Raw genomic sequence first — 115,343 nt, forward strand, 5'->3', positions numbered from 1 at the left:
TGCCACGGGTCGATATGCCGATTCAGCAGGAGGGCCATATAACGAATCCCAAAAGCCCCAGCAGGATGCGCTCTGGACCTCTTGCGGAGTAAGCCCACCGGCAAAGGCGCGCAGCTGTGGCTTGCGCGACAGAAGCATTGCAGCAAAGATTGCGCAGGCAACCGGGTGAAAAGATGTCCCTGGCCGACAAGCACGCCGAGAGAAAAGGCGATCGTGAGCGCAGTGGAAGTTGTTGCTTCCAGCTTGCAGGTCGTGAGCGGGCCCCGCAGGTTGGCTGGCCAAAGAACGTCGATTGACCGTTACCGATGTAAGCCAGATAGTTCGTGTGATTCGCGATGTTGAATGCATCGATCGCGAGCGAGAAGGCTGCCAGATTTTCTTTCCCCCTGTCGAAGCAAAGAGATTGTGGCTCCAGCGAAGATCGAGTTCCGTGGTGTCTCCGCCTGTCAATGTATTTCTATTTATACCGGCTGGCCGGGCGCTGAGGAAATCCGGTGTGGAAGCTGTCGTGGCCGGAGGTGTCAGTGTAGGGAAGGGCAGAATAGCGTTTGACGGAGGCTCCGAGATTAAGCCAGTGATCTTCGTTGAAGGTTGCGAGCAGGTTGAACCGGTGGCGCTGATCAAAATCGGCGCCCCCATGCTCTCCTGCCAGAGTGAATTGGTTGGCCGGATACCAGGCGATGCCGCCAGTGTTGTTCTCGGTATGACTGAGGGTGTACTGCGCCATGCCGGAAAACCATCGGCTCACTTTGCCCTGAAGAGTCAGGTCCAGAGCATTGCCGATTTGTCGGCCCTCTGACTCGAGCTGTCTTATTGTCCCGAAGTCAGGGTCAGGCCGGCCGCTGTTGTAAAACGGCGGAAGAGGAGCATTGGCATCGCGGGAGCGGAAGAGATGTGTGCCGAGGGTGCCGCGGTAGGTCGCAGCTACTGCGGGACCTTTTGCAATCTGCCGCTCGACGCCGAAGCCGAAGTTCAGCGAGTAAGGAATGCGAGTAGCTTCGGTGCGCTGAACGAGATTCGTCGGCAGTGTTGAAAGGTCTGTGCCCGCGGGATAGGGGGTGGGATATGTGGGATTGAGCAGAGTGAAAGAGCGAAGAGCCGATCCGTTGTAGCGCTTGAGGTCGGCCATTGGCTGCGCACCCGAACGGTCGAAGAAAAGACCGCTGCCAGCCCTCAGGATCGTCTTGCGATCAGGAGTGGAATAGGCAAGGGAGAATCGAGGGGCGAAATAGAGCGCGGACTTGAAGTAAGTCTGCCAGTCGTAGCGCAGGCCCGCGTTCACCTGCAGGTTCGGCCCGATCTGTATCTGGTCCAGAACGAATGCACCGATTCCATTCATCCAGAACTTTGCGCGTCCCACACCCGCCTGTTGCGTAAAGGAGTAGGGTGTTCCAGATTCGTAGGCGGCAAGGCTTGCGAAGTGCCGAGGCGATTTGCGTGGTCTTCCCAGGCACGACGGCTAAGGTTGGGAATATTGACGCCGAACTTGACGTAATGATGCTTGTGACTCCAGTTGACGATGTCGTTGATCTTAGATTATTTTCGGTGTTGAGCAGATCGGCCTGAGCTCCGCCGCTGACGAAGGCTCCGCCGACGCTGATCTTTTGTGCGTTCGTTACACTACGCGTAGGGGTTGTAATCCTTCTCGTAAAACAACTGGAGCTTCAGAACGTTGGAGAGATGATCCAGCGATCATTGAGGATGAGATCATCTTCGCGTGCCTGGGCGTTTGTGCCTGTGTGCGCAAGCACCAGCCCGCCGACGCCAAAGTTCTGGAGATGGTATCGGTGACGTTGTACTGCGGTGAGTCGGGGAGAAATCATGTGCGATCCGCGCGGCGAACTCGGTATTGTGAACGGGGGTTGGGACATTCTGCGAGATAATCCCGGATGGAGTATTCGCTCGCACGACCGCTTGAAGGTTATCTTCCTGCCTCGTTCCGGAGAGCAGGAACGTTGTCTTGTGGTCGATCGGGACAGGTCCGGTAACGGAACCTTCATAGATCCGTTTCTGCTCAAACGGTTTCGATGCAAAGTAATTCTTCGCATCGAAGAGAGAATCTCGGAAGGTGAAGTTCAATGTGCCGTGGATCCGGGGAGTCCCCGGTTTGGTGATGATCTCGATCCGCCTTTCCCCGGGCGGTTGGTTTCGACGCTGTAAGGGTCGTTGTTAATGCGCGCTTCGGCGATAGCCGATGCGGAGACTCCTGTACCTTTCATCTCGACGCCATCGTATGGCGTCGACGGGGTCATTGAGTTCAATGAGCTCTGCCGGACTAGATCCTGTTTCGCCGGCTCGCCGCGCCAGCGCGAGAAGGTCGCTGATAAGCGTCGTCATGTACTTGCTTTCGGCGAGGATATCGATAAGCCCCTGGTTCGTCTTTGGGGGATTATCGTGCCGCATGAGGAGCAATTCAGCCGTTGAACGAATCAAGGTAACGGGCGTCGCAGTTCGTGGGAGGCGTCGCCTGTGAACTGCTCAATGCGTTCATAGGAGATCGCAATTCTGTCGAGCATGCGGTTGATGGTGGCAGTGAGCTGGTCCAGCTCATCGTCGGTTCCCAGAATCGGCAGCCTGCGGGAGAGGCTTTTGGCACCGATCGAATTCGTGGACTTCGTAATCTGATCGATTGGAGCGAGGACACGTTTGCTCATCCAGTTGCCGGTACAGGCCGCCAGCAGTCCTGCGATTGGCACGCTCGCGATCAATATCCAGATCAAACCGGTTAGAAGCTCCTGGTATTCGGTTTGATCGACGGCAACCTGAACCAGAAATCCTGTTGGGCCAACCGGGGCGAATCTGTTGATCGTCCGGTAAGAGCGGTTCTCGATATTGATATCGCTCCCGCGAAGTGTGTCTGAGTGCGTAGCGATCGGTGGAACAATGGTCATCGTCTTGGGCTGATAAATGACTGTTCCGTCAGGCGTGCTCACCCTGAACATCTTCCCCCGAGGCAGAAGCGCGGAGTGCTCTCTGAGCTCTTCGTTCCGGGTATCTACGTCCTTGGTGTCGAACTTGTGTTTGACAAAGGCGATGACTCCATCGGCGCCCGATCTCAGCTCCTGATCGACCTGACGCAGCCCCCAGTGTGCTGAGAAGATAACTTCCAAGCCAAGGAGAATGAGGATGGTCATCACCAAGGAGGCGTACCAGACAGTGAGGCGGGTGCGTATTGTTATCGTCATCGCTCGCGATCCATCGTGATCTTGTAACCGAACCCGCGGACTGTGTGGATGAGTTTCGTCTCAGAGCCGCCGTCAAATCTTTGAGCGAAGCTGCTTCATGAATGCGTCGAGCGTACTGTTTTCTACGGTGCGTTCGTATCCCCATACGGCGTCGATGATGGCGTCTCTCCGCAGCACAACATGGGGATTGCGCAAGAGGAATTCCAGCAACAGAAACTCGGTGCGGGTGAGGATAATCTCTCTGCCTGCCCGCGATGCGAGGTGGGTTTGCGGGTTCAGCTCCAGATCTCCAAGCCGGTACGACAGAGCGGGCGAGGCTGAGGCCCGGCGGCCGAGAGCTCTGAGACGAGCAAAGAGTTCAGCGAAGGTGAATGGCCTGGTAAGGTAATCGTCTACTCCTGAATCGAGGCCCTGGACAATATCGCCGGTCGCGTCCCGCGCCGTCAACATGATGATCGGAGTTGAGACCGTGGACTCGCGGAGCGATCTTGCAACGCTGAAGCCGTCCATGCCTGGCAGCATGGCATCGAGAATGATCGCCTCGAACTTATGGCTGAGGGCGATGTCTCTTCCCTCGGTGCCGCTCGAAGCCAGGAAGATGCGATGGAGCTGCTTCTCAAGAGCATCCCGAAGGAGAATCAACATTTTGGGGTCATCTTCGACGATCAGTATTCGCATGGCTGAGCTGTAATGTGATTTTGGGGACGAATGTGATGAAGATGCCGGCCGCAGTTATATTTCCGGCCGGCACGTTTATCACTGAGCCGATGGAGCAGCTTCGATCTGTAACAAGGTGAAGCTGCCAGGGAGAACCGGCTTCTTTGCCTGACTACCCTCAGGGACGGTGCCGAATTTTGCAGAGGCGACGTACACCTTATGGTTGGTCGGATTCAAACCCATGTTGCGGGATCCGGCCGGCGTTTTAAGATTTTGTGTGACCCGGTATTGATCCGCATCGTCCTGATGAATCACGGTCAGGGTGCCGTCCGCGTTGGATGCGAAAACATCATGGTTCAAGGGATCATATCCCGCGCCGTCTACCCCTGCGCCGATGGGAACAGTCGTGATGATCTTTCCAGCGGAGTAATCCGATATTGCCATAACGCCGCTGCGGCAGCCGCTGAAGAGGCGGTGGTTCGCCTTGTCGATCGCCATGGCCACGGGCTGCTTGCAGGGAGCGCTCGACCAGCGCCGCGTCACGATCGCCTTCTTTGCATCGATCTCAACAATATCATTGGTGTCGACGAGGTTTGCGTAGACTTTTCCATCCCCGGCAGAGACGCCATACTCCGGCTTGCCTCCAAGGGGAATATTGGTGATGAGCTTGCCGGTGCCGGCGTCGATCACGGTGGAGGAATGAGCATCTCCGTTGAGCGTGAAGACGCGGTTCGAGGGCTCATCGAGAAGAATGGCGTCCGCATCTTCTGCGGCGGGTGTCCGGCCGAGCACCTTGAGCGTCTTCAGATCGAACATTGCAACGGACCCACCCTTGCCTTCTGTGGCGAAGCCGTGGCCGCTTTTGGCTGCGATTGCTGTGCCGTGGGCTCCATTGATACCCATGACCTCGCCCACGAGCTTTCCGCTCCGTTCATCGACGACCATGATGCGGGTCTGACGCGCGATGTAAATCCGGTGATTCGAAGGATCGGGAATGACGTAATCCCAACTACCATCCCCGCCGAGTGCATAGGACTGCGTGACTTTGTATTGGGCCGTTGATTGCGCGAAAAGGCTACTGGTAACTGCGAGTGCAAACGCGAGGGCTTTACGATACATACATCTCCTTGAAGCATTAGGTTTTCTGTTGGGTGGTTGTACGACTCAGGAATCAAGTTGTATGCCGAAGTGAGATTTGGACTGTCGTTCCCAGGTCTTCGGTGCTGGATACGGAGAGCTCTCCGCGATGGATGTCGGAGATCCATTTCGCGATCGACAGCCCAAGACCTGCATCTTCGGTAATGCTGCGAGCCCTGTCGACGCGATAGAAACGTCGAAATACGCCGGTAGATCCGCTTCCGGGATCCCTATGCCGGTATCGGCCACGGAGACGACGGCATCTTTCCCTACTGTTGCCAGTGTTACGTCGATCCCTCCGCTCGCAGGGGTGTATTTGATCGCATTGTCCAGCAATATCCAAAAGAGCCTTCGCAGTCCCGCGAGATCCCCTAGAACCCATATGGGCGCGCTTTCGGTGATGCGTATCTTCATCTGCTGATGCTTTATCTCAACGAAGGGCCGCGCTTTGTCGCAGCTGTCAACAAGTACTTCGGCGAGGTTCAGGCGCGCGAACGCCGTATCAGCGTGCCCCGCGTCGAAGCGTGCAAGGGTTAGGATGTCATCCAGCAGGCGCGTCGCTTCGCTGCACTCGCGAACGATCTCCTTGAACGCATAGGAGCTTTCTTCATCGAGATTGGGATTGCGAAGGGCAGATTCGGAGAGGGTGTAGATATAGGAGATGGGGCTGCGGAGCTCGTGGGATGCGTCTGCGGTGAATCGAGAAACCTCGTTTGCAGTCGATTCCAGCCGTTCTATCGGTTCGTTACAGGTTTCGGCCACATACTGGATTTCGTCGCCTGTGTCGACGATAGGAAGCCGGCGTGAGAGGTTGCCAATGCTGATCGAACGTGCGGAGGCGGCGAGTTGGCTTACCGGTGCCAAGGCACGGCGGCCCATGAAATACCCAAAGATTGCAGACAAGAGTAACAGGGGCGGCGTAGCAAATAATAGGCCGGTCTTGAACTGCCGGAGGAGCAGAGCGTTGTCCTTGAGCTGACTGGCGACAACGATCCAGACCTGATCCGTTCCAGAGCTGACTAGCTCTGAGAGAACGCGAAAATTGGCGCCGTGATAGCGAACTTTTGTAAAGATCGCGGCGTCTGCCGGTCGTGGCCGAGGCCACGGGAAGTCGTCGGTCTGCCTCGGTTCTAGTGGATGCACGACGTCTCCAGCAAAATCGAAGACGCGGATTAAGTTCCCTTCCGGCATTGCAGCAATCAGGTCGGTGAACTCTTGTTCCCGCCTCGAGGCCTTGGGGCCTTGACCGTGGAGATACTGGATCAGCTCCCGCAGCTGCGTGAGCGTTGCAGGTGGCACAGTTACCGTAGAAAAAGAACTCGTGACCTGTCGTCTTGAACCCCCGCGGAACCTTGGGCTTCGACTGCGCGACGCAACCTTTGAGATCATACACCTTGCCACAGTTGTTGCACTGGAAGTGGTGGTGATGTCCTTTGCCGGAGAGTTCATACCGGGTGGTGTGGCCAGGGATATCTACGGCGTGAAGCCATCCGTCCTCGACGAGCGCCTGGATGTTTCGGTAGACGGTGGCGATACCGACGCTCGGATGGTGTTCAAGCGCAGACTCGAGGGCCTCCTCGGGCGATAGAGGCCGGCCGGCCCTTAAAAAGGCATCCCGAATTGCAGCTTTCTGTTTGGTATTTCGCTTTTCCATCACCTAATAAGATTAGATTCTCAGGAGCCGCGAATCAAGTGTCTGGTGGAGTATGTGTGCCTGAAGCTGTACCCCGTTCTCAGCCAAGTCCTCTAGAACGGAACGGATGCAGAGATCGTCGCACAAACCAGGATTTCTGACGCAAGATGGCTTCATGGCTTTTGTTGAGAGCAGCTTCTCAGTACCATTAGCTTGCAGTGTGCCCAACACACGGCCTGTCGTCCATGAGAGTGCTTCTTCTGAGTAGAACAACGATGTCGATACGATCCCTGCCACTCGTCTCTGTGCTTTTACTGGTCTCACCGTGCTTCTCGCAAGGTCCGGCAACTCACTCCGGCCCCCTTAAAGGGGCAGACGGTGCCTCAATCGGTGAGGTGACCGTCACGCGAGCCCCGAACGGAGTCTTGCTCCGTATCGAAACCAAAGGATTGCCACCCGGCTGGCATGGTATGCACTTTCACGAAAGAGGCGATTGCAGCGATTCAGGCTTCAAGAACGCCGGCGCTCACGTGCACGCGAAGACGCCGGTGGTTCATGGTTTGCTGAACGCCGACGAGAACGGCTCCGGCGATCTGCCGAACCTCTACGTCGCCGCCGATGGAACCGCGACAGTGGAGTTCGATTCCTCATTCGTGAGTATGAAGGGTGAAGGCGATCGTCAGGCGTTACTCGACGCGGACGGCTCCGCCCTTGTCGTGCATACGAGCCCCGACGATTACAAGGGCAAGCCGATCGGGGGGAGCGGGCGCAAGGATCGCCTGCGCGGCGATCGCGGGTCACTTGTCTTCAGAAAGCGCGGGAAACTAAAGCGGGCTTTTCCGATATCGGTGACTCTGTGTTTCTTCCTCCAGGGGGGACGGGAGTCCAGGAATGGTCAGGGTTAAACAGTTCCATTTTCTTGAATTCTGGGGAGTCTCATGCCCGAAGAGTCCTTCTGATAAACAACGCCGTCGTTACTTACGATGAACGTTTGTATTCCTGTCACACCATATTCACCGGCGCTGCAACAAGGGGAAGCCCCCATCATGAAGTCTTTCACGATGCCGCCTTCCCTCCACTTGGCCGAGGGGGACAACTCTTTGTTAGTCAGATTCGTCTGCCCGTACGTGCTATCCACAAACACAGGCGTCATGCAAAAACTCCTCTCGCCCTCCGGCGCACACCGTCTAGGGAATCGATTGAGTGACGTCCATGAGCCGCCATCGGCAGCTAGGCAAATGGGATGCACTGTCATCGTGCGCCAGCACCGCAAGCCGCCACCGACATCAGGATTCTGTGGCAAATGGAGCAGACGGAACAAGGCGAAAGCAAAGCGCCAAAAGGATATGCTTCATTTGCGGGCAACTATCAACGGACGTGCGGCGAAGTGGTATCGCAATGCCCAAGACTGCGATACCAGCAACTTGAACATAGGCGGGCAAATCATTCCATTTGCTCACGCTGCCCGGTCATTCCCATCCGAGACGACCAGAACTATCCTCCGTCTGGGTGCTCCTTCCATCTGCTTGACTATATATCCCAAGGCGTCCGATAGACCGACGGGCGGCTTTGTGCAACGCTGTTGCTTCAAATTTGCAGATCTCCACGGAACGATGAGAGCGTCTATTCCTGCAGGAGCTTCTCGTTATTAGCCGCTACGTCGTCAAGAGATCGTTTCAAACCCAGCTCAAGCCATAGAGAGAAACGTGATCTCGAGCAGTGAGCAGATCCGGTGCAAGGCTGCGATTTGGCGATCGACGTCCGACATGAGATCCATCGCGCTGTGATCCAGCAGGATAGAAAGTGAGATCGGGTCTTCTCCCTCAGGACGCACATGGGTGACCTTGAACCAAGGTCCGGAGTCAACCCTGATGGAAAACCTTCGTTCATCAATTCGGAGTTCAATTCCTTTTCTATATTGGCTGAGGATCAGCGTCGGCATCTGAACCAAACCCGCATAGACGTGCAAGGCTGTAACCGGCTGGTCATAGCGGGAGGGCTTTTCTTGCGCCGATAGTCCCGACGCAGTCCATAAAGCCTTTACTGCCAGCAGGAACAGTTGCATGGCCTTCGCATTCATGGACCTCACCCGGAGAAAATTATGCCTCAGCTAAGAGGGCTAGGCAATCGTCCTTCGCAATTTCTATATCCGTATAGCCCTGTGTCTTTCATGATGGGACTGCCAGATTACAACTATCGCACTTCTTGATTGACTCGAATGTCGGATATCGATCTGGTCGATTTCCGACCATAAAGCCGACCGGTGTCTCGTAACTAGGGTAAAGATGGAATCAGATTCGTCGGATGTGGCAGGCCGATCTCAACTAATCACTGTAAGTTTTCTTTGCTTCAAACCTACGTCTGTAGTAGACAAGAGCAGAACATGCCGCCCGCGAAACTTACAAAAATCGAATTCCAGGTCATGGAAATGCGGCGACGCAAGGCAGCGGCAGTATAGGGTCGGACCTCACGGACTTTCTGATCGGCGTGCCGGATACGAGCCAGCCCGCTTATGGCAATGCGGATAAATATTTCCGGCAAAGAGTCTATGACCTGTTCGTCACGACGACTGGAGGATCAGGCCGGAGCTGACGCTGAGCACTGGACTGCGCTATGACTATGGCTCTCCAATGACGGAGCTGAAGGGCAGGCTGGTGAACCTGGATATCGCGAGCGGCTTTGCGGCGGTGGCTCCGGTGCCGGGGGGCGATCCGACGGGACCGCTGACGGGCACGCAGTATCCGTCGTCGCTGGTGCATCCGGACAAGCGCAACTTCGAGCCGCGGGTGGGGCTGGCGTGGCGGCCATTGCCGACGACGCCCTTGGTAGTGCGGGCGGGCTATGGTGTGTACGTGGATACGTCAGTGTATCTTTCGAGCGTGCAGACGATGTCACAACAGTCGCCGCTGTCGACGAGAGCCATTTTCCGCCGGAAATCAGGTCGAGATTCTTAGCGGTGAACCGGAATTAGCGCTCGGAACCAAATTTCACAGAGTGACGGTTGGCTTCCCTGTGAGCCCATCGCTACGGAGTGCGTGCCTAGACGCAGGCTCGCGTGGTCAACGACCGTCGGCGGCGATGAGACGATCGACCGTTTATCATCGCTGGGGCATCACGGATGTCATGTCCTCTCCGAGGAGACGCAGCAAGCGAATTCTTCCTCGAGTTGATCGGTCGGAACTACCCCGGTGCGCTTTCCGCTATCACGAGCATTGGGTCGAAAGCCTTGACGGGCGGCTGAGGAGCAATCTTCTAAGGCAAAGGACTGAACTCCGCGGTTCTTCTATGGACTCCGGGTCAAGGGTTTGCCCTAAAGGGGTTTGGAAGCGCATCAACCGATTTGGGAGGGCGGTTTAAGCGCTTCTCGGGCGAGGATACAAGAAAAACGTCGCCGAGAGCGCTTAGTAGCCGAGGAATCCGAGCGCCATCTGAGAGGTACGCTTGAGTTCTGCCTTTGTTGCACCATTCGCTGCCGGGATAGACAGGCCTGCAAGAGTCGCCGAGACGAAGCGGGTGAAATCGTCGACATTAAGGTCTTTCGGTGATTCACCAGCTTTTCGTGCCAACAAGAAGCGCTCCTTCATGGCCTGATCATTCTGCCTTCGCATATCGGTCATAATCTCTTTTGCCGGCGCTGCGTCAGGACTACATCCCATGGCTCCCGCCAGTGTCATACAGGTTGGGGGATGATCAGATCCAGCCAGAAACGCGACTGTATTGTCGAACAGGGCGCGGACTACCTTGGAGAGAGTAGGTTCCGACAAAGCCAGAAATGGCTGCTCGGTCCCGTAGCAGATAGCCGACTTTATATTTTCCGAATGGGAGAGGCCCGCAACGTTCTGAAGCCAATCGTAGCGGGAGACCGTAGATTACCAGCGTGAGGGCGCCGCAGTGCGGGTGAGTTAAGCTGCAGAATTATGCCAGCACTTACAGCACTGGTGCCAAAGCTGTCGCCTTTATTCCAAATGCGGATAGAAGGTCCGTTGAACATTGAAATCCGCGAGATCGACCATGAAAACTCGCAGCGACACACCTAGGCATAAATCACATGGCCAGGTGCAGCTTCTTGTTGATGACGCTAAGTTGCTGGTTTTGTGGAATGCCGGTTATCACCTCAAGGCCGAGCGTGCCTGCGCTGACCTAGCTTGTTGAAAAAGTTGCTCCCAAGCTTGATCCCCATTTCTGGAAAAAGGGAGAGATAGAAATAAGCGTTGAGATGAGGATTGGTTCGATATAGGAAGACTTGCCGATATTGATAATTTCATTCGGCCCATCGAGGACGGCCCGAGCTGACAGTACAGCGCGTTCTGCATGGGAAAGCAACCAGTCTTGCCAAGAAGGTGTGGCTTGGAAGGCCCGATAACCTGATGACGCTCTTGCCGATCTGCTGGTTACTTCCTAAGTACCTGTTTGCATCTACAACCTCTTCGAACCGAAACACATGGTCCACCTTGCGCTTGAATGTCCATCCGCAAGTTGGTCGTAGATATAGTGCTTCATTCTTTCGACGCGTTCCGGGATTTTGCTTTGCGTCAGAAGATAGAAGCTCAACGCAACACCGCTCCCTATTCCAGATATCGGGTAGGGCGTTGGTGTGCCGGAGAGCATGCCATAGAGGAAGATCGTTCCCTCGAAGGAGGTCGCTTGCGCAAGTACATCAACGTAATCGCCGCCGACAGGATCAAACACGATACGAGCTAGGTCCTTACGACGCTTTCACTGGTTAGCTAAATACAGACGTACCTTTTCGATCGTCGACATTAATAATTCTTGCTTGTCAAAGGGGTCGCCGGATCGCGGTTCCCTTGATGAAATCCGCGTCTTGCTGCGAGGTCTCTATTCTTCCTATTGGCTTCAAGCCCCTCCGGGCCGTCGGCGCGACTTATCCTTTCTGTTCTGTCATGCTGTGTAGCTTCCTTCCTGGATTAGATGAAGCCGTGCGAAGGACTTCTGCCCCTCGCAAGCAAGCTCTAGTCCAACGTCTCCCTAGAGGTGCAATTTTTTGAATGGTACTTTGTGCTTGATGGCAGGGTTATGCCCGTGCTAGCATGCTCCGTCTTCTCAGTCAGCGAAATCAGGTGAACTCTTCTCGAGCGCGATTGCGGCGTGGGCGGTCGGCTATGCTGCGATTCTTTTTCTGTCTCCAGGGGCTCTGGCCGTTCAATGCCACTCAAAGAGGGCCGCATGAAGCTCTTCAGGGCAAGCGCGACGCTTATCCTCATCGCAGTTGGCATGGTCGCTCGCTGTGTCGCTTCCTCCAACAATCCTCCATGCCCTGAAAATGACGCTCAGCAAACAGGCGCTGCAGTCCAAATAGATCCGGCCAGTGTAGGCGACGACACGGCCTGGCATGTGACGTTGAGCCCCTATCTGTGGTTCCCCGGCGTAAGCGGGACGGTTGGCGTGTTCGGGCGCAATGCGAGTGTGCATCTCGGTCCCGTCGATGTGCTCTCAAACTTCGACATTGGCCTCATGGGAGCTGCAGAGTTTCGGAAGAAGCGGTTTGTCCTCCCCGTAGATTTTTTATGGGTCAAACTGCAAGCCGATCGTGCAACTCCATTCAATCCCGGCGTCAGCTACATAAACGCCAAGCTCACTCAAACTATCGTCACGCCCGGGTTTGGCTATCGAGTGATCAAGAACGACAAATTGAACGTAGATGCACGCATTGCACTCCGGTTCTGGCATTTGGGACAGAACCTCACCTTTCAGCCGTCAGGGCTCTTCAGCAATACGTCGCAATCCGCGAACTGGATTGATGTCGTAGGCGGCGGCAAGATCGAGGCTGCTGTCGCACCAAAGCTGCTGGTGACGATCGTTGGAGACGCGGGGGGAGGCGGCGCGAACCTGGATTACCAGTTCGTCGCGCTCGGAGGCTTCAAAGTCTCCAAGGCTATAACACTGCAGGCGGGCTGGCGTTATCTGGACATTGATTACACCACTGGTCGCCCCTTCTCCTTCGTCCACAACGTTCATCAACAGGGTGCAATCGCTGGTCTCACTATCCGACTGAAGTAGGGCAGGCTTATGCGAGCCAATGTCAGTTCGTCAGGCCTGTAGTTGGCGGAAAGAAAGTGACGAATGGCCATCCATCGAAATGCGATGCAAACGAGAAGTTCGACATCATGCAGAGTGTGGCGCTCTGCGATCGTGTTTGCGTTCCTTGTTTCGATAGCTGATCGTTCTATGGCGCAGGATGGCACTACTCGCCCGGTGAAAGAGTCGAAGGCACCGGCGGCGGCAGCGGCCCAGCAACCTGAACCGGAAGCCTCTGGCGATCTGGCCAAGGCTGTTCAGAATCCCGTTGCGAGCCTGATCAGCGTTCCCGTTCAGAACAACAGCAACTTTGGGATCGGCCCTTATAGTCGCACGCAGAACGTGCTGAACGTTCAACCCGTCATTCCAATAAGCGCCACCCGCGATTGGAACCTGATTATCCGTTGGATCGCTCCAATCGTCTGGCAGCCCGCCCCCGGTACTGCAAACCTGGAGGTCTATGGGATCGAAGAGGACACTCCGGCCTATCTGGCTGTCCAAAGTGCTCAACAAAATGTAGGCGTATTTGGCTTCGCGGATATGATACCGACGTTTTTCCTATCGCCAGCCAAGCCCGGGAAACTTATCTGGGGTGCGGGTCCTGTCTTCGTTTTGCCAACGGCGACCAATAGAGTTCTGGGACAGGGAAAGTTCAGCATAGGTCCTTCCGTCGTCGCGTTGCTTCAGCCGGGTAAATGGACTATAGGCGCACTGGTCAACAACGCCTGGTCCGTCGCTGGTTCATCGGACCGCTCTGACGTAAACCAAATGTCCCTGCAGTACTTCGTCAATTACAACCTGAAGAAAGGTTGGTACTTGTCTGCTGCCCCGATTCTCACCGCGAACTGGCAGGCTGCCAGCGGAAACATTTGGACCGTACCCGTAGGCGGCGGAGTCGGTCGAATCTTCCGGGTGGGATTCCAACCCGTGAATACTACGGCACAGTTCTACGGCAATGCTGCGCACCCTAACAGTGGATCGACGTGGTCCATGCGAATGCAGCTTGCGTTCTTGTTTCCCAAGCTGCCGCCTGAAATGAAGGAAAAGCTAAAGGCGCCGCAGCAGAAGTGAGCATCGAGGTAGTCTCGGGCCTCAAAAGTGGAGATCTTCGGATTTCTGGGGTTCAAATTTTTATCTCAAATCAGAGCTGTCGCGTTCTCAGGGGGACTTAGATGCGGACACCAAAAATCTCGCTTTTCGTATTCATCACTGTGATGAGTTTTGTAGTAACAAGCGCAACCGCCCAAGAGCCACAGCACGTTAGCTCAAAAGCAAAGCCGCCTTCGCAGTACACCGTGCAGGCACAGCAGGAGCAGCGAAAGATCCTGCCTCTGGCCGATAAGCGGGATTTCGAAGAGGCCAAGCGCGGTTTTATTGCCGCGCCGTCCTACCGCAAGATCATGAACGAGAAGGGCGATGTGGCATGGGACATCGATAACTGGAAGTTCCTTCTCAGTGGAACGGACTACGACAGCATTCATCCTTCGCTGCAGCGTCAAGCCACGCTCAACATGGGATATGGGCTCTTCGAGGTTATGCCGGGAATTTACCAGGTACGTGGCTTCGACCTGGCGAACATCTCCTTCATCAAAGGCAAGACCGGCTGGATCGTTATCGATCCACTGACCACGAAAGAAACTGCCGGGGCTGCCCTCAAGTTCGTGAATGAAAAGCTTGGCGCAAGGCCAGTAGTTGCCGTCATCATCTCTCACTCTCATGCCGATCATTTCGGCGGTGTTCGCGGCGTTGTTGACGCTAACGCGCTCGCGGCCGGTAAGGTGCAGATCATCGCGCCCAAAGGCTTCATCTATGAGTCGATCTCGGAGAATCTCTTCGGCGGAAACGCGATGACGCGCCGCAAGACTTACACCTACGGCGACCTGCTCCCCACGGGCCCTTACGGGCAGGTGGATGCCTCCATCGGTAAAGGTGTTGCAAGCGGCGACGTCGGCATTCTTCCGCCCACAAAGGTTATCGATCAGCCGATCGAAGAGATGACCATCGACGGAGTCAGGATGGTGTTTCAGAATACCCCCGGCACCGAAGCGCCCGCCGAGATGAACACATGGTTCCCCGACCTTAAGGCGTTCTGGGCTGCTGAGAACATGGTTGCAGGTCTGCACAACATCCTCACGCTACGGGGCGCACCGGTGCGGGACGCTCTGGCTTGGTCAAAGTACATTAACGAGGCCCTCTACCGCTTCGGTGATCAAGCCGATGTTATGTTCGCGTCGCACAGTTGGCCGCGTTGGGGCAAAGAGAGGATTCAGGAAGTTATGCGGGGCGAGCGGGATATGTATGCGAACTTGAACAACCAGGTCATGCACTTGGCCAACAGTGGCGTGACGATCAACCAAATCCAAAACGTCTATGAACCACCAAAAAGCTTGCAGCAGCTCTGGTACGCCCGCGGCTATCACGGTTCGTATGAGCACAACAGCCGGGCGGTCATCCAGCGCTATTTTGGCTATTGGGACCTGAACCCGGCCACTTTGGTTCCGCTCTCGCCGGAGGACTCTGCGCCGCTCTACGTAGAGATGATGGGAGGTTCCGAGAAGATCATCCCAAAGGGACGTGAGCTCTTCGCCCAAGGCAAGTACCGATACGCCATGGAAATCCTGAACAAACTGGTTTATGCCGAGCCTGAAAACCGGGCCGCGAAAGACTTGCTCGCTGATACCTACGAACAGCTTGGGTATCAGAGCGAAAGTCCGAGTCTTCGCAATAGCTATCTCGCAGGGGCGAAGGAGCTTCGGGACGGCGTTGTTCCGGTCAAGGCCGCAAAGGCGGGCAGCCCTGATTTCGTACGCGGCACGAGCACGGAACTGTTCCTGAATTATCTGGCCATCCAGATGGACAGCCGCAAAGCGGAGGGGATGAAATTCAAGATCAACCTTGTCACCCCTGATAACGGCGAAGAATTCGTGATCGAAATGAGCAATGCCACATTGACTACTATCCCGGGATTCCAGGCGAAAGATGCTGACCTGACGCTCACAATCGACCGGCGCGAACTGGACGACGTCATGATTGGAACCGCCACGCTGGCCGAGAAAATCGCCTCCGGAAAGGCAAAGATGGTGGGAAATCCGGCGGTTCTTGGTCAGCTGGCCTCGACGATGGTGAAGTTCGATAACTGGTTCGAGGTTCTGCCTGGCACTAAAGCTAAGGCACCTGAGCCGCAGAAAAAGGAGCTCTTTTTGGATGATGAAGACGAAGCTTCGATTGCGCTCATGCCGGAGGGATAAGTTCAGATCGGGCCAGCTATTTGTGTCCAGCCAGTTGCGCTATAACTTGCCCGAAAACAAAATCACGGAGGAGTTATGAAAGAGTTATCTAGGAAGTTGGCTGATAGCGGGATTATTGATCGTCGTAATTTTCTGACCGGCTTCGGAGCCTGTGCCATCACTCCTCTTTCTCCCTTGGACATGCAAGTCGCAGTAAGCCTTGCTAACTCGCTGACAAAAGAACAACGCGATAGTATGAGCCCATCGCAGGTAGTTGAGGAGTTGAAGAAAGGCAATGAACGGTTCCGAGCGAGAAAGATGGTTTCTCGCGACTATTTAGCGCAGAAACGATCTAGTGCTACGGGACAATATCCTGCTGCAGTGGTCCTTGGATGCCTGGATTCACGTGTCCCCGCGGAGATCATTTTTGATGTGGGCATCGGTGACACGTTCATCGGAAGGGTCGCAGGCAACGTCGTAAACGATGATATGCTCGGCAGCATGGAGTTTGCCTGTGCCGTATCGGGCGCCAAAGTGGTGCTGGTTCTGGGACATACCGCATGTGGAGCGGTGAAAGGTGCTATAGACGATGTCGTGCTGGGTAACCTCACAGGTTTGCTGGCACGAATCAAACCGGCTATACCGTTAACGAAGTACGACGGCGAGAAGTCGAGTAAGAATGCGAGCTATGTCGATGCCGTTGCGCGTATTAATGTTGTGTTGGGGCTCGCCGAGATCCGCAGACGCAGTCCTATTTTGGAGGGGTTAGAGGAGAGGGGAAGTATCCACATCACGGGTGCGATGTATGATCTTGCCACCGGCGTGGTGGAATTCGTTAAGTGATCGCATTTTCGAGCCGGTTATGCTCGCCGCTATGATTGTTGCTTTGCTACTAAGTGGCGCACTCTTGCTAATTATTACGTCGGCCCACTGAGTGCTGGCTCCAAGCCGTTCGACGACCTCCGACGACAGAGCATCGGGGCAATTGATTGCGAGTACGCGTTGCATTTGGGGCAGCAAGACTGTGTCCGTTACAGCAATGTACCGTAGACCAGTGATTTACGAGAATGCTGAGGAATGAGACTGAACATCCCGGCTGATCACATAGCCTCGGTTGAGCTCTTCACAAAAGGTAGTGGAGTTCCAGTGGAGATGCATCTGTACACGCAGGGTAGGCATGCGTTCGGACTGCGGGGCACGAAGTCTCTGGTAACGAGATGGCACGCCCTAGGCAACGCGCGCATTATCGCCAAGTCACTCATGAGCCCTTGATAGGGTACCGGAATTGATCTTCTCGCCGGCTCGCAGCCGCTCTTTATCGCCCTGCTTGATTTTTGCCTGAGCGCGAATCTGGTTTAGCCCACCATATGCGTGTGTGACGTTAAAGACGAGGAACAGACCGAGACGACACCTGGCTAGGTGCCGGTGTGATGATGTGAAACCCAGGTAGCAATTCGACAGCACCACAGGTCCAGCCGCCGGACACATATTAACCGTGCGGCTCCTCGTTACCAAGGAGCCGCACAGTGCTGACATCATCCGGTGTCTTTTCGGATTCAACTAGCCAGTAATAGCAGGGCTGAGAGAAACATCAGCACGCCTTGCCGTGGTTGGTTTCGCACACAAGGTTGTCCATGTCCTGAAGGCCGTTGTTAACTCTGGTTTCTATTTAGGTGGATAGTTCTTCAACAATTTACGCATTGCCTTATTCAAGCTTTTTAGATTCTTCTCTTCATTGCTGCTGGGGTCGAGCGTCTTGGTTGCCGTCCCCGTCCACATAAGCTGCTTTGTAACGGGGTCATACATATCTAGCACGAGGTTTCCATTGGCAACGGCCGAACTGGTAGCGGATCCCATGCCTATGCCGGCGCCCCAGAAGGGTCCCGCGCCCGAACCAGAGCCGTTCCATTGCCTTTCGTGATCGATACCGACTTGATAGCTGATCTCGAGATCGGCTTTGTCACTGTCCGTCTTAGTCAGACCCTTTGCCGCCAACTGCGAATCCACAGATTGCTTGATTTCAGCATCGACAATTTGATTTGGTTGCGACCTACCTCGGGTTGTGACCCACCTGTAGGTGTGATAGCTCGCGAAATTGGCGCCCGGCATAAAGTTATAACGGACCTCCTGCCCCATTGCCGCAATGGATGCGATCGACAACACTGCTATTACCATAACGAACTTTGTTAAATTGATCTGATTGAATTTCTGCATTGTTCTCGTCCTTTTCTTTCTGCTTACGAAATATTCCAGATGGACTGCATCCGAGGCTACGTGACGTTGGGCTCCTTCTTCTGCTTGTCCCCGCGAAAGTGTGTAGCTTGGCATTCACGCTCAAACTGGCTTCGAAACCAGGCTGGCCGTCGCTTTTGTGGCAAGGCGTCAAGACCGATGCCAAGTACGGTTGCCTCTCGCTCCCGAACGCGTCACTGTAGCGCTTCCGGTGCCGCGACCGCTGATGCCTGTCGTCTCCGATTGACCGTTACGGCCGGTAATAGTGGTCGAGCTTCCGCCTGCATAGCTCGAAGTTGACCGGGTGGTTGTACCACCTTGCGGACCGGTCATAGTTGCGTTGACATTGTTTGTTCCCTGACCGGTTATGGTGCGATTTGCAGTTTCACCGTTTGGACCCGTGACAGTGGTGGAGTTGCCACCTGCATAGCTCGAAGTTGACCGGGTGGTTGTACCACCTTGCGGACCGGTCATAGTTGCATTGACATTGTTTGTTCCCTGGCCGGTTATGGTGCGATTTGCAGTTTCACCGTTTCGACCCGTGGCGGTGGTGGAGTTGCCTCCCTGATACTGCGTAGTCGAGCGTTCATACGTTCCTCCATTTGGTCCCGTCCCCCAAACATTGGTTTGACCGTTTGCGCTAACAGCTGTCCGTCTCGCGACACCTCCATTCGCGCCGTAGAATACCTGGTGGTTGTAGGCGACCGCCCCGGAAGAGTGGTCATAGTAGCCGTAGTAGCCGCGGTTCGCGACCGTGGTGCTGCGAGAGACGTAGACCGTGTTGTTGTACACGACATTGTGTGAATACCAGTTCGTCCCCCAGTACGTGCAACCCCAACTATAGGAACCATAGAAACCGACAGCTACGCCCGATGTGAAACCGACGGCTATGCCCGAGGAGTATCCGACGGCGACTGTAACACCGGCGACAGGAGCGGGCGCCGCCACATAGTAAGCCGGATAAGCTGGAATCACGGCGCCGTACACAACCCACGGATTGTAGACGGGCACGTAGTAGACCGATGGATTCACCGGCTCAATGACGATGCCGGATGGCCGGTAGACGACGGTCTCCTGCGGCGTCGATATTAGGGTGCCCGCTGCAGACGCACGTTGACGCATCGCTTGAATCGCACCCATGACATCCTGTGGCTGGTTGTAATACGCGTTGCCAAGCTTGGCCGTCCAATCGAGGCTTCGGTCGAGATTCGACAGGACTGAAGGGAAAGCAGCCAACGACTTTACGCTGGGGTCCCACGGTTGGGTGTTTACCAAACGGGCCAGTTCCTGCGGCGGCATCCCGGCGTTCTGTTCGAGGAAGCGATCCGCTTCCACGATCTGAGATGAGTACGTTGAAGCGGCGAGAATCTGTGCAACCAAGGCATCAGGATAGAGAGCGATTGGCGCAACCATCTGATCGAGTTGGGCATAGTCGAGCTGAACATAACCAGCTTGAGGAGGAGGAGCCCCCTGTGCACGAAGGAGCGTTGCTCCGAGCGGCAGCAATGCGGCCAGAACAGGAGCGAAGAAAGGGCAGATTTTCATAATTTCTCTCCGTAACGGTGTTCAGATCTCACTCTGATAAGAACTCGGAAACACGATGTTCCGGCGGGAGGAAAACTGAACGCGGAAATCACGCTGTGAGCGCGCCCTGTCCGCGCGCGAACGAATTACAGTCCAGGCAGGCGCTGACGCAGCTCTGTGGCGCGGCGTTCGCTCACAAGCAGTTCGGTTTCGTTAGGATCGGACATGACCAGTATGAACGTGCTGCTGTCGTACGGCTTGATGGATTTGACGTTCGACAGATTGACAAGCACCTCGCGCCGCGCACGGAAGAAGGTTTTCGAGTCAAGCCCAGTCTCGAGCTGATTGAGCTGATAGCTTACCCAATAGTTCTCGGTTTCTGTTTGAGCCCGGACGATGCCGCCGTCGATATAAAACCAGAGGATTTCGGACGGGTCGAGCAGAACAAGCCGGTTGGCCTTGCGGCAGACGATGCGTTGCAGCCGCTTTCCACTGTCGGCCAGAGATTGCACACGCAACTCGTCCTCGTTGCGTTCCGCTTCCGAGGCAAGCAGGCGACGGGCTCTCTCAAGAGCAGCCGTGAGGCGCTCAACTTCGACCGGCTTCAGAAGATAAGCGATGGCATTTGCTTCGAACGCTTCCAATGCGTGTTCGTCGTAACTGGTCGCGAAGATGATGAGCGGCATCCGAATGGATGGCGGAATCGCGCGAACCACTCCGAAGCCATCCAACTCAGGCATGCGAATGTCCAGGAACACTAAGTCAGGGTTCAGAGACTCAATGTGGCCTAGCGCTTGGAGCCCATCCCGAGCCTCACCTACAATCTCAACGTCTGGAACATCGGCCAATAAACGCGTTAGTCTCCGGCGAGCGGAGTTTTCGTCGTCAGCAAGAAGTACTCTCATGCACCTCCTCTTTCCTTGTACGGAACACGATGCGGGCTTCCGCGCCACCCCCCTCGCGCGGGCGCAGAGCAAATGTGGCCCGGTTGCCGTAGGCGGTTTCGAGGCGCTTTTTCACGTTCTGAACCCCAACCTGCGCACCTGGCTTAGGTTCCTGTGCGGCGGGGAAACCGAGTCCCACACCATCGTCGGCAACGATCAGTTCGAACCCATCCGGGATGCGCCTCCCGGTTATTGTCAACGCGCCCCCCTCCCGTCTCGGGCTGATGCCGTGCTTGATCGAGTTTTCGACGAGCGGTTGTAACAGAAGGGCAGGAATCGTTTCCTGTAATAGGGAGGGATCGACCTCGAAGTGAACTCGGAGGCGATTTTCGAACCGCGCTTCTTCGATACCAAGATAGCTTCTGGCAAACTTGATCTCTTCTCCAAGAGACGTGAACTGGCGGTCGGCGTTCACTAGAACATAGCGGAAGACGGAGGCCAGACGCATCGTCATTTCCTCAGCCTTGTTCGGCGCCACAACGGCAAGATCGGCGATCGTATTCAGAGAATTAAACAGAAAGTGCGGGTTGATCTGTGCGCGGAGGGCGCGCAGCTCGGCATCTGCAATCTGCTCCCGCAAGATGCTCTCTCTCCTCAAACGTTCGAGTCTTGTCTCTTCCGCCAAAACCGTTGTAATACGGACTTGAATCTCTGCAGCAATCCTAGTCACAAAACTTAACTCGGTGGCTGTCCAGGGTGGCCGCATGACTCCCCGGCTTAACGCAATCCAATACTCTGGAGCTCCGTCATGGAACACAGGCAACAACACATCGGCGGATGGAGAAATGACGTTCGAAAGCGGACTGCCTGGTGATAAAAACCGCGGGTTCGGGCCAACCGCACCCAACTCCTTCCGGGAGGGGAACTCCGCTGCCGGAAGGAGGCGTGCGGAAGCCAGGCGCAGAGTGTCCTTCAGCGTCTCCTCTCCGGCCCGGTAAACGGCATCCCGATCCACCAGGGATGAAAGCGTTTTCCAGAATCGATGAATTTCCGCATCGAAATCGGGGACCTCGAAAACCCAGGAGTCGATCCACTCGTTGACGCGGCGGGCGGTGTACGGCGTCAGCAAGAGTGTCGCCGCGATCACGACGATCGAAAGGAGCGCCGCTCCCGTGTTCTGGCCTGTCTCGCCGCATAGCGCTGTGCTCACCTTCCACACCAGCAGCGAGACTCCCAGCCAAAGATAAAGCCCCGTGACACGCTTAAGAATGATGTCTGCCAAGCGAACACTGGCAAAAACAAACATCAGCCCGAGCACCACCAGCACATTGCAGAACTCGGCCAGCGTCGCGGAGGTGGTGGAATTGGAAAAAGTTGTGTTCAATGCAGCATTGGAGCGGTACGTGAACAGAAGGTTTGTTGAGATTCCGACCAGTCCAGTTGCCGCGAGGCCGGAAAACAGAAGCAGCCCCCGTGTCCTCATTTGCAGGTTACGGTAGTGCGATGCCTGGATACCCAGCAACACGGCGGAGATGATGCATCCTGCCGAAGCAATCAAAGGCAGCAGCGTCTCCGCGTGTAGTACGACCACCAACAGGAATCCCGCGATAATGGCGCCGATATTGCCGATCATGGCCCACTGCAGCCCAATCCGAGAGCCATCCGGGGTTGCAGATGCTCCAGACGAGCCGTAGTGAGCCGACAGAACGATAGGGACAGAGAGAATCGTGATCAGCAGGACGATCAATGTTGTTAGATTGAGCCAGAAGGGAATCGCATGTTCTGACCACGATAACGACGTTCCAATGATTCGCCCGAGACTGCCTAGGGAAATCAGAACGGCAATCGGGACAAACCCTTTAGGAATCTCTCCATTGCGCCGGATCCGATAGAGGGCATAGACGAGGATTCCGGCAACTGTTGCTTCGGCTGCCGCGCCGACGGTATGCAGCATCAAAACATCCGTGCTCACAATAGTCTCATCAGAGACCATCAACGGAGACAAGTCAATCATTTCAAATACCCGTGGAACCACGCCCGGAAGGCGAGGCTCGGCCGCTGCCTTGTACTCACGCCGAGGTGCGCGCCCCGGAGCGGTTATTGTTCGGCAAGTCGAGTGCGAGCGTCTGCGCATGGGACGGATTCCCGCCAGCGCAAACTGTCCGTTTGCGATCATCCGCTTTGATTTTCCCGATGAATGAGTTGAAGCCCAGACGAAGCATGAGCGCACACATCACGAGTAAGAATAGTATGCATAAAAGCTCGATCGCTTCGAGCATGTACCACACAAATTCAGCATTGTTCATCACGATAACCTCATTCACCGATTGCCCGGCTCCTTCCGGGCAACCGCGGATGTGTGGCCCGTCTTGTTGGCGGATGCGGTTATTCGCGGGACGCGCTCCAGGTAGCGCCAGTTTCCGTCGTGCCGCTCATTTTGTCGCCATTGGCGCTGCCCGAAAAGGTCAGCTTTCTCCCCATTGCGGAGACCGCAAACGTAATTCGATTCCCGTCCGAATCTCCCTTCACGGACAGAGTGCGGCGCGGCCCCGTGAAACGCCCTGTCAGGCGCGATCCATCCTGCTGAAGGTCCAACACGCCCTCCCGCGCATTGCCAGTGGGGTCGGTAAATGACAACTTCCATTTGCCTGACACGCTGGCCTGCGAACTGTCCTGTTTTGCTGCTGCAATGACGGCACTGGTGTGAACAGGCTGAGCCAGCACAACGGTGGTCACGACAGACGTGGCAAACATGGTGGTTAGGATTGCGAGTTTCGCGGAAGTAAGTTTCATTCTCTTCTCCAGATAGTAAGTTGAATTCTCTTTACGCCCGATTGCGGGCACGAGCCTTATACGGCATCTGAGGCCAGCAGGACACGGCGGTACGCTATTCCATCTCAAATGCGAGATATCGGAAGCGTCCGTCGCGCTCGATGCGCAACACCGCTGAATCGCCGGCGGTCAACCGGCTCCCTTTTGCTATTGAATTGCTTTAGAAAAATTCGACTGCTCAGTTGAAATGAAAATACCCTTCGCAGGCGCGTTGATGGTGGTGACGCCTGGGTAATGAGTTCCATCCGGTAACGTCGCAAACTGCACGATGGCGGTCACAGGATCGGAAACAGATTCCAAGTAGGTGTTCACTCTGATCCCACGAAGCCCCATCATCGGTGGGCCCAATTCCAGGCTCAGTGAGTCTCCCTGCTTCACATAATCGTGAATCACAACCGAATTCTCCATCGCCCCATTGTGCTCGAAACCCACGGGCCTCGTTTGGAACGCCTGCTGCAGCGTGCCCGGTGCCGGCGGAAGGTATCGCCCCATGAGACCGCGAATCTGGGAAAGCGATTCCTGCACCTCCTCGATTTTCATTTTCTCCACGTGCCGCATGAGGGGCCCGCCACTCGGCATCGGCGGCTGTTGCTGCGCTCCAAGCGAAGTCTTCAAGATGGTTCCATCCGGCGCATAGCGGCAGATCGACTGCATGGGCGGCTTCGAATGGCCGTTAATTGTTACCGTCGTGGTCTCGATCCACTGGTACGTATGCAGCCTCTGTTCGTTCTCCCGGCTTGCGGCTTGAATCGCCTGGATTTTTCCCTGGAGCGGCGGGGGAATCATGAGATTCTGCGGCCACGCGGCGGGACCAATCAACATCGATGCAACGGGTGAAAGCATTAGTGAAACTACTGTCGATTTCTTCATCTCATCCTCACGTTTTGAACTAAACATCTGTCTTCCCGCCGGACGGCCCAGCGCATGCGCAGCTGCCGCCTTCCGTTCTCTTCGATCACCACGACCCAGCTGCTACGAAAGTGTCGACTCGACTCGATAGGGTTCATAGTTAATTGCCTTTCCACTGAGGCATCCTCTCAGGCCAGCGAAGAGCTGCATGCCTGTTTCGACTGAGCGCAATGTAAACAATACGAACGCGGTGGATGAATGGTTGAGTGCATTTCGTCCGGTTCGCGCCCGGATCATTCACGAGCTAAATAAAGAGGCGCCTCAACTAAACAGCGCTGCCGATGACAGCGGCGTTGCCGGGCGGCACACGTTCACCACAGAGCGGGACCAGTCGTAGACGATGCGCAGCTCGTATGAGGGGGCGCTCGCGGGCCTGACATTGGCCATCGCGCTCGTCTACATACACGGGTGGTGAGATCCGGAGGCACCAGAAGGCTTCGCAGGATCATCGAAAGCGGTATTCAAATCGAAATGTATATCCGCGCCGTCGACCGCATGCCGATGGAAAGTGGCCGCGATATCAGACGCGCGCAGGATTACTCAGCCTAGCAGTTTGCTGCCAGCAAGGGATTCGCGAGTATATCCACGTTATTGCTATCGCTGTCATGCCAGACAGGAAAATTCTTTTTCAACGATGATCTCGAGTATCTCCCAAGCTCCGAGCTCAAGGAGCGTATAGATCCCAAGCTGATCGTCCTGTTTCAAATACATGCGGCCGGGAGTAACGATGACTGCAAGATCGCAAGATATATAGTGCACAGTCATCGAGTTGCTGCCCGGCGAGCTATCTCGAGAACCCAGGCAAAGCTGGACTCCGGCAGCGCACAAAGCGGATCGCTTCCTCAATGTACCCAGATGACTGTTTGTTCCATTTCTCTTCAACTCCTGGACGACTATTGCAAATGGCATTCCACTCGCTGAAGTTCCACTTAGCACGCGAAGTCCGACGGATTCTTGGACAATTCCGTAAACGACCTACGGATTGCTGTTGAAACATATACCCTTGGCCGCCAAGGGGCGGTCACGCCGTCAGAATGTCGTCGCATAGGATTTTGACACGACTGAGTCGCGCTCTCGCAGCACGCAAGCATTGGGATGGAGACCCCAAAGCCGCGCACAACGCTGATTCTCGCAGTGGAGACGAGAACCAGCCCGACTTGCTGGCTGAAGCCGAGAAGGGCGAGGCGCAGGCGAGGCCGGTTAGCTTCTCGTCTGCGGTGCCGTCCAATGCTGACGCGGCCCAGGCGATCTTCAAAGAGGATAGGCAGGAACAGAAGAATCGAGAGGCATCGCTGGAGCTTTCTCCATCGGCCTTTCAAAACTGTATGCCGCGGGAGACAGGGCTCAGATCGGCGATACACGAGGCAATGTGATCGACCTGGGGCTCCTGCGAACACCTTGATGGAAACGGGAAACTGGGTGAGCAGTGACTTGTATGACGGCCGCATCGTTCGAACCCCAACAGGTCGCGAACAGCAACGGGCGGCTCGAATGGGCATCACCACCCCCAGGCACGCCCGTAAGCACGCCGGCGACTCCGAACCCAATCGACTCGCGCCCGTCGTCTGTCCCCCATGCCGCTGGCCAGACCGCAGATTCCCATTTATACCCTTGAGCTTGCCACTTATCCCGCCCGTGCATCCCGCAGTTTTGAGTACAGATAAAGCGGCTTCAGTCCACTTCCATTCAGCAGTACTCGAATAATGCATTATCGCCAATGCGCGTTTCGAGGTGCTCTTGGGCTGGAAACGTGCTTTGCGTTGTTGTCAAAAGTTGAGATTCGTTGGACGCCGTAGTTAGCGAGTTCTCAACAGACTACTCGGAGAAGTCGAGCAAGATCCTTTCCTGTCCAGCCTCACCATCGGCCAGGCGTACTGCCTGCCGGAAGTCCTTAAGGGAATACCGCGCAGTCGCTGGAGGCGTAAGTGTTCCGTTCGACAACATGGTGAGGAGATCGCTCGTTGCTGCTCGAACTTCGCCGAGCGGCTGGGAAGGCACCCAACGCGGAAGCCACCACCCGCACGGTCGCTGTGGAATAGATCAAACGGGGAGCGAAGAGCGGCATGGTTAATTTCGCGGGGTCCGTCTGTCGATGACTGGAGAGGGCTCCATACACGAGCATGGTTCCAGCGGGAGCAAGGTTGCGGGCAACTTCAGCGCCGACTTCCCCTGCGACGCAGTCAATCGCTCGTTCAACGCCCTTGCCCCCCGTCAATTCCTGCAGGCGTGCCTTGAGGTCCTCGTCGGAGGTGTAGATGACCTCGTTACCTCCGAGGTTGCGTATGATTGATTCCTGCTCGCGCCGCCGGATGACGTTGATTGTCTTGAATCGATACTGCTGCGCCAGTTGAAGCACGAACTTCCCGACGCTGGATGCAGCTGCCGTCTGCAGGAGCCAGTCGCCCTCCTTGACCTTGTGCGTTGATAGGGTCAATGCCCATGCCGTCAAAGGATTGATGTAGGAAGTGGCGGCGGCCGGATCGTCCAGTCCGTCTAGAACAGGCACGAGTTTGTCCACTGGGCACACGATCTGCTCGCGCCAGGTGTTCCACGTGTCAACGAAGACTACGCGAGTTCCAACAGTCGAACCTTGCACGCCCGGACCTACAGCCTCCACAATACCCACGCCTTCGAGGCCCGGGCTGGCCGGCAATTCCGGTTGACGGCCATAGCGCCCGCGCGCCATGTGCAGGTCTGACGCGTTGATCGGGCTCAGCAGTACCCGGACCAGCGCTTCGCCAGGGGCCAAAGGCGGAGTAGGGATCTCAGCCAGTTCCAATACGCTCTTCGGTTCACCGGTCTCACGAAAGATCAATGCTCCCATCAATTTCCCCTAAGTCCTTGAGGTGATTGCTGATGCCGGGCCGGATGGTGATGAAGGAGAACTGCTTCGGTCCGAAGATTCTTGTGTACGGAAGAGTATCGTGTCAAGGGTGGATAAAGGGATCTCGTCGCTAGCACCGCTGAAGTCGAGCAGGCTTTAGGAGAATTCTCTTCCTGATGCAGCGGGCGTCAGACAATGCCCGTCACTCACTGTCCTGAAAACCAACCATTCTCCTCAACTCGCCTTCTCCCAGAATTCTCCACTCGAGCATAATCGCTTGGCGCTCTCTGACAAGTGATAGCGTCGTTTTCTTTCACTGCTTGGTTTGACAAGAAATTCGATGCCATGTCTTCCGGTCGATGAACTGATCCCGGTTAGAAACGGTCTGTGTCTCGCGCGCTCTTCTTGCGGTGCCAGAGGAGCCAGAGGCCGTTGAGTGTACCGGAACATGGTTTACATTCTGGACCGGGCACATGGTTTACATCCCTTGGGTGAAAGTGGCTCTGGTTGAGTGTTTGGGGTTGGGGTAGCCGGTTTTTAGAGAGATATCGGTCGTCGGCTTGCTTTCTATGGTCGCTACGGGTACGAAATTTTCCGAATAGCCATAGCGCTACGATTGAGGAACCAAAAACGAGGAGATAGCTGAGTATTCCGATGTGATCGACATGCAGGGTGTAGCCTTGCTCCACGATCGGTCGCTAAATCCCAGAACTCTCCTTCTCGCCGAGTGTCCACTGTCCGAAATTCCAAGCTCCGTGCAGACCAATAGGAACCGCCAATCCGCGCATCACGATGGCCGCCATGCCAAAGAGCAGTGACCCGCCGACGGTTCCGAGAATCGCATTAATCCACGTCGCTCCTCCGGCCAAATGTTCAAGGGCAAATACAAGTGCGACCGCGAACTGCGCGGTCCATGCAGCTTGTTCCCACTGCGGGCATTGTGCCGACTGCACGAAACGAACAGGCCACAATAAGCTGTGGTTTGGCGATCCTCGGCAGGCAGGGTGACCAATGCACCGACCCACCTGTTTCTATACGAAAGTGAAGCAGCATATCGCTAAGAGCATCGCTGAGAAGCCGGAACTGGTGCAGATCAGTACGTCCTATGGAGCGCAGAAGGAAGGTATACACAGTTCTTCGGTTAGGCCTTTACCGGAAGGCCGGAAACGGTTCGAGCGTTCGGCAGAATGTTCCGCGCAGACTGTCGTGAATCTCATCCATGGGAAATGGAAGACTAGGATTCTTTTACGATTCCGGCATGGCCCAGTGCGCTTGGGAGAACTAAGCCGAATACTGCCCCTGGCATCGAAGAAGATGCTAGCGCAACATCTTCGCGAAATGGAGCGAGACGGGCTTTGGGCCGATGCCGTCACCGGGGACCAATGTAACGGCACGTATCTTTGCTCACATTTTTCTCCTCGGACGTGCAGACGAACCTCAAAATCGGAATACGACCATCTTGTTCTGGAGCATGTCGCGCATGGTGTGGGGAATACCACCGGTCCCGTAGCCTGACTGGCGGCGGCCGGAAAAGGGCATCCAATCGGTTCGAAACGCCGTGTGGTCATTGATAAGTACTGCGGATGCATCGAGCAGTCGTGCCGCGGTTAGTGCGACATCGATATCACGGGTAAACACCGCTGACTGAAAGGCGAAAGGAAGGTTATTTGCGCGGGCAATGGCATCTTCAAGATCGGTATAACCGTAGATACAGGTAACGGGACCGAAGACCTCCTGCTGGGAAACGAGTGCAGCAGGGCCTGGTTCCAGAATCACAGTTGGCTGAAAGACTGTACTACTAATGCGCGCCCCTCCCGTCAATAGTTTTCCGGGGCCGTCGATGGCTTCTTTGACCCACGTCTCAACTCGATCGACTTCCTTCGGAAGAATGAGAGGGCCGACTTCGGTTTCGTAGAGGGTTGGGTCGCCGACCTCGAGTCTCTCAATGCGCCTGACGAAACGGGCTATGAAATCTTCTTTGATGTCCTCCTGAATGAAGATTCGCTGCGTCGATACGCAGACCTGACCCGCATGGTAATAGCCGCCCTTAACCAGAGGTTCGATGATCGTATCGATATCTGCAGAACGATCCACGATGACGGGGGCAGCGCCGCCATGTTCGAGAGAATATCTCGTGCCCGGCGCGAGCTTGGATCGCAAAGACCAGCCGACCCTTCCCGATCCGATAAAGCTCAGGAACGCTACTCGCTTGTCTGTGGCCAGAGTCTCAGCTAACGCATTGTCTTCGACCACCACGGTCTGACACCATGACTCGGGTAGGCCCGTTTCGTAGATCAGCTCAACAAAGCGGAGGCAACTGAGAGGCGTTGTTGCAGCAGGCTTAATGAGTACAGGGCAGCCGGTGGCGATAGCAGGAACGACTTGGTGCACGATTAGATTGAGAGGGTGATTGAATGCGGAGATTGCCACCACGATGCCAATGGGCTCAGGGGTGGTGAACGCCCAACGGTTTTTTGACGCTGGTGTAAGTCCCATCGGGACTTCTTCTCCAGCTAAATGCTCAATCGCCGAAATCGCGATCTCGATCCCATTGATCGCGCGTGTGACCTCGGACCGCGCGTCGGTCAAAGGCTTACCGCCTTCGCGGGCGATAAGGAGAGCAAAGTCGTATTGTTCTTGCTCCATCAGGAGAGCAAGATGTTTGAGGATTTCGATGCGCTCAAAAACAGGGAGCCAATGGGAGCGGTCCTTGAATGCCACGGCGGCGCGTTCGAGCTTGTGTTGCACACTGGCGGCGTCATCCAAGGCGACCTCGGAGATCGGAGCGCAGTCATATGGCTGATAAACAAGCATAGGTAACTGCCCGGATTGACAGCGTCAATCGAGCTTGATCGCCTTTCGTTTTAACTCGTCGTTCAGGACACGTTTGTTTTCGGAGTAATCGACAGGGACTGCGATCAGATGCACTCCTCCACTCTGGAAGGCGCCTTCAAGGATCGGCGCGAGGTCATCCGTGGCAGTGACACGTGTACCCTTCGCCCCGTAGGATTCGGCATATTGGACGAAGTCCGGATTTTCGAAGGAAAGACCAAAGTCGGCAAACCCTTCTGCCTCCTGTTTCCAGCGGATCATGCCGTATCCGCGATCCTCAATGATGAGCACAACCAGATTCAGATGAAGGCGATTGGCAGTTTCCAAATCCTGCGAGTTCATCATGAAACCGCCATCGCCGCACACCGCCATAACGCGTTTGCCGGGATACAGAAGAGACGCCATCATCGCCGAAGGAAGACCGGCCCCCATGGTGGCTAACGCATTGTCGAGCAGTATCGTGTTGGCGACATGGGTGCGATAGTTGCGTGCGAACCATATCTTGTACATCCCGTTATCGAGGCAGATGACACCATCCTCGGGCATCACACGCCGAACATCGGCGACAATGCGCTGGGGCGCCAGCGGGAAGCGAGGGTCATCAGCGCCCTCGGCAATGTGCGTAAGCACGACCTCCTGCACTCGCTTGAAATAGGTCGCATCCCAGGCCTTCTCGCCATCCACTACGGAGGCAAGGCGTGACAGGCTGTCGGCGATGTCCCCGATGAGTTGGACATGAGGGAAATAGATCTGATCGATATCCGCCGGATTGAAATCGATGTGAATGACCTTCGGGCCGCTGTCGCGCATGATAAAGGGAGGCTTCTCTACGGTGTCATGCCCCACGCTGAGAATCAGGTCCGCGTGGCGGCACGCAAGATGGACATAGTCTCCTTCCGAGAGTGCCGCCGTGCCGAGGTACAGGTCGGAGTTGCCGGTGACGGCGCCCTTACCCATCTGAGTATTGAAGAACGGAATCTCGAGCTGGCGGACCGCAGCGGACAACGCCGACGTAAGGCCAGGCCGGTTGGCGCCGCCACCGATCAAGACGAGAGGATGTTGTGCTGCCTGGAGCAGAGCGGCCGCTTCCCGGATCGCCTGATCGGACGCGACCGGGCGCGAAGCCGAACTGACCGGCACCAGTGTCGAACGCTCGGTCATCTGCCCGGCGATATCTTCCGGGAGTTCCAGATGGACTGGTCCGGGCCGCTCTTCCTGCGCAACGCGAAAAGCATCGCGAACAAGTGTTGGGATATTGCCGGCGTCGATCACCTGCTTCGCGGACTTGGTCAGCGGACGCATCATCGAAACGGTGTCGATGATTTGAAAACGTGCCTGACGGCTCTTGAGAATCGGCTTTTGACCGGTGATCATCAACATTGGCATCCCGCCGAGGTATGCATATGCCGCGGCCGTCACGAAGTTCGTCGCGCCTGGCCCGAGTGTGCTCAGGCATACTCCCGCCTTGCCGGTCAGTCGACCGTAGGTCGCAGCCATAAATCCGGCGACCTGCTCATGCCTCGTCACGATGAGCTGAATGTTAGAGCTCCGAAGGGACTCGACGAGGTCGAGATTCTCCTCCCCCGGCACGCCGAAGATGTATTCCACGCCCTCGTTCTCGAGCGCTCGCACGAGAAGGTCAGATCCTTTCACCGGATGATTGCCGTGGGAATGGGCGGTCGTGGTTTGGTTAACCTGTTCTTTCCCCGAGTTGGTCTGTTCGGAGAAGGCATCGGATACTCCCGCCGAGCGTTTGTCGGGCTTCGGCGATAATTCAGGGTTCGCGGATTCATCAACCGGAACACTCGGATGTATATCCATTGAGATAGTCACTGGGAGACCCTCCTGTCTCGTACTCTGTGATCAGGCGCCATGGGTCAGAGCCGGCAAATGAGGAGCTCTCTTTCGTAGATCATCTCCGGCGGGAGATGGTCGTGGAGAAGGATGAAGAACTCTTCGTGGCCGATCACTTCGCGTTTCCATTGATCGCGATCGACAGCTTGTAGGGTGTCGAATGTCTCGCGCGAAAAATGCAGCCCTTGCCAGTTGATGTCATTGAAGTGGGGAGTCCAGCCGATCGGGGTCTCCTTTCCCTGAGCGCGGCCACGGACGCGGTCGACGATCCACTTTAGGACACGCATATTCTCGCTATAGCCAGGCCACAAGAATTTGCCCGTTTCATCCTTTCGGAACCAGTTGACGTGGAAGACGCGCGGGGTCACTGAGAGCGAGCGCTGCATCTTGATCCAGTGACGGAAGTAGTCACCCATGTGATAGCCGCAGAAAGGCAGCATGGCCATCGGATCTCGTCGAACTTTGCCTGTAGCCCCGGCGGAAGCGGCGGTTGTCTCCGAGCCCATGGTTGCGCCTGCATAGACGCCTCCGGACCAGTTGAAGGCCTGATAGACGAGCGGTAGGGTCGTGGGCCTCCGCCCGCCGAATATGATGGCAGAAACGGGAACACCTTCGGGGGCCTCCCAGTCCGGATCGATCGTGGGACACTGCGAGGCGGGGGCAGTAAAACGTCCGTTAGGATGGGCTGCCGGTCTTCCGGTGGCCTTGCCGATCTCGGGAGTCCAGAACTCTCCCCGCCAATCGAGGCACTCGGCAGGCGGATCGTCAGTCATGCCCTCCCACCAGACGCCGCCTTCCGGAGTGAGAGCGACGTTGGTGAAGATAGTATTGCGAGCGAGTGTGGCCATCGCGTTGGGATTGGTCTTGACCGAGGTACCAGGCGCAACGCCGAAAAAACCGGCCTCGGGATTGATGGCGCGGAGCTGGCCTGTGGCGTCTGGTTTGATCCAAGCGATATCGTCGCCGACCGTCCAGACTTTCCAGCCCTCAAATCCGGCGGGAGGGATAAGCATGGCCAGGTTGGTCTTCCCGCAGGCGGAGGGAAAGGCCGCGGCAACGTAGGTCTTCTCTGTCTTGCCGGTCTCGTCCTGTGGCGATTCCAGGCCGAGGATCAGCATGTGTTCGGCCATCCAACCCTCGTCACGGGCGATGTTGGAAGCGATGCGCAGGGCGAAGCATTTCTTGCCGAGGAGCGCGTTGCCTCCATATCCACTGCCGTAACTCCATATCTCGCGGGTTTCCGGAAAGTGGACGATGTATTTCTCGTCATTGCACGGCCAGGGCACATCTTGTTCCCCGGGAGCGAGCGGCGCGCCGACGGAGTGCACGCAGGGCACCACACGCTTTTCGCCTTTGTCAATTTCGGCGAAGACGGGCGCGCCGATTCTGGCCATGATCCTCATGTTGACCACAGCGTAAGGCGAGTCGGTAAGCTGGACCCCGATCTGCGACATGGGCGAACCGAGGGGTCCCATGCTGTAAGGCAGGACGTACATGGTGCGGCCCTTCATGCTGCCGCGGAAGAGCTGTTTAAGCTTCCTGCGCATCGCGAAAGGATCTTCCCAGTTATTGGTCGGACCGGCATTGTCTTTGGACAGGGAGCAGATAAACGTGCGGTCTTCGACCCGAGCGACATCGTTCGGTGTTGAACGGGCATAGAAGCAGCCGGGCCAAAGCTTCTTGTCCAGCGGGAAGAAAGTACCGGTATCGACAAGAAGATCGCAAAGCCGATCGTACTCGGCCTGGGAGCCGTCTACCCAATGAATGTTGTCGGGCTGGGTCAGATCAGCCATCTTCTCGACCCAGCGGGTCAGGTGTTTGTTCTTGCTGAGAGGAGGAGGGTACGCCATGATCTCGGTCGAGTTCGCTCTTTGCATGGGCTATAGCTTAGCCACATACTTCCCTTAGCTCTCTACAAGTTCTCCTGAACATTTTCTTAAATAAATCTAAAACTCACTAAGCTGCTTATATTCAGCAACTTGAACTGCGGGGAAAGATTGACGGGAAAGGATCGAGGATACAAGCAGAATGAGGCTTGAACGTATCGCAATCCTTGAATGTGGAGGCGATTTACTATTAGTTAACCCGCTTGCCGTGACGCGAAGGCTAGGCCGACGCTGCTTGACCCAGTTTCAATCGCTCACGTATACGAGTATTTTGATAAATCTCGCAGTCTGGAGCTGCCGAGCTTTAGCCCTCATGCCTGGGAGGAGGGTCTACGGAATCATGACGCAAGATGAGTACATCTATGAGTTCGGCCAATTCCAGTTAAATCCTACTGAACATCTCCTGCTGTGCGACGGGAAAAAGGTTTCGCTTACTGCGAAGGCCTTTCAAATCCTCGTGGTTCTGGTTCGCAATTGCGGCCATCTGGTTGATAAATCTGAACTGCTCGTCGCGGTTTGGGGAGACACTTTCGTTGAGGAAGGAAACCTTGCCGTCACTATATCCATGCTCCGCAAAGCCCTGGGAGATGATCGCAGCGAGAACAGATATATAGAGACGGTCGCAAAGCAAGGTTACCGCTTCCTCCCGACGGTAAAAAAGATACGGTCCGTGGCCGCTCCCGCGCCGAACGACTCTCGACCTGCCGAGGAAATGGAACCGGTCTACATTTCTTCCTCGCCTCCGACGGATGCTCCTGTTCCGAATGTGATGACAGGGAGCGCAGGCGGACGATCAAGATCCAACATCTGGAAGGCGGCTGGCCTGATCGTGATCGCTGTCATCGGCGCATTGGCGTTTCATGTTCAATCCAGCGTGCAGGCATCCAAGCATCCGGTGGAACCGATTCATGCCATCGCAGTATTGCCATTCGAGATTCACGGCTCCGACGCGAGCAGTAGCCATATCGGCATGGGAATAGCCGATGATCTTATTTCGAAGTTCGGTGGCACAGATCGTATCGTGGTTCGTCCCGCAGCGGCTGTGATGAAGTATGCCGGCGGAAAACTGGATCTCTCTACTGTTGCCGATGAGCAGAAAGTCGACGCCTTGCTAACAGGCACGATCAATTCCTCTGGCGGGCAGGTTAGTGTTGCGGCGAAGCTTGTCTCTTCCAGGGGGAATACGCTTTGGTCGGGAGCATATGAAACGCCGATTACCCAGATCGGCGACCTGGAGGACCGGATCGAAATACAGGTTGTGCGGGTCCTCTACCCGGACCGCAAGCCATTGGCACGCGTCAAAGAGGGTTTACGCGATCCCGAGGCGTACCAGCTATATATAGAGGGACGGTATTTCTGGAATAAGCGGACCGCAGATGGGTTCCGCCACAGCATTGAATGCTTTCAGCGGGCGGTATTGAAAGACCCAGGGTATGCGAATGCCTATGCCGGCCTGGCGGATTCCTACACTCTCCTTGCGTCCTATGGTGTCGAAGCACCGGAAGAGGCATATCCGAACGCCAAGGCTGCGGCCTTAAAGGCGTTGCAATTGGATGACTCGCTGACAGAAGCTCACACTTCCTTGGGCATGGTCGCTCTTTACTACGAATGGGATTGGTCCAAGGCAGACCGGGAGTTCCGCCGCGCGATCGAACTGAATCCAAACTATTCGCTGGCATATACCTGGGATGCATTGTATTTCGCCGCAACGGGTCAACCCGCACAGGCTGTTCAACAGGCTGCCAAAGCCAAGGAGATCGATCCGCTGTCGCTGCTTGCGAATCGGGTACTGGGAAGGGCCTTCTACTGGAACCACCAGTACGACCAGGCCATTACCAATTACAGACATGCGATTGAACTGGATCCCTATTGGGCTCGGGCGCACACCGGTCTTGGCATGGCGCTGGCAGCCCAAAAAGACTACGTAGGCGCGATCTCTGAGTTTCAGCAGGCGAACAGGCTTTCAGGCGCCGACGCATACCTTGACGGATTGATCGGGTATTGCGAGGCTATGAGAGGAAACACGAAAGCTGCGCGTCGAATTCTCGCGAGTCTGACGGCCCGGTCTCACTCTCGGTATGTCCCCGCATTCAGTGTCGCGCTCGTTTCGATTGGACTTGGCGACCGAAACCAGGCGATGGCCTGGCTGGAAAAGGCGTATCAGGATCGCTCGACCTACATGGTCTACGCCAAGGTGGATCCTCTTCTAGACTCAGTTCGCTCCGATCCGCGGTTCGTTGCGCTCATAACCCGGATGGGATTCGACGGTCAGAATGGAAAGCGTGAATCGCCTGCAACCATTCTTTCCAGCAACGATACAACAGGTCTTGTCCCCTAATAGGGGCTCCCCTCACAACAACCTATTGACGTTATCCGAGTAGCCGCGGGCCCCTTCGACGTGCTCTGCGATTGCTATTCCGATGCGCGGCAAGGACCATCTCGCCCATCTTCCTGGGCCGATCGACCGCGCTATACCGTTCTACTTCGCGTAAATCGCTGATTTTGCTGGTTAATAACAATTTAAGGATTCTCTTGCGTTTTCAAAAGGACAAACGTCGTCATGCGCGACTAGAAGTCTTAGCCGGTAGTGAAAACCGTTTGTGATGGTGTTGAACTTCATGACAAATACAGCCCCGAACGCGGTCGACAGACGATGTGGCCATTATCTTCTTGAGGCATTTTCGTTCTCCTCGGCTCGGAGAGGTTCATCGGCCAGCAAGGTACTAGTCAGTCAACAAGTACTCGCAAAGATGAGCCAAACGTATGAAGCAGGGATTTGACAGTAATGACAGGAATCGAGACGAGTCGTGGAAATAAATGCAACTGAAATTAGATGTATTGGGATTGTTGGGCGAGGCCTTCCACTGGTTGGCATAGGCATAGCCATGGTCACATCCCTTTTCGTCCCGACGACCGCGGGGGGCCAGAATGCGCTCCCTCGCAGAGCATCGGAGACTACGAGTGTCTAATCGCAGGAAAAAGATAAAAAACGTTCTCCTCGTTTCCGGAGGAAACTTTCTGGACATGTATGACTTCATGGTGTTCGGTTACTACGCACCCTGGATCAGCAGGGCGTATTTCCCGAAAGCGAGCGAGTTCGCATCCCTGCTGCTCACATTTGCGGTCTTCGGCGCGGGTTTTCTCATGCGACCGCTTGGTGGGCTTGTATTGGGGGCATATGTGGACCGCCGAGGACGACGAGCGGGACAACTGATGACGCTCGGACTCATGGCAGTTGGTACGCTCTCTATAGCCTGTACTCCTGGATATGCCACGCTGGGGGTGCTGGCTCCGATTCTTGTGCTCCTTGGACGGTTACTTCAGGGCTTTTCCGCCGGCGCTCAGTTAGGTAGTGTGTCTGTATACCTTTCCGAAATCGCGACGCCCGGACATGAAGGTTTCTATGTGAGCTGGCAATCGGCCAGCCAACAAATCGCGGTTGTATTCGCCGCCTTGCTCGGCATCACCGTCAGCTCACACCTATCTCCGTCGGCATTCGCAAGCTGGGGTTGGAGGCTGCCATTTTTTGTCGGCTGTCTGATCATCCCTTTTATCTTCTTGGTGCACAGCTCACTGGAAGAGTCGCCTACGTTTCTCCTTCGTAAACCGCAGCTGTCCACCATGCAGGTGTTCAGGAAGCTGGCACAAAATTGGAGGCTGATCACTCTTGGAGCGATGCTCGTCACCATGACGACCGTGGCCTTTTATCTGATCACGGCCTACACCCCAACGTATGGCAACGTAGTGCTCCATCTATCTCCGCGCGAGGGTCTCATTGTGACCTTGTGCGTGGGCGTCTCGAATTTCGTGATGTTGCCGATTATGGGGGCTTTATCCGATCGGATCGGCCGCCGGCCCTTGCTCCTTTCATGCGCCCTGCTCATGCTGCTGAGTTGTTATCCAGCAATGTCCTGGCTCGTTGGCCACCCATCGTTCACGACGCTCTTGGCGGTCGAACTCTGGCTCTCGTTCCTCTATTCGGGCTACAACGGAGCGATGGTGGTGTACCTCACGGAGATCATCCCCACAGAAGTGCGCACCGCTGGATTCTCGTTGGCCTACAGTCTAGCGACCGCAATTTTCGGTGGTTTCACGCCAGCTATTTCTACTTACCTTATTCACTTCACCGGGAATAAGGCCATGCCGGGGGTCTGGCTCTCGTTTGCCGCGGTCTGTGCAGTGACCGCTACTCTCGTAACGCGCACTGGTGATCGAGCACGGAGGTTGGGGTACTCGGTCGCAGCCGTAGACCTATGAGGTATTCGTAATCAGCGAAAGAGCGGGGGCAACAAGTTGATCGTATTTAAGTTTTGATCCAACAAACATACCGGTCGGTCGGGACAAGAGCGAGTTTTCTCAACAGCACTCTCAGACACACCTCCGGCCCCGATATTGCTCTTCGTGCCGTTTCTCATCGTTGTTCTAGGTCACGCAGCCTTGGAAAGGGTGCGTTGGGAGGTCATCTATGTTTCGAAAATGGCAATTCGCTGGTTGCGCAATTGCGGTTATTTTCGATATGAACAGCGCAAGGGCGCAGACGGTTCCGGCCACGGATCTCCAGCAGTGGACCATGGTTTCTGTAACTGACCAAGTAAGGCCAAAGCTGGCGTTTACAGGCTTCGGGGAAGTCCGCTTTGGGAACAATTCAACACAGCTTGACGAGGAGTTGCTGACAGCGGGAGCCATTTATTCCCCCACGCGTTGGTTCTCTGCCGGTAGTGGATATCTTTACATTCACGCAAACCCAAATCTCAGCGGAATTACTCATGAAAACAGGTTCTATACTGAGGCCATCTTCAGGGCCCCGGCATTTCACGGTTTCTTGCTTTCCGACAGAGTCCGGCCCGAGGTGCGATGGTTGCAGACGCCCACCAAGGCAAGATTTACGCAGCGGTACCGCGACCGCATCACGCTGGAGCGCCCATTGACGATCCAGCAAACCAGGTACGTTCCGTTTCTTCGGTACGAGAAGTTTTACGATATGCTCGCTGAGGACTGGAGCAGAACGCGATACTACGGCGGGTTTGACCGGCCACTGTTTGGGCGGTCGACCCTCGAGGTCTACTACATGCATCAGGACGACGCGTACTTTCGCCCCTATCACAAGAACAACATCGGGGTCAGTCTGATGTGGCACGTTGGGGGAGCGCACGGGGACCGCCACTGATCGCTGAACAACCGCTGTACAAACATGCTGCGAGCTTGGAATCACGCAAGCGTCTCCCTGGCGCAGCTGCAATCTGGGGAACTCCAGATATCGTAGGCGCCGTGAGCATGAGTACAGGAACATAGGTCTCCTCTCGAATACGCTGCAGCACCGCGAAGCCGTTAATGCCGGGAAGCATCACGCCCGGGATCACGAGAGAAAAGTCTTGTTCTGAAATTTGTCCGATGGCATCTTCGCCTGTGGCGGCCACCGTCAGGCAAACTCATCGCGATCGAATAATTGAGTCAGAAGCGTCCCCAGTTGCAAGTCATCGGTCCCGTGCCCAGGCTTGACGTCGCCGGGAGTCTTCTCTCCGCAGCATCTCAGGGTATCCGCCCACCAGTACCGCATGGACAAGGTGATCGCCAAAGATATCCGGCCCCTGGCTTCACCAATTTGCTGTTGAATGCCGTTCTCAGGAAAAATGGGCTCTTTGCCTAGTATCTCGGCTCTGGAGATCGGCATCAGGTTCACCATTTCCATGCGGCCCGCAAGACTTGCGGAGACTTGAGGCAGAGTGAGATGTTGGCAGATCCCGTCAGCAGGAAACGTCCCGCCCTGCCGTCGCTATCGACAGATCGTTTATCGCCCTCGAAAGTTCCGGAGCTCTTTGCACTTCATCCATGGTGACAGATCTAATCCACGCACAAAGCCAGCCGGATCGTTGCGAGCGGGTTCGAGCACCGTGTGTGATCCAAGGTCACATACTCGCGTTCCCCGTTACCGAACTGACGGAGGAGCGTAGTCTTGCCACATTGGCGGGGTCCGATCAGCATGACCACAGGAGTGTCCGTAAGCGCAGTAGCCACACGTTTGGCTGAGAATCTCGGAAATAGCTGGGAATCGATCTCAGCCATCTCGGATTGTTGTAGCGTCTAATCCGGATTTGACACCCGTCCAATTCGGATTATGAACTTGTCTAAATCTGAAAGCCGCGGCCTACCATCGCAGTTCGTCAATCAACCTGATCTTCGATCGCGTGTCTTTCGGTCGATCAACTGATCCCGGTTAGGCTAGGGACGCTCTGTGTATCGCGCGCTCTTCCTGCGGTACCAGAGGGGCCAGAGGCCGTGCCTTTCCCTCGCCAGCTCGAGAGGAATCGTCAACTCCACCGAGGTGCCGTTGTTCGGCCGGCTCAGAATACTGAGGACTGTTACGATCTTTCGAGCGCGGGCTCGCATGTTGTCGATGCCCCAGCGTCCCGGGCGACCCTGATCCGCCACATCAGGATCAATTACGTCGCCGTGGTCAGACGACTCGCATGCGGAGCTCCGCCGTGAGATAAGCTATTCCGATTTCGACCGCCGATCCCTTGGAGTGCTTGAAGGCATTACCGAGAGCCTCCGGGCTTAGGCTTTGATCGAGAAGTTTGCTAAACGGCGGTAGTCGGGGTTGGTCAGGTAGTCTCCTAGAAGAAATGTGGGCTGATCCGCCACGGGTAGCATTTGGTAGCAAATAGTGCCCAGAATGCAGGTTTTTACCGACTGCTCCGGCTGATAAGCCCTTTAAGATCCATCAGCCGTCCACTTCAGTGCCACCTTCACACGGTGGAGGCCGGACGAGTTACGCGACTAGGTGAAAGACCAGCCACTCTCGCGGAATCCGCGACAAACAGGGAACTAGGAGCCCACGCAATCCGTCTGTCCACGACCAGGTGTATCCAGAAGCGGTGGGGGAGATGAGCCTTCGGTCGAACCAGAGACTCCTCTCGTCTCAAAACTTCACCAAATTCTTCACCAAATTGTGCGCCAAAAAGTCTCCAAAGTGTCCTTTCGGCTCCATCTCCTCCATTGAAAGCAAAGGTGCTCCGAGCCTGACGACCCGCCTATTAGCCGAAGGGTTGTAGGTTCGAGTCCTACCTCAGGAGCCATATAAATCAATCGTTACAAACCTCTTTCCGGAAACTACCGAGCGAGCGCCTCATCACCCGGAACGTGATCAGACGTGCTGGTATAGGAAGCTTTTGGCGGTAGAGTTTCTCGAATTGTCTACTGACGCGTGAGCACAAAGGCTGCGGCCTGGAAGTCCCCCTTCAGCGCCACGTCGATGCCGTGGTACATCCAATAGCCGCCGGTGGCGCTGGCAGGTGTGCCTTCCACCGCTTTGCCCGCGATCGGCTTGATTGCGTATAACGCATTTTCATCCAGGCCGCGCAGCCGAACCGTTGGAAAGGGGTAGTTCTCGCGGCTGGAGTGCAGAAAGGTGAAGAGAACTGTCTGTTTGCCGTCGCGCGCGACCGACTCGGTGACCGACTGCTCATTGCTCTCCGGCTGGATGAGCCGATAAAGCTGGCCCCGCTGCACCGTCTCCCGGATATCTTTGTAAGCTGCAATCATGTGCGAGGCGGTCGCGAAGTCCTCGTCTTTCCACTGGTTCAGGTTCGCGCCGATGCCCAGCGAACCCTGCATCGACGACAGGAATCGGTACTCAAGCGAGAGGGGGCGGTGGTTGACCCAAGTCGGTGAATCAGTAACCCATGCCATCATTACCGCCGGAGTGTAGGCGTAGGTGAAGCCGTTCTGGATGTACAGCCGATCGAAGGCGTCGGTATTGTCCGAGGTCCACACCTCGTCGGTCAATCGCAGCACACCTAGGTCCACGCGGCCACCGCCGCCCGAGCAGCTCTCGATCTCGACATCCGGATGCCGCTTTCGAAGTTGCTCCAGGATGTCGTAGTAGTTGCGGATGAAGTCCACGTAGACGTTCTTCTGCTCGTCGATGGGGACGGCAGGCCAGCCGGGCTCCGACCAGTTGCGGTTATAGTCCCACTTGAGAAACGCGATTTTGTTATCGTCCAGCAGTTTGTCCAACCACTCCAGCGTGTAGTCATGCACGTCCTTACGCGCCATATTCAGCACCAGCTGATTGCGACCCTCAGTGCGGGGGCGACCGGTAAAGTTCAGGACCCAGTCGGGATGGTTGCGGTAGAGGTCGCTGTTGGGGTTTACCATCTCCGGCTCCACCCAGATGCCGAAGTCCATGCCGAGGGAGTGCACCTTCTCGATAAGTGGTTTGAGCCCGTCGGGAAACTTCTGCTTGTTCACGTACCAGTCGCCCAGGCCGGCGTGATCGTTCTTGCGCTGTCCAAACCAGCCGTCGTCGATGACGAAGCGTTCTACGCCCATCTTCGCTGCTTTTTCCGCCAGCGCCATCTGACCCACAGCTGTGACGTCGAAGGTCGTCGCCTCCCATGAGTTGTAGAGCACGGGACGAATCTTCGGGTGCGGTGCGTGCGGCACAATGTTGTCCACCTCGAACCGGTGGAGCAGACGCGAAGCCCCACCTAGTCCCCGGTGGGAGTAGCCACCGTAGAACCATGGCGTTTCGAAGCTCTCACCCGCCTTCAATTGATAACCGAAGTCGAAGGTGTTGGGTCCACCGGTGATCCGTACGTCCTTCACGACGGTCTGCTCCACGGCGATCTGCCAAGAGCCGCTCCAGCCCAGCGCGCCGAACCAAACCTCGCCCGCGTCCTGGTCGTCGCTGGAGCCGTCGTCGATCATGAACCATGGATTGTTCTGCGCGCCGGTGGTGCCGCGGCGGCTCTCGAGCACTGTCTTGCCGCCGGAGACAGGCCGCATCTGCAGCGAATTCTCACTACCCCAGCGGCCGGTGACGTAGTGAAGGCGATAGCGATCGCCGCGCGGCAGGTTCCAGGTCGCCGATTGTACCTCCTCAAGTTTTATGGGCCCGTTGGTGCGGTTCTCGATGACGGCCTCACGCGCCAGCACACCGGTGTCCGAATCCATCCTGTACCGAAGCGTGACAAAGACGGCGCGCTCGATATCTTTCATGCGGATGCTGATCTCGTTGGGCCGGACCTCGCTGGAGACATACTCAAGTACAAGGTCGCGGTTGCCGTCGGGGAATGTCACCTTCAGGTCCGGCTCCACATACAACACGCCGCCCCAGCCTATGTACTCATGCGGCGTAACGGTCACGGGGCCATCGAACGAGGCGACCTCCTGGCCGCGCCGTGGCGTGGCAAACTGCTGCGATCCGGGCAGCCGGTGTCCCCAGTACATAGCCTGTAGCTCTTTGTGGTCGTTGACGCCAAACACATACGACACGTCGCCACCGTCGAGACGAAAGACCTTGGCCCCGTCCTGCGCTCGCAGCACTGGCAGAACGAGTCCCGCCAGCACCGTCATCCCAGCAACAAACCAAAGCCTCTTCAAAGCGGAGCTCCTTCGACACACCACAGTTTAGGATCGTTAAGTTCAGCCATGCTATCGAATCGGGAGACAAGAACAAAGGAGGATCGCGTGGATATTTGTAATCTTGTATGAATCCTGCCCTCGGAGGGTTGGGTAGACAACGAGTACAATGCCGACTGTCATGGTTCCTGCGAAATTAGCTTTATTTATGAGAGTCGGTGCTATCAGCTTGCTTCAAGCGTTGGTAATCTGTTTGCTTTCCGCTGGCTGTTTCGCAGCGCGCGCGCAACAGGTGAAGGCGGTTTCTATTCGCGGTGTAGTGAACGAGGCAAATGGCAAGCCCGTTCCCGATGCTCTGATTTCGTTGCAACCATCTGGTCTGGTGACACGAACAGACGCGCACGGTAGCTTTGCATTGGTTAATGTACGGCCCGGCAAATACTCTCTGCATGCCGAGAAAGCTGATGAGCATGCGTCGAGAGAGGTTTCTACGGACGATCAAGTGGCGCAGATCACTCTGGTCCTTGCTCCGAACGCTGCACGCACCGAGAGCATGGAATTTGCTGACAAACCCGACTTTACGGTCGCTGGCATCACCGATTGGACGGCGGTCGGCGGTCATGGGTCGGATGCAAGCCTGCGGACAAGTGAGACCCTGGCGCGGGAAACAGCGACGCTCAGGCCAGCCGAGGCAGTTCCTGCTCCTACGGGCGACAGGGAGACCGAGCTACGCACTACCGCAGCAGCTTCGCCGCGGAGTTTTGCTGCGAACCGCGAACTCGGCAAGTTCTGTCTGCAAAACAGAGACTATCGTGAGGCCGTGCTTCCGTTAGAGACTGCTTTCCGCATCGATCCCGCGGATAAAAGCAATGAATATGATCTTGCATTTGCCTACAAGGAAGCCGGCGATCTAAAGCGGTCACAGGAACATATACGTCACCTGCTGGCTGAAGAAAACACCGCAGAGCTCCACCGCCTTGCGGGCGATGTGGATGAGGCAATGGGCGATGCACTGTCTGCTGAACGTGAGTACGAGACAGCTGTGCATCTCGATCCAAGTGAGCTGAATCAATTTACATGGGGCGCCGAGCTATTGTTGCATCGCGCTATATGGCCAGCGGCTGAGGTTTTCAGGAAAGGGATAGCGGCCTATCCGAAATCGCCGAGGATGTTGTCTGCGCTGGGCGTTGCACGGTTCGCCAGTGCGCAATATGAAGAGGCTGCTCAGCATCTATGCGAGGCCGCAGAATTGAATCCGCAGGATCCCGCACCCTACACGTTCCTGGGCGAGATCGAGATAGCCTCGCCTGCTCCTCTGGGTTGTGCGGAGCAGAAACTGGCTCGATTTACGCAGACACAGCCGGATAATGCACGCGCAAAGTACTACTATGCGATGGCAATCCTGAAGCGCCAGGGCGTACCCGCAAATACGGCGGACATTGAATATGCGCGGTCGCTGCTCCTGAAGGCCACAGAGCTGGATCCGAAGCTTGGCGAGGCTTATCTTCAGATGGGAATTTTGAGCATGGACAGGAAAGAGTATCGACAGTCCATCGATCTTTTCACGAAGGCAGTTGAAGCGAATCCGCAGCTCGGAGATGCACATTACAGACGTGGAGTCTCCTATCAGCGTCTGGGTTTGGCAGTGCAGGCCAAGGAGGAGTTCGAACAGCATGACGCGATTGAGAGGGCGCAGGCGCAAGCTGTCGAGCAGAAGCGAACCAGAGTCAAGCAGTTTATGGTTGTCCTGCAGGGACAATCAGCAGACGCGAAGTGATCTCTGTACGGGGGTGAATCTCACGCCTTCTTCGGCTTGTAGGTTGCAACGATCCCTTCTTCTTCACGGATTGTGAGTATCTGATTTGTCTGAACATTTTTAAATTGCTCAATCTTTTGAGTCGTCGGCCATTTCACTTCGACGACATCGACAATTTCGGACTGCCCAAGCCCGAAGTGCAGTCGCAGGTCGCCCTGTGACATAACACTGGTGCCGCTATGCACCTCGTCCATCTGCACGTGCTTGCCTGTGATGATGCGCGCACGTGCGCCGATTGCTGTGCGATTACACCGTGTCCCGACCAGTTTGAGCTTGATCCAGTTTTGCTGGTTGCCGCCATCGTTTCGCAGCAAGGAGGGCGTGTCATTCATGTTCAGTATCAGGACGTCGATATCGCCGTCGTTGTCGTAGTCACCGAAGGCTGCTCCGCGACTGGAATAGCGTTCGGCGATACCAGGACCCATCTCGGCTGAGACATCCTTGAAGCGGCCATTGCCCAGGTTCCTGTAGACCAGACGCGGATTCTTGAAGGTCTGGCCGAAGTGATACTTGTCGATCTCCGGATAGACATGACCATTGACCTGAAGGATGTCTTTCCATCCGTCGTTGTCGTAATCGACAAAGCCACAGCCCCATGCGACGTAACTGTTATTCATGGCTGTGCCCGCCGCCGCAGTCACGTCCGTGAAAGTGCCATCCCCATTGTTGTGGTAAAGGTTGCAGGTATCGTCGGCGAAGTTCGTTTTGAAGATATCGAAGTAGCCATCGCAGTCATAATCAGCAACCGCGACGCCCATGCCTGCCTGCTCGTGCCCGTCGTCGTTATAAGCGCAGCCCGCCATCACGGCAACGTCCGTAAAGGTGCCGTCGTGATTGTTTTTCAGCAGAACGCTTGGCTGTGAATCTACGGCAACATAGATATCCGGCCACCCATCATTGTCGAAGTCATAGGAGACTGCGGTGATGGAATAGCGGGGGCCAACCTTGTGGATACCGGACTTTTCCGAAACGTCTGTGAAGGTACCGTCGCCATTGTTGTGGTACAGGATGTTGGTGTCGCCAGGAAGACCGCGCGGACCACACATGATCGGTACACCCTTCCACTGGCAGAACTTGGTGTCGGTTACCGGCCGGATGTCCGTTGGATCGAGCTTGAGGTAGTTGCAGACGAAGAGGTCGAGGTATCCGTCGCGATCATAGTCGAGGAAGGTGCATCCGGCACCCAGCCGCACCTGCTGTTGCGAAAGACCAGCCTTGTGGGTGACATCGGTGAAGGTGCCGTCACCATTGTTGTGGAAGAGCACATTGTGTCCCCAGAACGTGCAGAAGAGATCGTCCCAACCGTCATTGTTGTAGTCGCCCACACAGACGCCCGTCTGCCAACCCGTGCGTGCAAGCCCGGATTTGGCGGTGACATCGGTGAAGGTGCCGTCGCGGTTGTTTTTATAAAGGTGAGTTGTAGGAGTCTGTTCAGAAGGCCATTGCACATCGAACCGGTCGCCGTTTGTAAGATAGATGTCCAGCCAGCCGTCGTTGTCGTAATCAAAGAACGCGATGCCACAGCCCTTTGCTTCCACGATTGACCGTTTGTGATCGACCCCTCCCCAGACATTGGGGATGGTGAGCCCAGCCTGCCTGGCAACATCGGTGAACTGCACGGGTAAGGTCGGCGCGGTGGTAGCCGCGTGAACGAGGTCGGGATTGCGCCACTTCCATAGAGGCGTGGTGAGGGCCTCAAGGAGCGTACCGCTGAGCAGAAAGAGCGAGGAGCCAAGGAAGCGCCGACGGGGAACGATCACGTTCATAGAGTCTAATGCGGATGAGATAGCTGGTAAACGTCTGTTTGGTTGGAGCCACGGCTAGGGGCGTAAGAGCATCTCCAGGGCTCGTTGCGCCGTCGGGTTCTGCGGCTGCAATGCCAGCAGCTGTTGCAGGACCTGGATGGCTTGCTCCTTTTCATTTCGGATCGCATAGAGTTGTGCAAGATTGATGTAGGACTGATCGAAGGAAGGCGTCAGCCGGATGCAGGTCTTAAACTGCTCTTCCGCATGGCCGTAGTCTCCAGTGCGAACATAGATTACGCCGAGATTGTTCAAGACTTCAGGGTAGCCCGGGCGCAGCTCTGCGGCCTTCTGCAGATAATCGGATGCTTGTTCCAGTTGACCTTGTTGCGCGTAAAGCATGCCCATACTGTAGTTAGCTTCCGCATCGTCCGGCTGAATCTGCAAGGCGCGGCTGAATAGGACGAGTGCCTTGTCGAATGCGCGCTGGCGACGATACAGATTGCCCAGATTAAGAAGTGCGATGGTGTAGGTGGGGCGAAGATCGAGAGCCTGCTGAAAGTCGCGGATTGCTTCAACTGCCAGCCCCTGCTGCGCTGCAACCATGCCAAGGTTGTTCCAGGCCTCGGGGTACTCTGGACGCAGCTTTATGGTCTGCTCAAGATGTCGTCGCGCTGCAGGCAGATCGTTGCGATGCAGACTAAGTGTCCCGAGATTGTAGAAGGCCTCCGCATCATTTGGCTTTTGAAGGACGACCTGTTGGAACGATTCCGCCGCCGCATCAAGATACCCATGTTGAAAGAACGCGACACCGTAGGTGAAGTCGTTACGGTGAAATGCATCCTGATAGACCGTTCCGGGGAAGGGAAGAGCACGCGCCACGCGTTCGCTGCCGGAGGCTGGTGCTGATCTCACGTCCTTGAGAAGTTGTTCGGCGTCCATCCCTTGATAGACCTTCACGATCATTCCTTCACGGTCGATGAGAAAGGAAGTTGGAAGGACCAAATCGCGACGGCGATCATAGAGGTAACGGAAAATGAGGTTGTAAATCCCCGCGGTTTCCGCATTTGCAAAGACGATCGGAAGATCAGGTCCGAGTTGTCGGGCCAGCGATTTCGCCGGCGCAACATCCTCGTCTGTATTAATGGCAAGAACCTTCAGGCCAGCCGAATTGAATGCGGCGCGATGCTGGTGCAGATGTGTCAGCACCGTACGGCACTTGGGCGCTTGCGCTGTCCAAAAAGTGAGGAGTGTGAAGCTCCCACGCAGGGAATTCAGGTCATGTTTCTTGCCGTCGAGACCGGAAAGCGAAAATTCGGGAGCTTTTATTGGCTCAATGAGCCATGTCCCGAAGGACGCAGGTGTCTGATCGATTGGAGGTGCAGGAGTTGGATGAGAAGAGTTGGCGGGTAACGCAGTGAACGGTTTGGCTGCGAATTGCGGCCAACCTTCTTCAATTTCAACCCTATGGCCGATCGGAATGTCTTCAAAGCTCTGTGTGTGTCCTGAGGGCCACTGAACCGTTGCACGGACCGGACCAGAGTGACTGGCCAGGCCGAAGAAGAGTTCTTTGGAATGCTGGGCGAGGAAGCCGGAGCCAGCTTGAAGTGATTTCGTCTGCTTCAGGGGACCTGCTTCGAGCAAAATCGTGGATCCGATAGCATCACGATTGCTTCTCGTGCCACGCAAGCGGAACGAGACGGAATGACCGATATCATTCAATGCATTGCGGATGATGCGGAGTTGCGGAGCGTTGCGATTCTTCAGGATGATCTCCAGGCGACCGTCATGATCGATGTCGGCGAGCGCAAACGATCGGCTGTCCTCGATGAAGTCCAGACCGACGGCCCCTGACACCTCCGTGAATGTTCCATCATGGTTGTTCGCAAACATGACGTTTCGCTCATACCCGCTCCACGAATTATCTGAACGGATAAGTTCATTAAGAGCGTTCCATCCACGCTCATAAGCTTGAGTCGGAGTCGAGTCGTCGGGAGATTTGGCAACGACCTGGCGCCAGAAGAAACTTGCAAGATCGTTATCCTCGGAACCAGAGATGTAGCCGTTGGCGACGTAGAGATCCGAATAACCATCGTGATCGAAGTCCCAGAAATCCGAACTCCACGACCACCTTCCCATCGCAACCCCTGCCTGATCAGTTACGTTCTGAAATGTGCCGTTGTCCAGATTGCGATAGAGGGAGTTGCCTCGGGCATGGCGCCGATAAAGAGCGAGGATGTCTTCGGGCGTCCCTTCGTGAAAGATCGCTTGCTCCGTGATTCTCTGACCCGCGGCTGACCACATGTTAGCGGCATAGACATCCGGTCTGCCGTGATTGTCGATATCGGACCAGGCGGCACTCATGCCTGCTCCGACGTCGTCTACATGAGCTTCGGCAGAAATGTCCGTGAAGGTGCCGTCGCCGTTATTGCGATAAAGATTGCTGCGGCCGAAATCGTTCGCGATATAGAGGTCAGGAAGACCGCCGACGTGAGAGTCCTGCCACGCGCACGCGAAGCTATAACGATTGTTGTTTTTGTTGAGCCCGGCTGCTTCTGTGCGGTCTGTGAATCTGCCATCGCCTTCGTTATGCAGAAGGAAGTTAGGCGGGCCGTTCCGCGCATCGAAGTAGGGCACTGGATAGTGATACTGATCCAGGCCCAGATAATAGCTGTAAAGGCAGAAATAGATATCCAGCTTCCCATCGCGGTCGTAGTCTGCCACGGCCGCATGAGTGAAAGTTCCCTGCGGATCCCGTGCAAAGGTGAAGGCATCGCGCTTAATCTGGAAAGTTCCATTGCCCTGATTGAGGAAGAGTAGCGGTCCGGTGCCACAAACAACCAGCAGGTCCTGTCGTCCGCTATTACGAAAATCCGCGAAGATAGCGCACGCAGTGTTGTCGAGCACCCCTATCCCTGCACTTTCGGTGACATCCTCAAATGTTCCATCGCCGCGGTTGCGATAGAGGCGATTCGGCAGACCTCCTGGCTGACAGATGTAGAGATCGTCGAACCCGTCGTTATCAAAATCTCCGGCAGCTATGCCATTGTTGCCGTAGACATCAATCCCGCAGGCGCCATCAAGAACGGTTCGCCAGTAGTCGGTGCCGTGCAGCAACTGAGAGCGGTAGGATTCAATGGACCCGAGCGCATGTTCGGTTATATCGACAAAGCCTGGCGAGGAGATGATGCTGCGCGATTCTTCTCCCGCTGTCAGCTGTTGAATCTTCCAGGTGCCTGAGGAACCAGGCGTCCATCTCATCTGCCATTGTCCGATGCGCTCTTCTCGGCGTCTCCCCTCGGCTTCGAATACGAAATCGTATCGAATACCGACTTGCAGATCTAATGGACTTTCGGAGATCTGCTTGAGGCTAATCACATCAAACTGCACCGTCAGGATGCGAGACGCCGGCTGAAAATAATCACGAAGCTGTTTGAGGAACTCGTCGCGTCCTACGACCGCTTGCGATGCGAACTCGACCCGTTGCGTCTCGATGGCTTGCGTATTGCGCAGGGTTGTTTTCCTAAGTGGAGTCAAAGATGAAGCGACAATTGAGGGATGGAGCAGCTTCGCAAGTGAATCGAGATCGCGAGCCGAGTCGATGAGTGAGGCACCCCATTTCTTCAATTCCTGCTCAATTTCGAAGGCATATCTCTCCGTAACAAATTCATCTGATCCCATGGCTACAAAGCGGAGAACATCTTCCAGAGGCGACTTAGCCGGGTAGTGAGCTTTTAACTGAAACTCGTCAAGAGATAAGGGGAGAGAGCCTGGCGGTGATGAGGGATCGTGGAAAAGTGACCAGTTGTCGAACGGCGCCACACGTAGGAGCACTGGCGCCATTCCCATCTTCTGCAGGAAGGTGCGGCGAGAGAGGCGAGAACTGGGCACGTGAAGGCGACTTCCTTGGGACAATTCGATGAATACCAAACCTGCGCGCAAGCAGCAAATGCATCGTAGCATCCCTGCTAAACCCTGCCGACAAGGCGGCGCTCATGAGAAAGCGCCTACCCCTAAAGCTCGGCCTCAATATTTTGTTTGACAAGAGCAATTGCCAACGAATAAAGTGCGCCGGACACATAAAAAAACAAACAGTTGCACAAATTTACTGCGGGCTGTCAGCACCAATTATCTGAAGTACTTCGGAGAGTGACGGGATGAGCTCAGGATGCAGTCTGTTCGGTTACGTGCGTACTATTAGGCTAATAACCTTTGTGTGTGTGTGCTTTCTCCTCACTCTGAGTGCGGGCCTGAATGCCCAAGTGGATCAGGGTGCTGTAACCGGAATTGTTTCGGATCCATCCGGTGCTGTTGTTCCGAATGCTCACGTTACGCTTCGGAATACGGACATCGGCCTAACATTGGAAACCGTAACAAGCAGCGGGGGGCAGTACACCTTCTCGCCGGTAAGAATCGGCCACTACTCTGTCACCGCATCGGCACAAGGTTTTTCGACGACAACCCAGGAAAATCTGCAAGTGAATGTGCAGGAGCGCTTACAAGCAAACATTCAGCTGCAGCTTGGATCCGCAACAGAGACGGTTACCGTCACTGGCGTTCCACCGCAATTGCAGACCACGGAAGCATCCGTTGGTCAGGTGATAGACAGTACTACATTGAACAATCTGCCTTTGAATGGCCGAAATTTCACGTTCCTGGCTCAACTTTCCGCCGGTGTCAACACGCCACAAGCAGATACCCGCGGCAATGCGGCATCAGGTGCTTTCTCTGCCAACGGTCTTCGTCCGGCCCAGAATAACTACCTGCTCGATGGCATTGATAACAACTCGAATGCAGTCGACTTTCTGAATGGTACGAATTTCGTCATTCTTCCACCCCTAGACGCAATTCAAGAGTTCAAGGTTCAGACATCTCAGTTCAGCGCCGAACAAGGACGATCAGCAGGAGCCGTTCTAAATGCGACGATCAAGTCCGGAACTAACAGCATTCATGGGGCCGTCTGGGAGTTCTTTCGAAACGAGAAGCTGGATGCGGCTGACTGGTTCGAGAACTATAACGGCGTGAAGAAGGGAAAGCTTCGTTGGAACCAGTTTGGTGCCTCGATCGGTGGCCCAGTAATAAAGAACAAGCTGTTCTACTTCGGCGACTATCAGGGGTTTCGACGCGTGCAGGGTACAGTGCTCCCTGGTACGGTCCCAACGCTAACTGAGCGAAACAGCAATTTTACGAATCTGTCCGACCTCATTACTGGTCAAAACGGCTCGCCGCGTACCGATGCGCTTCGCAGATCCATTCCCTTTGGAACAGTTCTGGATCCAGCAACGACACGTCCGGTTACCGCGGGCGTCATGGACCCTGTGTCAGGTCTTGTAGCAACGCAAACCGGATATGTGCGCGATCCGTTCGGTACATGCGGGCCCGGGACGGCGAATTTTACGCTTGCTGGCTGCAACCTAAATCACTTGCCGGCAAATCGCATCGACCCCAATGCAGTGAAGATTCTACAACTCTATCCGGTACCGACAACCGGCGCGTTCACGACGAACTTCACGTCAAGCCCGGCGTTGTATGAGCACAGCAATGCCTTTGACGTACGCGGCGACTATAACCTGAGCGACAAGAATCAGATGTTTGCCCGCTTCAGCTATGTCGATGACCCCCAGTTTATTCCTGGCATCTTCGGTGGCGTTGCTGACGGCGGCAGTTTCGCACAAGGTATCCAGAACGCAAAATCAAATCAGGCGGTCGTGGCCTGGACACATGTGTTTTCCCCAAGCACCATCAACGTTGGCCGTGTCGGTTTCAACCACCTTCACACAACGCGTTTTGGCCAACAGGGAAATACCATGGGAATCCCGGAGCAATACGGCTTTCAGGGAATCCCGCAGGTACCTCAGAATGGTGGCCTCCCTCAAATTGTGATCCAGGGTTTGCAAAACCTGGGCAGCAATAACTATCTACCCTCTGACGAAGTCAGCCAGACTCTTCAGGTGACGGATGACTTTACGAAGATCTATGGGAGCCACAGCTTCAAAACCGGCATCGAGTTCCAGAGAGTTCACTTCAATACACTGCAGCCCGCTTATTCGCGCGGTGAGTTTGATTTCAACTCCAACGGGAACGGCAGTAACGGCAATTATGCTGGTGTCCCGGGTCAAGGCGGAGATCAAACAGGGCGTGCGCAGTTACTGTTGACGCCGATAGCTACGACCGTGCCGAATGGTGTTAGCTATGTAGGAGGCGCTACGAGTGTTCTTGCCTCCAACATCAACAAAACCTACGACACCCGGAATTATTTTGCCGCTTACTTCCAGGACGACTGGAAGATCTCTCCTGAATTAACGCTCAATCTCGGTGTGCGCTGGGACTATTTCAGCCCCATCTCAGAGGCGAACGGTGGCCAGGCAAACTTCATTCAGAATGGTCCGCCCAACAATGCTCCCACCTTCTTGATTCCGGCGACCGGCAAAGCGGATCGATCCCTCTCTTCATCTTTCCAGGCACTGCTTAAGCAAGACGGCATCAACCTTCAATTAACAGACCGGTATGGGAAAGCTCTTGTCCAGACGCAGAAGAGCAATTTTGCTCCGCGGTTAGGATTCGCCTATCAGGTATCACCTAAGTTTGTAGTGCGCGGCGGAACGGGCATATTCTTCAATGCATTTGAGAACCAGGGCTACGGTCCAAACATTGGGGAAAATTACCCCTTCGTCTACAACTTCAACTTCACAGGAACAAACGACTCATCGCCGTTTAGTGCCGGATCGAATCCGTACGGTTCCTGCGCTTCGGCCGGTCCGGGGGGAAGCGCAACGATCGAGTCGGGGCTCACCTGCGCTCAGTTCACTCCTTTGGCGGTGAACGGTGCAGGTCTTGGCTTGCAAGGGTTGCAGTTCGACTACAAGACGCCTCGAACCCTTAGTGCAAATCTCACAGTTCAATACGCCATTACGCACACCATCTCGGCACAGGCCGCTTATGTCATGACGTCAGGAAGTTCACTGCAGACCGGTATTGGTAACAACCGGGTCTCCCAGATACTGCCTGCAAACACCAGCACAAAGCCATATCGGCCATTCCCTGATTTCGCCGAGAACGGTAGCTATCAACGTACGCTTGGGCGGAGTGTCTACAACGGTCTCCAGACAAAGCTGGAGCGACAGTCAGCCAATGGGGTCAGCTTTCTGATTACCTATACGTTCGCTAAAACCATGTCTGACGCAGGTGATCTTTTGAACGGCGGCAGTGTCAGTGGATACCGTGCGGCATGGGTTCCTAATTTCGGACCGCACTTCGACTGGGGACCGGCGAATTTTGATATTCGACATGTCTTCCATCTCAGTGGCAGCTATGAGTTGCCCTTCGGCAAAAACAAGATGTTCCTTGCCAATTCCGGTAAGGTAACCAACGCGGTGCTTGGTGGGTGGGCGGTCAACGGGATCGCTACTCTCCAGGGTGGACAGCCGATCACTTTGAGTTGCCCATCGTCCACTACATCCGGTACAAGCTGCTATGTGCTGAAGGTACCTGGACAGAGCCAAAAGTTGGGCCTGCATAGGGATTCTAGCGGAGCTCTCTCCTGGTTTGGCAATCCCGCAGCATTCACTCAACCGTGCCCACTTGTATCTGATCCACAACACCCAGGCGGCCCACCCATTCCAGGAACTCTTTCCACAGGCTGCGTACCGTATGCATACACCAGCCCCTTCATTCTTGGCAGCCCAGGCTCCGCGAGCACAGTTGGACCTGGATTCCACCGTTTCGATTTCTCAACGTTCAAAAACTTTCCGATTCATGAGGCCGTTTCGCTTCAGTTCCGGGCAGAGTTCTTCAATATTTTCAACCACCCGAACTTCAACGCGCCGAACTTCGGAGGGAACGGTGTGACGGCGGTCGGAGGCTCGGGTACCTACACGAACGCCGCATTCGGCCGTATCGGTTCGACCCGTGACGCTCCCTTTGATCCGAGGCAAATCCAGTTTGCTCTGAAGCTGTATTACTAGGCTAAGATAAGGGCGCAGTGGTTTGCTGCGCCTTCATCCTGCTATTGCGTGTAGGTTCCGGGTAGCATTTGCGAGGCAATCCATAGGACAGCCCGTGAATAGAGGTTATCTTTTTCGATGGGTCGGTGTGACGATGTTGCTGTGCTCAGTCAGCATATCTGTTGCTGAGATAAGGCAGGAACAAGATCAGGAACTCAATCGGGAATTTCAGGTCGCAGTTGGGCATTACAACGCCGGGCGGCTTAACGAAGCGGGTTCCGAACTCGAAACCCTTCTGCCCAAAACTCCGAAGAGCTTTGATGTTCACGAGCTTCTTGGTCTGGTCTATGCTTCGCAAGGAAAGGGAGCGCAGGCACTAGAGCAGTTGCAGGTAGCTGTAGAACTTAAGCCTGGATCCGCAGCAGCCAGGACCAATTTGGCAGCATCTTTCCTACGTGTAGGGAAGCTAACGTTGGCCGAAGAGCAGTTCCGAAAAGCCATCGCACTCGATCCAAAGAGCTATGAAGCAAACCATAACTTGGGTGAGCTCTATATCCAATCCGGGAGACTGGCGAAGGCCGTTCCGTACCTGAAAACCGCACAGGCGATGCGACCCTCGTATGACAACGGGTATAACCTCGCTCTCGCATACTTTCTGACGGGGGAACTGGCCCAGGCGAGTGACATGGTCCATGTGCTGCTGAGGGAAGCGAATACGGGCGAGCTACAGAACCTCCTCGGACAGATCGATGAAAAGAGGGAACAATTTGTTGATGCTGCGAATGAGTTTGCTGCCGCAGCGCAGATGGGTCCGAGCGAGGACAACCTCTTCTCCTGGGGAGGTGAGATGCTCTTACACCGCGCGTATGAGCCTGCAATCGAAATCTTCCAACAGGCTACGGCACGTTATCCTAAGTCATCACGGCTCTATATCGGGCTTGGCATGGCACTGTATTCGCGGGCAAGATACGAAGAAGCAGTGACAGCACTGCTGACGGCTGCCGACTTAAAACCGGGTGACGCACGGTGTTATTTTTTCCTTTCGAAAGCTTTTGCGAACACTCCCATTCAGGCAGATAATGTGATCGCTCGCTTCAAGCGCTATGCCGAGCTTGAGCCGAACAATGCGAATGGCGCATACTACTACGCCATGGCGCTCTGGAAAGGAAAACAAGCAGAGGGGTCTGAGAAGATCCTTCCGCAGGTTGAAAGTCTTCTACAACGATCGATTGTTATCGATCCTAAGATGGCAGAGGCTCACATGCAGTTGGGCAGCTTGTACTCGGAGCAACGTGACTATGCGAAATCAATTGCAGAGTATCAGAGTGCACTCGCGCTAAATCCGGATCTTCCGGATGCGCGATACAGGCTCGGACAAGCCTATATCCACATCGGCCAGAAGGACCGTGCGCAAGCTGAACTGGATATTTATCAGAAGCAGCGCGCACGACACCTGGCCGAGGCCGACAGGGAACGCGCAGAGGTAAAGCAGTTCGTTTATTCAGCGAGGAATGCTGTTCCTCAGAAACAGTAGAGACCATCGTGAAGCAGCCGTTCATAAATAGGGCATTCTCTGGGCCCTCGCTGGGGGGAGTAGCACAGGGGCTTAGTTGCAGTCGCCGTGATTTTCTTCGATCGACTGCAGGCATGGCTCTGGGTGGAGCATTGACCGGCGCGAGCCCATTTCTCTATGCAGGATCGCTAAAGAAGAGAAAGATAATTGTTGTCACCTTTGGCGGTGGCGCTCGCGATCAGGAGACATTCGCCCCTGCGGGGCAGGAGAACATTCCGCATCTGCTCAAGGAGCTGATTCCTCAGGCCAGTTTCTTTACGCAGGTGGTGAATCACGGAATCCTCGGTCATTATGTTGCGACAGCAAGTCTTGCTACGGGCGTCTATGAGACGCTGAATAACTTCGCGTCAGTTCCACCCCAGCATCCGACGGTCTTCGAATACTTCCGAAAGGATCTCAAACGGCCGCCGACGGACGCGTGGGTTGTTGCACCAAGCAACGGATTCAGTCACATCGGCGAGAGCGACTCTCGGCCCTATGGACCGGGCTGGGGGGCACAAGTTGTTCTTCCAAAGCATTTGCTGCTGGCAGCAATGTCAGGCACAACGGTCGACTATGACCATCTGCTGCGGGACAACTATGAGACACCCCTGTTCGCGCCACAATTGGGAGGCAACGAGATTGAGCTCCAGCAGCTGGAGAAGATGCTCAAACTGTCGGTGACGGACTTCAAATCGTACGCGAAGACCTTATCGAGCCCGGATGAGCTTTCTATCTATGTTGTGCAGCAGCTGATGCGCCAACAGGCACCGAGTCTGATGTGGGTTACCATGCATGACATTGACGTGGCGCACACCGGTGCGTATTCGCTCTATGTCGAAGCCATCCGCAGGACAGATCGGCTTTGCGCCGAATTGTGGAAGATTGTACAGAGCGACCCCGAATATGCGGGCAATACGACGATGCTCATCCTCCCCGACTTCGGCCGGGATTCCGATGAGGAGGCGGGCGGGAATGGTTTCCAGCACCATCGCACGGGCGATCCGTCTTCGCGGACAACCTGGATGATGGCCTTGGGAGCAGGGGTTCGCGAAGGCGTAATCTACGACCATCCGGTGCAGTCGACAGATCTGGTGCCAACGCTCGGATCAATCATGGGATTCCAGGCGAAGCTCTCGCATGGGCAGCCGATTCAGAACCTGCTTTAAGTCAATGCTTCCTCACGATCTCAAACCCGAACAGTTCAGCAGCTATCCTCCCGAGGCCAGGCGGCTGGCGGTGAGTAACCTCACGACCCTGCAACGGCTGCCGCTGAGTTTCCTTCCTAATTTGCTTCGCGAGGTGATCGAATACGACTACAAGTTTCCCATAGAGCGCCAGAAGATCAGTAAAGAGATTACCGCGCTTACAGTGCTCTCAACTGCACAGATGCACGAGTGGTTCCGGTCCTTCCGGGAGCTATCGCTCTCGACCAGCTTCGAAAAATTCGACTGGCTGAATCAGCCAGCTCAGTTTGTAGAGCAGCTTTCAGCGTATCTGTGGTCAACGCATCAGATGGACCAGTTCCGCAGAGCCGCGATGGAATATGGTGACCGGATACGAGCGACAATAACTCCTGTGCAACCTGCGACATCGAGACTCGGAATTGCGATTATTGGGCAAGGAGTAAGCAACTACGACGGTCTTCTGTTCCGCAATCTCCGCGAACATGGGACATTCTTCAGCCATATCAATCCTGAGAACGGTGTACAAGATCTTCTGAGAGCGGCGGCGACGCGCGCCCAGGCTTATCCGCTTCCATATGGGCATTGGTACGTGGAGGGTGGGCAGACCATGGAACACAGTTCCATGCTAACGTGCGTGTCATATCAGGCTCTGGAGTCTGCACGCCTTGCGGTCCTGCGCACGATGCAAGTGGAGATCAAGCGCAAGGGGATGGGTCCGGAAGAACTGCGGACAAACCTGGCTGCGTTACAGCCTGCAGATGTCGGTCTTGATCAACGAGGAGATACGGTGCTGAATCACTTCCAGTTGAAAGTGCTCACAGAAGGTTCCGGCACACAGATATTCAGCACAACGTTCGCACAATGGACAGGTCGTGAGGCGCTACGTCGTGCGCAGCCACTGACGCTGCTGGTGCGATTCGGACCCCGTCAGCGAGAGCGTTCCATGAACGAGTTACTGTCAGATAACGAGAGTCACTCAGAGCTGGACGTGATGGGTTCTCTGATCGATGCGGACATGGGAGCCTACTACAACTGGATCAATCAACAAAGGCTGCCAGGGGCTGACAAGTCTTCATTCCTTGCTTGGTTCGAAGGCAGTCCTCAAGCAGTTGCAATAGGGCCATCGTTTGCTCGCGGAGTCTCATCGAAGTCCGTTGTCAAACTAGAAGAAGTTCTCGCTTGGGCTGTCGGATAATTCCGATCCTCTTGTCAGAGGTACGAGTTTTGTGGGCATGCGATTCGGTTTGTTCGACTGAATACTCTCCGCAAGACGGACGCTTTGGCTTGTCGCTCGGGCCGCATTGCGGAACCGAATGGCGCGGTGCGCTTATTCGGGACCCGCTCGAGGTAACTGCTTCTTCGATGTGTGATTGTTCTTCCTCATTCTCGCTATGTCCTAAATTGCTGTATTTCTGTCATGGCGTATTCCCTGGGAAAGGCACTAAAGTTGGCGTTTAAGGAGGCACCAAAAGGCCGATGTCAAATACCTCTTCCGCTCTCGTCATTCCAGACTCCTTGCTTGCGAAAGAAGCCACAGAAATCCTGCGCGAATATTCCACTGAGCTACTTTTCAACCACTCCCTACGTGTTTACCTGTTCGCGGCTGAGCAGGGCCGTCGACAAAAGCTTTACTTCGACCCTGAACTCCTCTACGTCGCCTCCGCATTTCACGATTTAGGTCTCATAAGGAAGTTCTCGACTCCGAACGAACGCTTCGAGGTCGATGGTGCAAACGCCGCTCGTCAGTTCCTCGCCGCACATGATTTCCCTGAAGAGCAGATAGAAACAGCTTGGCAAGCTATTGCCCTGCATACCACTCCCGGCATCACTCACTATATGCGCCCTGAAGTTGCTCTGCTCTATTCGGGTGTTGGTCTTGATGTTCTCGGAAAAGGATATGACCGATTTCCTTCGACGTTGCGCGATGAAATCGTGGCTAAATACCCCCGCAAACACTTCAAAGAACAATTTCTCCAAACCTACTTCAACGGCTTTGCGTATAAACCCGCCACGACATACGGCACGGTGAACGCGTCTGTTTGTGAACGATTTATGCCAGGTTTCATGAGTCCCAATGCCTGCGACCTGATCGCCGAATCTCCGTTCCCCGATTCTCAATAGCAGAGTTCATCGTAGACAGTTGTGACATTTCAACCCAAGGCAGCAAAGCGGGGATCTGAGGCGCTTACGGGTATGATGGGGCATTCGGTGGAGCAAGCCGAAGCCGTCAAGCTGCATGAGCGAGGACAGACCCGCCCTGGATCGCAGCGGATTGTTCCCGGATAAGTCAAGGATTCTGCTTTCGCTTGGACTGCTCAACAAGTCGCAGCCAACTCAAATACAAGAGCTCTTCAGAACCTATTGAGCCCAAGGGTGCAACAGATGTGTCGGACCCGCTTCATGAAAGCTCTGTTATTGCTGCTGGCGATAATCGCTTTGACGTGGACATGCGTCACAAGCGACTGACCACAGTCTTGAGAATACGATCAATGCTGCGATGGTTTCCGAACCCCGGGCGAGGATGCTTGTCAGCGCGCTTGAGTGCATCACCCTGGAATCCGAGATGAGGAATTCCAGGGTGATGCTGCTTCATCATTAGTGCGCGGCAGGAGCTATTTCTCCTTCGCGATATCTACACCGAAGACATAGGTCGGGCCGAACATATTCGATCGGAAGATGATCATCTTTCCGTCCGGAGTAAAGCTTACGTTGGGCTCAAGGGTGTAGTTGTGCTTGGACATGTTGACCAACCGTTCCGCATGAAAGACGCCCGGGGTTGGCCAGCTGTCATTCGTGATTCCATTGGTCTTGAGGATTTCAGGATGGAAGAGATAGATCCATTCTCCGTTGCTGGCTTTAGCAACCTGATGCGGGTCACCTCCGTCGCCGGTGAACAGGGTCGCGTCCTTATTGACGTTGAAGTGAATGGACCACTCATCCCGCTGCATGTGATACCAGATGCGCTTGTCAGTCTTGACATTGACCGAAGCCAGCCAGAAATCTTCTCCCTTCGGAGTCTGTAGATCGTAATAGACGGTCTCGCCGTCTTTGCCCCAGAATTCGTGGCCTGCGATCTCGCCAGGCATATGGCGCTGATGCATAAGCTGGTTGTGAGTTCCGTCTGTGTGAATTGTCCAGATGCGGTCCACCTTCTGCCAAGGTCCTTCGTGACAGTACATGAGGATCTTCGGATCGGTGGGCGAGAAAAGCAGGTGGTTGACCCAGTCTGTGCTGTGGAGCAGGGGAGTGATCTTTCCGCTACCGGTCAGGTCGATGGTGAAGAGCACTAGGGGGATCCTGGCGGCAAGCCTTCGCTCCATCATCTCGCCTTTATTGGCGGCCTGCTCCAAGGGGCTGGTCTGGGGGCTTCCGGGAGAAGCTTGCCTGCCTCCGTTCTGTCCGAACTGCTCATTGGGCTTATCGACTTCATCGTAGGTTCCTGCGGCCAGGGTCTCGTCCGCGTTGACGGTGATGACGCGGCCGCGTGGAGGAACTTTGGCGAGCATCTTCGTTTCGCCTGTCTTCAGATTGGTCTTGTAGATCGCATCTTCGTCAGTCTTGATGTAGAAGATGGTCGGCGTCTTATGTCCAACCTCCATGGTTCTGACCTTGCCCTTAACAACGTTCCGTGTAGCGTGCGTCTGCAGGTTGAGGACGTTGATACCTTCAGGCGTGGTGTAGACCATCTCGGTTCCGTCAGGGGTATATCCATTGACGTTGAAGTAGAAGCTTGCCGATCCGGGCTCATTCGTCAGGCGCGTGACACGATGTCCTGTGTCCTTATCGATCCATGTCTTTGGAGGATTTTTAATCTCTTCCTGTGTTGGCATCTTGTCTGCGGGACGGGTGTCGCGGCGAGCTTGGGCAAAGAGGAGGGCACAGGCCATGACAAAAACGGATGTCGTGAACAAGATGTTTCGTGCAGGAGAAAACTGCATCAGGTTTCCTTTCTTATGTTGTCAGGATGGTGAGACAGATGGCGGGCACGAGGAGATCCCGCCATCCGCAGTTTCAGAAGGTGAAGTGTCCGGCGAGTTCGAATGCCCGCGGGTTGTTTCTTACGGAACCGATGGTTCCAAAGGCTGCGGATCCCCAGACTGCATTTGGATTCGAGAAGATGGTGTGGTTCCAGGTGTTGAAACAATCAACCTCTATTGCAAGAGCCATTCCTTCTCGCGGAAGACCGAAGGAGCGCTTGAGCGCCGTGTCGACGTTTTGCGCTCCGGGATTGGTGAGGTGCAGCGCCCCTGTACGGGGAGCATTGCCAATGAGGTTGATCGCAGTCACGCCTGCCGGTGAAATCACGCTTGGAGCCTTGAACCCATTCGTGTCGAAATACTTGACTGCCGTGCAGTTCTGTCCCTGGCCAAGATTGCACGCCGTGCGACCGTTGGGGCCAGTGCCGAAGCCGCCATTGATTCGGGCGTTTCCTGCGAAAGCTGGATTCAGATCCGGCATGCACTGCCCCTGTCCTGGAGAGTTGCATCCGCCGTATGTAACTGCAGCAGGAGTTCCGGACTGGTAGGTGTAAATTCCGGAGAGCTGCCAACCGCTTCCGAGCGCACGTCCTATCCAGCTGCTTCCTCCTATATGGTCTTTTCCAAAGGGGAGACTCCAGACGCCGAAGCCGTTAATAACATGCGGACTGCTGACCAGTGTCTGCGACCGTTCGATGCGGTCCTGGTGATAATCTCTTCCGCCGCCGGAGAGGGCCGCCGCCGGAATGTCGAAGCCGCTGCGAAACGAACCGTCATCACCGACATTCCGCGACCAGGTGTAGTTGAACTGGAACGTCAGGCCATGGGACAGCCTCTGTTCGACCGTTACCTGCAAAGAGTTGTAGCTGAAGTTCCCGACGTTGCCCCAGGTATCGGAGACGCCGCTGTATTGAGGGAATGCGACCAACCCCTGCGCAATGGTTGCCGCGTTGTAGCCTGATTCCGCCGCCGCCTGGAAGTAGCCTGGGATTTTGATTCCCGGCATTGCTGCCTGCGCTTTTGCAACGTTGGCTGCCGTTGCAGGGGCTAGGAGGAGCGGGACGTTTCCGGTGCCCACGAGAGAACCTAGACCCGCCAGGTAGATAGGATTCAGTTGATTGGTCCAGTAGCCGCGCGCGCTTCCTGTTCCAGCGTTTGTCGAGTTGATAAGATGATGGCTCTGGTTTCCGACATAGTTGATCCCGAGAGTCATATTGTTGGTGAGAGCTCGCTGCATGCCGACGTTATAGAACATGAAATTCGGCGCGCGGCCGGAGAAGTAAGGATCGGCATACGATACGCTGCCAGCCGTTACAACTTTTCCGTTTCGTAGATAGTTTCCTGCATTGAGTGACTGTGATGCCGCGCCCGGGACGGGAGCGGACGGATAGGCATATCCAGGTCCAAAGAGGGAGGTATTCGCAAGCCCCAGGGCTTGGAAGGCAGAGCTGTTGTTGAGGTAAAACGATGGACCTGCCGATGCTCCGGTGGTCGACTCGGCCGGAGAGGTGGCAGTTGTGTTGAAACCGAGTTGTCCCGTTCCGTTGAATGCGCCGCCTCGACCTCCAACGCCGCCACCCTGTGAATAGACCCGCCCGATTCCGGCACGAAATACCGTCTTGTCATCGGGGCTGAACGTCACACCCACGCGTGGTCCCCAGTTTTTCCAATAGGTCTGCACGGGCGTTCGGCAGTTGCAACTGACGCCCGGACCACCATTGTCGCCAGCAAACTGGATTGCGCCTGGCGTTCCGGTGGCGGGATTGGTGAGGTTCGGATTCATGAAGCTCCAGCGGTCTTTCACCTCCCGATAGGGTGGTAGATAGTCCCACCGTAGGCCGGCATCGATGGTGAGCTTCGAGGTCACCTTCCAGGTATCTCCGACATAAGGAGCAATCGTCCGGTATCGCCCTCCGACTTCACTGACGGGCTGCAGTCCGAGCGAGATGGGTGAGACAGCCCCCAGCAGAAAACTTGCATAGGAGTAGCCAGAATTAGTTGAATTCAGAGCGCTCGAGTTATTGGCGAACTGCGCAGTTGAGTTTGCGTTGTACGGCAGATTGAGGATGCCGGTGTAGGTCGCCGGATTGGCATTATTGATCTGTTGCCACTGAATTGTGATTCCGAACGTCAGTGTATGGGCGCCTCTCACCCACTGCAGGTTGTCGACCAGAGCGAAATTGTTCGGAGTCGTCTGCTGGGTTGAGGACGCGTTTCCTGGAGTTGTTCCCTGGGCAGCCTGCCACGTCTGAATAGGGGTTCCAAACTTCGTGGTGCTGCCAAATGTCGCCGCCGGGAAGTTCTGTCCGGCCTGACCAGCAGGCAGATTGGTGATTCCCAGTGTGCCGATCTGATATGTCGGTTCGTTCTGGGTTGGGTTCGTGATGTTTTGGAAGAAACGGACGTAACCGAACTTCAGTTGGTTCACCATCGTGTTCGAGATCGTATAGGCGTCCTGAATGTCGAAGACCTTCGGGAAGATGCTGGCCAGCGTTCCGCCGGTATAGGGCAGCGGAAGGTAAGGCTGGTTGAAGTTGTTCACATAGTTCACAGTTCCCATCGCCCCAACCGTCGAGATGCGGTGATTCGGTGTCATCTGGAAATCAACGCGATAGTTGTAGAGATGGTTATCGAAACCCTGAGCGAGGCCGGCGGTGTAGTTGTTGACCAGCTGCAGAGAGTTCGTTGGGTCCGGAAGAAACTGCTGCTGCGCCTTTGCGATGGGGGATATATAGCCATCCGGAATGACGTTGTTGGTTGGAACGCCATTCTTGATTCCCTGGAACGGCCTTCGCGTACAGACGCCGCCGCTGCAGGTAGTACTCGTCGGATCGAAGAGGAAGGCTGGATTATTGGCTCCAGTTCCTACGAGGCCGCCGGTTCCTACTCCTCCGTTAAGCTCCGTGAAGTCTCCCTGGCGCTGAAGAACGGATGGAATCGTGTAGCTGGTTGAATTCCTCTGGGTCCGATTGTGGTAGCGGTCGTACGCAAAGAAGAAGAACACTCTCTTCGTCCCGGGAACATGGCCGCCGATCGTCACCGCAAGTTCATTCTGGTGATCGACAGGCTTAACCATCTGACCGCCACTTGTTTTGACAAAGGGCCATGCATCGAGGGAGGTATTCCGGATGAAGTCCTTCACGGAGCCGTGATACTTCAGCCCTCCCGATTTCATCGTGAAGTTCGAAGCACCTGCACCGGCATATTCCACCGGTGGCGTGCTTGTGACTACCTGGATCTGGTCGATCGCATCGACAGTAACGGCCTGAGACACGAGACGGTTGTCACCTTGCTGGCTGACGGTCTGGGCAGGCAAACCATCGAGGTAGAGCTGGCCGAGATAGTTGCCGGTGCCGCCGATGATCGGCAGGCGAGCTCCAGCCGTAGCTCCCGGCGATAGCTGCGCGACATAGGTCGGGTCGCGCTGCTGCCCGTTGAGCGCCAGTGGCAGATTGGCATAGGTCGTGTTCTCTACGGTCAGCCCTAGCGTAGCGTTGGTTGTGACCAGTTGCGGAGGAGCTTCGGTGACCTCGACGGTCGTATCTGCGGCTCCGATCTTCATGGAGATGTTCAGCGGAGTCATGGCCAGAGCGTTCGCCGTCAAATTCTTCTGAAGATAGTCGCTGAACCCTGCCGCCTGAACCTTGACGGTGTAAGTGCCAGGCAGGATAGGGGAGACGGTGTAGAGCCCATCTCCTGTGGTCTTTCGTGTCAGAGCAACGCCAGTGGCGTTATTCGTGACGACCACGGTGGCGTTCGGAATGGCTGCTCCTTCCGAATCGGTGACGGTTCCCTGGATGCCAGCCTCTCCGCCGGTCTGGGCCAGCGTGCTGACGGGGCTGAATGCGGTCACCACCAGCAGGACGCCCAGAAACAGCAGATTCCTGCTTGTATCAGTTGATCGCAGCGATATTCCGGCGTGCTTCTTGAGAGCACTCATGAGATGTGGCATTGGTCCCTCCTCGAGATGGACGGTGTCTGTCCGCAGAGAACTCTAGGTTTCGCAAAATAGAAGTGTCAATAGGAAAATAGTGTCTCATGGTAAAAAGTGGACGGATCAATCCGGGACGGGAACTCCGCCGTATCCAGCAGAAGATCGTTCCACATGCGGTGCGGGCTGCTTTCGGCCGGAACTGACGTCAAGAAGCGGCTGGACCATTTCCTTGCATGGAGATAGGCCTTAAGCCCTAGTGAGACCCGCCGCGTTTTCGGAGATGATGGATAGCGACACGTCCCAGCAGAGAGACGAAGCTTCAAAAGATAGTCCCATACGATCCATGGGGATCAGGGAAGAGGAGCAGAACGAGAGATGCCATTAATGAGGAACCGGAGAGAGCAGCGTCTGCAAACGTCGATGATCCTGATGGGCGCGATGCTGTTGCCTGCTTCACTTGCGGCACAGTCCGCTGAAACTAAAGCGGCACCATGCGCGGATGTTCCCCACGCGGATCATCCCAGCAAGCTCCTTTCGAACGGCAAGCTGAACGTGCTGGTATTTCTGCCAGATACCAGGAACGGCTACTACCGCTCTACGCGCTTCGACTGGTCCGGCGTGGTGGGCTGCGCCTCTGTCGACGGTCATAACTATTTTGGAGAATGGTTCGCGGACTACGATCCGCTCAAGAACGATTCGATCACCGGGCCGGTGGAAGAGTTTCGCACCAGCGTCGGTAGTCCGGCCCACACAGGCCCCAAGGGAACAATGTTCGTGCAGCCTGACGCTATCGGATACGCTGACGCCAAGCCTGGCGAGCTGTTCCTGAAGCCGGGCGTAGGCGTGCTGCGCAAAGTAAAGGATGCCCCGTATCAGTTCGGATTTCCTTACCCCATCGTCGATACGGGCAAGTGGACTGTCAAGGCGAAGCGCCGCTCCATTTTGTTTCGACAGGTTCTCCATGGGCCGCAGGGATACGCCTACGTGTACGAGAAGATCCTTTCCCTCGATAAGAATGGCTCTGTGATGACGCTCGAGCATCACCTCAAAAACACCGGGACCAAAACCATAGACACGAGCGTCTACGATCACGACTTCTTTATGCTGGATCGAAAACCGACAGGCCCTGATATGGTGGTTCACTTTGCATTCGAGCCAAAGGCGGAAGATCCCCTCGGCGAAGCGGGAAAGATCGAGGGCAAGGATCTTAAATTTACTCAACCTCTCGGGCCGCGCCGGGGAGTATCCGGCTACCTGACGGGCTACTCGAACAGCCCTCACGACTACGACTTTACTGTGGAAGACACGGCGACCGGAGTTGCAGTAAGGCAGACGTCAGACTCGCCTCTCGCTCGTCTTTACTTCTGGTCCACTCGAACCACGATCTGCCCCGAGGGATATATCCATCTCAATATCCCTCCAGGCAAGACGGGTAAATGGACCATCCGTTACCAGTTCATAGCTCCCTCGCACTAACTAAAAGCAAGAATCGGAGAAAGATGCCCCGCATTACTCGACGTCAATTTGTCCAGACCTCTTCTGCGTTCGCTCTCGGCACTCATCCATGGCATAGCTGGGCAAGGTCAGCCGGACGACAGTTACTGCTCGTTGGTACGGTCACAACTGCTCCCAGCACCAGCCAGGGCATTTACTTGTTTGAATTCGATGCGACCAAAGGTGAGCTGAAGCAGATCGCACTGGCTGCGAAGTCTGAGAGCCCGACGTTTTTAGCACTTAGCCCTGACGAGTCTCATCTGTTTGCAGTCAACGAAGTCCGTCAATTTCAGGGCAAGCCCACCGGCTCAGTCTCGAGCTTTGCTTTGAACAAGAAAAGCGGCATGTTAAAAGCGATAAACCAGGCTACCTCGATGGGAGGGGGCCCTACCCACATCACCGTGGACCATACTGGTCGTTGCGTCTTTGCTGCAAACTACGGCGGTGGAAGTGTCGTGTCCTTCCACGTGGATGATCAGGGACAACTCAGTGAGCCTGTCTCATTCTTCCAGTATGCTGCGGACCCGGAGAAGCACGAGCGCAGACCTCATGCGCATCGGGTCACAGTCTCACCCGACAATCGCTTTCTGCTGGTTAACGATCTGGGATTGGATGTCATCCATATCTATCGTCTGGATGCTGCCACCGGAAAGCTGACCCTGAACGATCCGCCATTGTGGCAAGCTACTGCGGGATACGGCCCTCGAGTCCTTTGTTTTCATCCCAATGGCCGATGGGCCTACTGCGTCAACGAGCTCAGGCCCACAGTGAATGTTCTTGAATGGAACAGCCAGCGGGGGATACTTACTACCGTCCAGGATGTGTCCCTGGTCCCGCCGGGCTACCAGGGTAAGGCTGCGCCGGGCGACGTTGTCTTCGACAAGTCCGCGAAGTTCGCGTATGTCACCAGTCGGCTGGACGATTTTATGGCGACCTTCTCTATCTCGCCGAAGGACGGCAAGCTCACATTCGTCGAGAAGACCTCGTGTGGCGGGACCAGGCCGCGGCACCTGGCGATGGATCCCTCTGGCGCGTGGCTCCTGATCGCAAATCAGGACTCAGACAATATAGCGGTATTCGCACGAAACAAGAAGACGGGTCGTTTATCGTCCACCGCACAGTCGTTTCCGCTAGCGACGCCGATGTGTCTTGTCTTCTTCTAGGGCGGTTTGTTCCGCGTCACTCAACCGGCACCGTCCCGCTCCCCCTCAATTAAATAGGCCGGTTCTCTATGGAATTTTGTATAGTAATGGCAACTCCAGTCAGACATGCAGGTTTGACCTTGGTCGCTCCAAGAAGGTTCCAAGATGTGCCTTCCTGGGTTTAGCCATTTCTCGCAGACGAGAGGAGACCGAGCTGTCGTGGGGAGCGGGGGGATTTTGGGACGTTGGATGCGAGTTCGGTATTTTCTGGCCTTCTGGCTGTTTGTATTGAGCGGCGTCGCCTTCCTTGATCGAACCAACATCTCCATCGCCGGACTCCAGATCAGTAACGAATATGGATTGGGAAATCAGCGACTGGGCTGGATCTTCAGTGCGTTTCTGATCGGATATGCCGGGTTTCAGCTTCCCGCAGGCTGGTTGTCGGCCCGCTTCGGCCCTCGTAGAGTTCTGACGATTGGTGTCATGTCCTGGGGAGTGGCCACGGCTTTCACGGCGCTTTTGCCCAGCAACATACCCTATGCGGTCGTCCTGCTGATCGGAATACGATTCATACTCGGCGCAGGAGAATCCGTCATCTACCCTGCTGCAAATCAGTTCGTTGCGCGGTGGGTTCCGTTGCAGGAGCGCGGATTCATCAATGGCCTCATCTTCGCGGGCGTAGGAGCCGGCAGCGGCCTGACGCCTCCGATGCTCACGTGGCTGATTACGCATCACGGATGGCGTGCCGCTTTCTGGTTCAGCGCACTTGTGGGTTTCGCTGCTGGAACCGTCTGGTGGATTCTCGCTCGTGACACTCCGGAAGAGCATCCAGGGATGATGCCGGAAGAGTTGAAGGAGATTCGTGACGGACTGTCTTTCGTCGGCACCAATCCAGTTTCTTCACCTCCGCCTTCCGCCGAGAATGCGTCCGGCCATACGGTTATCTCGTGGAGGGCGATCTTGCATCGCCGGGATCTTCCCGCCTTGATGCTGGGATACTTCAGTTTCGGATATGTGGCTTGGATCTTTTTCAGCTGGTTTTTCCTCTACATGACCCAGGTCCGGGGCTTCGACCTCCGGTCCAGTGCGCAGTATGCGATGCTGCCGTTTTTATCGATGACGGTCTGCTGTCTGGTGGGTGGTGCCTTGAGCGATCGCCTTACCGGCAAATATGGCCTTCGTGTCGGACGCTGCGGGCTGGCAGCTGTCGCCATGGTTCTGAGTGCCATCTCCCTTGTGCTGGGGTCGCAAGTGCAGAGTCCGGAGCTTGCCGGTATCGTTCTGGCGGTAGGCGCGGGCGCCCTCTATCTGTCGCAAAGCTCTTTCTGGTCGGTTTCGGTCGATATCGCGGGACGCAGCTCTGGCGTGTTTTCGAGCATGGTCAATATGGGAGGACAGATTGGAGGGGCATTGACCGCATCGCTAACTCCCTGGATTGCTCAACGTTATGGCTGGACGACGTCTTTCTCCGTCTCGGCCCTCCTGGCAATCGTTGGCGCCATCTGCTGGATGACAGTCCACCCCGAACACCCGCTCGACGAAGAACTCACAGCTGCATAAGGATTTTTATTGCAGTTATTATGGAGCTGTGATGCCGTAATAACATCCTGTGTTGATTAGCTTCCATTTCGTGAAGGCGTTTTTCAGCCTGTTCTCGATACGCCTTGGCCAGAGACTTTCCGGTAGGCACGTCCGCCTGGGCTGCTTAGGCCTGCTGTGCATTATGCTCGTACCAGTTTCCCTTGCACAGACCGAAGCGCATCCCTCCGGCCCCTACCTCGCTGAGAAATCTCGATCAGGGGCTCTGCCCGGCCTCTCGAGCTGGAGGAGTGATAGTCTGCCTCACATCGAGGTCGCAGACGGCAGTCACGAGATCGTGATTCTCTTCGACAAAGACGGTCTCTCCGAGCCGGCTTCAACCGAGGTTCGTTATCGTCTCGTCGGGTATGACTCAGAGTGGAAAAACACCCGGCTCCGGGCAGCTCACTACAGCCAACTGACACCCGGCAGCTATCGTTTCGAGGTTCAAGAGCGCAAAGAGGGAAGCGGCGAGTGGCTTTCTCATGCGATGGACCTCTCGATCGGGGAAAAGCCCGAGATCTATGAGAGCTGGTACTTCTATCTCGTCCTGCTGCTTTTGGCGATCGTCCTTCCGGCCTATCTCTATCGCCGACGGGTTCAGATGATGAAGGGGCACATCGGAATCGTCCTTGAGGAAAGAAATCGCATTGCGCGGGAGTGTCATGACACGCTGATGGCGGGTTTCGCTGCAATCTCCTGGCAGCTTGAGGCTACGGCAAAGCTCTTCAGCGATTCAGACCTGACAGCAACGCCTGCAGCCAAGTCCTGCGAGCTTGCTCGAAGCATGGTCTCTCACTGTCAAGCTGAGGCACGCCGCATCATCTGGGATCTTCGCGACAGCGATGAGATGACCAATGTGCTCTCGCAAGCCCTCGCCCGCACTCTGACTGCGAATCACCTGCGCGGATCCATCTCCACCGTTCTCGATGTGGATGGCGATGAGCCCCCGCTACCTCCGGGGTGCGTGCATCATCTGGTTTGTATCGGGCAGGAGGCAATTACCAATGCCATCCGCCATGCAAATCCTACTAATATTGTTGTGCGTCTAAAGTATGATTCTGACGCGCTCAATCTTTCTATCCAGGATGATGGTAGAGGCTTTCAGTCTTCTGGCCTGACTGCCTCTCGTCGCGGACACTTCGGTATCCCTGTGATGGAAGAACGGACTCGCAAGCTCGGCGGAACCTTCCGCCTGCAATCTACGGTTGGGGGCGGCACAGAGGTAAGTATCTGGGTTCCGTTCAACGCCATGCAGTTACCAATCAATCAGGAACATCACGTCATACGTTGGATCGGGATATGAAACAGATACGGGTTCTTCTTATTGAGGATCACTTCCTCGCACGCATGGCTCTCCACTCCGTTCTCTCAGGCCACTCGCAGATCCGAATCATCGGTGAAGCCTCCGATGGAGAATCCGGAATCACGATGTTCCGTCAGCACCGGCCGGACGTTGTGGTGCTCGACCTTCGACTTCCTCGCGTTAGTGGTTTCGAGGTAATCACGGAACTGCGCAAGGAGTTTCCGGCTGCGCGCATCGTGGTTCTCTCAAATTACCGCGGCAGCGAGGACATCTATCGAGCCGTGCGCAGCGGCGCCATGGCCTATCTCACCAAGGATGCGAGTGGGGAAGAGCTCTTGAACGCCATCCAGAACGTCGACCGCGGCCTACGCTATCTTCCACATGTGGCGCTTGACAGGCTCGCGGAACGGATGCCGTCCGTCGAACTAACTCCTCGGGAGTCCGAGGTGCTTGCCTGTATCACTCAGGGGCGGAGCAATCGAGAGATCGCCGAAGAGCTTCGTATCGCTGAAAAGACGGTTCGGATCCACGTCAGCTCCGTTCTGGACAAGATGGGAGCCCGGGATCGCACTCAAGCCACCATCTACGCGCTGCAGCGAGGGCTGATTCATCTGGATTAAATCACGATGTAGCTTAGTTTAGCAGGATAAAACACGTTCACTTTACGCCTCAAAGCCCACCTGATCATGGCGCTCAGGCGCTCTTTGGATGCATCTCCAAGAAAACTAGGTCATTCGCCTTAAAGGCGGGCACGACAACTGCCTGATGACAGTTTCCTCAAAAAAAGGTGAAATGATCTCACTCGATAATCAGATCCGGTACAAACCGCGGTACCGGTTCTTCGTTGACTGCTCGTTCATCGCAACGAACAGCTGCTATTCGGATAATAGGAGTCTATTGTGAAAAGAGCATTATTCTGTTGTTTAGCTCTATTGGCCGCTCCATTGGCCCTTATGGCCCAGGTCGCAAATAATACCTCGCTCGTCGGCACGGTGACAGACGCGACAGGTGGGGTGATCGCCGGCGCTCACGTTACGGGCGTCAACCAAGATACGAAAGTCTCCTATTCCGGTGATACCAACGGTCAGGGGTATTATTCGATTCCGTTCGTAGCAACGGGCACATACAACATCACGGTCGAGAAGTCCGGCTTCCAGAAGGTCACAAGCTCCGGCGTGGTCGTTCAGCTCAACATGGCGGCACGTACCGATGTCTCGATGACAGTCGGCTCCGACTCCACAGAGATCACGGTGTCAGCTGCGACACCCGCGCTGTCGACCGACGATGCCCTGATTGGCGACACCATCAGCACTCATCAGGTTACCAATCTTCCGATGAATACCCGTCGTGTGATGGACCTTGCAACAACGGCTTCAAATGTGATCCAAGGACCGAAGACTTCGTTCACCGGTGTTCCCCCCGGAGCGAACTACATCGGCGCCGGTACCCGCGAAGTGACAAACTCGCTGACGCTGGACGGTATCACGATCATGAATTCTCTGATCTCGTCCTCGCCCGTAACCCCAAATCCGGACGCCATCTCGGCCGTGCAGATCCAGAGCGGTAACTACACCGCTCAGTACGGCGCTTACATGGGTATTCACATCAACTCGGATACGAAGTCGGGTACCAACACCATTCACGGAACCGCTTACGACTACATTCAAAACGACTATCTGAATGCCAAGCCCTGGCTTGCAAAGTCCACCGACAAGGTCGCGAAGATGCGCTTTAATCAATTCGGTGGTGTTATCGGCGGCCCTGTGGTAATTCCGCATCTTTACAATGGTCGCGATAAGACTTTCTTTATGGGGTCATACGAAGGTCTACGTCAGTATCAGCAGCAGCTCAGCATTGTTACGGTCCCCACTGTCAAGATGCGGTCTGGTGATTTTTCCGAGATTCCATTCCAGCTCTATAATCCTGCAAACCGTACTGTCCCTTACGCCAACAACCAGCTTCCAGTCTCCCCGGTTGCAGCAAAGCTCTTGCAGTACTACCCGTTGCCAACCCAGGCAGGCGTAGGCAGCAACTTCAGTGGTTATGTTCCTCTTGAGCTTGTCCAGAATCAGACCCTCGATCGCGTCGACCACAACATCGGTCAGAACGTTCGCCTCTTCGGTCGCTTCCTCTGGCAGAAGCTCACATTCATTCAGGGCAATGCTGTTCCCACATCCAACATCTATTCGCCGACGACGGACCGCAACGGTGTCATCGGCTATACCCACATCATTACGCCTACCTTCATTAATGACTTCCGTCTGGGCTTCAATACGCTCACCAGCGACGTCAACAATGGATTCGCGCAGAACGGCCAGAATGACGCTGGTTCTCAGCTTGGAATTCCTGGGTTTACAGCGGACGTCGACAACTCGAATCCCGGTATTCCCACCATCACTCCGGCGGGTTATGCTGGTCTGGGTTCCTCCGGCACCAACTGGAAGCAGGATGACCGCACCGTCCACGGTTATGACCAGATCACTTGGACCAAGGGTAAGCACAGCATCATGGCAGGCGCCGACATTCGTCGCATGACCATCGGCCGCGCCGCTCAGAACGATCCTCGTGGCAAGTTCAACTTCAGCGGCATCTACACAACACAGTGCGTTTTTGACCCGAAGAAGCCAAATCAGCCCTGCGGTAATGCTGCCGCGGGAAATGCTCTGGCCGATATGGTCGTTGGGATCTCCTCGGCGGTCCAGACGCCCACCTTCCAGGTAAAGGGTTCTGTTGGAAGCTGGCGCAATGGTTACTTCGTCCAGGACAACTGGCAGGTAAATCAGAAGCTCACGCTGCTCTATGGCGTCCGCTACGAACAGCCGACAATTCCTTACTCCCTTAATGGCAATGCGCGAATCCTGAACCGCGACTTTACGGCTCTCATTCCGGCCACCAACGCCACCAATGGCGCTACCTTTACCCCTACACCCGGTTTCCAGTTCACCGGGCCGAACAACAACCTGTGGGCTCCCCGTCTTGGATTTGCCTATCGTGCCACGGATAAGATCGTGGTCCGCGGTGGTGGCGGTATCTACTACAACCCGAACCATCTGAATGCCTTTACTCTTGCAAGCGGAAACTATCCGCTGGCCAACACGACGATGTACAGCGCAGATCAGTATTTCTCAACAAATACCTTTGGGAACCCTAGTGGTGGCCTTACCCCGCCGGTAGCTTGCGTCCCGGGAACTCCGAAGTGCTACACTTCCGTTTTCACGGACGATTACAGGCTCCCCACTCCTCGTATGTATCAGTGGAACGTGGATACCGGTGTGGAACTCTGGAGAGATGCGGCATTCGAACTGCAATATCTCGGTTCCAAGTCTGTCCATCTGGACTTCTCTGCGCAGCCCAACCAGCCGCTGCCTGGTGCCGGAAACGTCAACGCCCGTCGTCCTAACCAGAACTTCGGTGCAATTCGTGAGATCGAGAACGGCGGGTACTCCACCTACAACGGCCTGACCGCTATTTTGCGCCAGCGCATGAATCATGGTCTTAGCATGAATCTCTCCTACACTTGGGCGCATAACATGGACACCTCCAACGACTCCAACGGTGGTGGCTATCTGATGAACCCGTACGACACCCACGCAGACTACGGCAATTCGAACTGGGACATCCGTCACCGATTCGTTGCTACGGTTCTTTATCAGCTTCCTGAGTTCTCCGGTCACAGCTATGCGGTCCGCACTGTGGCTGGTGGATGGCAGGCAAACATGATTCTGACCCTGCAGACCGGCATGCCATTCAACGTCGGCCTGGCTTCGGACATCGCCAACACCGGAACCAGCGGAACCCAGCGCCCTAACTTCGTGAAGACCGCGACGAACACCTGCACCGCGGGATTCGTAGTTCGCAACGGTACATCGGCAAACTGCATTGATTCCTCGGCCTATGCAATACCCGCTCAATTCACCTATGGCAACGTCCATCGCAACGACCAGCACGGCCCCGGTCGCGAGTTGGTGAACTTCTCGATGTTCAAGAACTTCCCAATTTACGAACGGCTGACATTCCAGCTGCGTGCTGAAGCGTTCAATCTCTTCAACCACGCGAATCCAAACAACCCGAACTTCGGGGGCACGCCACAGCTCGGCACCGCAAGCTTCGGCAATATCACCAGCACGCAGACCGATCCTCGCGTCCTGCAGATCGCTGGCAAGATCAACTTCTAACTTCTCAATGCTTCAAGCCGCCGGATCTCGATCCGGCGGCTTTTTTCGTCTTACATCAAGTAGCATTGCCTCTAACTTCAGGAGTAAAAATGAGTTCTGTAACCTCTTCTTGGTTTCTCCGGCTGCGAACGGTCGCAACGGTCGCCGTCGTGTGCGCCACGGCTTTGACCATCACCCATATCGTGCGTGCCGATGCGCCCAAAACCGCGGCTGATTACGCAGCAGACCCGGCAGGCATGCTTGAGGCCTACCGCCACGTGGAAGCGGCTTCCGTCTCTGACGCGATCGAGCAGGCGCTTCACCACAAGTCCTACATGTCTCACCATATGCAGTCCATCTTCCCAACCAAGTTTGCCGGCACAGCACTTACGGTCAGACTGGTGAAAGAGGAGAATCACGATTCGAATGCACTCTCGGGAATGCTGAGTGCGATCGACTCCGGAGGCCCCGGCTCCGTCTATGTGATGAAGATCGATGATGGCGCGGATATCGCCGGTATGGGTGGCCTCATGGGGACTGCCATGTTCGCTCGCGGATTCGCAGGCGCAGTGGTGGACGGAGGCGTTCGGGACCTCCCCCAGCTGAAGAAGATCGGTTTTCCGGTCTACGCCCTCGGTCCGGTTCCGTCAACTTCCGTCGGTCACTATCGTTTTGGTGGCGCCAATATCCCGATCGAGTGTGACGGAGTCAAGGTCAATCCAAAAGATATCATCGTCGCCGATCAGGACGGTGTGGTCGTCGTACCCCGGGAGCACGCAGCGGAGATCCTGGTGCTCGCGCAGAAGCTCGATAACAGTGAGCACTCCATGTATCCCTACATCGAAAAATTCCACTCCATTGTTGAGGCCGTCAAGCAGTTCGGCAGGATCTAATCATTCCTACGGAACTGGAAAACAGGCTGCAGGTGGCACATCTATCGATCAGAATGACGATCTCGGGTCGTCGATGTGCCGCTCTCCTTCCCATAGCGTAGGCAATCTGTCCTATCTCCCATGCGCACCATTTGACCGTATCTCTTCATCGTGAATACACATAAGATTCATGCACAACAAGACTTCCTTATGTCCCTGGCATCTGTCGTAGCTTCTCCTTTGTCTCTCTGCGCATGACAAATCTGTGTGTCTCAGGTTTAGATGGTCATTGCATACACATCATCATCCAGACAATCCTCTGTGGCTGTTAACCGAAAAGGAAGGTTTTTCGATGGCTAGTGAACCGGTTTCCGGCGCTGTAACGCGCCGCAGTTTTCTGCAATGGTCACAATCGATGGTGGCTATGGTCGGTGTAGCTCCACTGGTTGCCTCCTCAACGGAGGCGTTTGCGGCGCCAAGCGAAGCTGGGACAGCCACGGACTATTACGCCAAGCTCGGCGTCAAAAAGATGATCAACGCGGCAGGCACATACACGATGTACACCGCTGCCGTTATGCCCCCGCAGGTCATTCGCGCTGTTGAAGAGGCTGCGAAGCATCCGGTCCATCTTCACGAACTCCAGCTCCGTGCAGGAGAATACCTGGCCCAAAAGCTGCGCTGCGAGGGTGCACTCGTCTCCTGCGGCGCTTCGTCAGCCCTTACCCTTGCGACGGCGGCCTGTATAACCTCTGCGAACAATTGCAAGCCCGATGATATCCCGCAGGATGTTGCTTCCATGAAGAACGAAGTCATCGTTCAGAAGGCGCATCGCTACGGGTATGACCACGCCATCTTCCTCTGCGGAGCCAAGATCGTAGAAGTAGAGACGCTCGAAGACTATAAGCGCGCCTTCAACGAGAAGACCGTCATGACCAACTTCTTCAATGCTGCTGAGAAGGGCGAGATCGGTCATGAACAGTGGCTTGAAGTGGCCCACCAGCACAATGTCCCATGCCACATCGACGCGGCAGCTGACATGCCCCCAATCTCGAATCTCTGGAAGTACACCGGCATGGGATTTGATCTTGTCTGCTTCTCGGGAGGCAAGGGAATCCGTGGTCCGCAGAATGCTGGCCTGCTGCTTGGCAAGAAGAACCTCATCGATCTGGCACACCTGAACAACAATCCTTACGAAGGTGTAGGCCGCGGCATGAAGGTGGCGAAAGAGCAGATCGTAGGTATGGTTGCCGCTGTGGACTGGCTGCTTGAGCAGTCGGACGAGTCCATGGAGAAGGAGTTCACGCGACGTGCTGATGTGATCAGCAAGATCGTGAAAGATGTTCCGACGCTGAAGGCGACCATCTTCACGCCAGAGGTCGCGAACCATGTCCCGCATCTCATCCTCACCTACGACCCGGCCGTCGTCGGAATTACGCCGAAAGAGGTTCAGGCGAAGCTTCGTGCTCTCGATCCTTCTATCGAGCTGAATCCCGCCACTGGCAGTCAGCGCGCCGGCAACGGAATGCCTGCCTGCCCCAATGCACTCGTCGTCGGTACATGGATGCTCTTGCCCGGAGAGCCTGAGATCGTCGGTCACCAGATCCGTGCGGCGCTTAAAAAGGCCTAAGCTTAGAAGTCTCTACTCAGAAACAGCATAAGGAGGGTCGAACGATGTCATCGCTTCGCAACGGTAAATGGTCTCGTCGAGAGATACTTAGGCAGTCTGGAATCGTCTCGGCCCTTGGAGCTGCTACCGCTATATCTCCGGTCGCCGCAAGTGCAGCGGGAATGGCCGATAAGACGGCCTCCAGGGCTACTCTCGTCCATGATGGCGACCTGCATGACAACCTGTTTACCCGGATCGGTGTACGTCCCATGATTAATGGTCGTGGCACGTACACCATCATCAGTGGCTCCTGTTCGCTGCCGGAGGTGAAGCAGGCTATGTACGATGCTTCCTTCTTCTTTGTTCAGCTCGACGAGATGATGAACGGCATCGGAGCGCAGCTCGCTGAACTTACAGGTGCGGAGTGGGGAATCACGACGACCGGATGCGCGGCGGCTATCTGTCTTGCCACTGTTGCCTGCATTGCGGGAACAGACATAGAAAAATGTCAGGCGTTGCCGTACGTCAAGAAGAAAGATCAGGTCATCATTCCCAACCACTCGCGCAACCCCTATGACATCGGTGTTCGCATGAGCGGCGTAGAGGTCATCGAAGTCGACTCGCCTGAAGAATTCCGCTCCAAGCTGTCTGATCGTACCGCTATGGTTTACATACTCTCCGGACCCCTGTCGACCTCCGGCCCGATGAGTATCAGCGTCCTCTGCGGAATCGCGAAGGAAAAGAATGTTCCCGTCTTTGTCGACGCCGCTGCAGAAGAGCCGATCAAACCGAATATTCACCTCGCTGCTGGAGCCTCGCTCGTCGGCTACTCCGGTGGCAAGTGCATGCGTGGACCCCAGTCCTCCGGCATGATGATCGGAAATAAGGAACTCTGCAAGGCAGCCTACTATCAGGCTGCGCCGCACCATTGCTACGGTCGCGCTCTGAAGTGCAGCAAGGAAGAAGCTATGGGCCTGCTCGCCGCGGTGCGCCAGTGGTACAAGCGTGATCACGCGGCCGAACAGGCACAGTGGCTCGCCTGGATGCAGCACATTGCGGATCGGCTCAAAGGCATTCCGAATGTGACCGCAGATGTGATCCCGGCACAGGAAGATCTCTCAAACCGTTGCGCCACTCTTAGAATCCACTGGGATGCTGCGAAGGTTGGAATAACGGGAACAGAGGTGGCGGCCCGTCTCGATGCCGGGACGCCTCGCATCGCCCTGCTGGGAGCACAGGGGCGCCGTCCGGACATCATGGAGAGTTCGATCGGAGTCACGTCTTACATGATGGAAGCCGGTCAGGACAAGATCATCGCCGATGCCCTTCATGAGGCGCTGACGAATCCCGGCTCGCATCCCGATCCGTCGGTTCCTGCAGGTAGTCCTGCATCGGTCCAGGGATCATGGGCGGTCACGATCGATTACCTTCGTGGCACAGGAGAGCAGAAGTTCGTTCTTGATCAGAAGGGAACTGAGCTGACCGGCGAGCATCACGGCGAGATCTACAATTCCAGCTTAAAAGGGGAAGTCCACGGAGATCAGATCGAACTGCACAGCATCATGCCGGTCGGCGGAAATCCCCTCCATTACAACTTCAAAGGCACGGTAAGCGGGGGAAATATGTCCGGAACGGTCAACATGGGCGAGTACGGAGATGCCCGTTGGAGCGCAGTCCGGGCCTAGTTTCCTAGGCAATTTGGCCTACTTTGATCCTGAACCACAGGGCCGATGACGCTTGGGTTTTTTTATTCGAAAATAATCCAAGTCAATCGATTTTTCTGCGCATAGCAAACGTCGCGAGATAAGAGGATGAACTTCGAAGATCGCTCTCTCTCGCCGTGCGCTGTCTTGTGTGAAGGGTAGCGAAGCGCTGCGCGATCTGGCTGGTTGGAAGTCGAAGATGAGAAAAACGTTCAATCCCTCTGCGAATTCGTGCGACATCTTCTATACGCTCACGCCTGAAAACGTGAAGCTTCATGGAGCGCTATAGATGTCCTTCGCCGTCGCCCTACAAGATGTTTCGTTTGGATATGATGTGCGCTCTCCCATCCTTCAGGTGAACCGGCTCAACATCCAACGAGGAAAGAAGATCTTTATTCACGGAGTTGCCGGAAGCGGGAAGACGACTCTTCTCGGTCTGATCGCCGGCATCCTCCGGCCGCAGCGAGGGACGTGCGAGGTGCTCGGACGAGAGCTGACCCACCTCTCCCTCTGCGATAGAGATCACCACCGTGGATCTGAGATGGGCTGCATCTTCCAGCGTTTCAATCTCATTCCCTACCTCACGGTGAAGGAGAACATCGAGCTTCCTTGTCGGGTTCATTCCAGGCGGCAAAAAGGAATCTCTGCGACGAGTCTGGATCGCGAGGTCTTGCAGTTGGCCGAGAAGCTCGATCTGCATCGAGAACTCGACTCGAGTGTCAGTGGATTGGACACAGGGCAGCAGCAGCGGGTGGCTCTAGCGCGTGCCATTATCGGGAAGCCCCCTCTGATTATTGCGGATGAGCCTGTTTCGGCACACGACGGTCTTCCGCGTCAGCGGTTTTTGCAGCTGCTTCTTGAGCTATGCGGTCACGCCCGGGCCACCCTCATCTTTGCCAGCCACGATCGTTCCCTGATGCCTCATTTTGAGGAACATATCTCCATAGCCGAGATCAACTCAATGGCTCCCGGCGACGTTTCGGGAAACCAGCGACCAGAGCCTGCCTATCAGTAGATTCCGAATGCGCATAGAGGAGTGCGCTGACAGACTGAAAGGCGGCCCGATTTCCAGAAGGTATTGGCCCGAGCAACACCTTAGATTTTGATTGCAAGGAAACAGTATGCGGCGCCACGATGAACGCCGTTGGAGTGAATGATGTTAGAACGTTGGATAAGAGTTCGATATTTCTTAGCATTTTGGTTGTTCGTATTAAGCGGAGTCGCTTTTCTTGATCGAACAAATATCTCGATCGCTGGTCTCCAGATCAGCAATGAATACGGTTTGGGCAATCAGCGCCTTGGCTGGATCTTCAGTGCGTTTCTGATCGGCTATGCAGGCTTCCAGCTTCCTGCCGGTTGGCTGGCAGCTCGTTTTGGACCGCGGCGCGTCCTGACGCTGGGCGTTATGTCGTGGGGCGTGGCAACGGTGCTCACCGCACTGCTACCGACGAAGATTCCTTACGCCGTCGTCCTTCTCATCGGCATTCGCTTCGTCCTGGGCGCCGGCGAATCCGTCATCTATCCCGCGGCCAATCAATTTGTCGCACGATGGGTTCCTGTGCAGGAGCGGGGTTTCATCAATGGCCTCATCTTCGCCGGGGTCGGTGCTGGAAGCGGTCTCACCCCGCCCATGCTCACCTGGCTCATTACCCATCACGGCTGGCGAGCGGCATTCTGGTTCAGCGCTATCGTGGGCTTTATCGTTGGTGCAGTCTGGTGGCAGTTCTCGCGAGATACGCCGGAAGAATATCCCTCCATGTCAGCCGGAGAACTTATCGAGATTCGCGACGGCCTCTCCCTTGGAACGGCTCCCATTCCGCCAACCTCGGACACCAAGAACTCAGGCACCAAAATCTCATGGCGTGCCATCTTCCATCGCCGCGATCTTCCCGCGCTGATGATCGGGTATTTCAGCTTCGGTTACGTCGCATGGATCTTCTTCAGCTGGTTCTTCCTCTACATGGCCCAGGTGCGGGGCTTCGATCTCAAGTCGAGTGCGCGATATGCAATGCTTCCATTCCTCTCCATGACCTTCTTCTGCCTGCTGGGAGGAATGCTGAGCGACCGTCTGACAGCGAAGTACGGTCTTAGGGTTGGACGTTGTGGCCTTGCATCCGTCGCTCTTGTCCTCACTGCGATCTTCCTCGTCCTCGGTTCACAGGTACATAGTCCTCAGCTGGCAGGTTTCATCCTCGCAGGCGGAGCCGGAGCTCTCTATCTCTCTCAAAGCTCCTTCTGGTCTGTCTCTGTCGATATCGCCGGTGGAAGCTCGGGAGTCTTCTCCAGCCTGGTCAATACCGGCGGTCAGATCGGCGGCGCCGTGACCGCTTCGCTGACTCCCTGGGTGGCTCAGCGCTATGGATGGACAACCTCCTTCGCGATCGCCTCTTTCCTTGCGATTGTTGGAGCTATCTGCTGGATGACGGTTCACCCGGAACTTCCTCTTGTAACTGAATCTGATGTGGAGGAGCGGTCTTTTGCAAGATAGGTCATACGGCCTAGACTAGAAATAAGTCATTTGCCTGTAGTCAATCGAATCGAAGAAAACCTATCATTCGACACACATTAATCAATCTTGTTTAATCGCGGTGTAGTCGGCATACCACCTGCACGCTCGTATGATCTTCGGCTGCTAAATGCTGCCAGGCTCGGCAGGTAGTTCATCGTCGGCGCTTTTCGGGCCGTAAGCTATTCAGAATAAGTAACGAAGTCAGAATTCGTTATCAAAGAACCAGGACCTAAGAAAAAGGAGAAAAGGCAATGGAAGTCAACTCCCGCCGTACTTTTTTTGGAAAGCTCGCGGCCCTCGCAGCCGTCGTCACCGGTGGTCCCAGCCTGTTAGCTCAGCAGGCTCCCAGCGCAGCGCCTCCTGCTCCCGAGCGGCGCCCGCACGGCAACCATGTCCACAACGGCATCTACTACTTCTCCGGCACCGGCTCCAACGACGGTTACCCCAAAGAGGACCATGTTCTGGTGACAGATCCCTTTGAGAAGCATGTCACCCGCTCGATGGACGCGCTCAAGAAGTCGCTGGAACATGCTGGATCCTCGATGGATGACATTCTCAACATGCAGGTCTTCATCTGCCTACCATCGGCTGAGGGTGTTACGGCTCCAGTCGGAAAAGCTCGCTTCGACGCCTACCTGGACCACTACAAGGCACTGAACAAGATCTACGGAACCTATTTCAGCCCCGGTAAAGCTCCCTCGCGGGCGTTTATGGCGGTGGATTGGATCCCCGGAGACTCTCTCGTCGAACTCGTCGGCAGCGCCCTGGTTGTCAATCCGCCTTCTACTTCGTCGAACTAGTTAACAAAAGGACAGGAGCTATAAATGAATTTGAAGTCCGGTTGGAATCGCCGTTCTTTCTTATCGATACTTGGTGCTGCAACGGGAAGTTTGATTGCGCCGCGTGCGTCGGTCGCGGAAAAGAAGAACAAGGATGAAAAACCCGGTGTAGACGGCCACGCGATCGTTCCGATCAAGAGCGGTCTGGGCTCGACGGGAGATGTCTACAAAGAGCTTGGCGTGACGCCGCTGGTCAACATCGTCGGCACGGTCACCGTCATTGGCGGCACCGTCATGAAGCCTGAAGTGATGGAGCTGATGCGCCAGGGCAACGAGCACTTCGTGATGATTAACGAGCTCGAAGTCGCAGCCGGCCGGTTTCTTGAGAAGCTCTGCAAGCTGCCTCCCGGATATACAGGTCTCGTCACTGGGGGTGTGGCGGCGGGAACTGTTGTTGCTTATGCCGGCATGCTGACCGAAGATCTTGAGCCGCGCATGAAGGCGGTTCCTGATCTGACGGGTTTCCCCAAGACCGAGGTCATCATTCAGAAGGCTCATCGCAACAACTTCGACCACCAGGTTCGTCAGACCGGCGTTAAGCTCATTGAGGTCGAAACGAAAGACCAGATGATCAATGCCATCAATGACAAGACGCTGGCGATGCATTACATCAATATCCAGTCAGATCGCGGTCAGGTGAGCGGCCCCGAGATGATTGAGATCGCCAGGAAGGCGAACATCTACACCTTCAACGACGCGTCTGCCGATGTTCCCCCCAAGGAGCGCCTGTGGGAGTACCCCGCGCAGGGTTGGGACTTTGTCGCCTTCTCGGGCGGCAAGGACATCTGCGGTCCGCAGGCAACCGGATTTCTCTTCGGTAAGGAGAAGTTGATCCGCTGGGCTCAGATGAATATGAGTCCGCAGGAAGACCGCATCGGTCGCTCCAGCAAGGTCGGTAAAGAGGAGATCTTCGCCGCTCTCAAGGCCATCGAAATGTTTGTCGATCAGGACTATGACGCGGTCCTCAGAGGCTACGATGAACGCGCCAATGTGATCTCGAAGGCAATCGCAAAGTTTGGAGTGACACCGCTTCCGCGAGAGTTCGACCCCAAGGCGCTGGGCAATGTCACCCCACACTACAGCTGGAAGATCGATCCCACCAAGGTGAACATCACCTCTCAGGAGGTCATGCACCAGCTCGCCGAGACCAAGCCCGTTGGCATAGGCAGCCTCAACGCCGACGCTGCTGGCATGCGCGGACGCAACCCGGATGCCCCGGCTCATCCGCCGGAGCGTCACCGCCGTCAGCAGGATCCGACGGTATTCGGCTTTACGGTCTGGCAGCTCAAGGAAGGCGAAGATAAGTATGTCGCCGACCGGCTCGTCGAGATCTTCAGCGCAGCGAAGAAGGCCTGACCTCTTCCCGAAACGTATCGCCATACGGCATAATTGGGACCTTCTTTGTATCTGTCGAGAAGGTCCCATCAAGCCGATCATTCCTGCCTGGAAATTTAGGAGATTCATGAAACGTCCGCTCTATCGCTTGACGCGATCCATCGCTTCCTGTTGCGCTGTGGCCTCACTCGCCGCTGCTTCTGTACATGCCTTCGCTCAGGCTCCTAACCTTGCCTACGATTTGGTTCTCCAGAATGGTCATGTCATCGATGACAAGAACCATATCGATTCGGTGATGGACGTCGCCATCAAGGATGGAAAGATCGCAAAGGTCGCTCCTCACATCGCAGGGTCTGATGCTCTGAAGACTATCGACGTGAAGGGCCTCTATGTGACCCCTGGTCTCATCGATATTCACTTCCATGGTTTCGAGGTTCCCGGCGAGCGCGGATCCTACGCTGGCGACAACAGCATCCGTCCTGATGGCTTTACCTTCCGCACGGGCGTCACCACGGTGGTGGATGCCGGTTGCGCGGGCTGGCGCAACTTCGAGGAATACAAGACCCGGATCATCGACCGGCAGAAGACCCGCATACTTGTCCTGCTCAACATCGTTGGCGCCGGCATGCGCGGCCCCAAGTATGAGAACAATCAGGCGGACATGGACGGTGCAGCCACCGCGGCGATGGCCCTCAAGTATCCGAAGATCGTTGTCGGCATCAAGACCGCCCACTACGCTGGTCCCGAGTGGACTCCGGTCGAGCAGGCCGTGATCGCAGGAACCAAGGCCAATATCCCCGTCATGGTCGACTTTGGCGAGAACCACCCCGAAAGCCGCCCGCTCTATGACCTGCTCACCAAGAAGCTGCGTCCCGGTGACATCTACACCCACATGTACTCCGGTCTGCGTAACGAGCAGGACCCCGTCACCAAGGGACCAAGCAAGGCATTTATAGAGGGCCGTAAGCGCGGCGTCTTCTTCGATACAGGCACGGGCGGCGGCAGCTTCCGCTTCTCCCTCGCCGTTCCCATGATCAAGGACGGATTTATCCCTGACTCGATCTCTACGGACCTCCACATCGGCAGCATGAACGGAGCCACCAAGGACGAGCTGAATGTTGCCAGCAAGATGATGGCGATCGGTCTCTCGCTTCAGCAGGCTATCGCTGAGATGACCTCGCATCCGGCACATGAGATCAAGCGTGAAGAGCTGGGTAATCTCTCCGTCGGCTCGGTCGCTGACATCGCCGTTCTCCGCCTCGAGCAAGGTCACTTCGGCTTCACCGATATGGACAACGTTCGCGTCGACGGGACGAAGAAGCTCACGGACGAGATCACCCTGAAGGACGGAAAGATCGTCTATGACCTCAACGGAATGGAAGCCGACAAGTATGGCGCTCCCCCCAGCCCGCACGCCGATCAGGCCTACCGCTGGACGAGCTTCGCGCACGGCCCGCGCCCGGCGGAGCCCGCCGATAACAACCGTCACTAATCGCTGTCCCGGCAGCAACAGAAGAGCCCAGCTTAGGCTGGGCTCTTCTGTTTCCCCTTTATCAGGCGACGACTCTACAGGAACACGATGCACTGCGGGCGCGAGAGCGGGAAGCTCTTACCTTCGTTCGAAAGTTTGCCGGTCTTCACATCCCGCGGGAAGACCGCGAGGTTGTCGGTCGCCTGGTTCGCCACCAGGAGCCACCGCTCCGTAGGATCCAGCGCAATATGCCGCGGCGTCTTGCCACCACAGGACGTCCTCTCCATCAGGGTCAGCTTCCCATCGGTCGGCGAAATCGAGAAGGACACCATAAAGTCGTCCAGTCTGTTTGCGACATAAACAAAGTGCCCCGCTTTATCGATGATGATCTCCGAGGGAGCCGACGGCCCGGTATGACCCTCCGGCACCGTCGAGATCAACTGTGCCGTAGTGAACACACCCTTCTTCGCATCCCAGTCCAGCACATTCACCGACGATCCCACCTCATTCGCGCAGTAGGCCCATCGTCCATTGGGATGAAACCGCAGCGCACGTGGTCCCGACCCCGGCTCCGCCTTCCACGCCGGAGGATCCTGCGGCGTCAGCTTCGCGGTCGATGCATCCAGGTGATATACGTGAATCTCATCCAGCCCCAGATCGTTCACGAACAGAAATTTATTGTCGGGCGACACTGTAACGCGGTGTCCCCTCGGTCCAGCCTGCTGCGGCTTGGGGCCATGTCCGCTGTACTGAAAGAACGAAACAGCGTCGCTCAGGTGACCCGTTTTGTCGACCGTGAAGGACGCGGCACTTCCACCACCGTAGTTCGCGGCAAATACGCATCGTCCCGTGTGATCCACGCTGACGTGGCAGGTTCCCGGGCCACCGGCTGAGACCTCATTCACCTTCGCCAGCTTCATCGTCTTGCGATCGACCATAAAGCTCGAGACCGCGCCACTCTTTTTGCCCTCATACTCATCCAGCTCGTTGGCTGCAAACAGCATCCTCTGGTCAGGAGACAACGCCAGAAACGTGGGATTATCCGCCTCAGCCGCAATCCCGGTCTGGGTCAGTTCGCCATCCGCTGCGTTGAAGTCGTATGCATAGATTCCTTTGCTGCCTTTGCCCGTCTGGGTCCCCACAAATAAAGGCATCTTTCCTCCACGCTGTGCTAATAAAGCCCACGGATGTGCTCCGAGAGCCGCTGCGGAAGATCCCTGGAGGAACCTGCGCCTCGACATCTTTACCATCGTTTCGTCTCCCCACTTTTTGAAATGGCAAGGCTAACTGTAGAGCACAGTCAGGCTGCTTGGCGAATCCACACGTGCAACAACCCGGCCCGCCTGCACCCTTCCGGTCGACGGATTGATCTCCGCACTCTGGATGGTGCCCTTGCTGCGGCTCACTCCCAACAGGCCAACTCCATCCAGAGCAACTTCAATCGCGTTCAGCTCGCCCATCTCCGCTGCCTGCAACCCGAGCGGCCGGGCGGTACTGCTGGCCACATTCCATCCAGCGATTCCGCCTCCGCGTTGGGACGCATACAGGAACCTGCCTGAAGGATGTACCGTCATCGTCCCTGGTCCCTCCACGGTTCCGGACATCGAGAGTTGCTGCCGTTCGCCCGAGATCCGCCCGCTATCAGCGTCATAGCGATGGCACGAGATTCCATCCTCATGCATCACGTACACGGCATCTCCAGCCGGGTGCAGGCTCACCTGTGTCGGTCGCGATCCTCCAGCAAGAGCCAGTCGTTCCTGCGCCTCGATCCGACCTTCCATTACGGCGAACACATTCAGCCGGTTCGTGCCTGCATCGACGCTCACGACGCGTCCCGCCTTGTCGAACGCAACCATGTGCGGCTCCGCACCCTGGCCAGCGTTGGCATGGACGACGCCAATCTCCTTCACAATTCCCGAAACACTTCCCAGGCTGCCGTCCTCTGCGATGGGCAGCACGTTATACGCACCGCCTCCTCGAACAGCTATGACCAGGCTGCCGCCATCAGGAGTCACCGCGGCATGTCTGGGATCCGTCGCAGAGAGCGCCAGCGCTCTGCGGTTCAGCAGCCGCAGTCTTCCATCCTGCTCCACTGCGAACGCCTCGACCGTCCCCACAGGCAGGCCCTTGTGCGAAGCCACCTCATTGACTGCATACAGAAACCTGCGATCTGGAGAAAGCGTCACCGAGACCGGCCGCTCGCTCTTCACCGTCTGCAGCTTCTTCCAGCCGCGTGCGCCGATCACATAGGCGTGGATGCCTTCATCCGCGCCTTCTTTCGCACTGACATAGGCGAACTTCGCGCGGCTTCCGCCCTTCGTTGCAGCCAGCAGAGGAGAGCTCATCCCCGCCGAAGCCAACGACGAATATCCCATCCATTGCACAAACTCTCTGCGGCTCCAGCGCATGCCCATTCTTCTGTTCTCCTCTTCGCCCAGGGACCTGCGTCAATCCTAGCCCTTTGGCTGCATCTTTGGTACTTCTAGCCGGTCTTGCTCTCTCTTTGCGACCATCCTATACCCCCACTGCTGAACCGCATCTAAGTCAAATGTTCTATATCACTTCGAATCATTGCTATAGCTCCCACGGGTAGAATGGGCGTGGCGCAGCAATCGGCTGCTTGTGCGTCCATCGATGTGCGCAGCCAGGAAAGGCAACTTACCTCGTGAAGGCACTTGTGAAAAGCCGCAGCGAACGCGGCCTCTGGCTCGAAGACGTTCCCGAACCCGGGATCGGCATCAACGACGTCAAAATCCGCGTCCTCTACACCGGAATCTGCGGCACCGATCTCCACATCTACGACTGGGACGCATGGGCCAGCTCCACCATCCGCCCGGGGCTCGTCATCGGTCATGAGTTCGTCGGTGAGGTCGTCGAGTTCGGCTCCAACGTCACCGACCTCTCGGTCGGCCAGCTCGTCAGCGGCGAGGGCCACGTCGTCTGCGGACGCTGCCGCAACTGCCTCGCCGGCCGCCGACACCTCTGCGCTCATACCCAGGGAGTAGGCGTCAATCGCGACGGCGCCTTCGCCGAATACATCGTCCTGCCAATGTCGAACATCTGGCAGCACTCCCCCGGAATCAGCCACGAGATCGCCGCCATCTTCGATCCCCTCGGCAACGCCGTCCACACTGCGCTGGCCTTTCTCGTTCTCGGTGAAGACGTCCTCGTCACCGGAGCCGGTCCCATCGGCATCATGGCCGCCGCCGTCGCCCGCCACGCCGGAGCCCGCTACGTCGTCATCTCCGACCCCAACCAGTACCGCCGCGATCTGGCCACAAAGGTTGGCGTGACCCTCGCCGTCGATCCCCGCGCCACCCCGCTCACCGAGATTCAGAAGCAGCTCCACATGCATGAAGGCTTCGACGTCGGCCTCGAGATGTCCGGCAACCCGGCGGCCTTCCGCGAGATGCTCCGCAATATGAGCCACGGCGCCAGGATCGCCATGCTCGGAATCCCCTCCGAAGACATCTCCATCGACTGGAACCAGGTCGTCTTCAACCAGCTCACCATCCGCGGCATCTACGGCCGCGAGATGTACGAGACCTGGTACAAGATGACTGTCATGCTCCAGAGCGGACTCGACATCTCCGGCGTCATCACCCACCGCCTCAACTGGCGAGACTACGAGCAGGGATTCGACGCCATGCGCTCCGGAAACTCCGGCAAAGTCATCCTCGACTGGCGCGACGTCGCCTAGTCCACCAAACCCGGGTAAGCCGTCCTAAATTGCTTCATGGGACAAATCCCATATGCCTCAGCCGGTGTCATCTTCACGAAAGTGCGATCCTCCCCGAAGTTTCATTCTCACAAAAGTGTGATCCGCCGAAAAGCTCATCCCGCACAAAAGTGTCATCCTGAGCGAAGGGGTTCGCCACTTGGCGAACCCCGCAGTCGAAGGATCTGCGTTTCACCCCGCCTACCCCTGCAGCTTCTTGATGTAGTCTGCATCGATCTTCAGCGACTGCATGTAAGGCATGTCAAACGCCTCCTGCTCCACGAAGATGTGCTTCAGGTTCTGCGTCTTTGCTGCTTCCGCGAAGATTGGCCGATAGTCGATATCGCCCATTCCCAGCTCCGTCACCTTTGCACTCTCGGGTCCGCCGGAACCCAGCTTGAAGTCCTTAACGTGCAGCATCGAGAACCTGTGAGGATGCTCCCGCATCAGGTCAACCGGCTTCACTCCCGCAACCGTCGCCCAGCCGCAGTCCAGCTCCAGCGTCACCTTTGCCGGATCTGTCAGCTTCAGCAGCTCCATGTACGGAACTCCGCCGTCCAGGTGCTCGAACTCGTGAATGTGGTTGTGATACCCAAAGGTGATCCCCTGGGCCTTGGTCTTTGCGCCAAGCTCGTTGAACTGCCCTGAAATCCAGCGCCAGTCCTCGATGGTCATCGGCTTCTGCTTGCCATTCGCTCCCGGAGTCGCATCCTTGGGCCCCGGGCTCGAGCAGATGATGTACTGCACTCCCAGCTCTTTGTTGAAGGCTAGAATCTCATCGAACTTCTTGCGAAGATCGCCGAAAGGATGGTGCGAGCTCACGCACCGCAGCTTCGCCTTCTGCATCGACTGCTTCACGTCTGCCGGGCTCTTCCCATAAAAGCCTGCGGCCTCTACCTCGGTGTATCCCGCAGCCGCAACCTCGGCAAGCGTCTTGTCATAGTCCTTCGCAAGCTGCTCCCGAACCGAGTAGAGCTGAATCCCCACGGGGAGATTCAACGGAGCGGCATACGAAAGTGTGGTCTGAAGGGCCGTATAAGCTGCTGCCGCAGACGCGCGGCCAATAAACTGTCTTCTGGAGATCATCCATTGCTCCTTTTTCGTGCAGAGTGATTATCCCTGAAAATCGTCTTCCAGGCATATCGTCGACTTCTTTCAGCCAGAATCCGGAATACACCGCGTCAAGCAGTGCGCTCAAAGCTCGCGAGTCGAAAGCCACCATCTCCTGCCGGCGCACCATGCACTCTCATCCGGTGTGTCTCCTCGCCGCAGCGATCTGACAGACTTTGCATTCCCTTTGTTGAAGCAACTGGCCAGCGCCTTCGCCATCGTCTCATCCCGGGCGCCCGCACATCCAACGAACCGGGCCCCGCACAGAAAGCGCGCTGCGTAGCCTTCGTGATGCTGGGTCACCAGCAACATCCCGCCGTATCCCTCATCGGGTGTCAAGGGGAAGAGCAGGCGGCCCTCCATGCGAAGTGCATCCAGCCATACATCCGGGATATCCGTGGCAGCCGCATTCACGTACAGAACGTCGCACTGCGGAAGCGATCCGGTGCTTCCCGACTGTGAGTGTATCGAGACCCACGGCAGAGCTCTCAGGTTAGCCGCCGCGCGTTCAGCCAGATCATCCTCTATCTCGTATGCCTCTACGCAACCCGTGCTTCCCGTTAGCTGGGCCAGCATTGCCGTGTAGTATCCGGTCCCGGCCCCCACATGCACGACCAACTCGCCGGCGGTGATCCGCAGTGCTGCCAGGCAGAGGGCGTGAAGGCTGGGCTGCCCATTGTTGATAGCGGATTCTGCTTTGATCTGGACCAGCACGTCCTGGTAGAGCCGGACAGGATCACTCACCAGCAGAGCTTCACGATCTCCATCGAAGATCAGCCACGGAGGAGGACCAAGAAAGTCCTCGCGCCGGGTCGTCGCAAACACCCTTGCGACAGCGCTGTCTTCTGTTAGACCAGCACTGTGTGCCATCTCTTTCCCGAACCGCTCTCGGACGTCCGCAAGCTGCATCTGGGCCTCTCTACCTGAGACGCACATTCTCGCCGCGGTGGAGAGGGGTGCGTAGCGATTGCGGACACCGGAAAACAGGTTAGAATCGTCCCGGGCACTCCCTGTATATGTTCAGCATCTCCTGAATGATCTCCGGGCGATGCAGGCGCGTTGGTAAGTGAGGTTACGATGAGGCTACGATCAGTCGCTCTCGCTCTCTGTCTTCTCGGCACGCTCGCTGCTGTTGCTGCCGATCGGAACTGGCAAACAGGAACCGTTACCGCCATGGAGCGGCAGAGGATCCGTGAGGGAAGCACTAGTACCAGCAATAGCGACGGCTCCGCAAAAGATCGAGGGAACCGCACCGACTACTCTCAGAACAGCACCACCACCAAGACCGACAACTACGAGAACTATCAGGTCTATACCATCCAGAGCGGAGATACCGTCTACAGTGCCAGCGAGCACCTCCTGTTCCCCTGGTCGAAACCTGCCAATGTCACTCTCGGCAAACCGATGAAGTTCGCCGTCGAAAAAGGATCGATGTACCTCCTGGATGAGGATGGGAAACAGCACAAAGCATCCATCATCTCTACCGCTTTGAAACAATGATTTCCACAGGTTTCATTGACACGTCTGGTAGCCTTGATCTAGGGAAAGGTTTTAGCCCGGCGAGCTCTGCCGGGCTTCTTCCGTTAAAAGGGCTCACAAGAGGTCCGGACCTAAGTGCAATGTTTCCAAGATTTTGCGCAATTTTGTACGGGGTGGGTATCCACCCGGACACGGGAGAAGATGACTATGCAACACCAAATCGTCGGCACCACCATGCCGGTTGTCGAGTTCGCCCTCGATCATAATGATGCAGTTATCTCTGAGGCCGGTGAGCTCTCCTGGATGAGCCAGTCCATCCAGATGACCACTCACACCCAGCACGCAGGGGGCGGCGGTTTCCTCGGCGTCATCAAGCGGGTCGCCGGCGGGGGAACCCTCTTCATGACCGAGTATCGCGCGTACGGTGCGCCCGGAACCGTGGCCTTCGCCACGCGTGTCCCCGGCCATATCGTTCCGGTTGAGGTCGCCCAGGGACACGAGTACATGGTCCATCGCCACGGATTCCTCTGCGCCACCGCCGGAATCGTTCTTGGCGTTGGCTTCCAGCAGTCCCTCGGCGCCGGAATCTTTGGCGGCGACGGCTTCCTGCTCCAGAAGGTCTCCGGACAGGGAATTGCCTGGCTCGAGCTCTCAGGCGAGGTCATCGTAAAAGATCTTGCTCCCGGCGAGACTCTGAGGGTGCACCCCGGTCATGTGGGGGCATTTCACTCCAACGTCTCCTTCCAGATCCAGAGGGTACCCGGCATCCGCAACCTCATCTTCGGCGGGGACGGCATCTTCCTCGCCGCGCTCACCGGACCCGGACGCGTATGGCTGCAAACTTTGCCCATTCAGCGCCTCGCTCACCAGCTTCAGGACTACATGAAGGTCGACCGCGTGGAACAGAACACAGAGTCAGGCGTAATCGGTGGAGTGATCGGGTCGGTCTTGAAGGGGCTATAAGCCCCCTTCATCAGGCCTTGTTCATGCATCCGTCGAGCGACCAGGAGTTGTACTGTCGCAGGAATAGCAGGATCGAGAAGACAAGCGCATACGTCAGCTGCGTTCCGGCGGCCGCCCAATCCTGCACCAGGGACGATCCAAACGTGAGGATCAGCATCAGCAGCGAGGCCGCGATGAGAGTCCACCGCGTCTTCAGCCCGATCAGGAGCAGCAATCCAACCAGGCCCTCCACGGGAGGCAGAACATTGCCGAATCCGCGGATCATCGCTTCGGGCAGAGGAGAGTGCGCAAACTGTTGGGTTAAATGATCGGCGAATCCCTGCGGCCCAGCCAGCAAACGGCTGACACCATGCATCAGCAGGTTGGTTCCGGCAACTGCCCGCAAAAGGGCATAAGCGATCTTCTCGTCCGTCTTTGAGGTGTTGAACTGCATGCTGCCTCCTTGCTATTCGATGCTCGCAACGCCTCGCAGTCACAAAGGTTATCTTTGAAGAATGGTCCTGCGAACCACTGAGCCCTTCCTGCAGCTCTCCCATGTGAATGTTGCCCGCGGTGAAAACCTCGTCCTCCATGATGTCAACCTGTCGGTAAACGCGGGCGAGCACATCGCGATCCTCGGCCCGAACGGCTGCGGAAAGTCGACCCTGATCAAGACCATCACCTGCGAGTGCTACCCGATCGTTGAGCCCGAGACTGAAGTAAAAATCTTTGGTCGCAGTCGCTGGGACCTTACGGAACTGAAGAAGCGCCTCGGCGTCGTCTCGACCGAGCTTCCCGGCAGGCAGACGCTGACGACAACCGGCCGCGACGCCATTCTGACCGGCTTCTTCTCAAGCTCCACGCTCTGGCCGAATCTCACGGTCACCGAAGAAATGCGAGCCCGCACCGATGAAGTCCTTGCTCTGATCGACGCCGAACCACTCCGCGACAAGCTCGTCGGCCACATGTCCGCAGGACAGCAGCGGCGCATCATGATCGGCCGCGCGCTGGTTGCCTCCTCGCAGATGCTGCTGCTCGATGAGCCATCGAACGCACTCGATATCGCGGCCCAGCAGGACCTGCGAAACCTTCTACGGAGGCTCGCGCAGCAGGGAACCGGAATCCTGCTGATCACACATCACGTCTCCGATATCATTCCCGAGATCGACCGCATCCTGATGATGAAGGACGGGCGGATCATCGCCGACGGCGCAAAATCAGAGCTGCTGACTGCGCGCTCGCTGAGCGACCTGTTCCGGACCGAGATTCACCTGACGGAAAAAGATGGCTTCCATAACGCCTGGTAAGTAGATCTAGTGGCCATAACCTTCCGCATGCTCCGGGATCTTGCCACGAAAGAGCCAGTAAACCGTGACGGTGTAGGTCAGAGCTAACAGGATGCCAAATATCCACCAGATGAGTCCGACCCGCACAGCATGCGGACCTGCGAGGGCTCGGTCGATCGTAATGCTCTGTCCTGCGGTTCCTACACTCGGCAGGACGACCGGATAAAGCCCCGCTGCTGCTCCAACCAACATCGAAGCCAGGTACGTAGACGATCCAAGGAAGGCTCTCCACTCCCATCCACGCGCCAGCGAGATTGCAGTGGTGACCATGCCTGCAACCACCATCGTCGGCGCAAGCCACGCGATTCCATGCTGCTGATAATGGGTAAGAGAGTCAGGCCGCGCGATCACGGTAGCGGGAACGCTTGCCAGGGTGATGACAGCGACGATGGGCAGCAACTTCTTTGCCCATGCAGTCGAACGGAGATTGAGCTCTCCCTTGGTCTTGAGGGCGAGATAGAGAAGGCCGTGAAGGGCAAGAGCCAAGGCCGCCAGCACTCCTCCGATCACGGTGTACCAGTCAAGAATGCCAGGATTGGGTCCGGTTCTCCAGTTGGTCCAGAGCGGAAGGAAGAAGTAGTCGTCTGCTCCGATAGGAACGCCACGGACGACATTGGCGAGGGCCGCGCCGAAGAAGACTGCCAGCGCGAAGCTCGATAGAAAGAATGTTGCGTCGAAGAAGGTCTTGTAGACGCTGTCGTGCGTATGTGCGCGCAGCTCGATGCTGAGGCCGCGGACCATCAGGAGCCAGAGAACGATCGTCAGCGGAAGATAGAAGCCGCTGAACGAAGAGGCGTAGAGCAAGGGAAAGGCGAAAAAGAGCGTTCCTCCTCCAGCGATCAGCCACACCTCGTTACCGTCCCAGACGGGACCGATTGCATGCATCGCCTTGCGCCTGTCCTGCTCGGTACGCGCGACCAGCAGATAGACGATGCCAACACCAAGATCGAAGCCGTCGAGGACGACATAAAGGGTCAGCATTGCCGCTACAATCCAGAACCAGACCGTTCCCATTCGACTCTCCTTATGCAGTCGTCAATGTGTGTGCGTCGTGCCCTTCGTCGATAACAGGTGCCCGGGGACCCTTCTGAATGGCCGTATACACCATGACGATCCAGAGGATCGATAACAGCGAGTACATGCCGAGGAATCCAAGCAGCGTAAACAGGCTGGTGCCAGGTCCAACATGTTTCGAATAACCCTCGGAGGTCCGCATCAATCCATACACAAGCCATGGTTGCCGACCGAGCTCTGCCGTTATCCATCCCGCGGTATTAGCAATGTAAGGCAACGGGAAGCTGAGCATGATGGGCCAGAGGATCCAGCGTGCTGTGTAGAGTTTGCCGCGCCACAGAAGGAACGCCGCAATGGCCATGAGGCCGGCGAAGTAGGTCCCCAGACCTGCCATGATGTGATAGCTGTAGAACAGCAGCGGCAAGGCAGACGGCCACTGATCCTTTGGAAACTGATCCAACCCCTTCACCTCAGCCGCGGTCGTTCCATAGATCAGGAAGCTGAGAACTTTATTGACTGCCAGCGGATTGTCGATGGTCTGGCGTTCGACATCGGGCTGACCCATCAGGACGATGGGCGCTCCGGGCATTGAATGGAAGAGACCTTCCATGCCGGCTACCGCCGCGGGTTGATGTCTCGCCATGTATTTGCCATGCAGGTCGCCGGTCGGAAAGATCTGCGTGATGCACGAGATTACGCCAGCGACGACGCCCACTTTCAGGAAGACGCGTCCGAACTCCAGATGTTTCTCCTGCAGCATGTAGAGCGCGCCAGTCGATGCGACTACAAATGCCGCCGTGATGACCGCGCCGGACATGTTGTGCGCGTACTGGAGCCATGCCCAGGGATTCATGAGAAGCCCCCAGAAGCTTGTCACCTCGTAGATTCCGCTGGGAAGGCGCTGATAGGCGACCGGGTGCTGCATCCATGCGTCGGTGACGATGATGAAGAAGCCCGAGATCCAGGAGCCGAGAAAGACCATGAAAGCGGCGAACCAGTGGATGGTGCGCGAGATTCGTTTCTCACCGAACAACAAGAGGCCGAGAAAAGCCGATTCAAGGAAGAAGGAGAAGACGCCTTCCATCGCCAGGGGCTGGCCGATAACTCCTCCCGTGCGCCGCGCAAACTCCGACCAGTTGGTTCCGAACTGAAACTCCATCGGAATTCCGGTAACGACACCGAGGACGAAGTTGACCGCGAAGATGCGCGCCCAGAATCTTGCGGCTACATCGTAACGTTCGCGTCGATCCGGATCATGGGTTCGCAATGCGATCGTCTTCATGACGAAGATCAAGAGCGCAAGCCCCATGGTCAGCTGCGGGAAGAGGTAATGGTAGGTGATGGTGAACGCGAAGTGGATCCGGTGGAGCGTCAGTGCATCCATCTGTGCATCTCCTGCCGTGCGCCAACAGTATGACGCGTCCTCCTGCTTAGCGCAGGAAAATGTGATGGATACGGCGATTACCGAAGAACGAACTTGCTCGTAGCGCGATCATCGGTCAGCGAAGAGCTATTTCTCTGGATTCGGAGCGATCGAACCTGCCTGAAGCTTCACCAGCTCGGGCTGGGGGAATCTGCTGGGTCCGAGCACAGCGATGCGTGGAATCGGGCCGCGTGCCATGGCGACTTCGTCGCAGGCATAGAGTCTCGGGCAGCTCTGGCAGTCTTTGTAGATCTTGTCCGGCAGGACCGTGCGATCGACGACTCGGAAACCGAAGTGAAAGAAAAAATCGGGAATACGCGTGAAGAGACAGACGCAGGTCACACCCTGATCTTCTGCCTCTGCGAGAAGGGCGCGAAGCAGCCCGCCCCCAGCACCCTGTCCCTTCGCTTCCGGTTTAACGACGATGGAGCGAACCTCAGCCAGATGGGGACCGTAGAGGTGCAAAGCGCCGCAGCCGAGGAAGACCCCGCTCTCGCTCTCTGCCACGGTAAAGTCGCGGACATTTTCGCAGATCTCCGCATAGGTACGGCGCAGCAGCGTACCGTCGCCTGACAGCGAATTGACTAGATCAAAGATGTTAACTGCATCCGGAAGCTTCGCCTTGCGCACAATCGCACCACCGACGCGCGGACGCGAAGATGAGGTCGATTCGCTTACGGGCATGAGGGACGAGTTAGACAAGTGCGGCGGACTCCAAGCCAAGTTTCGCAGACTTTTTTGATGCGAGCGAGGCCTTGTCGGACGCAATTCGCCGGGAGGCATCCTGAACGGCATCCCTTACCCGATTTCGAGCGGTGCCTCCGACGACATCGTGGCAATCGAGCGTGGCGTTGAGCGTAATGGCTTCGAAGAAATCTTCGCCGAACTCATCCCCAAAGCGGCGAAGCTCCTCAATCGACAGCTCGTTGAGTTCGCGGCCTGTCTCCAGACCATGCCTGACGGCCTGGCCAATCTTCTCGTGCGCCTTACGGAAGGGAACGCCCTTGTGGGTTAGATAGGTCGCTGCGGCCATCGCATTGAGATAGCCTTTTTCCGCTGCAGCCTTCATTACTTCTGTACGGAAGCGCAGCGCTCTCGTAAACGCTGGCAGCACGACGAGAATACCGTGGATCGTATCAGCGGCCTCGAAGACGGGCTCCTGCCCCTCCTGAAGGTCTTTGTTATAGGCGAGTGGAAGTCCCTTGATGATCGTTGCCAGGGTCACCGCCGCGCCCTGCAGGCGTCCAGCCTTGCCACGGATCAGCTCTGTCAGGTCGGGATTTTTCTTCTGCGGCATGGCGCTCGATCCGGTGGAGAACTGCTCCGGCAGATCGAGAAAGCCAAACTCTGCCGTGGAGTGAAGCGTGAGCTCTTCGGCAAAGCGCGAGATGTGCAGGCCCAGCGTGGAGAGTGCCTGCGTAAACTCAAGGGCGAAGTCGCGATCGCTCGTCGCATCCATGCTGTTGGCGGTCGGACCGGCGAAGTGGAGCGCTTCTGCGGCGATGCTGCGATCAAGCGCGAGGGTGGCTCCCGCGATTGCTCCTGAGCCGAGTGGGCATAGATTCAGCCGTGCACGACAGTCGGTCAGACGAGTGAAGTCACGCTCGAGCATAGCGACATAGGCGAGCAGCCAATGCGCGATCAGCACGGGTTCGGCACGCTGCAGGTGCGTGTAGGACGGCATTACAGAAGCGTCGGCGGCGTGGGCCGAGTCAACCAGTGCCTGACGCCATGCCAGCAATCCTTCCAGTGTCTGATCGATCGCGTCGCGCACGAACAGACGCATATCGGTCGCGATCTGTTCATTGCGACTGCGTCCCGTGTGCAGTTTGAGGGCGAGATCGCCGATGAGCTTGGTAAGCTGCAACTCGACGAAGTGGTGAATGTCTTCAGCGTGCGGGTTGAGAGAGACAATCGCAGCCAGGTGAGAGGGAAGAGCAGCATCCGCCGCGCCCGCGTTCTTTCCGGTTTCCTCGATGGAAAGAGGAATCACCCGGTCGAGGCCGTCGAGCATCTTCGAGAGCTCGGTCTCGGTGAGGATTCCCGCCGCAGCAATCGCACGAGCGTGAGCCTTCGACGCGGCCACTTCCTGAGGAAGCAGCCGCACGTCGAAAGGGAAAGATCGTTGCCAGTCTTCGAATGCAGGATCGAGCGGTTCGCGGAACCGCCCTGACCACATCTTGCTCACTTTTCAAGCTCCTTCTTCGCCGTATTCGTCGGCATGTCGAAATCCCTCTCCTGAAGCCTGGGGAAGGCTCAGACGAGCGAAGGCCGTTTACGGGCTTGCGTTCCCCGGCCACGGGCACTGGAGATCCGTTTTGCTCCGCCAAGCAGCATCAGGAGGAGAGCCTTCTGTGCATGCAGCCGGTTCTCGGCCTGATCGAAGACGATCGACTGCGGTCCATCCAGGATGCTGTCGGTGACCTCGGCGTTGCGGTGAGCCGGAAGGCAGTGCATGAAGACTGCGTCCTGCTGGGCATTTCCCATCAGATCGTCGTTGACCTGGTAGGGCTTGAAGATGGGAGCGCGCTTGGTGGCCTCGTGCTCGAATCCCATGCTGGTGCAGACGTCGGTATAGACGGCATCGGCTCCGGTGACTGCTTTCAGGGGGTCGTTGAGCAATGTGATGCTGCCACCGGTCAATTCCGCAATCTCGATCGCCTTGTGAATGATCTCGAGCTTGGGAGAAAATCCCTTCGGTGTAGCGATGCTGACATGCGATCCAAGCTGCGCGCCGGCCAACATCAGCGAGTGGCAGACGTTGTTGCCGTCACCCACGTAAGCGAATCGCAGACCCTCGGCCGAGCCAAAGCGTTCTTCCAGGGTAAGGAAATCAGCGATCGCCTGGCAGGGGTGCTCGAGGTCCGACAGCGCGTTGATGACGGGTACCTTCGAGCAGGCGGCCATCTCGGTGATGGTCTCGTGCGAGTAGGTGCGCAGGACGATGACGCTCATCCAACGTTCAAGATTCCGAGCCATGTCGGAGAGGGATTCGCGCTCCCCGAGAGGAGACTGGGTCTGATCGACAAAGATCGCGTTTCCGCCGAGCGTGTTGATGGCCGTCTCAAAGGTGAGCCGAGTGCGCAGGGAGGCTTTCTCGAAGAACATCACCATCTGCTTTGCATCGAGCGCATGGCGGAAGTCCTCAGGAGAGTTCTTCACGGCATGAGCAAGCTCCATCACGGCAGCCATCTCCTCGACGCTAAGATCGCTGACCGAGCAAAGATCGCGTCCGCACAGACGTTTCGCTGCTTCGTTAAATGCCGTATCAGACTGGATGCCCAGTACCGTATTCGACTTCCGAGGTGGAGTGTCAGTGCCGGGGGCATCCGACTTTGAGTTCATGATGACAGTTTTGCTACCCATGTATCTTTTCTCCAGCCGGCATCGCACCGGCAAGTTCCGTGTTCGCCTTCAGAATCTCGTTGAGTGCGTCGATGGTCGTCTCGACGTGCTTCTTCTCGAGAATGTAGGGAGGAAGAAAGCGAAGCACCGTTTCGCTCGTCCGGTTAATGATGATGCGCCGCTCCATCATCTGTGCGGCCACCCGTTTCGCAAGCTCTGCCGAGTTCAACTCGATCCCAAGCATCAGACCGAGTCCACGTACATCGGTCACGCAGTCATGCTGTTGCTTCAGAGCGTTCAGCTGGGCCTTGAAAAATCCGCCTACCTCCTGGATATGAGCCAGGATATTTTCGTCCTGAATAGTATCGATCACAGCGATTGCAACGGCGCAGGCCAGCGGTCCGCCGCCGAAGGTTGTTCCGTGCATGCCCGGGGTGAATGCGGAAGCTACACGCTCGACGCACAGCATCGCCCCCATTGGAATACCCCCTGCGATCGGCTTGGCGAGAGTCGTGACATCAGGCTGAATGCCGTAGTGCTGATAGGCGAACCACTTTCCGGTACGGCCGAGCCCGCTCTGAATCTCGTCGGCGAGAAGAAGGGCTCCCGTTGAGTCGCAGAGCTCCCGTGCACTTGCGAAGAACTCCTGAGAGACGGGATGGATTCCTCCCTCGCCCTGAATAGGTTCGATGCAGATTCCGCAGACCTCGTCCGAGAACCTGGCGCGCAGATCGGCCACATCATTGAATCGGACGAATTCCACATCCGACATGACAGGAGCAAATGGCAGACGATATTTTTCCTTGTGCGTGGTAGCAACGGAACCCATGGTCCGTCCGTGGAAGCTGTGCTCCAGCGCCAGGAACTTTGTCCCGATCTTTTTGCCGCTCTCCCGGACCGCGGTTGCATGCGCGCGTGCCAGCTTCAGGGCAGCTTCCCAGGCCTCGGTTCCGCTGTTGCAGAAGAACACGCGATCCATGCCGCTGATCTCCGTGAGGCGGAGCGCCAGGTCTGCAGTGCCGCGGTGGAAGAAAAGATTTGAGGTATGCAGCAGGAGAGCACTCTGCTCGGCGATCGCTTTCTCGATCGCCGGGTGCCCGTAACCCAGAGCGGAGACGCCGATGCCGCTCAACAGGTCGAGAAACCTGTCTCCGTTCTCGTCTTCGAGGAAGACCCCTTTACCGCTGACGAAGAGGTGAGGATTTCGCTCGTAGGTGTTCAATAACAGCTTGCTTTCCGCAGCCTGAATCGATGCCAGGTTCATGCGACCATGACCTCCGTTCCGTCGTTGACTCGAGTTGAGCAGAGATCGGGTAGATGCACCGCAGACTCCGCAGGCAGGATGCGCACGCGCTTGACGCCGTTTAGAAGCGCCTGGCGGCATGCATTCAATTTGGGCAGCATGCCACCGAAGATGATCTGCTGCTTTTCCAGAGCCGGAATCTCTCCAAGGGTCAACCAGCGCAAGACGCTGCCGTCAGCCCCCTTTACTCCCGGCACATCGGTCAGGAAGACCAGTGCATCGGCCTTGGTCGATATGGCACACGCGGCAGCCATCTCATCCGCATTAATATTGTAGTACTCGCCGTCGAAGCCGAGCGCGATGGAGGAGATGACGGGAACCGCGCCCATTGCCCAGATTGCCTCCAGCCAGCGTGAGTCGGCAGAGGCGATCTCTCCCACGAATCCTAAGTCGGGAGTGGTCTTCTTCTTCCGAGCACGGAAGACGTGCCCATCTCCGCCGGAGAGGCCAACGGCCGACTGCCCGTGAGAAGCAAGCGATGCGACGAGAGATTTGTTAACTCGTCCGGCCAGAACCATCAAAGCCGCGTCTCTTGTTTCGGCATCGGTGACTCGGAGGCCGGATATAAATTCACTTTTCTTGCCGAGTTGCGCCAGCGTACGAGTCAGCTGCACGCCGCCACCATGGACGACTGCGACCTGGTTGCCATCAGCGACCATCTCGGCGATAGCCTTGCCGCATGCATGCAGCAGCTTCGGATCTTCGAGGCCTGCGCCTCCCAGCTTAACGACGAATCTCAAAGCAGCCCCTCCTCTTCCTTCCACCCGCACATCAAATTCATATTCTGCACAGCCTGTCCCGCTGCGCCCTTCAGGAGATTGTCGAGACAGGAGACAATAACTAACCTTCTGCCGTCCTCTGCCAGAGCAAATCCGATATCGCAGAAGTTCGTTCGCACTACGTGCTGAATCTGCGGGAGTTGCGGTGTAGTATGCAGGCGCACCATCGGGCTGTCCTGATAGAAGTTGCGGAACATATCCTGAATAGCTGTCGCACTGCCCGGCTGTTTGAGTCGCAGATAAATCGTCGAGAGAATCCCTCGCGGAATGGGCAGCAGATGCGGCGTGAACTGGATCTGGTCCGGTGTCAGGCAAAGCTGCTCCAGCAACTCTCCCGTGTGGCGATGGCCGAAGACTGAGTAGGCAGAGAGGTTATCGGCCGCATACATGAAGTGGGTCTTAGAGGTCGGCGCCTTGCCTGCGCCACTCACGCCTGACTTTGAATCGCTCACAATTCCACATTCCAGATCCACAACTTCGGCTCGCACAAGCGGTGCCAGACCAAGGATGATTGAGGTGGAATAGCAGCCGGGATTTGCCACCAACCGGGCGGTGCGAATCTCCTCACGATGCAACTCCGGACACCCGAAGACTGCTTCGCCCTGCAGCTTCGCAGCAGCCTGTGGATCGGCGTCATGCAGCTTGTAGACTGCGCGATTGCGGTCTTCCTGTAGCCGCCAGGCGCCGCTGAGATCGATAACGCGGATACCGCGTTTGATTGCCTCCGGAGCCCACTCCCGCGACTGCTCATGAGGCAGGGCGAGGAAGAGAATTTCGATGCCTGCGTCGGCGATGCGATCCCAGTGAAAGGGCTCGATGGGGTGTGTGGCTTCCGCCCCAATACCTGTCAGCTGTGGATGAATGGACTCCAGCGTGGGAACAGCTTCGGATGCTGTTTCACTCGTTCTTCCCAGCAGCATCGGCGCGGTGCCCTCCATTCCTGGATGCCGCAGCAGAAGGCGGGCAAGTTCGCCGCCGGCATACCCACTAACGCCAGCGATGGCAACCTTCGGAACGTGGGATTGCGCGGGGCTGCTCTTTGCAGAGCGGCTGCTTGTCTCGGTCGTCTCGATCATGTCCAGATTAGCCAATGTAGTCATCAATCCGTTTTTTCAGTTGCGTTGCCTGTTCGGTGTCGGGGCAGATGATTAGAACTGTGTCATCGCCCGCAATGGTCCCGATCACTTCGGGCCAGTCCTCGTAATCCATGCCGGCGGCGATAGGCTGCGCTCCGCCGGTCGTTGTAATCACCACAAGCAGATTCGCCGCCTGACGAACTTCAAGTCCAAAGCCCTGTAGCACTTCGCGAATACCCGGAAGGGAGTCTTCATCCTCGTTGCCACCATTAGATAGCGAATATCCCTCTGGTCCTTTTGACAATCTGAGCTCGTGAATGTCACGAGACAGCGTCGCTTGTGTAACATGGAAACCACGCCCTGCAAGTTTTCGCCGCAACTCGTCCTGGCTGGCAATTGGAGCCTTGGCCAGTAATTCACGAATTACGGTATGACGTTGTTGTTTCATCTTCGTTTCAGCGCCGTTTCTGCCGCGGTTGAATGAAGAAACTTCCGGGCTATGCATAAATATACATTCTAGTGTATATTTATGCAATGGTGTTCCACGCGGAGCATCGCCCATACCTTGACGGAAAGGTTATCCGGTGAATTTCACACTTCATCGGACGTATAGTGAATCATGGAAAGGTTTCGCCCCCTCGTCTCCGCTTCTACGCCCGGGCTCTCGTCTGCGAGGACTCGGTTGCCCCAGGCGATCTCTCTGATTGATGAGCGTTTCGACCACGATTCCTGTGGAGTCGGATTTGTAGCTTCGGTAGAGGCTGCGGCCTCCAATCAGATTCTCGCTCAGGCGCTGACCGCCCTGGCCCGGCTGGCACATCGTGGTGCTACTGCGGCGGACGGCAAAAGCAGCGATGGCGTAGGCGTGCTGACTGCGATTCCCCGTGATTTTCTGATCCAGTCCAAAGGTCTGTCCATCAGTCCCGAGACGCCGCTTGGCGTGGGCATGGTCTTCATCCCGAAGGAAGAGACCCGTGCGGAGGCTGTGATTGAGCGAGCTCTGCAATCGCACGATTTTAAAGTGCTTTGTTGGCGCGATGTTCCAGTAAAGATCGAGAATCTCGGTGAGATGGCTCTCTCTACCATGCCGAAGATCCGGCAGGTTTTTGTGATTGACGGCGAACATGCCGATCCGTCGACGATGGAGCGTCGTCTCTATCTTGCAAGGAAGCAGTTCGAGCGCTCTCACGAGAATGGGGATGTCGAGGGATATATCTGTTCGATGTCGACCCAAACCATCGTTTACAAGGCCATGTGTACCGGCCATGACCTGGCCTTGTTCTATCCAGACCTAGCGTCGACCGACTTTGTCACTCCCTTCGCCATCTTCCATCAGCGATACGCTACCAACACGCTTCCCACCTGGCACCGCGCCCAGCCGGGAAGAATGACCGGGCACAACGGAGAAATCAACACCGTTTGGGGTAACCGGGCACGCATGGCGGCACGCGACTCAACATTGCCTGTGGAGTGCAAGCCGGTTCTGACCCAGGGAGGTACCGATTCGACCAGCATGGATGAGGCTGTCGAACTGATTTCGCGAAATGGCCGCACACTTCCAGAAGCCATGCGAATGCTGATGCCCCCTGCAGCCGCATCCGGGCGGAACTCTTCCTTCCTGCGCTATCACTCCGACTGTACCGAGCCATGGGACGGTCCTGCAGCCATCGCCTTTTCTAACGGCCGTGTAGTCGGTGCTGTGCTCGATCGCAACGGACTGCGTCCCTGCCGTTACGCAATCACGAATGACGGCCTTGTAGTCGCCGGTTCGGAGATCGGCCTGGTTGACCTTGACCCCAATACCGTCGTCCACAGCGGACGCCTCGGACCTGGGCAGATGCTCGTCGTTGACCTGGAAAAGCATCAGGTTTACGAGGACGAGGAACTGCTGGCGATGTTCGATGCAGACCCCATCTACTCCAAGCTCCTCGAAGACGCCCCGCTCGTTGGCAAACCGGTCTCAGCGACCGAACCAGCAGCATTGACGGCGTTACAGAAGGGCTTTGGCTACACCCGCGAAGATGTCCGGATGATCCTTCAGCCGATGGCGACCGAAGGCAAGGATGCGGTCTGGTCGATGGGTGATGACACGCCTCTGGCGTTCCTCGCGCGCACGCCGCGCCCCATATATGCGTACTTCCGCCAACGGTTTGCGCAGGTCACAAATCCGGCCATCGATCCGCTGCGCGAGGCCTGCGTTGTATCGTTGCACACCCGTCTCGGCCCCTGGCCTCATCTGCTCGATAAGAACTCTCCTCTGCCAGGTCTTGCGCTCTCCTCACCTTTCCTCTCTCTTGGGCAGGTGCAGGCCCTCCGCGCTGGAGACTACCCGCACGCCGCTGAACTAAATTTTGCTGAGCTGTCCTGCGTCTTCGCTTCGAGCATGACCCTGATCCAGGCGTTGGACCAGCTTTCGAATAGGGCAATTGAACTGGTGAGGAGCGGGGCGCGGCTCCTGTTGTTGAGTGACCGTGCTGCTACGCCGCAGACGCTCCCAGTCCCGATGGCTATGGCAACGGGCGCAGTTCACCAGGCGCTGGTAGCTGCTGGCCTGCGAACCCTTGCCGGCATCGCTGTCGAAGCAGGCGACGCCCGTGACATTCATCACGTCGCCGTTCTGATCGGTTATGGCGCAGGAGCGGTCTGTCCGTGGCTCGCGCTGGAGACCGGTCGCGCGCTGGCTCCGGCCGGAACCGAGCCCGATGTCGCCGAGAAGAAGATGCTGAAGGCACTCGACGCCGGTCTGGCAAAGGTCATGTCGAAGATGGGAATCTCCGTGGTAGACAGCTACCGCAGCGCCCGGCAGTTCGACATCCTCGGCCTGCACTCGAGTGTGGTCGAGCGTTGCTTCCCGAACACGCCAGCTCCGCTCTCTGGAATCGGGTTTACGGAAGTCGATCGACATCTACGTCAGACCTGGCAGCCTTCAGAAACAGTCGCCGCACAGGCTGATCTGCCCGACTATGGGTGGGTACGGTTCCGCAAGGCGGAGATGGCAGAACCTCATGCCTGGCAGCCGCCCACGGTTAAGGCGCTGCAATCGGTGGTAGGGAGTGCCCGCAATGTTCCGCCTCCTGCGGATCCTTCGGCCGCATTCGCTATCTTTACCAAGGATGTGGTTGCACGCGATCCGGCGATGCTGCGCGATCTCCTCGAGATTCGTCCGGCAGGATCGGAGCTTCCGCTCGATCAGGTTGAGGCGCCAGCCAGCATCACCAAACGGTTTGTGGCCAGCGCCATGTCACTTGGCTCGCTCAGCCCCGAAGCTCATCAGACGATCACCGCTGCAATGAACATGCTGCAGGCGCGTTCGAACACGGGGGAGGGCGGAGAGGACGCTGCCGTTTACCGGAAGCATCCAGTGGGTACTGAGGGCATGCCGGGCACTGGTGGCTTCAGCGCTGCCATGAATGCTCAGGGCGGTGTCGCCGTGGCGGAGCCTCCCGTTCAGGCTCCTGCTGTACACGTCTCACTGAACAACAAGATCAAGCAGATTGCCTCCGGGCGTTTCGGAGTTACCGCTGAGTACCTGGCCCACGCGGAGGAGATCGAGATCAAGGTGGCACAGGGTGCAAAGCCTGGTGAAGGCGGACAACTTCCTGGCCACAAGGTGAGCGGGCTTATCGCACGTCTGCGGCATGCGCAGCCCGGCGTTTCGCTGATCTCGCCGCCGCCACACCACGATATCTACTCGATCGAGGACCTGGCGCAGCTCATCTATGACCTGAAGCGGGTGAACCCGAAGGCAACCGTTGGCGTCAAGCTGGTATCCGGTTGCGGGGTGGGAACTGTTGCAGCAGGCGTAGCCAAAGCCTATGCAGATTACGTGGTCATCGCTGGCAACACGGGTGGAACCGGTGCGGCCGCTCTCTCGAGCATCAAGTATGCCGGTAACCCGTGGGAGTTGGGTCTGGCAGAGGCGCAGCAGGTCCTCATGCAGAACGGTATGCGCGGACGTGTCCGTCTGCGGACCGATGGCGGTCTTGCGACAGCACGTGATGTTCTCGTCGCAGCGCTGCTCGGAGCCGATGAGTACGCTTTTGGGACGGCGGTGCTCGTGGTTTTGGGTTGTGACATGGCGCGTCAATGCCACCTCAATACCTGTCCTACCGGTATCGCAACCCAGAAACCAGAATTGCGAGCAAAGTTCCGTGGCAAGCCCGAACATGTGGTTCAGTTCTTCAAAGAGCTCTCCGCCGACCTGCAGCATCTGCTCGCGCGCTATGGCCTGCCTTCTCTTGAGGCAGCGGTAGGCCGTTCAGATCTTTTGGAGCAGGTCCGCTTTGACGGTAACCTCGATCTTGCGCCCATGCTGGCACAGCCTGCCGATGGCCCTCGCCGCTGGATGGGTGGACGGAATGATCAACCATTGCCGAACCCTCCGATCGATGAGAAGTGGGTCGCCCCCGCTCTCGAAGCGGTCGAGGCTGGCAGGCCGTACGTGGTTGAGTCGCCCATCGCAAACTGCGACCGCTCCGTGGGTTCTCGTCTCGCCGGTGAGTTGGCACTTCGCCGCGCACAGGCCGATCTTGAAGCAGACGTTACTTTTGATCTGCATGGGACGGCGGGACAGTCGTTTGGAGCATTTGCTGTCGATGGGATGAAGCTGATCCTTGACGGGCAGGCAAACGACTTTGTAGGCAAGGGGCTTTCCGGAGGCGAGATAGTAATCCGTCCACGAGGGCTTGCTGCAAAAGACAGCGGACAGCACGTCATTCTGGGCAATGTTGCTCTCTACGGAGCAACGTCTGGAAAGCTGTTCGCCGCGGGCCGAGCGGGTGAGCGGTTTGCTGTTCGGAACTCCGGTGCCATCTCCGTCGTGGAAGGTGTTGGCGACCATGGCTGCGAGTACATGACGGGCGGCACGGTGGTTGTGCTCGGCAAGACAGGGCTGAACTTTGGAGCTGGAATGACTGGGGGCCTGGCATGGGTCTACGACGTCGAGGGATCTTTCATGTCAGAGGCGAAGTATCACCCCGAGTTTATAGATCCACAAGGCTTTACCTCTGTCGATCCGGCCGTTCAGGGTGCTCTGAAAGAACTCATCGAAGAGCACGTGTCCGTCTCGGATAGCGGTCTTGCCAAATCGCTGCTTCTGGATTGGACGGAGAAATCGAAGTTCTTTGTTTGCCTGAGTCCGAAGACGCAGGGCTAACGATCCGACCTCCAGGTGGCGCTCCTCAAACACTGCGACTTGAATAACCCCGGCTTCGGCCGGGGTTTCGTTTTTGCGCATCTTGCCACTTCCTTCTTGGCAAGGAAGTCCGCTTTCTTTAGAGTGGCGGCAATCGAGTTTTCGTGTATGGAACGGGTTTGGCCCGGGCTACGATCGCGCTGCAAGGGGGATGGGGTGGCTGAGGCGGGCAGAACAACACCTGCTACTGGGGTGTCCGGTGATAAATATCAGCGAATTCTCGACGCGGCAGTAGAGGTGATCGCAGAACGCGGCTATTTCAACTCGCCGGTAAGTGCCATCGCAAAACGGGCAGGTGTTGCTGATGGAACCCTCTATCTTTACTTCAAGAGTAAGGACGAGGTTCTGCGAACCGCCATCGATACGACGTTCGAGGGCTTCTTCAAACAGGTAGAAGCTCAATTTCAGGTTCTCGCAGATCCCCGGGAGAGACTGGAATATATCGTCAGGATTCATCTCGAAAGTCACAGCATCAACCGCAGTATGACCGTTCTCATGCAAACCGAGATGCGGCAGAGTGCAAGATTTATTGCGGAGTTTTCGCACCACCATCTTGTGAGGTATATCCAGCTTGTGCGGGAGGTCATTCGTGAGGGCCAGGGACAGGGGATCTTCCGCCAGGATGTGTCCGATGGATTTGTAGCGCACTGCATGTTCGGGGCAATCGATGAACTCTTGAGCTCCGCAGTCTTCACCGGACGCGAGTATGATGCGAAGGCAACAGCTCGGCAGCTGCTGGATGTGTTATTGCATGGTATTGCTCCGCATTGTGTTCGCGAAGCGCAAGGCTTGGACTGAGATCAGAAGGACACTTCTAATAACGCTGGCGCTTCAAATCTTTCACCGATCGTCAGCTCGAACGCAATGGGACAGGATGGCTAGGCAGGCATGTTCGATTTGAGGACAGTGAATGATGTTCTGGTACGAGCGACAGCGCGAGGTGATCGTCCCGCACTGATGGCTCAGACGGCGGCCGCAGAATGGTCTCCCATCTCATCGGTTGAGTTATATGGGCGTGTCCGCGCACTTGCAGATGTGCTTCGGAGCTGGGGAGTGGAGAAGGGCGACCGAGTAGCCATTCTCTCCGAAAACAGGTGGGAATGGCCGGTGACGGACTTTGCCGCGCTGGCGGTGGGGGCGGTTGATGTCCCGCTCTACCCGACCCTTACCGCAGATCAGATCGGCTATATGCTTCGCGACTCTGGAGCCAAGGTCGTATTCGTCTCCACTTCAGAGCAGTACCACAAGGTCCGTCAGACGGGTGATCTGCCGGATCTGAAGTTTGTCGTCGTGATGGATGCGGGAAATCATGAAGGAGCTGAACGCTTCTCGGACCTGATGCAGGACGCCGTCGAGAAACAGAACAGGGATGCCGCCTTCGACGTGATGTTGAAGACGGTGCGATCCGAAGACCTCGCCACCATTATCTATACCTCCGGCACAACCGGCGACCCGAAGGGCGTCATGCTGACGCATGGAAATCTTGCCAGCAATCTAAACTACTCCACCGGTCCTCTGGGCCTTAGCGACAAAGACACAGGCATCTCCTTCCTTCCGCTTTCGCATGTCACAGCGCGTCACCTGGACTATGCGTTGATGTGCCACGGAACCAAGGTGGCATACTGCGCCAAGTTTGATCAACTGGCTGAGGCGATGAAGGTGGTAAAGCCAACGATCTTTGTGGCGGTCCCGAGAGTCTATGAAAAGATCCGCCAGGCTGTTGAGGGCAAGTCCGCGGGATCCCCGCTAAAACAGAAGATCTTGAACTGGGCTCTTCAGATTGGGAAGGCTCACCGTCCAGAGGTGATTCAGGGTAAAAAACCGCATGGCTTTGCATGGTCCCTCGCCAACAAGTTGGTCTTCAGCAAGATTGCGGACGCCTTTGGAGGCCATGTCCGCATCTTCATCGCCGGAGGAGCACCTTTGGGGATCGATACGGCTGGGTGGTTTGCCGATGCGGGAATCTCGATCCTTGAAGGCTATGGTCTGACGGAAACTTCGCCGGTGATCGGCCTGAACTATCCCGAAGTAAACAAGCTTGGGACGGTAGGGCGGCCACTCGAAAACGTGCAGTGCAGGTTCGCCGAGGATGGAGAGCTCGAAGTAAAAGGTCCATCGGTCTTTGTCGGATACTGGAAGAAGGAGCGGGAGACAAAAGAGGCGTTCAGTGGAGATCAGTGGTTCAGGACCGGGGACATCGGCAACATCGACGAGCAGGGCTTCCTGTCGATCACCGATCGCAAGAAAGAGCTCCTAAAGACCAGTGGCGGCAAGCTGATTGCGCCGCAGCCGATCGAAAACAAGTTGAAGGCAAATACCTTGGTAGGGAATGCCGCAATGGTCGGCGACAAACACAAGTTCGCCTGCGTGTTGATCTCTCCCAATCTCACGGCGCTCAAGAGCTGGGCAAGCGGACAAGGGCTGCAGACAGAAGATATTCCCTCACTGGTTAGAGATCCCAAAGTTGTCCAGGCGTATCACGAGATCGTCAACCGGGTAAACCAGGGTCTCGCTCACTTCGAGAGCATCAAACGCGTATGCGTTGTTCCCCACGAATGGAGCGTGGAGACGGACGAGCTAACTCCAAGCCTCAAACTGAAGCGGCGCGTGGTCGAGAAGAAGTACGCAGAACAGATCGCAGAGTTTTATACAGATGAGGCTACCTCAAGAGAATAGGAATCGCTGTACCCCGAAACAACAGGCGAAGCTCCCAGCAGTGCGTACGACTGCCGAGTTGCCTTTCAGCCGACCGTGCGCACACAGGACTCAAGCAGACAGGAGAGTTGGATGAAGGGAAAACTGCGTTTTCTGGGGCTGATGCTGCTTGCTGCTCAGATGGGAGTTGGCCAGATCGCCGGTCCTCCCTCGTGTCCTGTTCAACCGGGTGGCAGACCGGTCAGCCTGACGCCGGCCAGGCGGCCCACAGCAGAGCAGATTCAGCAGACAGCGGAGAAGGCAGCGGCCGACCCGACGGTCATCGTTGCAGCAGAGCCGATCCAGAACTTTGGAGTAGAGCGATACCGACTCGCTGACTATGCCGAGTGCACCGGCGGTGGAGGCTGCTACTGGTCCGATCTTGATGCGCAGACCAGAAGGGCAGAGACTATCCTCGACCGTGTGCTTGCGTTGAAGCGACCCTCGGAGAAGCTGGCGGTCGTACTCGACATTGATGAGACGTCGTTGTCGGGCTTCTGTGAGATCAGACGCGAAGACTACGGTTTCCTCCTCATGCCGATGAACCACTGGATGGCCACGCCAGAGGCAGCCATGCCTATCCCCGGAACGCTGCGGCTCTTCAACAAGGCACGAGCAGCTGGCATCGACGTATTTTTCATCACTGGCCGATGGGACGGACTCCGCGACGCGACCGCGAGCAATCTGAAGCTGGCCGGCTTCGAGGGATGGAGCGGATTGGCCCTCAGGACAGGGCCTCAAAAACAGATGTCTACCGTCGACTACAAGGGGCAGGAGCGTCAGAAGATCGTTGATGCGGGTTATCGCATCGTATTGAATATGGGTGATCAATGGAGCGACTTGAACGGAGAGGCTCGAGCCGAGACGAGTGTGAAGCTGCCGAATCCGTTTTACTATCTTCCTTGATCGCGGAGGTAAAAGATGGGATCGGCAGATACTTCGGAGGAGGAACAGATAAAGACGTTCCTTCGGCCAGCAGCACAGGAGCGAAGGCGCTTCTTGAACCCCCTTCCCACCACCGTTGGCGGGTGGGAGACAATGCGGAAGGTGCTTCCTCTCTACTTGTCCAGTAAGGAAGAGAAGTTTCCTCGAACTCCTCCCGGACCATTCCGAACTGATCCGAGCCTCTATGACACCCCGCCCACAAGCGGCCTGCGGATTACATGGATGGGACACTCCTCGAGTCTGATCGAGATCGACGGCAAACGAGTGTTGCTTGACCCTGTGTGGGACGAGAGAGCCTCTCCGTTGCGATGGGCCGGACCAAGACGGTTCTTTCCGGCTCCGCTCAAATTGCAGGACATGCCCCAACTGGATGTCATTGTCATCTCACATGACCACTATGATCATCTCGGGGAATCGACGATACGATCCCTGACTCGCATGCCCGCAATGAGCAGTACCGAGTGGGTCACATCTCTCGGGGTCGGTGAAATCCTCGAGGAATATGGTGTGAAGCGCCGCAAGATCGTAGAACTTGACTGGACCCAGACCGTTGGCGACTCATCCCTCGAGATAACTGCGCTGCCTTCGAGACATTTCTCCGGCCGGAGTATGTTCAACCGATTCGAGACGCTGTGGTCTTCCTTTGTCATTAAAGGGCCGCAACACAAGATCTACTACGGTGCAGATTCGGGCTGGTGGCCGGGATTCGAAGAGATTGGGAAGACGTATGGTCCCTTCGATATCAGCATGCTTGAGATAGGCGCGTATCACGAACTCTGGAGTGAGATTCATCTGGGCCCGGAGGGTGCGATCAATGCATTCGAAGCGCTGGGTAGCAGTGGGCTTCTGATGCCCATCCATTGGGGACTCTTTGACCTTGCCCTGCACGGATGGAGAGACCCCATCGAGCGTATCTGCGAGATCGCGGACGAGAAGAAGATTCCACTCTGGATCCCTACGCCTGGCCTGCCGACAGAGATTATAGGGGCAGCCTCTCTGCGGTCGGAATGGTGGCGCTGAGCCTGCGGTATGATTCTGGCGTCGTAGAAAAGGAGATTCGATGCGTGTTGGAATGTTGACTGGTGGTGGAGATTGCCCAGGGCTCAATGCTGTAATTCGTGGCGCAGTGAGGAAGGGAATCCTGCATCATGGTGACGAGTTCGTGGGATTCATGGAAGGCTGGCGAGGCGTTCTGGACAACACCACAATGCCCCTAAACCTGGAGACAACCTCAGGAATTCTGCACAAAGGGGGTACGATCCTCCGCTCGTCTCGAACGAATGTGAAGAAGATTCCGGGAGGGTTCGAGAAGTGCGTCGAATCAATTGAAAAGAACAAACTCGACGCGCTGATTGCTTTGGGCGGCGACGACACACAATCCATCTCACTTGCACTCAGCGAACGCGGCGTGAAGTGCGTCGGAGTGCCGAAGACGATCGACAATGATCTGAATGGCACCGATGTATGCTTTGGCTTCGATACGGCCGTCAGCATCGCGACAGAGGCGATTGACCGTTTGCACTCGACGGCTGAGGCTCACAATCGCGTCCTGGTCGTTGAAGTGATGGGAAGAGACGCCGGATGGATTGCGATCACCTCCGGTATCGCTGGCGGTGCCGATGTCATCCTGATTCCTGAAGTTCCTGTTGACATCGACGAGGTGTGCAGGCTTCTGAAATATCGTTACGACCGCGGCAAGAAGTTCTCGATCGTTGTGGTGGCCGAAGGGGCGCATCTTCCCGAGAGTGGACAGGCAACTCATGGCACCTCCGTTGACGCCTTTGGACACGTTCGGTTGAGCGGTGTCGCTCAAGCTTTGGCAGAGGAGATCGAAAGCCGAACCAAGTATGAGACTCGCAGCGTAAACCTCGGGCATACGCAACGTGGAGGAACGCCGACCGCCTATGACCGGATGCTGGCAACCCGTTATGGAGTCGCCGCGATCGATCTGGTCCATGCAGGCAAGTTCGGCAGGTTAGTCGTTCTGAAGGGAACTCAGATTTCTGATATCCCTCTCGCCGATGCAATCTCAAAGAACCGGACAGTAGGTGACGATCTTCTCGAGGTAATGCGCAGCCTTCAGCCCCCGGCAAATGCTGTTTGAGGATTAGTTATCAGCCATTTGGGATCGATGCCTGAAGAATTCAATTGAACGGGCGCAGAAAAGGGATTACAAAGAGTGTGCCGGGGTTTAGCTGGCTCTTTCCCTTTTTACGCCCGTTTCTTTCGGTTTTTGGAGGTCTCGACGATGGCACAGGTTCAGATGGCACTGCGCGAAGTGATGGATATCCGTCAGGCGTCAGAATATCTCGGGATCAGCGGCGACACTCTATACCGCTACGCTTCAGAGGGGTTTATTCCTGCGTTCAAGCTGGGCAACCGCTGGCGATTCAAAAAGACTCTCCTGGACGCCTGGATGGACGAGAAGAGCGGCGTGAAGCCCTCGACTCCAGAGATGGTTACCTCCAAGCAGAAGAAACCTTCAGGGCGCGCCCGCTAAAAACTCCTGCGCCTTCCCTCGACCACCGGAATCTATCACTCTCATGAAAGAGATTGTTCGCTGCAGCTGGGCCGAGAGTGATCCTCTGTTGTCTTCCTACCACGACGAAGAGTGGGGCGTACCGGAGTACGACAGTCGCGCCCTTTGGGAGAAGCTTATGCTGGATGGTTTCCAGGCCGGACTGTCATGGTTGACTATCCTGCGGAAACGAGATGGATTTCGGCATGCTTTCCACAACTTCGATCCCGCAAGAGTTGCCCGCATGAACGAGACCGATGTAAACCGTCTTTTGCTTGATGCAGGCATCATTCGCTCCCGGGCCAAGATCGAGGCGACGATTGGGGGAGCGAAGGCCTTCCTGAAGATGAAGGCGAACGGTGAAGATCTCTCTGAATTTGTATGGGGAATGGCTGGCGGAACGCCCATCCGTCACAAGAGTGGGAAGGTGCCAGCCAAAACAGAACTGTCCGAGAAGATCTCGAAAGAGTTGAAGAAGCGGGGATTCAAGTTTGTCGGGCCGGTAATCGTCTACGCATGGATGCAGGCAACGGGCATCGTCGACGATCACGCTCCTGATTGCTTTCGCCGCGCCCAGGCGTAACGCGCTCCTCTGCGGTGTTTCAGGCTGGCTGCAAGGTGTGGAGGGTAAGCTCCGGCGGACAGTCGAAACGGAATGGCAATCCGACAGATCCGATCCCTCGATTGACGTAGAGCTGCAGCGGGATCCCATCAAACCGGAAATGTCCCATCACGTATTTCTGACCCATCGGCGGCAGGATGAGTGGCCCATAGAACGGGATCCGCACCTGACCGCCATGCGAGTGCCCTGACAGCATCAGCGCAACGGATTTTCCGCGTGGGTGCCGGATGACGGTATCTGCATAGTCGGGTTCGTGGACCATCAGCAGTACAGGACCATCTGGCTTCTCGGGAATGGTCAGGTTCAGATCGGGTCTCCTGGTACCCGCATCGTCCGAACCGCAGAGCCAGATACGAGAGTCCCCGCGTTCGATGGGGACATGCTGATTCACCAGCACCGGGATCTTCTTTGAGTTGAGCGCCTCTATGACAAGCGGTGCACTCACGCTGACGTCATGGTTTCCCAACACGGTGTAAACCTGCGGAGTCTTGAGGGTGCTCAGAATCTCGGCGCAACGGTACGCCGCATGATGGCTGTCGATAAAGGTTAGCGATCCGCGGGTAACAAAATCGCCCGTCACAAGCACAAGATCAGGAGCCAGTTCGTTGATGCGATGGACGACATGCTCCAGGAAAAAAGGCTCCGTGAACTCGTCGAGGT

89 protein-coding genes and 1 pseudogene (1 of these 90 cut by a window edge) are annotated in these 115,343 nt (G+C 56.3%); 44 read left to right on the forward strand and 46 right to left on the reverse strand.

From position 1 onward, the window contains the following. Positions 1-457 precede the first annotated feature (457 nt). From JAO29_RS02965 to JAO29_RS03000, 8 genes and pseudogenes are all read right to left on the reverse strand, one after another. A complete protein-coding gene (locus JAO29_RS02965; protein ID WP_334266688.1) occupies positions 458-1,360 on the reverse strand; it encodes a TonB-dependent receptor domain-containing protein in 903 nt (300 codons plus the stop codon). 304 nt (positions 1,361-1,664) lie between these two features. Further along, complete coding sequence (locus tag JAO29_RS02970) at positions 1,665-1,823, reverse strand: hypothetical protein (protein WP_334266689.1); 159 nt, start codon at positions 1,821-1,823, stop codon at positions 1,665-1,667. 346 nt (positions 1,824-2,169) lie between these two features. Continuing rightward, the gene (locus JAO29_RS02975; RefSeq protein ID WP_334266690.1) at positions 2,170-2,403 is read right to left on the reverse strand and encodes a hypothetical protein; all 234 of its coding nucleotides are present in this window, start codon (positions 2,401-2,403) and stop codon (positions 2,170-2,172) included. A 26-nt stretch (positions 2,404-2,429) separates the two neighbouring features. Further along, positions 2,430-3,185 (reverse strand): HAMP domain-containing protein, encoded by a 756-nt coding sequence (locus JAO29_RS02980; protein ID WP_334266691.1) that lies wholly within the window; start codon positions 3,183-3,185, stop codon positions 2,430-2,432. Between the two features lie 72 nt (positions 3,186-3,257). Beyond that, positions 3,258-3,863 carry a response regulator transcription factor gene (locus JAO29_RS02985; RefSeq protein ID WP_334266692.1) on the reverse strand — a complete coding sequence of 202 codons (606 nt, stop codon included), beginning with the start codon at positions 3,861-3,863 and terminating at the stop codon, positions 3,258-3,260. Positions 3,864-3,941: 78 nt separating this feature from the next. Continuing rightward, positions 3,942-4,961, reverse strand: coding sequence for a YncE family protein (locus JAO29_RS02990; protein ID WP_334266693.1), 1,020 nt, complete (start codon positions 4,959-4,961; stop codon positions 3,942-3,944). A 45-nt stretch (positions 4,962-5,006) separates the two neighbouring features. Continuing rightward, entirely contained in the window at positions 5,007-6,278 is a 1,272-nt protein-coding gene (locus JAO29_RS02995) for a sensor histidine kinase (protein WP_334266694.1), read from the reverse strand. Between the two features lie 73 nt (positions 6,279-6,351). Continuing rightward, positions 6,352-6,633, reverse strand: a pseudogene (locus tag JAO29_RS03000) (Fur family transcriptional regulator); the annotation flags it as partial. Positions 6,634-6,887: 254 nt separating this feature from the next. Here JAO29_RS03000 and JAO29_RS03005 point away from each other — a divergent pair. Next, complete coding sequence (locus JAO29_RS03005) at positions 6,888-7,517, forward strand: superoxide dismutase family protein (RefSeq protein WP_334266695.1); 630 nt, start codon at positions 6,888-6,890, stop codon at positions 7,515-7,517. Here the strand turns inward: JAO29_RS03005 and JAO29_RS03010 are convergent. Then, entirely contained in the window at positions 7,514-7,867 is a 354-nt protein-coding gene (locus tag JAO29_RS03010) for a DUF2950 family protein (RefSeq protein ID WP_334266696.1), read from the reverse strand. The two genes, JAO29_RS03005 and JAO29_RS03010, sit on opposite strands and share 4 nt — an antisense overlap. A gap of 432 nt (positions 7,868-8,299) precedes the next feature. Further along, positions 8,300-8,692, reverse strand: coding sequence for a hypothetical protein (locus tag JAO29_RS03015; protein WP_334266697.1), 393 nt, complete (start codon positions 8,690-8,692; stop codon positions 8,300-8,302). 526 nt (positions 8,693-9,218) lie between these two features. Here JAO29_RS03015 and JAO29_RS03020 point away from each other — a divergent pair. After that, complete coding sequence (locus JAO29_RS03020) at positions 9,219-9,566, forward strand: hypothetical protein (RefSeq protein WP_442886304.1); 348 nt, start codon at positions 9,219-9,221, stop codon at positions 9,564-9,566. Between the two features lie 447 nt (positions 9,567-10,013). On the opposite strand, the gene JAO29_RS03025 is transcribed toward JAO29_RS03020, so the two are convergent. Both JAO29_RS03025 and JAO29_RS03030 read right to left on the reverse strand, forming a co-directional pair. Beyond that, complete coding sequence (locus tag JAO29_RS03025) at positions 10,014-10,376, reverse strand: hypothetical protein (protein ID WP_334266699.1); 363 nt, start codon at positions 10,374-10,376, stop codon at positions 10,014-10,016. Positions 10,377-11,028: 652 nt separating this feature from the next. Then, complete coding sequence (locus JAO29_RS03030) at positions 11,029-11,301, reverse strand: hypothetical protein (RefSeq protein ID WP_334266700.1); 273 nt, start codon at positions 11,299-11,301, stop codon at positions 11,029-11,031. Positions 11,302-11,796: 495 nt separating this feature from the next. Between JAO29_RS03030 and JAO29_RS03035 the strand changes: the two genes are divergently transcribed. The 4 genes from JAO29_RS03035 to JAO29_RS03050 all read left to right on the forward strand — a co-directional run bounded on the left by JAO29_RS03035 (position 11,797) and on the right by JAO29_RS03050 (position 16,718). Then, a complete protein-coding gene (locus JAO29_RS03035) occupies positions 11,797-12,630 on the forward strand; it encodes a hypothetical protein (RefSeq protein ID WP_334266701.1) in 834 nt (277 codons plus the stop codon). A gap of 114 nt (positions 12,631-12,744) precedes the next feature. Continuing rightward, positions 12,745-13,719 (forward strand): neuromedin U, encoded by a 975-nt coding sequence (locus JAO29_RS03040; protein WP_334266702.1) that lies wholly within the window; start codon positions 12,745-12,747, stop codon positions 13,717-13,719. 101 nt (positions 13,720-13,820) lie between these two features. Continuing rightward, on the forward strand, positions 13,821-15,896 hold the full coding sequence (locus JAO29_RS03045) for an alkyl/aryl-sulfatase (protein ID WP_334266703.1): 2,076 nt from the start codon (positions 13,821-13,823) through the stop codon (positions 15,894-15,896). Positions 15,897-15,971: 75 nt separating this feature from the next. After that, positions 15,972-16,718 carry a carbonic anhydrase family protein gene (locus JAO29_RS03050; RefSeq protein WP_334266704.1) on the forward strand — a complete coding sequence of 249 codons (747 nt, stop codon included), beginning with the start codon at positions 15,972-15,974 and terminating at the stop codon, positions 16,716-16,718. A gap of 822 nt (positions 16,719-17,540) precedes the next feature. Here JAO29_RS03050 and JAO29_RS03055 read toward each other — a convergent pair. From JAO29_RS03055 to JAO29_RS03085, 7 genes are all read right to left on the reverse strand, one after another. After that, positions 17,541-18,089 (reverse strand): DUF4136 domain-containing protein, encoded by a 549-nt coding sequence (locus JAO29_RS03055; RefSeq protein WP_334266705.1) that lies wholly within the window; start codon positions 18,087-18,089, stop codon positions 17,541-17,543. Between the two features lie 168 nt (positions 18,090-18,257). Beyond that, positions 18,258-19,652 carry a DUF3300 domain-containing protein gene (locus JAO29_RS03060; protein ID WP_334266706.1) on the reverse strand — a complete coding sequence of 465 codons (1,395 nt, stop codon included), beginning with the start codon at positions 19,650-19,652 and terminating at the stop codon, positions 18,258-18,260. 125 nt (positions 19,653-19,777) lie between these two features. Next, positions 19,778-20,536: a LytR/AlgR family response regulator transcription factor gene (locus tag JAO29_RS03065; RefSeq protein WP_334266707.1), complete on the reverse strand. Its 759-nt coding sequence runs from the start codon at positions 20,534-20,536 to the stop codon at positions 19,778-19,780. Continuing rightward, positions 20,517-22,487, reverse strand: coding sequence for a sensor histidine kinase (locus tag JAO29_RS03070; protein WP_334266708.1), 1,971 nt, complete (start codon positions 22,485-22,487; stop codon positions 20,517-20,519). The genes JAO29_RS03065 and JAO29_RS03070 overlap by 20 nt, the downstream gene beginning before the upstream one ends. Before the next feature lie 97 nt (positions 22,488-22,584). After that, positions 22,585-22,839, reverse strand: coding sequence for a hypothetical protein (locus JAO29_RS03075; RefSeq protein WP_334266709.1), 255 nt, complete (start codon positions 22,837-22,839; stop codon positions 22,585-22,587). Positions 22,840-22,900: 61 nt separating this feature from the next. Beyond that, complete coding sequence (locus JAO29_RS03080) at positions 22,901-23,308, reverse strand: hypothetical protein (protein WP_334266710.1); 408 nt, start codon at positions 23,306-23,308, stop codon at positions 22,901-22,903. A 186-nt stretch (positions 23,309-23,494) separates the two neighbouring features. Further along, positions 23,495-24,217 (reverse strand): hypothetical protein, encoded by a 723-nt coding sequence (locus tag JAO29_RS03085; protein WP_334266711.1) that lies wholly within the window; start codon positions 24,215-24,217, stop codon positions 23,495-23,497. Between the two features lie 187 nt (positions 24,218-24,404). Between JAO29_RS03085 and JAO29_RS03090 the strand changes: the two genes are divergently transcribed. Further along, positions 24,405-24,593, forward strand: a complete 189-nt coding sequence (locus JAO29_RS03090) for a hypothetical protein (protein WP_334266712.1) — start codon at positions 24,405-24,407, stop codon at positions 24,591-24,593. 984 nt (positions 24,594-25,577) lie between these two features. After that, positions 25,578-25,658 (forward strand): hypothetical protein, encoded by an 81-nt coding sequence (locus tag JAO29_RS23375; RefSeq protein ID WP_442886305.1) that lies wholly within the window; start codon positions 25,578-25,580, stop codon positions 25,656-25,658. A 489-nt stretch (positions 25,659-26,147) separates the two neighbouring features. Here JAO29_RS23375 and JAO29_RS03100 read toward each other — a convergent pair whose 3' ends face one another. Then, on the reverse strand, positions 26,148-27,080 hold the full coding sequence (locus JAO29_RS03100) for a zinc-dependent alcohol dehydrogenase family protein (RefSeq protein WP_334266714.1): 933 nt from the start codon (positions 27,078-27,080) through the stop codon (positions 26,148-26,150). Positions 27,081-27,778: 698 nt separating this feature from the next. After that, positions 27,779-28,051: a CPBP family intramembrane glutamic endopeptidase gene (locus JAO29_RS03105; protein ID WP_334266715.1), complete on the reverse strand. Its 273-nt coding sequence runs from the start codon at positions 28,049-28,051 to the stop codon at positions 27,779-27,781. Between the two features lie 40 nt (positions 28,052-28,091). Between JAO29_RS03105 and JAO29_RS23380 the strand changes: the two genes are divergently transcribed. Continuing rightward, positions 28,092-28,595: a winged helix-turn-helix transcriptional regulator gene (locus JAO29_RS23380; RefSeq protein WP_442886296.1), complete on the forward strand. Its 504-nt coding sequence runs from the start codon at positions 28,092-28,094 to the stop codon at positions 28,593-28,595. Here JAO29_RS23380 and JAO29_RS03110 read toward each other — a convergent pair. From JAO29_RS03110 to JAO29_RS03120, 3 genes are read right to left on the reverse strand one after another with little or no spacing between them, the layout of a single operon-like run. Next, positions 28,518-29,894: an aldehyde dehydrogenase family protein gene (locus tag JAO29_RS03110; protein ID WP_334266716.1), complete on the reverse strand. Its 1,377-nt coding sequence runs from the start codon at positions 29,892-29,894 to the stop codon at positions 28,518-28,520. The two genes, JAO29_RS23380 and JAO29_RS03110, sit on opposite strands and share 78 nt — an antisense overlap. Positions 29,895-29,918: 24 nt before the next feature. Continuing rightward, a complete protein-coding gene (locus JAO29_RS03115; protein ID WP_334266717.1) occupies positions 29,919-31,745 on the reverse strand; it encodes an acetolactate synthase large subunit in 1,827 nt (608 codons plus the stop codon). A gap of 44 nt (positions 31,746-31,789) precedes the next feature. Further along, the gene (locus JAO29_RS03120) at positions 31,790-33,643 is read right to left on the reverse strand and encodes a phosphoenolpyruvate carboxykinase (GTP) (protein WP_334266718.1); all 1,854 of its coding nucleotides are present in this window, start codon (positions 33,641-33,643) and stop codon (positions 31,790-31,792) included. A 349-nt stretch (positions 33,644-33,992) separates the two neighbouring features. On the opposite strand from JAO29_RS03120, the gene JAO29_RS03125 reads away from it, so the two are divergent. The 3 genes from JAO29_RS03125 to JAO29_RS03135 all read left to right on the forward strand — a co-directional run bounded on the left by JAO29_RS03125 (position 33,993) and on the right by JAO29_RS03135 (position 38,819). After that, a complete protein-coding gene (locus JAO29_RS03125; RefSeq protein WP_334266719.1) occupies positions 33,993-35,990 on the forward strand; it encodes a winged helix-turn-helix domain-containing protein in 1,998 nt (665 codons plus the stop codon). A 590-nt stretch (positions 35,991-36,580) separates the two neighbouring features. Then, on the forward strand, positions 36,581-37,909 hold the full coding sequence (locus JAO29_RS03130) for an MFS transporter (protein WP_334266720.1): 1,329 nt from the start codon (positions 36,581-36,583) through the stop codon (positions 37,907-37,909). A gap of 208 nt (positions 37,910-38,117) precedes the next feature. Continuing rightward, positions 38,118-38,819, forward strand: coding sequence for a DUF2490 domain-containing protein (locus JAO29_RS03135; RefSeq protein ID WP_334266721.1), 702 nt, complete (start codon positions 38,118-38,120; stop codon positions 38,817-38,819). On the opposite strand, the gene JAO29_RS03140 is transcribed toward JAO29_RS03135, so the two are convergent. From JAO29_RS03140 to JAO29_RS03145, 3 genes are all read right to left on the reverse strand, one after another. Then, positions 38,773-39,069, reverse strand: a complete 297-nt coding sequence (locus JAO29_RS03140; RefSeq protein ID WP_334266722.1) for a response regulator — start codon at positions 39,067-39,069, stop codon at positions 38,773-38,775. The genes JAO29_RS03135 and JAO29_RS03140 overlap by 47 nt on opposite strands. Positions 39,070-39,493: 424 nt before the next feature. Then, positions 39,494-39,715, reverse strand: a complete 222-nt coding sequence (locus JAO29_RS23385) for an AAA family ATPase (RefSeq protein WP_442886297.1) — start codon at positions 39,713-39,715, stop codon at positions 39,494-39,496. Between the two features lie 1,131 nt (positions 39,716-40,846). After that, positions 40,847-43,036, reverse strand: coding sequence for an alpha-galactosidase (locus tag JAO29_RS03145; RefSeq protein WP_334266723.1), 2,190 nt, complete (start codon positions 43,034-43,036; stop codon positions 40,847-40,849). A gap of 271 nt (positions 43,037-43,307) precedes the next feature. Here JAO29_RS03145 and JAO29_RS03150 point away from each other — a divergent pair, with 271 nt between their 5' ends. Beyond that, complete coding sequence (locus JAO29_RS03150) at positions 43,308-44,792, forward strand: tetratricopeptide repeat protein (RefSeq protein ID WP_334266724.1); 1,485 nt, start codon at positions 43,308-43,310, stop codon at positions 44,790-44,792. A 20-nt stretch (positions 44,793-44,812) separates the two neighbouring features. Here JAO29_RS03150 and JAO29_RS03155 read toward each other — a convergent pair whose 3' ends face one another. Next, the gene (locus JAO29_RS03155; protein WP_334266725.1) at positions 44,813-46,597 is read right to left on the reverse strand and encodes a CRTAC1 family protein; all 1,785 of its coding nucleotides are present in this window, start codon (positions 46,595-46,597) and stop codon (positions 44,813-44,815) included. A gap of 54 nt (positions 46,598-46,651) precedes the next feature. After that, the gene (locus JAO29_RS03160; protein ID WP_334266726.1) at positions 46,652-50,464 is read right to left on the reverse strand and encodes an FG-GAP-like repeat-containing protein; all 3,813 of its coding nucleotides are present in this window, start codon (positions 50,462-50,464) and stop codon (positions 46,652-46,654) included. Between the two features lie 266 nt (positions 50,465-50,730). Between JAO29_RS03160 and JAO29_RS03165 the strand changes: the two genes are divergently transcribed. The 5 genes from JAO29_RS03165 to JAO29_RS03185 all read left to right on the forward strand — a co-directional run bounded on the left by JAO29_RS03165 (position 50,731) and on the right by JAO29_RS03185 (position 59,376). Next, positions 50,731-54,537: a TonB-dependent receptor gene (locus JAO29_RS03165; protein WP_334266727.1), complete on the forward strand. Its 3,807-nt coding sequence runs from the start codon at positions 50,731-50,733 to the stop codon at positions 54,535-54,537. Between the two features lie 94 nt (positions 54,538-54,631). Continuing rightward, the gene (locus tag JAO29_RS03170; protein ID WP_334266728.1) at positions 54,632-56,050 is read left to right on the forward strand and encodes a tetratricopeptide repeat protein; all 1,419 of its coding nucleotides are present in this window, start codon (positions 54,632-54,634) and stop codon (positions 56,048-56,050) included. 113 nt (positions 56,051-56,163) lie between these two features. Beyond that, a complete protein-coding gene (locus JAO29_RS03175; protein ID WP_334266729.1) occupies positions 56,164-57,237 on the forward strand; it encodes a hypothetical protein in 1,074 nt (357 codons plus the stop codon). A gap of 4 nt (positions 57,238-57,241) precedes the next feature. After that, a complete protein-coding gene (locus JAO29_RS03180; RefSeq protein WP_334266730.1) occupies positions 57,242-58,450 on the forward strand; it encodes a hypothetical protein in 1,209 nt (402 codons plus the stop codon). Positions 58,451-58,731: 281 nt separating this feature from the next. After that, the gene (locus JAO29_RS03185; RefSeq protein WP_334266731.1) at positions 58,732-59,376 is read left to right on the forward strand and encodes an HD domain-containing protein; all 645 of its coding nucleotides are present in this window, start codon (positions 58,732-58,734) and stop codon (positions 59,374-59,376) included. 491 nt (positions 59,377-59,867) lie between these two features. Here JAO29_RS03185 and JAO29_RS03190 read toward each other — a convergent pair whose 3' ends face one another. Together JAO29_RS03190 and JAO29_RS03195 are read right to left on the reverse strand one after the other, a co-directional pair. Continuing rightward, positions 59,868-61,193, reverse strand: coding sequence for an oligogalacturonate lyase family protein (locus JAO29_RS03190; RefSeq protein WP_334266732.1), 1,326 nt, complete (start codon positions 61,191-61,193; stop codon positions 59,868-59,870). Positions 61,194-61,266: 73 nt separating this feature from the next. Further along, positions 61,267-65,184 carry a carboxypeptidase regulatory-like domain-containing protein gene (locus JAO29_RS03195; RefSeq protein ID WP_334266733.1) on the reverse strand — a complete coding sequence of 1,306 codons (3,918 nt, stop codon included), beginning with the start codon at positions 65,182-65,184 and terminating at the stop codon, positions 61,267-61,269. Between the two features lie 366 nt (positions 65,185-65,550). Between JAO29_RS03195 and JAO29_RS03200 the strand changes: the two genes are divergently transcribed. The 14 genes from JAO29_RS03200 to JAO29_RS03265 all read left to right on the forward strand — a co-directional run bounded on the left by JAO29_RS03200 (position 65,551) and on the right by JAO29_RS03265 (position 85,196). Next, entirely contained in the window at positions 65,551-66,642 is a 1,092-nt protein-coding gene (locus JAO29_RS03200) for a hypothetical protein (protein ID WP_334266734.1), read from the forward strand. A 23-nt stretch (positions 66,643-66,665) separates the two neighbouring features. Beyond that, positions 66,666-67,823 carry a lactonase family protein gene (locus JAO29_RS03205; protein ID WP_334266735.1) on the forward strand — a complete coding sequence of 386 codons (1,158 nt, stop codon included), beginning with the start codon at positions 66,666-66,668 and terminating at the stop codon, positions 67,821-67,823. A gap of 228 nt (positions 67,824-68,051) precedes the next feature. Further along, positions 68,052-69,362 carry an MFS transporter gene (locus JAO29_RS03210; protein WP_334266736.1) on the forward strand — a complete coding sequence of 437 codons (1,311 nt, stop codon included), beginning with the start codon at positions 68,052-68,054 and terminating at the stop codon, positions 69,360-69,362. Positions 69,363-69,525: 163 nt separating this feature from the next. Then, the gene (locus JAO29_RS03215) at positions 69,526-70,686 is read left to right on the forward strand and encodes an ATP-binding protein (RefSeq protein WP_334266737.1); all 1,161 of its coding nucleotides are present in this window, start codon (positions 69,526-69,528) and stop codon (positions 70,684-70,686) included. Next, positions 70,683-71,306, forward strand: a complete 624-nt coding sequence (locus tag JAO29_RS03220) for a response regulator transcription factor (protein ID WP_334266738.1) — start codon at positions 70,683-70,685, stop codon at positions 71,304-71,306. The genes JAO29_RS03215 and JAO29_RS03220 overlap by 4 nt, the downstream gene beginning before the upstream one ends. 279 nt (positions 71,307-71,585) lie before the next feature. Continuing rightward, positions 71,586-74,861, forward strand: a complete 3,276-nt coding sequence (locus JAO29_RS03225; RefSeq protein ID WP_334266739.1) for a TonB-dependent receptor — start codon at positions 71,586-71,588, stop codon at positions 74,859-74,861. 89 nt (positions 74,862-74,950) lie between these two features. Next, entirely contained in the window at positions 74,951-75,733 is a 783-nt protein-coding gene (locus JAO29_RS03230) for an RraA family protein (protein WP_334266740.1), read from the forward strand. Positions 75,734-76,064: 331 nt separating this feature from the next. After that, positions 76,065-77,339 carry a selenocysteine synthase gene (locus JAO29_RS03235; RefSeq protein ID WP_334266741.1) on the forward strand — a complete coding sequence of 425 codons (1,275 nt, stop codon included), beginning with the start codon at positions 76,065-76,067 and terminating at the stop codon, positions 77,337-77,339. A 44-nt stretch (positions 77,340-77,383) separates the two neighbouring features. Further along, positions 77,384-79,003 carry a Cys/Met metabolism pyridoxal-phosphate-dependent protein gene (locus JAO29_RS03240; protein ID WP_334266742.1) on the forward strand — a complete coding sequence of 540 codons (1,620 nt, stop codon included), beginning with the start codon at positions 77,384-77,386 and terminating at the stop codon, positions 79,001-79,003. Between the two features lie 307 nt (positions 79,004-79,310). Continuing rightward, the gene (locus JAO29_RS03245; RefSeq protein WP_334266743.1) at positions 79,311-80,036 is read left to right on the forward strand and encodes an ATP-binding cassette domain-containing protein; all 726 of its coding nucleotides are present in this window, start codon (positions 79,311-79,313) and stop codon (positions 80,034-80,036) included. A 138-nt stretch (positions 80,037-80,174) separates the two neighbouring features. Further along, complete coding sequence (locus JAO29_RS03250; protein WP_442886298.1) at positions 80,175-81,509, forward strand: MFS transporter; 1,335 nt, start codon at positions 80,175-80,177, stop codon at positions 81,507-81,509. Between the two features lie 272 nt (positions 81,510-81,781). After that, positions 81,782-82,330 (forward strand): RidA family protein, encoded by a 549-nt coding sequence (locus JAO29_RS03255; RefSeq protein ID WP_334266745.1) that lies wholly within the window; start codon positions 81,782-81,784, stop codon positions 82,328-82,330. Positions 82,331-82,354: 24 nt separating this feature from the next. Then, entirely contained in the window at positions 82,355-83,725 is a 1,371-nt protein-coding gene (locus JAO29_RS03260) for an aminotransferase class V-fold PLP-dependent enzyme (RefSeq protein WP_334266746.1), read from the forward strand. 106 nt (positions 83,726-83,831) lie between these two features. Continuing rightward, entirely contained in the window at positions 83,832-85,196 is a 1,365-nt protein-coding gene (locus tag JAO29_RS03265; RefSeq protein ID WP_334266747.1) for an amidohydrolase/deacetylase family metallohydrolase, read from the forward strand. Between the two features lie 74 nt (positions 85,197-85,270). Here JAO29_RS03265 and JAO29_RS03270 read toward each other — a convergent pair whose 3' ends face one another. Then, positions 85,271-86,329, reverse strand: coding sequence for a lactonase family protein (locus JAO29_RS03270; RefSeq protein ID WP_334266748.1), 1,059 nt, complete (start codon positions 86,327-86,329; stop codon positions 85,271-85,273). A gap of 129 nt (positions 86,330-86,458) precedes the next feature. After that, the gene (locus tag JAO29_RS03275; protein WP_334266749.1) at positions 86,459-87,589 is read right to left on the reverse strand and encodes a lactonase family protein; all 1,131 of its coding nucleotides are present in this window, start codon (positions 87,587-87,589) and stop codon (positions 86,459-86,461) included. A 263-nt stretch (positions 87,590-87,852) separates the two neighbouring features. Here JAO29_RS03275 and tdh point away from each other — a divergent pair, with 263 nt between their 5' ends. Continuing rightward, on the forward strand, positions 87,853-88,875 hold the full coding sequence (gene tdh, locus JAO29_RS03280; protein ID WP_442886299.1) for an L-threonine 3-dehydrogenase: 1,023 nt from the start codon (positions 87,853-87,855) through the stop codon (positions 88,873-88,875). 219 nt (positions 88,876-89,094) lie between these two features. Here the strand turns inward: tdh and JAO29_RS03285 are convergent, their stop codons facing one another. Both JAO29_RS03285 and JAO29_RS03290 read right to left on the reverse strand, forming a co-directional pair. Further along, entirely contained in the window at positions 89,095-89,979 is an 885-nt protein-coding gene (locus tag JAO29_RS03285; RefSeq protein ID WP_334266751.1) for a sugar phosphate isomerase/epimerase family protein, read from the reverse strand. 108 nt (positions 89,980-90,087) lie between these two features. Next, positions 90,088-90,912 carry a protein-L-isoaspartate O-methyltransferase family protein gene (locus JAO29_RS03290; RefSeq protein WP_334266752.1) on the reverse strand — a complete coding sequence of 275 codons (825 nt, stop codon included), beginning with the start codon at positions 90,910-90,912 and terminating at the stop codon, positions 90,088-90,090. A 168-nt stretch (positions 90,913-91,080) separates the two neighbouring features. On the opposite strand from JAO29_RS03290, the gene JAO29_RS03295 reads away from it, so the two are divergent. Both JAO29_RS03295 and JAO29_RS03300 read left to right on the forward strand, forming a co-directional pair. Then, positions 91,081-91,503 (forward strand): hypothetical protein, encoded by a 423-nt coding sequence (locus JAO29_RS03295; RefSeq protein ID WP_334266753.1) that lies wholly within the window; start codon positions 91,081-91,083, stop codon positions 91,501-91,503. A 186-nt stretch (positions 91,504-91,689) separates the two neighbouring features. Next, a complete protein-coding gene (locus JAO29_RS03300; RefSeq protein ID WP_334266754.1) occupies positions 91,690-92,445 on the forward strand; it encodes an AIM24 family protein in 756 nt (251 codons plus the stop codon). Between the two features lie 10 nt (positions 92,446-92,455). Here the strand turns inward: JAO29_RS03300 and JAO29_RS03305 are convergent, their stop codons facing one another. After that, positions 92,456-92,878: a MauE/DoxX family redox-associated membrane protein gene (locus tag JAO29_RS03305; protein ID WP_334266755.1), complete on the reverse strand. Its 423-nt coding sequence runs from the start codon at positions 92,876-92,878 to the stop codon at positions 92,456-92,458. A gap of 61 nt (positions 92,879-92,939) precedes the next feature. On the opposite strand from JAO29_RS03305, the gene JAO29_RS03310 reads away from it, so the two are divergent. Next, positions 92,940-93,731, forward strand: coding sequence for an ABC transporter ATP-binding protein (locus JAO29_RS03310; protein WP_334266756.1), 792 nt, complete (start codon positions 92,940-92,942; stop codon positions 93,729-93,731). Between the two features lie 6 nt (positions 93,732-93,737). Here the strand turns inward: JAO29_RS03310 and cydB are convergent, their stop codons facing one another. The 9 genes from cydB to JAO29_RS03355 form a co-directional block, all read right to left on the reverse strand. Then, entirely contained in the window at positions 93,738-94,784 is a 1,047-nt protein-coding gene (gene cydB, locus JAO29_RS03315) for a cytochrome d ubiquinol oxidase subunit II (protein ID WP_334266757.1), read from the reverse strand. 10 nt (positions 94,785-94,794) lie between these two features. Next, entirely contained in the window at positions 94,795-96,168 is a 1,374-nt protein-coding gene (locus JAO29_RS03320) for a cytochrome ubiquinol oxidase subunit I (RefSeq protein ID WP_334266758.1), read from the reverse strand. 126 nt (positions 96,169-96,294) lie between these two features. Then, positions 96,295-96,891: a GNAT family N-acetyltransferase gene (locus tag JAO29_RS03325; protein WP_334266936.1), complete on the reverse strand. Its 597-nt coding sequence runs from the start codon at positions 96,889-96,891 to the stop codon at positions 96,295-96,297. Between the two features lie 10 nt (positions 96,892-96,901). Next, positions 96,902-98,386 (reverse strand): argininosuccinate lyase, encoded by a 1,485-nt coding sequence (argH, locus tag JAO29_RS03330; protein ID WP_334266937.1) that lies wholly within the window; start codon positions 98,384-98,386, stop codon positions 96,902-96,904. Positions 98,387-98,463: 77 nt separating this feature from the next. Then, positions 98,464-99,573: an ornithine carbamoyltransferase gene (gene argF / locus JAO29_RS03335; RefSeq protein WP_334266759.1), complete on the reverse strand. Its 1,110-nt coding sequence runs from the start codon at positions 99,571-99,573 to the stop codon at positions 98,464-98,466. Next, entirely contained in the window at positions 99,566-100,816 is a 1,251-nt protein-coding gene (locus JAO29_RS03340; RefSeq protein WP_334266760.1) for an aspartate aminotransferase family protein, read from the reverse strand. The genes argF and JAO29_RS03340 overlap by 8 nt, the downstream gene beginning before the upstream one ends. Beyond that, positions 100,813-101,595 carry an acetylglutamate kinase gene (gene argB, locus JAO29_RS03345; protein ID WP_334266761.1) on the reverse strand — a complete coding sequence of 261 codons (783 nt, stop codon included), beginning with the start codon at positions 101,593-101,595 and terminating at the stop codon, positions 100,813-100,815. The genes JAO29_RS03340 and argB overlap by 4 nt, the downstream gene beginning before the upstream one ends. Next, positions 101,592-102,725 carry an N-acetyl-gamma-glutamyl-phosphate reductase gene (gene argC / locus JAO29_RS03350; RefSeq protein ID WP_442886306.1) on the reverse strand — a complete coding sequence of 378 codons (1,134 nt, stop codon included), beginning with the start codon at positions 102,723-102,725 and terminating at the stop codon, positions 101,592-101,594. Before argC ends, argB begins: the two co-directional genes overlap by 4 nt. Further along, positions 102,718-103,272, reverse strand: a complete 555-nt coding sequence (locus JAO29_RS03355; RefSeq protein WP_334266763.1) for an arginine repressor — start codon at positions 103,270-103,272, stop codon at positions 102,718-102,720. Before JAO29_RS03355 ends, argC begins: the two co-directional genes overlap by 8 nt. Positions 103,273-103,329: 57 nt before the next feature. On the opposite strand from JAO29_RS03355, the gene JAO29_RS03360 reads away from it, so the two are divergent. From JAO29_RS03360 to JAO29_RS03395, 8 genes are all read left to right on the forward strand, one after another. Continuing rightward, the gene (locus JAO29_RS03360) at positions 103,330-107,865 is read left to right on the forward strand and encodes a glutamate synthase-related protein (RefSeq protein WP_334266764.1); all 4,536 of its coding nucleotides are present in this window, start codon (positions 103,330-103,332) and stop codon (positions 107,863-107,865) included. Positions 107,866-108,060: 195 nt separating this feature from the next. Beyond that, positions 108,061-108,702 (forward strand): TetR/AcrR family transcriptional regulator, encoded by a 642-nt coding sequence (locus JAO29_RS03365; RefSeq protein WP_334266765.1) that lies wholly within the window; start codon positions 108,061-108,063, stop codon positions 108,700-108,702. Between the two features lie 90 nt (positions 108,703-108,792). Then, positions 108,793-110,580, forward strand: a complete 1,788-nt coding sequence (locus JAO29_RS03370; RefSeq protein WP_334266766.1) for an AMP-dependent synthetase/ligase — start codon at positions 108,793-108,795, stop codon at positions 110,578-110,580. Positions 110,581-110,691: 111 nt separating this feature from the next. Then, positions 110,692-111,504: an HAD family acid phosphatase gene (locus tag JAO29_RS03375; protein WP_334266767.1), complete on the forward strand. Its 813-nt coding sequence runs from the start codon at positions 110,692-110,694 to the stop codon at positions 111,502-111,504. A gap of 15 nt (positions 111,505-111,519) precedes the next feature. Beyond that, positions 111,520-112,563: an MBL fold metallo-hydrolase gene (locus JAO29_RS03380; protein ID WP_334266768.1), complete on the forward strand. Its 1,044-nt coding sequence runs from the start codon at positions 111,520-111,522 to the stop codon at positions 112,561-112,563. Positions 112,564-112,603: 40 nt separating this feature from the next. Beyond that, entirely contained in the window at positions 112,604-113,647 is a 1,044-nt protein-coding gene (locus tag JAO29_RS03385) for a 6-phosphofructokinase (RefSeq protein WP_334266769.1), read from the forward strand. 144 nt (positions 113,648-113,791) lie between these two features. Continuing rightward, on the forward strand, positions 113,792-114,043 hold the full coding sequence (locus tag JAO29_RS03390) for a helix-turn-helix domain-containing protein (RefSeq protein ID WP_334266770.1): 252 nt from the start codon (positions 113,792-113,794) through the stop codon (positions 114,041-114,043). A gap of 43 nt (positions 114,044-114,086) precedes the next feature. Next, positions 114,087-114,644 (forward strand): DNA-3-methyladenine glycosylase I, encoded by a 558-nt coding sequence (locus JAO29_RS03395; protein WP_334266771.1) that lies wholly within the window; start codon positions 114,087-114,089, stop codon positions 114,642-114,644. 19 nt (positions 114,645-114,663) lie between these two features. Here the strand turns inward: JAO29_RS03395 and JAO29_RS03400 are convergent, their stop codons facing one another. After that, positions 114,664-115,343, reverse strand: the 3' portion of a protein-coding gene (locus JAO29_RS03400) for a metallophosphoesterase (RefSeq protein WP_334266772.1). 214 nt of this gene lie beyond the right edge of the window; the window shows 680 of its 894 coding nt (coding positions 215-894); its start codon lies beyond the right edge, outside the window; its stop codon occupies positions 114,664-114,666.

It is taken from the genome of Edaphobacter sp. HDX4, assembly GCF_036877565.1.
Classification (GTDB): domain Bacteria; phylum Acidobacteriota; class Terriglobia; order Terriglobales; family Acidobacteriaceae; genus Edaphobacter.

What these genes read in the sequence shown, in the direction of transcription:
- JAO29_RS02990 (WP_334266693.1), bottom strand. Translation starts at nt 4,961, where the DNA reads ATGTATCGTAAAGCCCTCGCGTTTGCACTCGCAGTTACCAGTAGCCTT.
- cydB (WP_334266757.1), bottom strand. Translation starts at nt 94,784, where the DNA reads ATGGGAACGGTCTGGTTCTGGATTGTAGCGGCAATGCTGACCCTTTAT.
- JAO29_RS03010 (WP_334266696.1), bottom strand. Translation starts at nt 7,867, where the DNA reads ATGACAGTGCATCCCATTTGCCTAGCTGCCGATGGCGGCTCATGGACG.
- JAO29_RS03200 (WP_334266734.1), top strand. Translation starts at nt 65,551, where the DNA reads ATGAGGAACCGGAGAGAGCAGCGTCTGCAAACGTCGATGATCCTGATG.
- JAO29_RS03055 (WP_334266705.1), bottom strand. Translation starts at nt 18,089, where the DNA reads ATGCAGAAATTCAATCAGATCAATTTAACAAAGTTCGTTATGGTAATA.
- JAO29_RS03215 (WP_334266737.1), top strand. Translation starts at nt 69,526, where the DNA reads ATGCTCGTACCAGTTTCCCTTGCACAGACCGAAGCGCATCCCTCCGGC.
- JAO29_RS03190 (WP_334266732.1), bottom strand. Translation starts at nt 61,193, where the DNA reads ATGCAGTTTTCTCCTGCACGAAACATCTTGTTCACGACATCCGTTTTT.
- JAO29_RS03015 (WP_334266697.1), bottom strand. Translation starts at nt 8,692, where the DNA reads ATGAATGCGAAGGCCATGCAACTGTTCCTGCTGGCAGTAAAGGCTTTA.
- JAO29_RS03045 (WP_334266703.1), top strand. Translation starts at nt 13,821, where the DNA reads ATGCGGACACCAAAAATCTCGCTTTTCGTATTCATCACTGTGATGAGT.
- JAO29_RS03270 (WP_334266748.1), bottom strand. Translation starts at nt 86,329, where the DNA reads ATGCCTTTATTTGTGGGGACCCAGACGGGCAAAGGCAGCAAAGGAATC.
- JAO29_RS03390 (WP_334266770.1), top strand. Translation starts at nt 113,792, where the DNA reads ATGGCACAGGTTCAGATGGCACTGCGCGAAGTGATGGATATCCGTCAG.
- JAO29_RS03355 (WP_334266763.1), bottom strand. Translation starts at nt 103,272, where the DNA reads ATGGGCGATGCTCCGCGTGGAACACCATTGCATAAATATACACTAGAA.
- JAO29_RS03300 (WP_334266754.1), top strand. Translation starts at nt 91,690, where the DNA reads ATGCAACACCAAATCGTCGGCACCACCATGCCGGTTGTCGAGTTCGCC.
- JAO29_RS03380 (WP_334266768.1), top strand. Translation starts at nt 111,520, where the DNA reads ATGGGATCGGCAGATACTTCGGAGGAGGAACAGATAAAGACGTTCCTT.
- JAO29_RS03120 (WP_334266718.1), bottom strand. Translation starts at nt 33,643, where the DNA reads ATGCAAAGAGCGAACTCGACCGAGATCATGGCGTACCCTCCTCCTCTC.
- JAO29_RS03100 (WP_334266714.1), bottom strand. Translation starts at nt 27,080, where the DNA reads ATGGGAGCATTGATCTTTCGTGAGACCGGTGAACCGAAGAGCGTATTG.
- JAO29_RS03320 (WP_334266758.1), bottom strand. Translation starts at nt 96,168, where the DNA reads ATGGATGCACTGACGCTCCACCGGATCCACTTCGCGTTCACCATCACC.
- JAO29_RS03155 (WP_334266725.1), bottom strand. Translation starts at nt 46,597, where the DNA reads ATGAACGTGATCGTTCCCCGTCGGCGCTTCCTTGGCTCCTCGCTCTTT.
- JAO29_RS03230 (WP_334266740.1), top strand. Translation starts at nt 74,951, where the DNA reads ATGAGTTCTGTAACCTCTTCTTGGTTTCTCCGGCTGCGAACGGTCGCA.
- JAO29_RS03220 (WP_334266738.1), top strand. Translation starts at nt 70,683, where the DNA reads ATGAAACAGATACGGGTTCTTCTTATTGAGGATCACTTCCTCGCACGC.
- argF (WP_334266759.1), bottom strand. Translation starts at nt 99,573, where the DNA reads ATGGGTAGCAAAACTGTCATCATGAACTCAAAGTCGGATGCCCCCGGC.
- JAO29_RS03275 (WP_334266749.1), bottom strand. Translation starts at nt 87,589, where the DNA reads ATGGGCATGCGCTGGAGCCGCAGAGAGTTTGTGCAATGGATGGGATAT.
- JAO29_RS03295 (WP_334266753.1), top strand. Translation starts at nt 91,081, where the DNA reads ATGAGGCTACGATCAGTCGCTCTCGCTCTCTGTCTTCTCGGCACGCTC.
- JAO29_RS03185 (WP_334266731.1), top strand. Translation starts at nt 58,732, where the DNA reads ATGTCAAATACCTCTTCCGCTCTCGTCATTCCAGACTCCTTGCTTGCG.
- JAO29_RS03125 (WP_334266719.1), top strand. Translation starts at nt 33,993, where the DNA reads ATGACGCAAGATGAGTACATCTATGAGTTCGGCCAATTCCAGTTAAAT.
- JAO29_RS03285 (WP_334266751.1), bottom strand. Translation starts at nt 89,979, where the DNA reads ATGATCTCCAGAAGACAGTTTATTGGCCGCGCGTCTGCGGCAGCAGCT.
- JAO29_RS03240 (WP_334266742.1), top strand. Translation starts at nt 77,384, where the DNA reads ATGTCATCGCTTCGCAACGGTAAATGGTCTCGTCGAGAGATACTTAGG.
- JAO29_RS03195 (WP_334266733.1), bottom strand. Translation starts at nt 65,184, where the DNA reads ATGCCACATCTCATGAGTGCTCTCAAGAAGCACGCCGGAATATCGCTG.
- JAO29_RS03110 (WP_334266716.1), bottom strand. Translation starts at nt 29,894, where the DNA reads ATGCTTGTTTATCAGCCATATGACTGCGCTCCGATCTCCGAGGTCGCC.
- JAO29_RS03130 (WP_334266720.1), top strand. Translation starts at nt 36,581, where the DNA reads ATGCGCTCCCTCGCAGAGCATCGGAGACTACGAGTGTCTAATCGCAGG.
- JAO29_RS03085 (WP_334266711.1), bottom strand. Translation starts at nt 24,217, where the DNA reads ATGAAGAAATCGACAGTAGTTTCACTAATGCTTTCACCCGTTGCATCG.
- JAO29_RS03180 (WP_334266730.1), top strand. Translation starts at nt 57,242, where the DNA reads ATGCTTCCTCACGATCTCAAACCCGAACAGTTCAGCAGCTATCCTCCC.
- JAO29_RS23380 (WP_442886296.1), top strand. Translation starts at nt 28,092, where the DNA reads ATGCACCGACCCACCTGTTTCTATACGAAAGTGAAGCAGCATATCGCT.
- JAO29_RS03375 (WP_334266767.1), top strand. Translation starts at nt 110,692, where the DNA reads ATGAAGGGAAAACTGCGTTTTCTGGGGCTGATGCTGCTTGCTGCTCAG.
- JAO29_RS02985 (WP_334266692.1), bottom strand. Translation starts at nt 3,863, where the DNA reads ATGCGAATACTGATCGTCGAAGATGACCCCAAAATGTTGATTCTCCTT.
- JAO29_RS03135 (WP_334266721.1), top strand. Translation starts at nt 38,118, where the DNA reads ATGTTTCGAAAATGGCAATTCGCTGGTTGCGCAATTGCGGTTATTTTC.
- JAO29_RS03395 (WP_334266771.1), top strand. Translation starts at nt 114,087, where the DNA reads ATGAAAGAGATTGTTCGCTGCAGCTGGGCCGAGAGTGATCCTCTGTTG.
- JAO29_RS03060 (WP_334266706.1), bottom strand. Translation starts at nt 19,652, where the DNA reads ATGAAAATCTGCCCTTTCTTCGCTCCTGTTCTGGCCGCATTGCTGCCG.
- JAO29_RS03310 (WP_334266756.1), top strand. Translation starts at nt 92,940, where the DNA reads ATGGTCCTGCGAACCACTGAGCCCTTCCTGCAGCTCTCCCATGTGAAT.
- JAO29_RS03255 (WP_334266745.1), top strand. Translation starts at nt 81,782, where the DNA reads ATGGAAGTCAACTCCCGCCGTACTTTTTTTGGAAAGCTCGCGGCCCTC.
- JAO29_RS02975 (WP_334266690.1), bottom strand. Translation starts at nt 2,403, where the DNA reads ATGCGGCACGATAATCCCCCAAAGACGAACCAGGGGCTTATCGATATC.
- JAO29_RS03325 (WP_334266936.1), bottom strand. Translation starts at nt 96,891, where the DNA reads ATGCCCGTAAGCGAATCGACCTCATCTTCGCGTCCGCGCGTCGGTGGT.
- JAO29_RS03385 (WP_334266769.1), top strand. Translation starts at nt 112,604, where the DNA reads ATGCGTGTTGGAATGTTGACTGGTGGTGGAGATTGCCCAGGGCTCAAT.
- JAO29_RS23385 (WP_442886297.1), bottom strand. Translation starts at nt 39,715, where the DNA reads ATGGCTGAGATCGATTCCCAGCTATTTCCGAGATTCTCAGCCAAACGT.
- JAO29_RS03340 (WP_334266760.1), bottom strand. Translation starts at nt 100,816, where the DNA reads ATGAACCTGGCATCGATTCAGGCTGCGGAAAGCAAGCTGTTATTGAAC.
- JAO29_RS03360 (WP_334266764.1), top strand. Translation starts at nt 103,330, where the DNA reads ATGGAAAGGTTTCGCCCCCTCGTCTCCGCTTCTACGCCCGGGCTCTCG.
- JAO29_RS03305 (WP_334266755.1), bottom strand. Translation starts at nt 92,878, where the DNA reads ATGCAGTTCAACACCTCAAAGACGGACGAGAAGATCGCTTATGCCCTT.
- argH (WP_334266937.1), bottom strand. Translation starts at nt 98,386, where the DNA reads ATGTGGTCAGGGCGGTTCCGCGAACCGCTCGATCCTGCATTCGAAGAC.
- JAO29_RS03175 (WP_334266729.1), top strand. Translation starts at nt 56,164, where the DNA reads ATGGCTCTGGGTGGAGCATTGACCGGCGCGAGCCCATTTCTCTATGCA.
- JAO29_RS03005 (WP_334266695.1), top strand. Translation starts at nt 6,888, where the DNA reads ATGTCGATACGATCCCTGCCACTCGTCTCTGTGCTTTTACTGGTCTCA.
- JAO29_RS03260 (WP_334266746.1), top strand. Translation starts at nt 82,355, where the DNA reads ATGAATTTGAAGTCCGGTTGGAATCGCCGTTCTTTCTTATCGATACTT.
- JAO29_RS03265 (WP_334266747.1), top strand. Translation starts at nt 83,832, where the DNA reads ATGAAACGTCCGCTCTATCGCTTGACGCGATCCATCGCTTCCTGTTGC.
- JAO29_RS03035 (WP_334266701.1), top strand. Translation starts at nt 11,797, where the DNA reads ATGAAGCTCTTCAGGGCAAGCGCGACGCTTATCCTCATCGCAGTTGGC.
- JAO29_RS03205 (WP_334266735.1), top strand. Translation starts at nt 66,666, where the DNA reads ATGCCCCGCATTACTCGACGTCAATTTGTCCAGACCTCTTCTGCGTTC.
- JAO29_RS03245 (WP_334266743.1), top strand. Translation starts at nt 79,311, where the DNA reads ATGTCCTTCGCCGTCGCCCTACAAGATGTTTCGTTTGGATATGATGTG.
- JAO29_RS03050 (WP_334266704.1), top strand. Translation starts at nt 15,972, where the DNA reads ATGAAAGAGTTATCTAGGAAGTTGGCTGATAGCGGGATTATTGATCGT.
- JAO29_RS03235 (WP_334266741.1), top strand. Translation starts at nt 76,065, where the DNA reads ATGGCTAGTGAACCGGTTTCCGGCGCTGTAACGCGCCGCAGTTTTCTG.
- JAO29_RS02970 (WP_334266689.1), bottom strand. Translation starts at nt 1,823, where the DNA reads ATGATTTCTCCCCGACTCACCGCAGTACAACGTCACCGATACCATCTC.
- JAO29_RS03065 (WP_334266707.1), bottom strand. Translation starts at nt 20,536, where the DNA reads ATGAGAGTACTTCTTGCTGACGACGAAAACTCCGCTCGCCGGAGACTA.
- JAO29_RS02980 (WP_334266691.1), bottom strand. Translation starts at nt 3,185, where the DNA reads ATGACGATAACAATACGCACCCGCCTCACTGTCTGGTACGCCTCCTTG.
- JAO29_RS03250 (WP_442886298.1), top strand. Translation starts at nt 80,175, where the DNA reads ATGATGTTAGAACGTTGGATAAGAGTTCGATATTTCTTAGCATTTTGG.
- JAO29_RS03165 (WP_334266727.1), top strand. Translation starts at nt 50,731, where the DNA reads ATGAGCTCAGGATGCAGTCTGTTCGGTTACGTGCGTACTATTAGGCTA.
- JAO29_RS03210 (WP_334266736.1), top strand. Translation starts at nt 68,052, where the DNA reads ATGCGAGTTCGGTATTTTCTGGCCTTCTGGCTGTTTGTATTGAGCGGC.
- JAO29_RS03370 (WP_334266766.1), top strand. Translation starts at nt 108,793, where the DNA reads ATGTTCGATTTGAGGACAGTGAATGATGTTCTGGTACGAGCGACAGCG.
- JAO29_RS03090 (WP_334266712.1), top strand. Translation starts at nt 24,405, where the DNA reads ATGCCTGTTTCGACTGAGCGCAATGTAAACAATACGAACGCGGTGGAT.
- JAO29_RS03080 (WP_334266710.1), bottom strand. Translation starts at nt 23,308, where the DNA reads ATGAAACTTACTTCCGCGAAACTCGCAATCCTAACCACCATGTTTGCC.
- JAO29_RS03290 (WP_334266752.1), bottom strand. Translation starts at nt 90,912, where the DNA reads ATGCAGCTTGCGGACGTCCGAGAGCGGTTCGGGAAAGAGATGGCACAC.